Origin of the sequence: Methylomicrobium agile (genome assembly GCF_000733855.1) — a bacterium.
In the GTDB taxonomy this organism is placed as follows: domain Bacteria; phylum Pseudomonadota; class Gammaproteobacteria; order Methylococcales; family Methylomonadaceae; genus Methylomicrobium; species Methylomicrobium agile.
In genome coordinates this window covers 4,048,108-4,163,450 of the sequence record NZ_JPOJ01000001.1, presented here as the reverse complement: position 1 = coordinate 4,163,450, position 115,343 = coordinate 4,048,108, and the positions used below count along the sequence as shown (strand labels likewise).

Annotated in this window: 116 protein-coding genes, 1 tRNA gene and 3 pseudogenes (1 of these 120 running past the window's edge); 68 read left to right on the top strand and 52 right to left on the bottom strand. The window is 54.7% G+C overall.

Annotated elements, in window-relative coordinates; all coding sequences use genetic code 11:
• Positions 1-252: 252 nt before the first annotated feature.
• The 38 genes from CC94_RS0119235 (at position 253) to CC94_RS0119050 (ending at position 41,582) form a co-directional block, all read left to right on the top strand.
• Positions 253-756 (top strand): hypothetical protein, encoded by a 504-nt coding sequence (locus tag CC94_RS0119235; protein WP_031431850.1) that lies wholly within the window; start codon positions 253-255, stop codon positions 754-756.
• A complete protein-coding gene (locus CC94_RS23930; protein WP_157203488.1) occupies positions 753-929 on the top strand; it encodes a hypothetical protein in 177 nt (58 codons plus the stop codon). The genes CC94_RS0119235 and CC94_RS23930 overlap by 4 nt, the downstream gene beginning before the upstream one ends.
• Positions 930-1,087: 158 nt before the next feature.
• Positions 1,088-1,957 (top strand): PDDEXK family nuclease, encoded by an 870-nt coding sequence (locus CC94_RS0119225; protein ID WP_169740981.1) that lies wholly within the window; start codon positions 1,088-1,090, stop codon positions 1,955-1,957.
• 22 nt (positions 1,958-1,979) lie between these two features.
• Positions 1,980-2,150 (top strand): hypothetical protein, encoded by a 171-nt coding sequence (locus CC94_RS23925; RefSeq protein ID WP_157203486.1) that lies wholly within the window; start codon positions 1,980-1,982, stop codon positions 2,148-2,150.
• Between the two features lie 98 nt (positions 2,151-2,248).
• Positions 2,249-2,836 carry a glycoside hydrolase family 19 protein gene (locus tag CC94_RS0119215; protein ID WP_051911549.1) on the top strand — a complete coding sequence of 196 codons (588 nt, stop codon included), beginning with the start codon at positions 2,249-2,251 and terminating at the stop codon, positions 2,834-2,836.
• Between the two features lie 40 nt (positions 2,837-2,876).
• Positions 2,877-2,951, top strand: a tRNA-Gly gene (locus tag CC94_RS0119210).
• A gap of 24 nt (positions 2,952-2,975) precedes the next feature.
• The gene (locus CC94_RS23350; protein WP_157203485.1) at positions 2,976-3,239 is read left to right on the top strand and encodes a hypothetical protein; all 264 of its coding nucleotides are present in this window, start codon (positions 2,976-2,978) and stop codon (positions 3,237-3,239) included.
• Positions 3,240-3,296: 57 nt separating this feature from the next.
• Entirely contained in the window at positions 3,297-3,803 is a 507-nt protein-coding gene (locus CC94_RS0119200; protein ID WP_169740980.1) for a hypothetical protein, read from the top strand.
• Positions 3,790-5,340: a hypothetical protein gene (locus CC94_RS0119195; protein WP_157203484.1), complete on the top strand. Its 1,551-nt coding sequence runs from the start codon at positions 3,790-3,792 to the stop codon at positions 5,338-5,340. The genes CC94_RS0119200 and CC94_RS0119195 overlap by 14 nt, the downstream gene beginning before the upstream one ends.
• Positions 5,341-5,442: 102 nt before the next feature.
• Positions 5,443-7,641: a portal protein gene (locus CC94_RS22605; protein ID WP_157203483.1), complete on the top strand. Its 2,199-nt coding sequence runs from the start codon at positions 5,443-5,445 to the stop codon at positions 7,639-7,641.
• Positions 7,642-7,911, top strand: coding sequence for a hypothetical protein (locus tag CC94_RS0119185; protein ID WP_031431843.1), 270 nt, complete (start codon positions 7,642-7,644; stop codon positions 7,909-7,911).
• 172 nt (positions 7,912-8,083) lie between these two features.
• Positions 8,084-9,040, top strand: a complete 957-nt coding sequence (locus tag CC94_RS0119180) for a hypothetical protein (protein ID WP_031431842.1) — start codon at positions 8,084-8,086, stop codon at positions 9,038-9,040.
• 85 nt (positions 9,041-9,125) lie between these two features.
• The gene (locus CC94_RS0119175; RefSeq protein ID WP_084675396.1) at positions 9,126-10,412 is read left to right on the top strand and encodes a N4-gp56 family major capsid protein; all 1,287 of its coding nucleotides are present in this window, start codon (positions 9,126-9,128) and stop codon (positions 10,410-10,412) included.
• Between the two features lie 64 nt (positions 10,413-10,476).
• Positions 10,477-11,028: a hypothetical protein gene (locus CC94_RS0119170; RefSeq protein ID WP_031431840.1), complete on the top strand. Its 552-nt coding sequence runs from the start codon at positions 10,477-10,479 to the stop codon at positions 11,026-11,028.
• A gap of 55 nt (positions 11,029-11,083) precedes the next feature.
• Positions 11,084-11,413: a hypothetical protein gene (locus CC94_RS0119165; RefSeq protein ID WP_031431839.1), complete on the top strand. Its 330-nt coding sequence runs from the start codon at positions 11,084-11,086 to the stop codon at positions 11,411-11,413.
• 7 nt (positions 11,414-11,420) lie between these two features.
• Positions 11,421-12,077, top strand: coding sequence for a hypothetical protein (locus tag CC94_RS0119160; protein WP_031431838.1), 657 nt, complete (start codon positions 11,421-11,423; stop codon positions 12,075-12,077).
• A gap of 7 nt (positions 12,078-12,084) precedes the next feature.
• Positions 12,085-12,774 carry a phage adaptor protein gene (locus CC94_RS0119155; protein ID WP_031431837.1) on the top strand — a complete coding sequence of 230 codons (690 nt, stop codon included), beginning with the start codon at positions 12,085-12,087 and terminating at the stop codon, positions 12,772-12,774.
• A complete protein-coding gene (locus tag CC94_RS0119150) occupies positions 12,771-15,389 on the top strand; it encodes a hypothetical protein (RefSeq protein ID WP_031431836.1) in 2,619 nt (872 codons plus the stop codon). Before CC94_RS0119155 ends, CC94_RS0119150 begins: the two co-directional genes overlap by 4 nt.
• Positions 15,386-19,657 carry a beta strand repeat-containing protein gene (locus tag CC94_RS21870; RefSeq protein WP_036304148.1) on the top strand — a complete coding sequence of 1,424 codons (4,272 nt, stop codon included), beginning with the start codon at positions 15,386-15,388 and terminating at the stop codon, positions 19,655-19,657. The genes CC94_RS0119150 and CC94_RS21870 overlap by 4 nt, the downstream gene beginning before the upstream one ends.
• Positions 19,657-20,064: a hypothetical protein gene (locus CC94_RS0119140; protein WP_031431835.1), complete on the top strand. Its 408-nt coding sequence runs from the start codon at positions 19,657-19,659 to the stop codon at positions 20,062-20,064. The genes CC94_RS21870 and CC94_RS0119140 overlap by 1 nt, the downstream gene beginning before the upstream one ends.
• A complete protein-coding gene (locus CC94_RS0119135) occupies positions 20,054-20,371 on the top strand; it encodes a hypothetical protein (RefSeq protein ID WP_031431834.1) in 318 nt (105 codons plus the stop codon). Before CC94_RS0119140 ends, CC94_RS0119135 begins: the two co-directional genes overlap by 11 nt.
• The gene (locus CC94_RS0119130; protein ID WP_031431833.1) at positions 20,368-20,766 is read left to right on the top strand and encodes a hypothetical protein; all 399 of its coding nucleotides are present in this window, start codon (positions 20,368-20,370) and stop codon (positions 20,764-20,766) included. Before CC94_RS0119135 ends, CC94_RS0119130 begins: the two co-directional genes overlap by 4 nt.
• A 36-nt stretch (positions 20,767-20,802) precedes the next feature.
• Positions 20,803-21,402, top strand: a complete 600-nt coding sequence (locus tag CC94_RS0119125; RefSeq protein ID WP_031431832.1) for a hypothetical protein — start codon at positions 20,803-20,805, stop codon at positions 21,400-21,402.
• A 9-nt stretch (positions 21,403-21,411) separates the two neighbouring features.
• Entirely contained in the window at positions 21,412-21,831 is a 420-nt protein-coding gene (locus CC94_RS0119120; protein WP_031431831.1) for a hypothetical protein, read from the top strand.
• A gap of 3 nt (positions 21,832-21,834) precedes the next feature.
• The gene (locus tag CC94_RS22600) at positions 21,835-22,458 is read left to right on the top strand and encodes a hypothetical protein (RefSeq protein ID WP_031431830.1); all 624 of its coding nucleotides are present in this window, start codon (positions 21,835-21,837) and stop codon (positions 22,456-22,458) included.
• A gap of 9 nt (positions 22,459-22,467) precedes the next feature.
• Positions 22,468-23,760: a DUF3523 domain-containing protein gene (locus CC94_RS0119110; protein WP_031431829.1), complete on the top strand. Its 1,293-nt coding sequence runs from the start codon at positions 22,468-22,470 to the stop codon at positions 23,758-23,760.
• Between the two features lie 92 nt (positions 23,761-23,852).
• Positions 23,853-36,326 (top strand): DEAD/DEAH box helicase family protein, encoded by a 12,474-nt coding sequence (locus CC94_RS21860; RefSeq protein ID WP_084675395.1) that lies wholly within the window; start codon positions 23,853-23,855, stop codon positions 36,324-36,326.
• Positions 36,327-36,578: 252 nt separating this feature from the next.
• On the top strand, positions 36,579-36,833 hold the full coding sequence (locus CC94_RS0119100; RefSeq protein WP_031431827.1) for a hypothetical protein: 255 nt from the start codon (positions 36,579-36,581) through the stop codon (positions 36,831-36,833).
• Positions 36,823-37,098: a hypothetical protein gene (locus CC94_RS0119095; protein ID WP_031431826.1), complete on the top strand. Its 276-nt coding sequence runs from the start codon at positions 36,823-36,825 to the stop codon at positions 37,096-37,098. The genes CC94_RS0119100 and CC94_RS0119095 overlap by 11 nt, the downstream gene beginning before the upstream one ends.
• On the top strand, positions 37,098-37,373 hold the full coding sequence (locus tag CC94_RS0119090; protein ID WP_051911546.1) for a hypothetical protein: 276 nt from the start codon (positions 37,098-37,100) through the stop codon (positions 37,371-37,373). The genes CC94_RS0119095 and CC94_RS0119090 overlap by 1 nt, the downstream gene beginning before the upstream one ends.
• Positions 37,360-37,539 carry a hypothetical protein gene (locus CC94_RS0119085; RefSeq protein WP_031431824.1) on the top strand — a complete coding sequence of 60 codons (180 nt, stop codon included), beginning with the start codon at positions 37,360-37,362 and terminating at the stop codon, positions 37,537-37,539. The genes CC94_RS0119090 and CC94_RS0119085 overlap by 14 nt, the downstream gene beginning before the upstream one ends.
• Positions 37,529-38,086 carry a hypothetical protein gene (locus tag CC94_RS0119080; RefSeq protein WP_031431823.1) on the top strand — a complete coding sequence of 186 codons (558 nt, stop codon included), beginning with the start codon at positions 37,529-37,531 and terminating at the stop codon, positions 38,084-38,086. The genes CC94_RS0119085 and CC94_RS0119080 overlap by 11 nt, the downstream gene beginning before the upstream one ends.
• Positions 38,086-38,520 carry a hypothetical protein gene (locus tag CC94_RS0119075; protein ID WP_031431822.1) on the top strand — a complete coding sequence of 145 codons (435 nt, stop codon included), beginning with the start codon at positions 38,086-38,088 and terminating at the stop codon, positions 38,518-38,520. The genes CC94_RS0119080 and CC94_RS0119075 overlap by 1 nt, the downstream gene beginning before the upstream one ends.
• Positions 38,520-38,885 carry a hypothetical protein gene (locus CC94_RS0119070; RefSeq protein WP_031431821.1) on the top strand — a complete coding sequence of 122 codons (366 nt, stop codon included), beginning with the start codon at positions 38,520-38,522 and terminating at the stop codon, positions 38,883-38,885. The genes CC94_RS0119075 and CC94_RS0119070 overlap by 1 nt, the downstream gene beginning before the upstream one ends.
• Positions 38,886-38,887: 2 nt before the next feature.
• Positions 38,888-39,574 carry a hypothetical protein gene (locus CC94_RS0119065; protein WP_031431820.1) on the top strand — a complete coding sequence of 229 codons (687 nt, stop codon included), beginning with the start codon at positions 38,888-38,890 and terminating at the stop codon, positions 39,572-39,574.
• Between the two features lie 2 nt (positions 39,575-39,576).
• Positions 39,577-40,080 carry a hypothetical protein gene (locus CC94_RS0119060; protein WP_031431819.1) on the top strand — a complete coding sequence of 168 codons (504 nt, stop codon included), beginning with the start codon at positions 39,577-39,579 and terminating at the stop codon, positions 40,078-40,080.
• A 3-nt stretch (positions 40,081-40,083) separates the two neighbouring features.
• Entirely contained in the window at positions 40,084-41,259 is a 1,176-nt protein-coding gene (locus CC94_RS0119055; protein WP_157203482.1) for a hypothetical protein, read from the top strand.
• The gene (locus CC94_RS0119050; RefSeq protein ID WP_157203481.1) at positions 41,259-41,582 is read left to right on the top strand and encodes a hypothetical protein; all 324 of its coding nucleotides are present in this window, start codon (positions 41,259-41,261) and stop codon (positions 41,580-41,582) included. The genes CC94_RS0119055 and CC94_RS0119050 overlap by 1 nt, the downstream gene beginning before the upstream one ends.
• A gap of 210 nt (positions 41,583-41,792) precedes the next feature.
• Here the strand turns inward: CC94_RS0119050 and CC94_RS0119045 are convergent, their stop codons facing one another.
• The 15 genes from CC94_RS0119045 to CC94_RS0118985 form a co-directional block, all read right to left on the bottom strand.
• Positions 41,793-42,773, bottom strand: a complete 981-nt coding sequence (locus CC94_RS0119045) for a phage integrase (RefSeq protein ID WP_005372523.1) — start codon at positions 42,771-42,773, stop codon at positions 41,793-41,795.
• Positions 42,770-44,071: a hypothetical protein gene (locus CC94_RS0119040; RefSeq protein WP_005372522.1), complete on the bottom strand. Its 1,302-nt coding sequence runs from the start codon at positions 44,069-44,071 to the stop codon at positions 42,770-42,772. The genes CC94_RS0119045 and CC94_RS0119040 overlap by 4 nt, the downstream gene beginning before the upstream one ends.
• Before the next feature lie 53 nt (positions 44,072-44,124).
• Positions 44,125-44,733: a DUF4417 domain-containing protein gene (locus CC94_RS23345; protein WP_005372521.1), complete on the bottom strand. Its 609-nt coding sequence runs from the start codon at positions 44,731-44,733 to the stop codon at positions 44,125-44,127.
• Positions 44,734-44,755: 22 nt separating this feature from the next.
• Positions 44,756-45,865 carry a zonular occludens toxin domain-containing protein gene (locus CC94_RS23340; protein ID WP_005372520.1) on the bottom strand — a complete coding sequence of 370 codons (1,110 nt, stop codon included), beginning with the start codon at positions 45,863-45,865 and terminating at the stop codon, positions 44,756-44,758.
• A complete protein-coding gene (locus CC94_RS0119015; protein ID WP_005372519.1) occupies positions 45,862-46,134 on the bottom strand; it encodes a DUF2523 domain-containing protein in 273 nt (90 codons plus the stop codon). Before CC94_RS0119015 ends, CC94_RS23340 begins: the two co-directional genes overlap by 4 nt.
• Positions 46,135-46,136: 2 nt before the next feature.
• Entirely contained in the window at positions 46,137-46,658 is a 522-nt protein-coding gene (locus CC94_RS0119010) for a virulence factor TspB C-terminal domain-related protein (RefSeq protein ID WP_040578340.1), read from the bottom strand.
• A gap of 215 nt (positions 46,659-46,873) precedes the next feature.
• Positions 46,874-48,127 carry an IS256 family transposase gene (locus CC94_RS0119005; RefSeq protein WP_005372517.1) on the bottom strand — a complete coding sequence of 418 codons (1,254 nt, stop codon included), beginning with the start codon at positions 48,125-48,127 and terminating at the stop codon, positions 46,874-46,876.
• A gap of 46 nt (positions 48,128-48,173) precedes the next feature.
• Entirely contained in the window at positions 48,174-49,007 is an 834-nt protein-coding gene (locus CC94_RS23920) for a hypothetical protein (RefSeq protein WP_005372516.1), read from the bottom strand.
• A 49-nt stretch (positions 49,008-49,056) separates the two neighbouring features.
• Positions 49,057-49,392 (bottom strand): hypothetical protein, encoded by a 336-nt coding sequence (locus tag CC94_RS23915; protein ID WP_157203480.1) that lies wholly within the window; start codon positions 49,390-49,392, stop codon positions 49,057-49,059.
• A gap of 71 nt (positions 49,393-49,463) precedes the next feature.
• Positions 49,464-49,655 (bottom strand): major capsid protein, encoded by a 192-nt coding sequence (locus CC94_RS23335; protein WP_084675394.1) that lies wholly within the window; start codon positions 49,653-49,655, stop codon positions 49,464-49,466.
• Positions 49,656-49,733: 78 nt separating this feature from the next.
• On the bottom strand, positions 49,734-49,970 hold the full coding sequence (locus CC94_RS0119000) for a hypothetical protein (protein WP_005372515.1): 237 nt from the start codon (positions 49,968-49,970) through the stop codon (positions 49,734-49,736).
• Between the two features lie 71 nt (positions 49,971-50,041).
• Positions 50,042-50,383: a hypothetical protein gene (locus CC94_RS0118995; protein WP_005372510.1), complete on the bottom strand. Its 342-nt coding sequence runs from the start codon at positions 50,381-50,383 to the stop codon at positions 50,042-50,044.
• A 539-nt stretch (positions 50,384-50,922) separates the two neighbouring features.
• Complete coding sequence (locus CC94_RS23910; protein ID WP_005372507.1) at positions 50,923-51,189, bottom strand: hypothetical protein; 267 nt, start codon at positions 51,187-51,189, stop codon at positions 50,923-50,925.
• Positions 51,190-51,194: 5 nt separating this feature from the next.
• Complete coding sequence (locus CC94_RS23905; protein ID WP_157203479.1) at positions 51,195-51,683, bottom strand: hypothetical protein; 489 nt, start codon at positions 51,681-51,683, stop codon at positions 51,195-51,197.
• An 11-nt stretch (positions 51,684-51,694) separates the two neighbouring features.
• Positions 51,695-51,910 carry a hypothetical protein gene (locus CC94_RS0118985; RefSeq protein ID WP_005372503.1) on the bottom strand — a complete coding sequence of 72 codons (216 nt, stop codon included), beginning with the start codon at positions 51,908-51,910 and terminating at the stop codon, positions 51,695-51,697.
• A gap of 104 nt (positions 51,911-52,014) precedes the next feature.
• Between CC94_RS0118985 and CC94_RS23330 the strand changes: the two genes are divergently transcribed.
• The 4 genes from CC94_RS23330 to CC94_RS0118970 all read left to right on the top strand — a co-directional run bounded on the left by CC94_RS23330 (position 52,015) and on the right by CC94_RS0118970 (position 53,752).
• Positions 52,015-52,284, top strand: coding sequence for a hypothetical protein (locus tag CC94_RS23330; protein WP_005372501.1), 270 nt, complete (start codon positions 52,015-52,017; stop codon positions 52,282-52,284).
• 95 nt (positions 52,285-52,379) lie between these two features.
• Positions 52,380-53,036, top strand: coding sequence for a nuclease-related domain-containing protein (locus CC94_RS0118980; RefSeq protein ID WP_005372499.1), 657 nt, complete (start codon positions 52,380-52,382; stop codon positions 53,034-53,036).
• Positions 53,037-53,169: 133 nt separating this feature from the next.
• Positions 53,170-53,427, top strand: a complete 258-nt coding sequence (locus CC94_RS0118975; protein ID WP_005372497.1) for a type II toxin-antitoxin system HicA family toxin — start codon at positions 53,170-53,172, stop codon at positions 53,425-53,427.
• The gene (locus CC94_RS0118970) at positions 53,414-53,752 is read left to right on the top strand and encodes a type II toxin-antitoxin system HicB family antitoxin (protein ID WP_005372495.1); all 339 of its coding nucleotides are present in this window, start codon (positions 53,414-53,416) and stop codon (positions 53,750-53,752) included. Before CC94_RS0118975 ends, CC94_RS0118970 begins: the two co-directional genes overlap by 14 nt.
• Before the next feature lie 250 nt (positions 53,753-54,002).
• Here CC94_RS0118970 and CC94_RS24900 read toward each other — a convergent pair whose 3' ends face one another.
• From CC94_RS24900 to CC94_RS21840, 3 genes are all read right to left on the bottom strand, one after another.
• Positions 54,003-54,443, bottom strand: a complete 441-nt coding sequence (locus CC94_RS24900) for a tyrosine-type recombinase/integrase (protein WP_051040373.1) — start codon at positions 54,441-54,443, stop codon at positions 54,003-54,005.
• A 168-nt stretch (positions 54,444-54,611) separates the two neighbouring features.
• Positions 54,612-54,836, bottom strand: coding sequence for a hypothetical protein (locus CC94_RS24895; protein ID WP_245549354.1), 225 nt, complete (start codon positions 54,834-54,836; stop codon positions 54,612-54,614).
• 703 nt (positions 54,837-55,539) lie between these two features.
• Positions 55,540-55,920: a flagellar transcriptional regulator FlhD gene (locus CC94_RS21840; protein ID WP_245549353.1), complete on the bottom strand. Its 381-nt coding sequence runs from the start codon at positions 55,918-55,920 to the stop codon at positions 55,540-55,542.
• Between the two features lie 88 nt (positions 55,921-56,008).
• On the opposite strand from CC94_RS21840, the gene CC94_RS0118950 reads away from it, so the two are divergent.
• Positions 56,009-57,055 carry an IS701 family transposase gene (locus CC94_RS0118950; protein WP_005372482.1) on the top strand — a complete coding sequence of 349 codons (1,047 nt, stop codon included), beginning with the start codon at positions 56,009-56,011 and terminating at the stop codon, positions 57,053-57,055.
• Positions 57,056-57,100: 45 nt separating this feature from the next.
• On the top strand, positions 57,101-57,475 hold the full coding sequence (locus CC94_RS0118945; protein ID WP_245619790.1) for a pyridoxamine 5'-phosphate oxidase family protein: 375 nt from the start codon (positions 57,101-57,103) through the stop codon (positions 57,473-57,475).
• Here the strand turns inward: CC94_RS0118945 and CC94_RS0118940 are convergent.
• The 4 genes and pseudogenes from CC94_RS0118940 to CC94_RS0118930 all read right to left on the bottom strand — a co-directional run bounded on the left by CC94_RS0118940 (position 57,472) and on the right by CC94_RS0118930 (position 60,573).
• Entirely contained in the window at positions 57,472-58,191 is a 720-nt protein-coding gene (locus tag CC94_RS0118940; RefSeq protein WP_031431806.1) for a hypothetical protein, read from the bottom strand. The two genes, CC94_RS0118945 and CC94_RS0118940, sit on opposite strands and share 4 nt — an antisense overlap.
• Before the next feature lie 91 nt (positions 58,192-58,282).
• A pseudogene (locus tag CC94_RS25575) lies at positions 58,283-58,426 on the bottom strand (IS701 family transposase); the annotation flags it as partial.
• Between the two features lie 204 nt (positions 58,427-58,630).
• Positions 58,631-59,554, bottom strand: coding sequence for a diacylglycerol kinase catalytic domain-containing protein (locus CC94_RS0118935; protein WP_005372477.1), 924 nt, complete (start codon positions 59,552-59,554; stop codon positions 58,631-58,633).
• Positions 59,551-60,573 (bottom strand): SPFH domain-containing protein, encoded by a 1,023-nt coding sequence (locus CC94_RS0118930; RefSeq protein ID WP_005372475.1) that lies wholly within the window; start codon positions 60,571-60,573, stop codon positions 59,551-59,553. Before CC94_RS0118930 ends, CC94_RS0118935 begins: the two co-directional genes overlap by 4 nt.
• 159 nt (positions 60,574-60,732) lie before the next feature.
• Here CC94_RS0118930 and CC94_RS0118925 point away from each other — a divergent pair, with 159 nt between their 5' ends.
• Positions 60,733-61,446, top strand: coding sequence for an NUDIX hydrolase (locus CC94_RS0118925; RefSeq protein ID WP_005372468.1), 714 nt, complete (start codon positions 60,733-60,735; stop codon positions 61,444-61,446).
• 285 nt (positions 61,447-61,731) lie between these two features.
• Here the strand turns inward: CC94_RS0118925 and CC94_RS24400 are convergent, their stop codons facing one another.
• Complete coding sequence (locus tag CC94_RS24400; RefSeq protein ID WP_031431805.1) at positions 61,732-62,178, bottom strand: hypothetical protein; 447 nt, start codon at positions 62,176-62,178, stop codon at positions 61,732-61,734.
• Here CC94_RS24400 and CC94_RS24395 point away from each other — a divergent pair.
• From CC94_RS24395 to CC94_RS21830, 5 genes are all read left to right on the top strand, one after another.
• Positions 62,177-62,401: a hypothetical protein gene (locus CC94_RS24395; protein ID WP_031431804.1), complete on the top strand. Its 225-nt coding sequence runs from the start codon at positions 62,177-62,179 to the stop codon at positions 62,399-62,401. The two genes, CC94_RS24400 and CC94_RS24395, sit on opposite strands and share 2 nt — an antisense overlap.
• A 553-nt stretch (positions 62,402-62,954) precedes the next feature.
• Entirely contained in the window at positions 62,955-63,395 is a 441-nt protein-coding gene (locus CC94_RS21835; RefSeq protein ID WP_245549352.1) for a glutathione binding-like protein, read from the top strand.
• A 276-nt stretch (positions 63,396-63,671) separates the two neighbouring features.
• A complete protein-coding gene (zwf, locus tag CC94_RS0118900) occupies positions 63,672-65,072 on the top strand; it encodes a glucose-6-phosphate dehydrogenase (RefSeq protein WP_005372462.1) in 1,401 nt (466 codons plus the stop codon).
• The gene (locus tag CC94_RS24390; protein WP_213069374.1) at positions 65,072-65,458 is read left to right on the top strand and encodes a trehalase-like domain-containing protein; all 387 of its coding nucleotides are present in this window, start codon (positions 65,072-65,074) and stop codon (positions 65,456-65,458) included. Before zwf ends, CC94_RS24390 begins: the two co-directional genes overlap by 1 nt.
• Positions 65,459-65,579: 121 nt before the next feature.
• Positions 65,580-66,950, top strand: coding sequence for a glycoside hydrolase family 15 protein (locus CC94_RS21830; RefSeq protein WP_213069373.1), 1,371 nt, complete (start codon positions 65,580-65,582; stop codon positions 66,948-66,950).
• Positions 66,951-67,204: 254 nt separating this feature from the next.
• On the opposite strand, the gene CC94_RS0118890 is transcribed toward CC94_RS21830, so the two are convergent.
• From CC94_RS0118890 to CC94_RS0118880, 4 genes are all read right to left on the bottom strand, one after another.
• Positions 67,205-68,707 (bottom strand): argonaute/piwi family protein, encoded by a 1,503-nt coding sequence (locus CC94_RS0118890; RefSeq protein ID WP_031431803.1) that lies wholly within the window; start codon positions 68,705-68,707, stop codon positions 67,205-67,207.
• The gene (locus CC94_RS0118885; RefSeq protein WP_169740979.1) at positions 68,697-71,429 is read right to left on the bottom strand and encodes an SIR2 family protein; all 2,733 of its coding nucleotides are present in this window, start codon (positions 71,427-71,429) and stop codon (positions 68,697-68,699) included. The genes CC94_RS0118890 and CC94_RS0118885 overlap by 11 nt, the downstream gene beginning before the upstream one ends.
• 414 nt (positions 71,430-71,843) lie before the next feature.
• Positions 71,844-72,131, bottom strand: coding sequence for a type II toxin-antitoxin system RelE/ParE family toxin (locus CC94_RS23315; protein WP_040578337.1), 288 nt, complete (start codon positions 72,129-72,131; stop codon positions 71,844-71,846).
• Entirely contained in the window at positions 72,118-72,369 is a 252-nt protein-coding gene (locus CC94_RS0118880; RefSeq protein WP_005372456.1) for a ribbon-helix-helix domain-containing protein, read from the bottom strand. The genes CC94_RS23315 and CC94_RS0118880 overlap by 14 nt, the downstream gene beginning before the upstream one ends.
• Before the next feature lie 284 nt (positions 72,370-72,653).
• Between CC94_RS0118880 and CC94_RS24890 the strand changes: the two genes are divergently transcribed.
• The gene (locus CC94_RS24890; RefSeq protein ID WP_245549528.1) at positions 72,654-73,163 is read left to right on the top strand and encodes a recombinase family protein; all 510 of its coding nucleotides are present in this window, start codon (positions 72,654-72,656) and stop codon (positions 73,161-73,163) included.
• A 210-nt stretch (positions 73,164-73,373) separates the two neighbouring features.
• On the opposite strand, the pseudogene CC94_RS24880 reads toward CC94_RS24890, so the two are convergent.
• The 4 genes and pseudogenes from CC94_RS24880 to CC94_RS0118860 all read right to left on the bottom strand — a co-directional run.
• Positions 73,374-73,649: pseudogene (locus CC94_RS24880) on the bottom strand (GNAT family N-acetyltransferase); the annotation flags it as partial.
• A gap of 94 nt (positions 73,650-73,743) precedes the next feature.
• Complete coding sequence (locus CC94_RS0118870) at positions 73,744-74,034, bottom strand: type II toxin-antitoxin system TacA family antitoxin (protein WP_005372452.1); 291 nt, start codon at positions 74,032-74,034, stop codon at positions 73,744-73,746.
• 194 nt (positions 74,035-74,228) lie between these two features.
• Positions 74,229-74,531 (bottom strand): type II toxin-antitoxin system RelE/ParE family toxin, encoded by a 303-nt coding sequence (locus tag CC94_RS0118865; protein ID WP_005372451.1) that lies wholly within the window; start codon positions 74,529-74,531, stop codon positions 74,229-74,231.
• On the bottom strand, positions 74,518-74,799 hold the full coding sequence (locus CC94_RS0118860) for a type II toxin-antitoxin system ParD family antitoxin (RefSeq protein ID WP_005372450.1): 282 nt from the start codon (positions 74,797-74,799) through the stop codon (positions 74,518-74,520). Before CC94_RS0118860 ends, CC94_RS0118865 begins: the two co-directional genes overlap by 14 nt.
• Positions 74,800-74,941: 142 nt before the next feature.
• Here CC94_RS0118860 and CC94_RS23300 point away from each other — a divergent pair, with 142 nt between their 5' ends.
• The gene (locus CC94_RS23300; RefSeq protein ID WP_084675427.1) at positions 74,942-75,340 is read left to right on the top strand and encodes a WGR domain-containing protein; all 399 of its coding nucleotides are present in this window, start codon (positions 74,942-74,944) and stop codon (positions 75,338-75,340) included.
• Positions 75,341-75,435: 95 nt separating this feature from the next.
• Here CC94_RS23300 and istB read toward each other — a convergent pair whose 3' ends face one another.
• The 4 genes from istB to CC94_RS22575 all read right to left on the bottom strand — a co-directional run bounded on the left by istB (position 75,436) and on the right by CC94_RS22575 (position 77,800).
• Positions 75,436-76,185, bottom strand: a complete 750-nt coding sequence (gene istB, locus CC94_RS0118850; RefSeq protein ID WP_005372449.1) for an IS21-like element helper ATPase IstB — start codon at positions 76,183-76,185, stop codon at positions 75,436-75,438.
• Complete coding sequence (locus CC94_RS23295; protein ID WP_031431799.1) at positions 76,175-76,369, bottom strand: hypothetical protein; 195 nt, start codon at positions 76,367-76,369, stop codon at positions 76,175-76,177. Before CC94_RS23295 ends, istB begins: the two co-directional genes overlap by 11 nt.
• 414 nt (positions 76,370-76,783) lie before the next feature.
• On the bottom strand, positions 76,784-77,101 hold the full coding sequence (locus CC94_RS22580; protein WP_281174045.1) for a tyrosine-type recombinase/integrase: 318 nt from the start codon (positions 77,099-77,101) through the stop codon (positions 76,784-76,786).
• Between the two features lie 141 nt (positions 77,102-77,242).
• Positions 77,243-77,800, bottom strand: coding sequence for a helix-turn-helix domain-containing protein (locus CC94_RS22575; RefSeq protein ID WP_051040372.1), 558 nt, complete (start codon positions 77,798-77,800; stop codon positions 77,243-77,245).
• A 235-nt stretch (positions 77,801-78,035) separates the two neighbouring features.
• Here CC94_RS22575 and CC94_RS0118830 point away from each other — a divergent pair, with 235 nt between their 5' ends.
• Together CC94_RS0118830 and CC94_RS0118825 are read left to right on the top strand one after the other, a co-directional pair.
• On the top strand, positions 78,036-80,327 hold the full coding sequence (locus CC94_RS0118830) for a TonB-dependent siderophore receptor (protein ID WP_245549351.1): 2,292 nt from the start codon (positions 78,036-78,038) through the stop codon (positions 80,325-80,327).
• A gap of 15 nt (positions 80,328-80,342) precedes the next feature.
• Entirely contained in the window at positions 80,343-81,542 is a 1,200-nt protein-coding gene (locus CC94_RS0118825) for a PepSY-associated TM helix domain-containing protein (protein ID WP_005372446.1), read from the top strand.
• A gap of 4 nt (positions 81,543-81,546) precedes the next feature.
• Here CC94_RS0118825 and CC94_RS0118820 read toward each other — a convergent pair whose 3' ends face one another.
• Positions 81,547-81,834, bottom strand: a complete 288-nt coding sequence (locus CC94_RS0118820; protein ID WP_005372444.1) for an encapsulin-associated ferritin-like protein — start codon at positions 81,832-81,834, stop codon at positions 81,547-81,549.
• 117 nt (positions 81,835-81,951) lie between these two features.
• On the opposite strand from CC94_RS0118820, the gene CC94_RS23290 reads away from it, so the two are divergent.
• Positions 81,952-82,557 carry an HMA2 domain-containing protein gene (locus CC94_RS23290; RefSeq protein WP_213069372.1) on the top strand — a complete coding sequence of 202 codons (606 nt, stop codon included), beginning with the start codon at positions 81,952-81,954 and terminating at the stop codon, positions 82,555-82,557.
• On the opposite strand, the gene CC94_RS0118815 is transcribed toward CC94_RS23290, so the two are convergent.
• The 15 genes from CC94_RS0118815 to CC94_RS0118745 all read right to left on the bottom strand — a co-directional run bounded on the left by CC94_RS0118815 (position 82,447) and on the right by CC94_RS0118745 (position 94,642).
• Positions 82,447-83,115, bottom strand: a complete 669-nt coding sequence (locus tag CC94_RS0118815; RefSeq protein ID WP_005372439.1) for a hypothetical protein — start codon at positions 83,113-83,115, stop codon at positions 82,447-82,449. The two genes, CC94_RS23290 and CC94_RS0118815, sit on opposite strands and share 111 nt — an antisense overlap.
• 11 nt (positions 83,116-83,126) lie before the next feature.
• Positions 83,127-85,454, bottom strand: a complete 2,328-nt coding sequence (gene feoB, locus CC94_RS0118810; protein WP_005372438.1) for a Fe(2+) transporter permease subunit FeoB — start codon at positions 85,452-85,454, stop codon at positions 83,127-83,129.
• Entirely contained in the window at positions 85,454-85,681 is a 228-nt protein-coding gene (locus tag CC94_RS0118805; protein WP_005372436.1) for a FeoA family protein, read from the bottom strand. Before CC94_RS0118805 ends, feoB begins: the two co-directional genes overlap by 1 nt.
• A 16-nt stretch (positions 85,682-85,697) precedes the next feature.
• The gene (locus CC94_RS0118800; protein WP_031431794.1) at positions 85,698-87,848 is read right to left on the bottom strand and encodes a heavy metal translocating P-type ATPase; all 2,151 of its coding nucleotides are present in this window, start codon (positions 87,846-87,848) and stop codon (positions 85,698-85,700) included.
• On the bottom strand, positions 87,848-88,417 hold the full coding sequence (locus CC94_RS24385; protein WP_215731691.1) for a hypothetical protein: 570 nt from the start codon (positions 88,415-88,417) through the stop codon (positions 87,848-87,850). The genes CC94_RS0118800 and CC94_RS24385 overlap by 1 nt, the downstream gene beginning before the upstream one ends.
• Entirely contained in the window at positions 88,410-88,736 is a 327-nt protein-coding gene (locus CC94_RS0118790; protein ID WP_005372431.1) for a hypothetical protein, read from the bottom strand. Before CC94_RS0118790 ends, CC94_RS24385 begins: the two co-directional genes overlap by 8 nt.
• Positions 88,737-88,741: 5 nt before the next feature.
• Positions 88,742-89,026 carry a hypothetical protein gene (locus CC94_RS0118785; RefSeq protein ID WP_005372429.1) on the bottom strand — a complete coding sequence of 95 codons (285 nt, stop codon included), beginning with the start codon at positions 89,024-89,026 and terminating at the stop codon, positions 88,742-88,744.
• 1 nt (position 89,027) lies between these two features.
• A complete protein-coding gene (locus CC94_RS0118780) occupies positions 89,028-89,723 on the bottom strand; it encodes a ferritin-like domain-containing protein (protein WP_031431791.1) in 696 nt (231 codons plus the stop codon).
• Entirely contained in the window at positions 89,710-90,051 is a 342-nt protein-coding gene (locus CC94_RS0118775) for a heavy-metal-associated domain-containing protein (protein ID WP_031431790.1), read from the bottom strand. The genes CC94_RS0118780 and CC94_RS0118775 overlap by 14 nt, the downstream gene beginning before the upstream one ends.
• Entirely contained in the window at positions 90,038-90,316 is a 279-nt protein-coding gene (locus CC94_RS23895; RefSeq protein WP_157203477.1) for a hypothetical protein, read from the bottom strand. The genes CC94_RS0118775 and CC94_RS23895 overlap by 14 nt, the downstream gene beginning before the upstream one ends.
• Before the next feature lie 154 nt (positions 90,317-90,470).
• Positions 90,471-90,989, bottom strand: a complete 519-nt coding sequence (locus CC94_RS0118765) for a c-type cytochrome (RefSeq protein WP_051911545.1) — start codon at positions 90,987-90,989, stop codon at positions 90,471-90,473.
• 73 nt (positions 90,990-91,062) lie between these two features.
• Positions 91,063-92,397, bottom strand: a complete 1,335-nt coding sequence (locus CC94_RS0118760; RefSeq protein WP_005372421.1) for a carbohydrate porin — start codon at positions 92,395-92,397, stop codon at positions 91,063-91,065.
• Positions 92,398-92,480: 83 nt separating this feature from the next.
• A complete protein-coding gene (locus tag CC94_RS0118755; protein WP_031431788.1) occupies positions 92,481-94,142 on the bottom strand; it encodes a multidrug ABC transporter permease/ATP-binding protein in 1,662 nt (553 codons plus the stop codon).
• Between the two features lie 22 nt (positions 94,143-94,164).
• Entirely contained in the window at positions 94,165-94,380 is a 216-nt protein-coding gene (locus tag CC94_RS0118750; protein ID WP_036304140.1) for a hypothetical protein, read from the bottom strand.
• A 19-nt stretch (positions 94,381-94,399) separates the two neighbouring features.
• Positions 94,400-94,642, bottom strand: coding sequence for a hypothetical protein (locus CC94_RS0118745; RefSeq protein WP_005372417.1), 243 nt, complete (start codon positions 94,640-94,642; stop codon positions 94,400-94,402).
• 456 nt (positions 94,643-95,098) lie between these two features.
• Between CC94_RS0118745 and CC94_RS0118740 the strand changes: the two genes are divergently transcribed.
• The 5 genes from CC94_RS0118740 to CC94_RS0118720 all read left to right on the top strand — a co-directional run bounded on the left by CC94_RS0118740 (position 95,099) and on the right by CC94_RS0118720 (position 101,307).
• Complete coding sequence (locus tag CC94_RS0118740; protein WP_005372414.1) at positions 95,099-96,097, top strand: hypothetical protein; 999 nt, start codon at positions 95,099-95,101, stop codon at positions 96,095-96,097.
• A gap of 82 nt (positions 96,098-96,179) precedes the next feature.
• A complete protein-coding gene (locus CC94_RS0118735; protein ID WP_031431786.1) occupies positions 96,180-98,600 on the top strand; it encodes a penicillin acylase family protein in 2,421 nt (806 codons plus the stop codon).
• A gap of 39 nt (positions 98,601-98,639) precedes the next feature.
• A complete protein-coding gene (locus tag CC94_RS0118730) occupies positions 98,640-99,983 on the top strand; it encodes a lysine N(6)-hydroxylase/L-ornithine N(5)-oxygenase family protein (RefSeq protein WP_036304138.1) in 1,344 nt (447 codons plus the stop codon).
• A 227-nt stretch (positions 99,984-100,210) separates the two neighbouring features.
• Positions 100,211-100,654, top strand: coding sequence for a plastocyanin/azurin family copper-binding protein (locus CC94_RS0118725; protein WP_169740977.1), 444 nt, complete (start codon positions 100,211-100,213; stop codon positions 100,652-100,654).
• Positions 100,655-100,866: 212 nt separating this feature from the next.
• Positions 100,867-101,307, top strand: a complete 441-nt coding sequence (locus tag CC94_RS0118720; protein WP_157203476.1) for a hypothetical protein — start codon at positions 100,867-100,869, stop codon at positions 101,305-101,307.
• Positions 101,308-101,460: 153 nt separating this feature from the next.
• Here the strand turns inward: CC94_RS0118720 and CC94_RS24160 are convergent, their stop codons facing one another.
• Complete coding sequence (locus CC94_RS24160; protein WP_169740976.1) at positions 101,461-101,805, bottom strand: hypothetical protein; 345 nt, start codon at positions 101,803-101,805, stop codon at positions 101,461-101,463.
• A 176-nt stretch (positions 101,806-101,981) separates the two neighbouring features.
• Here CC94_RS24160 and CC94_RS0118710 point away from each other — a divergent pair, with 176 nt between their 5' ends.
• The 8 genes and pseudogenes from CC94_RS0118710 to CC94_RS21815 form a co-directional block, all read left to right on the top strand.
• Positions 101,982-102,791 (top strand): formyltransferase family protein, encoded by an 810-nt coding sequence (locus CC94_RS0118710; RefSeq protein ID WP_005372404.1) that lies wholly within the window; start codon positions 101,982-101,984, stop codon positions 102,789-102,791.
• Positions 102,792-102,799: 8 nt separating this feature from the next.
• A complete protein-coding gene (locus tag CC94_RS0118705; protein WP_005372402.1) occupies positions 102,800-103,897 on the top strand; it encodes a histone deacetylase family protein in 1,098 nt (365 codons plus the stop codon).
• 181 nt (positions 103,898-104,078) lie between these two features.
• Positions 104,079-104,291, top strand: coding sequence for an MbtH family protein (locus tag CC94_RS0118700; protein ID WP_005372399.1), 213 nt, complete (start codon positions 104,079-104,081; stop codon positions 104,289-104,291).
• A 9-nt stretch (positions 104,292-104,300) separates the two neighbouring features.
• Positions 104,301-104,990, top strand: coding sequence for a thioesterase II family protein (locus CC94_RS0118695; protein ID WP_005372397.1), 690 nt, complete (start codon positions 104,301-104,303; stop codon positions 104,988-104,990).
• Positions 104,991-105,165: 175 nt separating this feature from the next.
• Positions 105,166-106,134, top strand: a complete 969-nt coding sequence (locus tag CC94_RS0118690; RefSeq protein WP_245549349.1) for a TauD/TfdA family dioxygenase — start codon at positions 105,166-105,168, stop codon at positions 106,132-106,134.
• An 8-nt stretch (positions 106,135-106,142) separates the two neighbouring features.
• Positions 106,143-111,017 carry a non-ribosomal peptide synthetase gene (locus CC94_RS22570; RefSeq protein ID WP_051911544.1) on the top strand — a complete coding sequence of 1,625 codons (4,875 nt, stop codon included), beginning with the start codon at positions 106,143-106,145 and terminating at the stop codon, positions 111,015-111,017.
• Positions 111,018-111,148: 131 nt separating this feature from the next.
• A pseudogene (locus CC94_RS24875) lies at positions 111,149-111,319 on the top strand (phosphopantetheine-binding protein); the annotation flags it as partial.
• Positions 111,320-111,453: 134 nt separating this feature from the next.
• Positions 111,454-115,343 carry the 5' portion of a non-ribosomal peptide synthetase gene (locus tag CC94_RS21815; protein WP_245619813.1) on the top strand. 3,751 nt of this gene lie beyond the right edge of the window, so the window shows 3,890 of its 7,641 coding nt (coding positions 1-3,890); it begins with the start codon at positions 111,454-111,456; its stop codon lies off the right edge, out of view.

The following is a 115,343-nucleotide window of genomic DNA, read 5'->3' as shown; positions in this document are numbered from 1 at the left end:
AAAATGAGCACGGAAAACAAACAGGAGGGCAGCCAGTAACTAGGATATAAGTAATACAATATAATTTAAAAATATATATAAATCATATATATAGATTACATATTTCTATGTTATCACTCACCCTTCCAGGGTGTCATGAATGAGTCAACATGCATTCACAAGGAATCTTGAAAGATTCTCCAGAAAATGTGAATTTTTTTCACTATCGTGCTATTCTGTCAGTACACCCCCCTACAGCCAAGAGAGGACAGCATGACCATGACACGAAAACACGCCAAACGGCTCCTGACCCAGCGGATGATTGATGCCGCCCAGTCGGCCAGGAAAACTACGTTTATCCTGGAGGCTATCGAACCGGTCGTTATCGGATACAAAAGAGCAATTTTGGAAAACCATCAATTCAGGGCGGATGCTTCGCTGAATCCGGATATCGAGGGGGCGCTTGTCCTTGATCCTGAGCATGCTTATTTGCTCTCTGATGAGGACTATTGGATTTATGCGGAAGAATGCAACGAGGCAAGAATCAAGGCTGCATTGATCGTGGATAACCCTGGCCAGTGCCCGCTCTTGGTTGCCCAGGAAATGCAGCGGAAGGCGCAAAAGGAATTGATCGATGCTATGGAATCGCTGACCGGAGTTTCTCTTGATCAGGGGCTTAGGCTGATCCGCTTGCCTGATAATCGATTCGAGCAATTAATCAGCTTGTGTATGAGCATGGTTATTAATTTGACAAAAGCGGACGGAGAAAGGGTATGAAAAACGTAGAGATTGAAAATGGCGCGGTAATCTGCGATCGTGAGCAGGCAATTGACAATCTGATTGCGGATTACGAGCGCAGGCTGGCTGAGGCTCGCTATGAGCTGGCCACGCGAACGCTCGGATTCATTGGACTGGGGTGCCTGATGGTAGCGTTTTTTGCTGGCCGGTAATGTGAAAATAACGAACATTTGCGATTTATTGCGAATCGCGCAAAACCTCTATAGCCAGCGTAATAGCTGGCTTTTTTTATTTGCTTTCGTCGTGAAATTAAATCACAATAGGCGAAATTTTTGCGGATTTGTGCGATTTCGCATTTTGGACCTTTTCTGTGGATGTAATGGCCTGGACTCAAGAGCAAACTGACCTGCTAAAGACGCACTATCCAGAAAAGGGCAAGAAATGGTGTGTTGAAAATCTTGGTTTGACTGAGGCGCAGGTTCGTCAAAAAGCATCAAGACTAGGATTGCGGCAAAACAGAGATAGCGAGTTCTTTAAGGATTGGCAAGAAAGAGCTGCAACATCAAAGATCGGCAAAAAGAGACCTGATCAATCTGTGGTCATGAAGTCATTGCATGAACAAGGGAAGCTTAAAAAGAACGAGGAACAAAGAAAGCAAATATCTGAGAGGATGATTAATCACTGGAAAAACAACGAGCATCCTCGCGGCGCAAAGGGCCTGGTTTTTTCAGAAGAGGCAAAGGCGAAAATATCTGAGTCCTCAAAAAAGATGTGGGAGAACATGCCGGAAGATAAAAAAATAGCCCATTCAAGGAGAGCGGCAATAAACGCTCAAAAAAATTTAAAAAATAGGGAAAAGACAAGCTGGAAAGCGGGGTGGAGAGAGATTGGCGGAAAGAAAAAATATTACCGCTCAAGATGGGAGGCAAATTACGCTCGCTATTTACAGTTTCTAAAAGACCGCGGCGATATACAGGATTGGGCGCACGAATCAAAGACGTTCTGGTTTGATGGAATAAAGAGAGGGTGTGTAAGTTACCTGCCAGATTTTGAGGTAACTGAAAATTCCGGGAAGGTTGAATATCATGAAGTAAAGGGATGGATGGACGATAGAAGCAAAACAAAGATAGCGAGGATGGCTAAATACCATCCAGATGTTGAATTGATAGTGATCGATTCAAAGCTTTATAAAATCGTAGAAAAAAGAGTTTCCCCATTCGTAAGAGGGTGGGAGTTTTAATAACCATACAGGAGATAAGTAAGTGCAAAAACCAAACATCTTAATTTTGGATCATGACGAAGTTCAGTATCTAGCTAACGCCCAAGAAAGAGCGATTGAGCACATTCTTTGGGTGCGCGAGCAAAGAGCAGAGGTCTTAGTTGATATGTGCAACACGCCGGTTTCGAAGTACCGGCGCCAGATCGGCGCGTAAATTCCTGAGTAGCGGCCTCTCTCCGCTCGCTTGCCGGTTCCGAGAACTGGACGACTTGCCCACGTTACGGGCAGCCATCTCAACCAAGCAAGGGTTCTATGATTATCCTTCCAGACCACCTGTTAGCGATTGCCGACCGGAAAGCAATCACGCCGCTGATATTCGACATTGCCACCTGTATGAACCTGACCTGCCCGATGTATGGCATCGACACGCCGCAGGAGTACGCGCATTTTCTTGCTCAAGCCTGTCACGAGACGGACCGTTTCCGTACACTTCGCGAGTATGCTTCAGGTGTTGTTTACGAAGGGCGCAAGGACTTGGGCAATACCCAACTCGGCGACGGTAAGCGATTTAAAGGGCGCGGCATATTCCAGACGACTGGCCGTGCGAATTACATGCAGCTAGGCATAAAAAAGGGCGACGCGGGCTTTTTTGTTCGGAACCCGGAGTTCTTAGAGCAACCGCAATATGCGGTCTGGAGCGCCTGCGAATTTTGGTCGACGCGCAGCTTGAATGACATCGCCAATCATGCGGATACCGACTTTCTCAAAAAGAAGTACCGCGGTAAAGTCATTGATGTTTCGCCGATCGAGTACATCAGCTTGACGATCAACGGCGGCTATAACGGTATCGACGAGAGAAAGAAATTCTACGCGAGAGCGAAGCGTGTTTTATCTCCTTGAATTGTTCGTTATAATCACAAAGAGTTCTTATAGCTCACAAGCGGGCATAGCTCAATGGTAGAGCATCAGCCTTCCAAGCTGAATGTTGCGGGTTCGAGCCCCGCTGCCCGCTCCAACGATCACGAATAAGGATTCCGCTGTGGACGAACAACAAAACAGGCGTGCCCCACTCAGCAGTGACGACATTGAGCGGATTTCTGCTGCTGTCGCCGCGAAAATCAGATCCGAGGGTTTTCATATTGATGAGGAAACCCACTACAACCAGCACAAAGAGCTTGAAAAGTTTCTCGACGCCTTTAACGGCGCGCGCAATGGGCTCGTTAAGTGCTTTCTTGGCCTGATCGGCGTGGGCGCCCTGGTGCTCGCCGCAATTGGTGTATCTCATTCCGGACTTCCCAAGTAATTCATGGCTCTTGATGTCGATTGGCTAGAAGTTAGGCGGCTATGGTCGCTTAACCTCATGAATAACTCAGAGCTGGCAAGGAAGTTCGGCATGGGGGAGTCGACGTTGCGCACACGGATCAAGCGTGAAGGATGGCAGCGCGACTTGAGCGAAAGTGTTAGGCTGGAGCGCGAAGATATCATGCGCCGGCAGTTGGTAAAAGATGCCGAGGAAAGCGGCCTGATAACCGCAGAAGCCGGTCTCCAATCGCGCGTTCTGGTTCAAGAGCGCGAAGAGATCGATCGGCTATGCGATGCCGCCAGGGATGCCGAGGACGAGCTGATCAAGCTCCTGCAGGAATACCGGGTAACCACCAATAAAGACCGGCTGCTCGAATTGGACAAGGCCTCTGGCGTACTCAAAAAAGTTGTGGAGTCGCGCAAGATTCTGATCGACATGCGTCGGCGCAATTATGGCATCAATGACAATGCCAACGGGGACGCAAATAAACAGAAAGAGGTTGTTATTGCACCAACCACCGATTACCTAAACTCGCTGGTTTCTCGTTTGAATGCTGCTGGATAGACGCAAAGATTATTATGAACTGCTCGCGGACATCAATTCGAACTCTACCGAAGAGCAGAAAACGTCTTTAATGCGTGACCTGTGTAAAGGCGATCTTTTCTTTTTACTGGTGTACGGATTGGGACGATTGGACGCCGATAAGGATTGGTTGTTTGATAGGTGTAGAGAGGTTCAGGCAGAACCTGATGGCATGCTTGATCTATGGGCGCGAGAGCATTATAAATCGACCGTTATTACCTACGCTTTGACCATTCAGGACATTCTGAATAACCCGGAAATCACTATAGGGATATTTAGTCATACAAGACCAATTGCGAAAGGATTTTTGCGACAGATAAAACGCGAGTTCGAACTGAACGAGCAGATGCGGCATTGGTTCTCAGACATCTTGTATGAGAACCCGGCCAGGCAGGCTATCAAGTGGAGCGAGGATGACGGAATTATCGTTAAGCGGTCTACAAACCCGAAAGAATCAACCATTGAGGCATGGGGAGTTGTTGATGGACAACCAACTGGGAAGCACTTTTCGCTGCTGATCTATGACGATATTGTTACGCGCGAGAGTGTGACGACTCCTGAGATGATCGAAAAGACTACCGACGCACTTGCGCTCTCATACAACCTTGGTGCCCACGGAGGAAAACGCCGGTTTATCGGGACTCGGTACCACTTTGCTGACACATATCGAACGATCATGGATCGCGGGACGGTTACCCCGCGTATTTATCCCGCCACACATGACGGCTCGTTGAGCGGTAGCCCGGTATTTTTGACTCCCGAGCAAAATACCCAGAAGCGTAGAGATATGGGGGTTTATGTTTACTCGTGCCAGATGCTGCAGAACCCAGTTGCTGATTCTTCTCAAGGGTTTAGCAGGGATTGGATACGGTATGTCGAAAGTAGCGTTATCAGTGGTTGTAACTGGTATTTGCTGGTTGATGCAGCGAATAGTAAGCGCAAAGGAAGCGACTATACATCAATGTGGGCAGTTGGCCTTGGAAGTGATGGCAATTATTACGCAATCCCAGAGGTGCGAGACAGGCTAAATCTGACCGAGCGCGCAAGTAGATTGATTGACCTGCATCGAAGATATCAGCCAAAACAGGTTCGCTATGAGCAATACGGAATGCAGGGCGATATTTCATACATCAAGAAGGTACAAGAGGAAATAGGGTATAGGTTCGATATTTACGAAGTATCTGGGCCAACATCAAAAATAGACCGTATCAGACGCCTTGTTCCGTTATTTGAGAGCAACAAGATTTATTTGCCGCAGGAATATCACGTCACAGATTACGAAGGTGTAACGCGCGACAACGTGCATGCTTTTATCGAGGAAGAATATGTTCCGTTTCCGGTACCGCTGCACGATGACATGTTAGATGCTCTGGCGCGAATCACCGAAGAGGAAGGAAGATTGGCTGGCGTTGTATCCGATAAAAAGATTGAATTAAGCCTTGATTGGCCTATTAACCAGAGCAAGCCGATAGACCGTAGCCCTGGCGCATTAAACCGCCGCGGTTGGCGCACAGCGTAATTTTATATTGCCGGGAGGCAATGCATGAACACGATGGAAATAAATTCGGTTGATAATCGCCACGAGATAATTCCGTTCGCCGAAAAGCAACTCGTATCTGCGGTGAGTCATGAAATTTCTGACGACACCAGCGAAACCCTCAGTGTCGAAAAGCTTGAGCAGTGGCTCGATGAAATCCGAAACCAGCCGCGCTGGCGCCTGGTCGCCGATAAGGAATGCGACTATTACGACGGCAATCAGATCGACGCCGAAACTGCGGAAATCATGGAAGAGCGCGGCCAGGCGCCGATCATCGACAACCTGATTCAGCCGACTATCAACGCGGTACTCGGGATGCAAGCCAAGGCCCGCTTCGATACCCGCGTGGCGCCGGAGGCCGGCGAGACGAATACCGAGGTGGCCGAAGCGCTTTCTCTTCGGATGAAGCAGGTCGGTGACTCGGCCCGCTCGGACCGCGCCAAGTCGGACGCCTACGCGGAAATGATCAAAGCGGGCGTATCATGGGTTGAGGTGGCGCGTAATTCTGACCCCTTCAAGCCGCTCGTTCGTTATAAGCATATTCACCGCCGCGAAATCTACTGGGACTGGCGTTCGCGCGAGCCCGATTTATCCGATGCGCGTTACCTGGTCCGTCGCAAATGGATGGACGAGGATATGCTGCTGACGGTCTTCCCAGAGCACAAAGAATTCATCAAGTCGGCGTTGTCCGGCCGGGCGAACTGGGATCTGGAATTGACCGGCATGAACCTGATGACGCGCGGCATCGATACCGACATTTCTACCGGGTTTACCACGTCGATCGAGCAGTACGAGTGGATGAACACGACACGGAAGCGGCTCTGCGTTTACGAGGTCTGGTACCGGGTTCATGTGCGCGGCCAAGTGGTCAAGTTGCCGAACGGTCGCGTGATTGAGTACAACGAGAACGACCCACAGCACCAACAGGCATTTTTTGCCGGGATGATTAAGCCGATGCCGGCGGCGTTCGATCGCGTCCGCGTGGCCTTCTGGATTGGCCCAAAGCTGGTTTCCGATCAACCCAGTCCGTACCGGCATCGCCACTTTCCGTATGTGCCGTTCTTCGCGGCGCGCGAGGATCGTACCGGGGCGCCGTATGGGCTGATCCGGGCCATGATGTCGCCGCAGGACGAGATCAACGCGCGGAAGTCGAAAATGATGTGGCTGCTCTCCGCGCGGCGCGTGAAGGCGACGGATGAGGCGGTTAAGGATCATAACGAGGCGATGGAGGAGGTCGCCCGCCCGGATGCGTACATTGTCGTCTCGAATAAGCCGGGCGAGTCTTTCGAGGTCGAAGAGAACGGCCCGATGGCCGCCCAGCAGTTTCAGGTCATGCAGGAGGCCAAGGAATCCATTCAAACGAACGTCGGCGTCCACAATGCGACACTCGGGCGCGAGTCCGGCGCGACTTCCGGTCTTGCGATCAATTCGCTGGTCGAACAGGACTCGATCACGCTGGCCGAGGTCAACGACAATTTCAATATGTCATCCAGACTGGCCGATGAGTTGCTGTTATCGCTGATCATTGAGGACTTGAGCGATACCGACGACGAACGTGTCGTGGTTGAGGACGACGGCGGCAAAAAACGGGAAATCATCCTGAATCAGAAAACCGCCGATCCAGCAACCGGCATGCCGGTAATTCTGAACGACGTCACTAAGGTCAACGTATCCGTGGTGCTCGCCGATACGCCGAACACGCCGACTTTCCGTAACCAACAGTTGAACCAGATGTCGGACCTGGTGAAGACGTTGCCGCCGAACGTTCAGGCGATGTTGATGCCGTTCTTGATCGAAGCCACCGATCTGCCAAAACGGAAAGAGATGTCCGCGCTGATCCGCAAAGGCCTCGGCCTGGGCGATGACGGTGGAGATGATCCGGAAAAGGCGCAAATGCAGGCCGAGATCGAGCAGCTCAAGCAGCAACTCGCCATGAAAAATCCGCCCGAGGTCGTGGCCGCGCAGGTTCAGAAACTTATGGCCGAGGCCGAGGCAACGCTGTCCAAGTCGGTCGAAAGCAAAATCACGTCTCTTTATTCCGCCCTTCAGGCCGCGCAAGCGGTCGCGGCCAATGGCCAAATTGTGCCGATTGCCGACCAGCTTGCCAAAAGCGCGGGTTTCGTCGACCAGGACGGTGGCGAATTGGCGAGCGTTCCGCAGGGAGCGCAACCAGGCGTGCCGATCGACGCGACCGCACAGACCGACCCGCTATCACCTGATGTCCCAACTTCACCGGCGATCGGTGTGGCCGGCGGCATCGAAACCCAACACGAGGATTTATAAATGGACAAACCCATATTACCGCTCGTAGAACACCAAGACAGCGATCTGGTCGAGTTCTATGTCACAACAAAGGTCGACGACGAAAAAGGCTCGATCATTCAGGAAACGGTTCAGCTACGCGGCAGAGAGATTATCAACTCGATCGAGAAGGTAATCAAGACCCAAGACGCTGGCGTGAGAGAGGCGCTCATCGAGCTTGGTTGGACTCCGCCGGCGGAAGGCGTAACCAAGGCCCCGTGGGAGGATAAGGAAGATCCATTGGGCAGGTGACTGGACAGGCTTTTTAGCTTCAATTTGTGAATAATTTGAACAATAATTAGTAAAATGTGATAATAAATCACAATAACTGATAACATCAGTTCGAACCATTGCAGCCCGCAAGCGATATTGCGGGGAATTTTTTCGTAAGGCCGGCGATAAGGCCATCATGCCGGGAGGCAGAATGAGTGATTTAGCGAGTTATGTGGAATCTGGCGAGTTGCCGCCGAACGATCCGGAGATTCTGGCGAAGTTGTATCAAGAAGTAATAGCCGGTGAATCGGAAGAAAGTTCGATTACCGAACAGGACGAAGCCGGTAAAACGGCAAGCGCGGCGTCCGGCGCAGGTACTCAAGCATCGACCGAAGCGGGTGAGTCGAAAACACCTGAAAAAGAACCTGACGGCATTCTGGCCAAAGACGGTAAACACGTTATCAGTTACGACGTGTTGAAGTCGGAACGGCAGGCCCGGCAGGAAGCACACCAAAGATTGCGGGAAATGGAAGCCGAGATTGAGCGGCTTAAGAATCCTGGAAACGCTCAGCCGGCATCGTTGGCTTTCAAGACGATGACCGAAGAGCAGATTCAGGAATTGAAGGACTACTTCCCTGAACAGTACGAGGCGATTGCCTCGCAGCAAGCCGCAATGATGGCGGTCAGTCAAAAGCTGAGCTTGTTCGAACAGGATGAGCAAAAACGTGTTGCCGAAGAGCAGCAAAAAGTCGCGCTCACTGTTCAGGAGGAGATCGACAACAACCCGATCTTGAGCCATTGGCAGCAGAACCGCCCGGAAATCTGGGCGGAATGCGTCGAAATGGACAACCGGTTACGGGCCAATCCAGCAACCGCTAATCTCTCAATGACAGAACGGTTTGCGAAGGTTGCTGCGGCAATGTCGCAAATCTACGAAACACCGTTTAAGGCCGAAGCTGAGAAGCAGCAAAGCAGCAACAAAACTGCGCCTGTTGTACCCACTCAGCAGAAGCCGATTATTAATAGCCTCTCGGATATTCCGGGCGGCGAAGCCCCAGAGGCATCGGAACGTCAGCGGCTGGAAGATTCCAGTTCTGCGGAAATCGGCGATCGGTTCATGAAAATGACCGAAGACCAGCGTAACGCCTACCTGAACAGCCTGGGGTAAAAACAAACAGGCGCCGTTACTGTCGGGAGATAGAAGCGGCGCCGCCCTAAACCTCTTATCGTCGTGATGACGAAAGGAAAACACAATGGCTGGTGTCAATATCCCCATTGGTAGCCCGTTAGCCGCTAAGGTTTTCGGTGCTGCTGTTTTTGCTGGTGTGCAGACCGCGCCCGGTTTCATGAACCTCTTATCTGGCGGCGCCCCGCAAATGGGCGATGCTGTCAAAAAACTCAAAGGCCAAACCAGCGCCGACTATCCGATCGTGAAGGTTACCGACCTGAAGCAATCGGCCGGCGATAGAGTTTCGGTCGACTTATTCAACATCTTCCAGGGCAAGCCAATCATGGGTGACCGCCGCCTGGAGGGTCGCGGCATGAACACCACCTCATCGACGCAAGAAGTTTCGATCAACCGTTCGCGCGGGATGGCCGATACCGGCGGGAAAATGACGCAAAAGCGCACCAAGCACAATCTGCGTACCGTCATTACTGCCGGCTTGACCGGTTGGGCGCAACGCCTGGAAGATCAGCGTTGTTTGGTCGCCTTGTCCGGTGCGCGTGGTTCGCAGAATACCGCAGATTGGGTGGTTCCGCTGCAGACCGATACCGAGTTTTCCGAGATTATGGTTAACCCGGTGCAGGCGCCGACCTTCAACCGTCGGTTTTTCGCGATGTACACAGGTACCGGTATTACCCCTCCGACTACTATCGCGAACCTGACCACGAACGGTTATCTCACGTTGTCAGAAGTTGACGCGATCGGCGCAATTTTGAAGGAATCGCAGGTCCCGTTGCAGTCGGTCAAAATCAAGGGCGATGAGTATTCCTGGAATTCACCGATGTGGGTGATGTTCGTGACTGAGCGCCAGTGGGCCATCATGAAAGGCATTGCCGGCTCCAAGTGGGTCAGTGCCGTTCAGCAGGCGGTCAAGCGTTTCGAAGGCCAGCGGCATCCACTGTTCATGGGCGACTCGATTATGTGGAACGGCATTTTGGTCAAGCCGATGAACCGGTACGCGATCCGCTTCAAAGCTGGCGAAGCGGTTTATGAGAACAGTTCGGCGAACGCGGAATCTGCGGTGGCGGCCGGCGTGGATGCAGACCGCGCGATTATTTTGGGTGCTCAGGCGTTGATTAAGGCTTACGGCAACGAGGAATCGAGCGACTACCACTACGCATGGAACGAAGAGCTGGTAGACCACAAGTCAGCCGTCGAAGTCTCTCTGTCGATGATGGAAGGCACTGCGAAGACTCGGTTTACCATCAACGGCGCGCTGACAGATCACGGCGTAGCCGTGGTGGATTCTTACGCGCCAGCGATCGGCACCGCGGCCTTTAACACGGTCATCGCCAACTCAATTGGCAAATCCTAACCCGAATCGGTGTAGCCCGGCTTTATGCCGGGCTATTTCGGTTACTCAGTAGCAGGTAAACAAAATGGCAGATTATTTTCAATTAGGCTCTGACCTACAAAAGCCGCCGTATTCGGGTTGTGACAGCAACGCGGTTAATTACAGCGGCCAACATAAAACCGTCGCGCTGCCGGCAGCCGTAGCGGAGGGCGATACCGTCGAAATCCCTTTGTTCGAAATTCCGGCGGGCGCCAGGATCCACAACCTCAAGTGGGCAATCGAGGCGAATCTTGGCACCAACGCCACGGCAAAACTGGTGCTGAGAAAGAAGAGCAACATCATCAATCCGTCGACCACAATCGCCGGCAACGATGGCGCAAGCTCTGGTACTGCCGCAAGCGCCCCGGATAAGGTCATCCAAGTCAATGGCGCCGATTCTTTTGTGATGGTGACATCGGCGAACAATTCGCAGGCGGTCATTATCCCGGAAACTTTCGAGGGCTTGGCCACGCCGAAAAATGAGCTTCAAGAGCCGTATTATCTCGGCATCAAGATCATTTTCGGCGCAACGCCAACATGGGTGGCGGGTAAGCGGATTTTCGTCGCCGCGTCCGGTGAATTCATCGGCACCCTGTAATTCTCTCCATTCATAACCGGGCAGGCATCCTGCTCGGTTACATGAGGCACTCTCTATGAAAGTTGTGAAATTAAGATTGTTGACCGCGATTTGCGCCAATGTGTGCGTATCCGATCCCAAAGGCCGGTTCGAACCGGTTATTTTCTCTGAAGCAAGCCCGGTCGTGCCGCTGCCGGAAGATCACGCCAGGTTCATCCTGGAAGAGTCGCCGCATGCCCATGTGTTCGAAATCGACGACAGCGAGGACGAGACTAGCGAGCTTGAAGCCGCTCGGGCGCGCTATGAAGAGCTGACCGGCAAGCCTGCCAGTTTGAAGCTGAAGCTACCTGGCTTGTTGCAGCTGATCGAGCAGGCGGAACAGCTCCTAAATAAGGGCAGCGAGTAATAGGTCAATGACGTTCGACGATTGGATCGATGATGTCACCGTAGAATGCCTGGGGGCGCCTGTGCCCCTGGTCATCAAGGCAGTTAGAGAATCCCTGGTGCGGTTTTGCCGGGAATCTACGGCGTATCGGAAGCCTGCCGATTTGAGTTATGCGGGTGGGATTTACGCCCTTGCCGTGCCGAGCGGCACGCAAATTGAAAGCGTCGTGTCACCCATCGTCATACACAACTCGGAAAGCAGCATTGAAGTGCAAGCTGCTTCTTCGGAATGGATGGATAAGCGCTATCCCGGTTGGAGAACAGCAACGCACGATACGAGTGTCAGTTATTTCGTCATGCAATCGCCGAATACGTTCGTGCTGACGCCGGATAATGATGCAGACCGCTCCGGCAGTATCACGGCGTCTCTTGTGCTGCTCCCGACTCGGGACGCGACATCGATCGATAATGAGTTTGGCGAACGCTGGTTTTACGAGGTGTCGGCCGGCGCCAAAGCCGTGTTGATGGCGATGCCGGAAACGCCGTGGTCGAGTCCGGCCGGGGCTCAGTTCAATCTGCTCAAATTCGATGCCGGAGTCGAAGAGGCTAGGCGTTATGCAAAATCCGGGTTTAGGCATCCGCGAATCGCGGATGGAACAGGCCATGTGCGTAGTTATTTTAAATAGGTGAATTATGCCGTCTCTGACTGATGCAAAAACAATTATCGACAAGGCCTCGATCCTGTTGGGCGATGCGTCGCAAACCCGATGGTTCCCGTCTGAGCTGCTCGGCTATCTGAATGATGGGCAAACTGAAATTACCCTGATGGTGCCGAACTGCAACCCGTCCACCGCTCTTATTACACTGGTGGCCGGATCCAAACAGGAGGCCCCGGACGATTCGATTCGGATTAACGGGTTTGTTCGAAACATGGGTGTTGGCGGCAATACACCCGGCCGCATCATCCGCGAAGTGACGCGCGCCTATATGGATGCCTATGTGCCGAACTGGACGTCATCCACGCCTAGCAACGAGGTGATTCATGCAGTCTATGATGCAGAGGACAACAACAAGACGTTCTACGTGTATCCGCCGCAGCCGATTGCGCCGAGCCAGATCGAGATCGTCTACTCCAAGGTGCCTACCCAGGTGAACAATGTTAATTCCGGCACGAAGATTACGATTGCGGACTACTACAGCAACGCGCTGTTGGATTACATTCTATACCGCGCGTTTTCGAAAGATTCGGAGTATGCCAATCAAGCTGAACGTAGCGCGAATCATTACTCGGCGTTCGTCAATGCCGTCGGGGCGAAGTTCAAGGTTGATTCCGCGGTAAGCGACGATACGCGTGACGAAGGCCGTAAAGACTTGCGCCGATGAGTATTAAGCTGGAGCAGTTCGGCGGCATCGCGCCAAAGATAAGTGCTGCGCTGCTGCCTGGCAACATGGCTACGATCGCGAAAAATCTGCGCGTCGATAGTGGTGCGTTGGTGCCATTAAAAGGCACGACTCAGATCGCTACGGTTCCATCCACGTCGAAAAGTATTTATCGTCACGAAACATCTCCGGGCGTATGGGAGTGGCTGTACTGGGATGCTCAAGATGTCAATGTGGTGAGGAATCCTATCGCCAACGACATCTACAACCGTATCTATTATACCGGCGATGGGGCGCCTAAATACGGGTTTACCGATACTGAATCCCTGGTGTTTTCGAAGGGGCTCTTGCTCGGCGTGCCTCGCCCGTCGTATCCGCCCATTTTGAGCACGTCTGCGGCTGCCGGCGCGCCGACATCGGGTACGGTTGCGTCGGCGATCGAATTTACGGCGGGACCGCTCACGTTGACCGGTAGCGCCACGCTTGGCGCCAACAGCGTTACGAAAACGACCGATGCGACGAACGGCCAATGGGATAAGCAAGGCTATTCCGTGCAATCGTATAAATCGGCCTGCGCGTTGCGCTTTACGCTGCCGGTCCGCGCGTACGGCGCGATTGCCGGGCTTGATGGCGATCCGTCGACCAAGGCGACTATGGCGTCGATCGATTTCGGCATTCTGAGCGATAACAAGGGCGTGATTTCGATCTATGAAGCCGGAAAAGTGAAAGGCTCTTACGGAACGCATGCGGATACCGATGTGTTCGAGATCGAGTATCGCGGCGCCCAAATTCTTTATAAGAAGAACGGCGATGTGCTGCGCGAATCGAAGACGCTGATCGAACGGGAATTTTATTTTGATTCGTCGCTGGCAGGGCAGGGTTCGGCCGTCGAAAACATCGAGTTTGGCGCATATTCGGTGCCGGATGTCGATCCGGTATTTAAGGCCGGCGGGGTGACGCTGAACGGCAACGCCGACATTACCGGGAATCGGGCGGAGAAAACCAAAGGCGCGGCGGCGTGGAACCGGCAAGCTTATACGCTGGAAAACTACACGGATGGATGTCTGGTCAAGTTTCAGTTCGGCTCGACGAAAGGCGCGGCCGGCGGCCTGAACGGTCCGCCATTAACGGCGAGCGGTTACGGCAATATCGATTACGCAATTGTCGGTAACGAAAGCGGCAATATCAAGATCTACGAGTCTGGCGTCGATCGAGGCGCATTCGGCACTTATGCGGCCGGCGACCGGTTCGAGGTCGAGTACGCCGGTACATCGGTGATCTATCGCAAAAACGGTATCGTGATGCGCACTGTGGCTACGACGGCCGGGCGGACGTTTTATTTCGATTCGTCGTTGCGCGCGAAAGGATCGATCATCCAGGCGATCGAGTTCGGCACCATTTTGAAAGACGAGGCGATTGTCGAGGCGTTCGTCGAAGAAGCGACCGAAAAAGAGCGGTACTACGTGTTTACCTACGTAACGCCACTTGGCGAGGAAGGCCCCCCATCGCCGCCCGCGCTGATTAAAGTGAACGACCTGCAGGATGTGGCGCTGGCGTTCGTGGGCGAGCCCTTGTCAGGTTATAACCTGGGCGCGGGCGCCCGGCGCCGGGTGTATCGAACCGCGCAAGGCACGACCGATACGACCTATTTGTATGTCGGCGAAGCGCCAATCGAAGATTTGACGATGCAGGATAATCTGCTCGATGTTTCCCTGGGCGAGATTCTGCCATCGACCACATGGTTTCCTCCACCGGCCGATTTGGCTGGCATCATGGTAACGCCGAACGGGTTTTTGGTAGGGTTCTCTGGGAATGCCGTGTGCGCGAGTGAAATCGGTTTCCCGCATGCGTTCAATCCGCTCAATCAGTTGTCATTTTCCAAGCCGATCACCGGCATGGCAATCACCGGCGATTCGATTATCGTGCTGACCGAAGACGCTCCGTATCTGGTAACCGGTCAGCGGCCCGAAGAACTGAGCGCGGTATTGATCGATCATCCGCAAACGTGTGCCAATCGGGCCAGCATCGTCAATATGGGCGGCTATGTGATGATGGCGTCTCCGGACGGCCTGCTGTCGGTCACGGCCAACGATATGGCTGTGGCATCGCAGCAGTTCTTTACGCGCGATCAATGGCAAGCGTATTCGCCGAGCACGATGCGCGGATTCTTTTATGAGGGCATCTATATCGGTTTCTCGGATACCCAGGCGTTCATGTTCGACATGCGCGATGAGCAAACGGTATTGACGGAGTTGGAGGGCTTCAACTTTATCGCTGGGTACCGGGACAATCAATCCGACACGCTGTTCTTGCTGGATGCGAACGGTAATATCAAGTCCTGGGAAACCGGTTCCCCATCTTCGATGACCTGGAAGAGCAAGCCGCAGCGCGTGCCGGTACCGATGTGCCCGGCGGCGATTCGGGTGTTTGCGTCGGGTCCGGTGACATTCAACCTATGGGCAGATGGCATCAATGTCGTCACCAATATGCTGATCAGCGGCAACAGCGCGGCCCGTCTACCGGCCGGGTACAAAGCTATCGAATTTCAGCTACAGATAACCGGGTCTTCGTCGGTCGATTCAGTCACCATTGCCAATAGCATGAAGGAATTGGCATGAGCCGTAAAATCCCCAGCGTGCCAGCCGGATTGGAGCCGCAGCTACGCAATTTTCTATCTGCCGTGCGCGAAGCGATCAATGGGGGAACGGGGTCTTCGGCCGGCGGCGGCGTCAAAACAGTGGTCGTCGACAATGGCGCTCGCCAGCCTTCGCAGCCTGGCGGTTTGCCGTTATCGTCAGCCGCGAATCCGGCATACGAGATACAGTTCAAATCCAAGGCATTTTGGGATGATATCGGCAAGCTGGCTACGGCGGCCGATACCTACACCTATACCGGGTTATTGTTCAAGCCCAACGATCCGGAGGCCAATAAGATAACCTGGTCGGAAGGGACGGCCACGAAGAACGGCCTACAAACCTGGGTGATCGCCGCGGAAACGGCCGGCGTTGAATGGGTGGAAGGCGTTCTGTATATCTACTACGTTCCCGGGCAAGATGTCCTGTCGACGGCGACTTCGCTGTTGGCGGCGATCGAGGCGGGCGGCCGAATTATTGCGACGTACCGAGGCGGCACCGATCTGACGACGGATTCAGGCCGCGCGTTTATCGATGGCGACACTATTCTGGCCGGCACCATCGGCGCCAATCAATTGGTGGTCGATACCGCCGTGATTACTACGGGCGCGCAGATTGCCAATGCGATTATCACCAATGCGCATATCGGCGAACTCACAATTGATTATGGGCAGATTACCGACACCTTGCAGTCGTCGAATTACAGTTTTGACGATCATACCGGATGGCGGCTGAATAAGGATGGCGGGATTGTGGCGCACGATATCGCGATCTTCGATAGTTCGGGTCACGTCGTATTGCAAGCCGGGAGCCCGATCGATTTTGCCAATTTAGGCGGGGCTACCAAACCGGAAAATAACGCCACGGTGGGGGCTCCGGCGGGAACGTTGGTGGCCGGCGTGTCCGCCTTGACGATCGCTACGGCCTCCACCAATTTCAATGCGTCAAACGACCGCAACAACGCCGCGATTACGGCCCCGACCATCGTCGCAACCGGGGAGGCCGTTGATCACGCGCTACAAGGCAACGGCTCTGCCGACATCAGCTTTGAGTGGAGTTGGAGCGGCAATGAGGGTGACATTGACGGCTTTCAGGTTTTCGTTTACCAATCGATTTCGAGTACCGCCTACACCTTTGGGACCTCTCCGAAAGATGAAACCGTCTACGAAATTCCCGCTTCCAAGCGGGCTTTCATTCTGTTTGGCGTGGTGCCCAATCTTTACTACACGTTCGGGGTTCGTGCTTATCGTTCGGTAGATAAGGATATTGCGGCATCCGGGGTAATTCTGTCATCGCTGGTGAAGCCTTCACTGGCTGCGGAAAATCCCTATCTGCCGAGCGCGAACATTGCCTTTGACGGCAATGTCACCGGCACTATTAACGGCATCCCCGCCGCGAACGTCAATGTTTGGTCATCGATTAGCGGGGCCGGTAAACCTGCGGATGGCGCTACAGTGGGGGCGCCAAGCGGCACCTTAGTGGGTGGCGTGTCCGCAGACACTGTTGTCACCAATGCCGGAAACGGAAATGCTGCCTTTACCGGGACAGCCAATTACCGGAGCGCGGGAGCTCCCACCAACAACCCGACACCTTCCGGGCTTACGATCACCACCAACAGCAACGGCACTGTCAATATCAGGCTGGACTGGTCCGCCTATGCGCAAGGCGCAAAGCAGGCGGATATGTTGATGGTGTTCTGGCGGAAAGACGGGGCCGCCCCGACAATCAACGACTCCACGGTCACCGTCAACGTCAACACGGTGTCAGGTAGTTACTATATTTTGGAGGGCGTCAATCCTGCGGACACCTACAGCTTTGGTATTGCGGCTGCGCGTCGGACAGAAAGTGGGTTGGAAATTGGATCAATTCAAGCTCCGACAAGTGGCCCGGATTGGCGGGGAGTGACTGGCGGAACGCCAAACTACACCGCCAACATCAACGGCATGGCCGCCGCATCGCTGGTAGCGGCCGCGCAAAACTACCTCACATCGAACGACCTGAAGAGCACTACGCCGGCCACGCCGACATTCGGGGCACTTGCTGGGGTTCTGGACTACACGACCAATACCAACGGCAGCATCGATATTTCTTTCGAGTGGTTGTTTACGGCTTATAACGGCAGTAACGGCGACGACAAGGACATCGATGGGTTTTTCGTGTATGTGCACAATAACGGCGCTTCTGCTCCCGGAAGTGCCGTTGATCTTTCCGCTCAGCAGGTGCAGCTGTTCAATGTAGACGCCTCGAAACGCGCGATTGTGCTGACTGGCATGTCTCCCGACAGTTATTACACTTTCGGGGTGCAGGCGTATCGCGTGGTAGACACGTCAGTCAGTCCGACCGGACTGAAGGTGAGCGCGATTGCAAAGCCTGCAACCACAACCACTGGCGAGTTCACCGTAGGCGCCTGGAGAGCATCCAGTTCCGTGGCGTTTGCCGGGGATATTACGGGCACGATCAATGGGACGGCGGCCACAACGGTGGTTGCCAACGCCTCTAGCGGCAGCACTGCTTATGCGGGCACGGCCAATTACCGAAATAATTCCGCGCCAACCAACAATGCGGCATTCGGCACTATTACGCAGTCGCAGACCGTCGACGGCAACGTTGTGGTGGAAGTCCCCTACACCTATGCGCAAGGCGCGGTGCCGGCCGATCAGTTGTTCATCTTCTACCGGGAAGGCGGAGGCACCGTGCTGGCGTCCGATCCCTCGATGGCAACCAATGCGGTTTCGGGCAGTGTCAAATTCGTGCTGAAGCCAGGCACCACCTATCGTTTCGCGTTGCAGGCGGTGCGTCGGACAGAGAATGGCTTGACCGGGACGGCGTTGCTTCAGGGGAGCAATATGACGACCTCCGCCAGCAACTTCACCGGCAACATCAACAGCGTGGCCGCCTCAGTCCTGACAACGGCTGTAACCAATTTCAACGCCGCGAATGATCGGAACGGGGCGGCAATTACCGCACCGACGATTCCTACTGACGGAACCGCTGTCGATCACACAATTAATACCGATAGTTCGGCCGATATCAGCTTTGAGTGGAGTTGGAGCGGCAATGAGGGTGACATTGACGGCTTTCGCGTTTATCTCTACCAGTCAACGAGCAGCTCCAGCTACGCCTTTGGCACTACCCCGGCAGCAGAAACAGTCTATGAAGTCCCTGCCTCCAAACGAGCGTTTATTCTTTTCGGAACAGCAGCGAATAGATACTACACGTTTGGGGTTCAGGCGTATCGTTCGGTGGACAAGGACATTGCGGCGTCTGGGGTGATTCTATCCACTCTAGTAAAGGTTTCCAGGTCCGAAGAAAATCCGTATCGGCCAGAATCAAACATCGCCTTTAATGGCAATGTTACGGGGACTATCAATAACATCCCTGCCGCAAACGTTAATGTTTGGTCGGCGATCAGCGGAACAGGTAAGCCAGCAGACAATGCAACGGTCGGAGCGGACTGGGGCGTCAATGTCTCCAACAAACCGACTTCGCTGGCTCAGATCAATGCAGTCGAAGGGGCGAAACTTTCTGGAATTACCGCCAATGCAACCCAGAACACTATCTGGTATGGCCCAGGAGTCCCAAGTTCTGGCAGTGGGATCAATGGGGATTTTTATATCGATACAGATACAGGGATAACTTACAGTAAATCTGGCGGGGCATGGAGGCGTGCTATTCCTCAGTTTACATCAGCCAATATTTCTACCTTTATTGCTAATACCGCAATTGGATCGGCTCAAATCGGAAATGCGGCTATTCAGACGGCGCATATTGGAAATGCCCAAGTAGATACTTTGCAGGTGAAAGGCGGAGCGATTACGGCACCAGAAGCAGTCAATAATGAAACTGTTTACAACTTTACTTCGATAAACGGAGCCAATGGAGCAGTCACAAGTTACTCTAGTCTTATATCTCTAACTCCTGTTACTGTTGACGTTGAAGTAACCCGTATAATTCAGATGGAAATTAGTTTTGCTATTGGGTCTGCTTCTCATGGAGATATACGCATAGACTTGATGCGCAATGGAACTTATATCGACGGATACATAGCTAGTGTAGATGCGTCTCTAATAGAAGGTGCTGGAGTTACCAATCACGTTTGCACTTTCACCAATGTAACAGCAGCCGGAGCCTCGGTAACATATTCTCTAAGAATCCGATTGGTTAATGGAAATGCTGCGGGGGTAAAATGGAGTAACTCTAATCCGCCAAGTTTATTCCGTAGATATATTCAATGCTTAACAGGTAAACGCTAATGAACGCCAACTTAACATTTTACTTGCCGGAAACTGGAGAAATTCAAGCTGTCTACTCCGGCCAAAACCCAGAAGGACAGAAAGCCATATTCTCGGAATACGCCTGGATCGAGGGGCATTATGACCATCGAACAACCTATATTTCCGCAGGAGAGCCCATGACTCGACCAACGCAAGTTACTGAAATAGACAAGACCGAACTGATCGCGGACGGCGTAGATGCCGTCACCCTTTCCGGCGCCCCGGCCGATGCCGTGTTTACCGCCAGAAGTTTTGAAACCGGCGAAAGTATCAGCGGAACACTATCCGATCCTGATACCTTTTCAACTGTCGTGCCGGGTTTGTGGAAACTTAAAATCGAGAAATTCCCTTATCTTTCCTGGGAGGTGGTCGTCAATGCCGTTTGAAGTCACCCGGCCCATTGAACAACTGAAAGCCGAAGCAGTCGCCCGCGTGAATGCGCAGGCCGGGCAGATTATTCTGGCCCGTTTGCCTCAGTGGAAGCAGTCCAACCTGACCGCCCGAGCAGTGGAACTACAGAGCATCGGCCCCGCTCAGTGGGGGGTTGACGAGCAGGCGGAGTGGGATTATATCCAGAGCGAATGGGACTGGGTTAAATCGATCCGCGCCGAGTCGAATGCGGCGGTCGAGGCGATCAATGCTGCAAATCATATGGCGGAAATCAGAGCAATAGAGGCAGAGGCATTTGCATGAATTGCCGCTTCGAACTGGTCGATATTCGCCTGGTCTGGGACCGGATAAAAGCTGATGTGGACGCATTAAAGGCGGAGTATAATCTGGACTGGCGGTCCGAGGATGTCTACGCGCAATGCCTGATGGGCCGGGCGTTTTGCTACGTGTGTCCGGACGGTTTCGTGATCGTTAAGCCGCAGGAAAACCCGTTCACGCTGGCCAAGGAGTTGTTCGTGTGGATCTGTGTCGGGCGTGGCGGCGATGACCTGAACGAATACTATCCGGACATCTGCGCTATTGCAAAAGACATCTACGCCACGGCAATCATCTTTGAATCGCCGCGCCCTGGATTCCGCCGTCTGGCCGAGCGTAATCATTGGCCGGGAATGACCGCCTATCGATTGCCGGTCGTTTGATTTTCCTCTGACTGTCGTGATGACAGGAGTTCAAGCATGTCTATTATTCGATTCTGGCTGTTCTGGCTTTTACCGCCCAAGTTTTATGGCGGGGGCGGGGGCGGCCAAACCCCGCAAGTCAATCCCGAAGAACAAATGATGGCCGGGATCTCAAAGGCCAAGTGGGAAGACTACAAGAAGCGTTATATCCCGCTCGAAAACCAGTGGATCAAGCAGGTGCAGGGCCTGGACAACCCGATGTACCACAATCAGGCGTCGTCGCTGGCTTCGAATGAAGCCAAGATGCAATACGGACCACAGACGCAGGGCCTGGCCGATTCGATGGTCGGCGGGCGCGTCGGTCAAGCGGATTATCTGGATCAGGCCAAGACCATTTCACAAGCCAGAAACAAGGCAAATCTGGGCGTAACCGACCGGTATCTGCAGGGTTTGGAAGGCGTCATTGCGATGGGGCAGGGCCAATCGGTGCAGTCCTTGCAGGGCTTGAGCGACGTAGCGAACAACTCGGTGCAAGGCCAGATCAACAGCGGAAAGAGTAAGTTCGATAATGACCAGGGCAACGCCAATATGTGGGGCACGTTCACCGGCATGGCGACGGCGGCCACGGCCAACAGTTCAAGCAAAAACAAGACTTAAGGGGGAATCATGGGCGGAGGCGGCAGTACGCCGGAATCATTCGACCGGGATGCGTCGAATAAGCGCGCATTTTTAGTGCGCGACCAGTGGCGCGATTACAAGCAGCGGTTTCAACCGATCGAGGATCAGATTATCAAGGATATGGGCTCGGGCATTCATACCCGGTTTAACCAGGAAGGCATCGATACGGCTCGCAAGGCGGTCGATACGGCCTATGCCGGCGCACAGTCGATGGAGAACCGGGACCGTGAGCGTATGGGCATGGGGCTGAGCGATGCGCAGAAATCGGCTCAGTCGACGCAGTTCGACACGCAGAAATCGGCCTCGTCGGCCAATGCGGTCAATACCGCGAACCAGTGGGACATTGATCGGCGTAACGCGGTAATCAGCGGCGGGTTGGGTAATGCTTCAACGTTGGGTAGGGGGTAAGGTATGAGCATTTTGAATACCGGGCGTCAGCAACTGGCGCAGGCGGACGCGCTGAACAAGCAGTCGACCAATCTCCGTAATGAGTTGGCGGCCAGCAATGCCGGGCTGGAAATGGCCGAGCGTAACAACAAGCAGAGCATGCGCGGAAATGCGTTGGGCGGTATGGCATCGATGGCAATTGCAGATGGCGGAAAGTCGCTTGGGTTTGGTCTTTCAAATGCCGCGCCGGTTGGTCAGAGTTTGGCGAATGCCGAGGCAATGGGCGGTAGTGGGTTGCATGTAGCAGAGAACGCAGGTGTCCAACTGTCTTCGACGGGCACGGGTGCAGCAACAGGAACAGCTGCCGGAACAGTAGGTACAACAACTGGTGCAGCAACCACCGGAGCGGCCACAACAGGAGCCGCTACAGGGACGGGCGCAGCGGTAGCGGGTGCTGAAACTACTGGCTCACTTGGCGCTGCAGTGACTTCCGGTGCTGGGGCGCTTGGGAGTGGAGCTGGTGCAGGTGCATCAGCGGCAGCAGCGGGCGGCGCGCTGGCCTCGGCAGGTTCCGCCGCGTTGGCCGCCATCCCTTACATCGGTTGGGCGGCTGCTATCGGCTCAATGGCTTACAGCCTATTCAGTTAAGGAGGCAGCATGACAGGTTTTTCGGATGGGTTTGCGCAGGGATTCGGGTTGGTCGATGCGGCGCTTCAGCGGCGCCGAGCAAACGATAATTACGAGCAGAGAATGGCGACCGATGACGCAAGGTATCAGGACGAACTGTCTCGTCGACAAATGCTCGATCAGCGCGAACAGGACCGTTATAACAACGAACTGGCAGCGCAACAGCGGTCCGCACAATTAGAGCAGGAAAAATACCGCCATCAGCTTGTAAAAGATAATCGAGAACTCGGATTGAAAGAGGCGGACCAGTTTAGCAATAACGCCTACCGGCAAGCACAGCTTGAAAACCAGAATAAGCAGCTTGGTATTCAGAAAATACAGGCGCGTTCGGCGGTCAACGAAAATCTGGCGCAAACCGAAAAGGTACGACTCGAAACCCAATGGGCGAAAGAGCAGAAAAGCCGGCAGGATGCCATGATGCGGGTGCAAGCCAATCTGATCAGGCAGGACCCCAATACCGGCTTAACTTCAATCCACTTAACCAAGGGGAACGAACTGAATGACTTGAACGATATTCAGACGGCGCTCGGCGTCAATGTCGGGCGGATTGCTGGCGACCTTCAATCATTCAGTCGGAATGTGACAAATATTAAATCCGCGATAGCCGACCCGCGATACTTCCAGCAGAACAAGCAGGCAGTCCTGCAATCGTTTAATGATCTGGAGGCGACCGACATCAATAAAGGACTTGGACCGTATGACGGCGACAATCCGGATTTGAAAGGCGGCGAGGTCGTCAAGAAGGAAATATCCGATGTTTACCCTTCGCCGGATGGGAAAGGGTTTGTGTTCAATGTGAGAACGATCGTGAATAAGGGCGGGAAGGAATTCGTTGACGAGGGACCGATGACGCAATACCGCTCATCGAGCCCGGCAGACAATCAAATTCGCGTGATCGGGATTCCGGAAATTATTCGGCGGATCGACGGTTACGATGCCATTGGCCAAGTCCTACAGGCAAACCCGGATTTCGCGGCAGCAGTCACTCAGGTAATAAACAAGAACAGTAAGGAAAAAGGCGATTATCAGCCAGTCATCGAGGAAAATTACAATCCTGAAACGATGGTCAGCGAGAAGCGCGTTACCGGGGCTTTCAACAAAAATACCGGGGAGGTTACCCGGTCGTCAGGGGGGCGGCAGCCTGCAAAGCCCGATCCTGATGAGCAGCGGCGCAAGGCGGAATATGTCTTGAATAACCGAAGTCAATTCAAGGACAGGCCGGACATTATTCAGGCCGCCGAGAAGGCCCTGCAAGGGCAGTAGTGATCTACAATAAAAGCCCGGTTAATCCGGGCTTTTTTATTTCTTTTGCGTTAGAATTGTGAATCAAATTCACAAAATAACCAGGTATCCACATGGACAGAAACCCACTAGATGATGTCGAGTTGCCCGGCAATAACGCCAGCCCGTTGGATAGCGTCGTGGTTCCTGATGGCTATGAGCCGCCGTCGTCGTTTCGAAAGGCTTTAACCAATGTTGGCGGCTCGACATTATCGGGCGTTGGGCGCGCACTGAAAGACATCGGGCTCGATTCCGTTGGCGATGCAGCCTTGCGCAAAGGCGGAGAGATTCAGCTTGATACGCAGCCGACGGTTCAGTCATTTTCGGACATTGCCAATCATCCTGGGGATTACGTTGCCGAGTCGGCCGGACAAATGGCCGGGCAGGTTGGTCTTGCTTTGGCTGGCGAAACGATCGGCGGCGCGATTGGCGCAGGTCTTGGATCATTGGCCGGCCCCCTTGCGCTGGTTGCGGTTCCAGCATTGTCGGCGGCAGGTTCTTATGTCGGCGGCAACCTGCCTATGCTGGCACAGGAATACGGGTCAGAGCGTGAGCAGCAACAGCAAAAAGGGATAGACGATAAGGGCCGCGCACTGGCCGGGGCAGCAGCGACCACCGCCATTGAGAACCTGGGCGGCTTCAAGCCGGGAGGCATGGTCGGCGCAGGCAAGCAGATTGTTTCCGACCTGGCCGGAAAAGGCGTCAAGGAAGGCGCCAAGATTTTGGGCAAGAAGGCGATCAAGGCCGGGCTACAGGAAGCCGCCGAAGAAATTCCCCAACAATATACCGGGGCGTATGGCGGTGGCACGGACGTTGAAAATCTCAATACGCCAGAGAACGCAGAGCAAGCGGCATTCGGCGCCGCGATGGCTTTGCCTGGTGGAACCCTATTTGGTGCCGGCAATGCACTGGTCGACCATGCACGAGCACCGCGCGGACCATTGGAAAGAGCCGCTCAAGCGGGGGGCGCTCAATCTCAACAACCCACAACAGGAGGCCAAAATGGCATCAACACTGAAACACCCAATCCATCGTCACCGGGCCAAACGCAGCAAAGCGAACCAGGCGCGCCTGCAATGCCAGATGAAAGCGTTCCTTTCGAACCGGAACAGCCATCTGGACCGGCTGGCGGACCAATTGGCCAAGGCGGCGTTGACCTGGCCGCCAATCCTCATGAAGCGTATCGGCGTCGCGCTGAACTTAAAAAGCGCCTGATCGATATCCGGCAGGCGCTGAAGGCCGGCGAGGACGCGGACGGCAGTAGGGCGCAAGAACTTGCCGGCATCGAGGCGGAACTCAATCAGTTGGACGCAGGCCTGCTCGACTGGGAGAAAAACGACCCGGCCGGCCAGCAGCACCGCAAGGACACGTTGCGGCTGAAACAGTCCGCGGCCGAAGGCGATATCGCGACCCATCCGGAATACGGCGAGGTAAAAATTACCCATGCAGGCCGCACGTCCGCGACGATTTCGACCCTGGACGACCAACCCTTGGGCGAAGCGCCTTACCACGCGCTGAAAGGCTTAAGGAAGCCGCAGCCGCGTACCGAATACGACGACGTGATGAAGGCGGCGGCCGATAGGCACGGCATCCCGGCCGAGTTTTTGAAAGCGGTGGCCCTGCAGGAATCCGGCGTCCGTCAATTCGACAAAGACGGGAAGCCGTTGCGGCCGGGCACCAGCAACGCGCTCGGGATCATGCAGATCATTCCGAAGTGGCATCCGGAGTTCGACGCCGAGCGCCTGGCCAACGACGCGGAATACAACATCGATGCCGGCGCGCAGTTCCTGGGCGAACTGATCAAGAAGCACGACGGCGACCTGCATAAAGCGGCGCAGTCCTATTACGGCTCAAAAGACGCGGCGGAGAATTCGAAGTATGCGGATTCCGTCTTGTCTCGCATGGGCGGAACTCATCAAGAAGCAGGTACCAATGAAAAACGAGCAGCGCAAGATTTTCAGAGATCGAGAGGCGAACGAGTCGATACAGAAAGCCTGGGCTCAAGCAGCGATAACGGCACGACTGATCATTCTCAAATTGCAGAGGCAGGCAACGGGGAGGTAGCAGGTGAAAAAGAAAAGCCAGTACGAATTCCCGAAAGTGGTTCGGAGGTTGCTCCACAAGCGGACGCACTATCGGGCGCGGTTCAACCACAAAGCCTGGAAGCGCAAAAGACCCAGGGTTCAGGTAACGGAGAGGTTCTGCAAGGTGGCGATCGACTTGCAGATATGGCGAATACGACTGCGGAAGCTGTTTCCGACGAAATGCCGGCGCGCGATGATCAAGCAAGCGCGGGTCCGGCGCCGAATGTATTTGTAGCCACCCACGAGCTAAGCGACGGCACGCCCGTTACCCCTATCGAAGGCAATACCTACAAGGATATCAATGGCGACGAATACCAAGACGATTACGCCGAACCCCACCAACCAGTTGCTCAGCATATCGAGGGAAATGATCAACATGGATCGACAATGCCCGCCAATGCAGTTGGCGGAAATGATGGTGGAATATTTCAGACGGAACCCGCACAAGCTCCCACCGGGAAAGTGGTTGACGATTCCTCGACTGGTTCAGTAGAGCGGCAAACCGCGATCGATGCGGCCGCGCACGAAGCCGCGCTTTCGCCAACCAATGACCTTCCCGAGCCAACGGCCGCGCAGAAAGAAGCAGGTAATTACAAGAAGGGCCATATTAAGTTGCACGGCCTTGATATCACGATCGAGAATCCGAAGAAATCTAAGCGTTCCGGTACAGACTCTGACGGTAAGCCTTGGTCCGTCGACATGGCGCACCATTACGGCTACATCAAGCGCTCGACCGGCGCCGACAATGAGCACATCGATGTATTCGTGGGCGACAACCACGATTCGGATAAGGCCTATGTGGTTAATCAGGTCGACCCGAAAACCGGCAAGTTCGACGAACATAAAATCATGCTTGGCTTTGAAAACAAGACCAAGGCGAAAGTCGGCTACCTGAAAAATTATGCCAAAGGCTGGAAGGGTTTGGGCTCGATTACCGAGATTCCGGTATCCGAACTGAAAGCTAAGATCGAGAGCGGTGCGATCCGGAAGCCGATTCGCAATGCAACAACAGAAACCCATCAAGGCGTAGACCTTGTTTGGAATCGTGGGCGCAAAGAGCCTACAACTATTCGTGTGCCCGCCAATATCAATATCGATAATCTGAAAGAAGGCGATCATGTCGATGTTGAAATTGACACCGACAGCAGGGGGGTATTTAACAAAGGCGTAGCGCCGGCAGGTTTGTTGAAAACTCTGCTGGCCGAGAAACAGGAAACAGAATCAACCAAGGTAACAACTCATGACCAAAGCACGAACCAAGCCGCGAAAGCGGGTGCCGCCGAGAAAGCGGTAAGGCCGAACGCTCACGGCGTTTATGATGATGAGTCAGCCAACAACGTCAACAAAACGCCATCGACTTTAAAAGGCGGTAACGCAATGGTAAGAACTCTCCAGTTGCCAAGCGGCAAGTGGATTTCTAGCCATGATTATTCAATTAATGGTAAAGAATATAATTCTTCGCCATTAACAGAACATCAGACGTTCGACTCCGAAGAAGCCGCTGCGCATGATGCAGCAAGAATCATCAGGAAGAGCGCTGAAAGAACAGTTTCTGTCCAGGATGGCGTTACCTCTCAATCGCACCGTAAAGCGGCCAAGGATATTCTTAACTGGCTTGATCAAAATTACCCATCTACAAAATTAATTAATGAGTCTACGCAAACAAATAACCCAATTCCAGCAATTCAACCGAACGAACAAAACGCAAATCCGGATCCCGCACAGCCTGTTGCACCTGCAGCGCAAGAAAACTTGGCTGGAAAGGCTGCTCAACCTGTAGCCAAGAAAAAGGCCATCGTCAACGATTCTGACGACCTGCTCGCCGCTATCGCCAAACTCGGCGGCCTGAGCCGCGACGAAGCCAAAGCACAAGGCATCGACCCTGCCTCATTCAGTCACAGAGGCTCAGGCATCAAGCGCGTCTTTACTAAGGCCGGCCGGTCATACGATGAAATGGCCGAACTGTTGCGCGGCTATAATTTCGATGCGCCGATGGCGAACGACTTGGTGGATAAGGTTTCGCGATCGATCAACCAGGGCGAAAAGTTTTATAATCCTGCCGGCTCCGAACGAGCTGCTGAACTTATGGCTCAGGAGCGATTCAGCGACGAGCAGGCGCGCCTTGCGCTTGAACTCGAACAGCGGATCGATGACGAAGAGATTGACGAATCGGCTATCGATTTCCTGCTCGAACAGTACGACGACAATATTGATATGGGCCGCGAAATGTCGGCCGAAGAAATTGAGGCATTTTGGGGAAAGATCGATGAGCAAGCTGACAAAACAACAGGTGGTAGACGTACTGAAGTATCTCAAGCGGACGAAGTTCTCCAAGGATACACAGAATCCGACCTCGCGGGCCGTGCAGGCGCCGAAAAGCAGCGACTCAAGCAAGAAGAATCCGACCGAGTAAAGGCCGAGCAGAAAGCCAAGGCCGACCGAGAGCGCGATAGCGTTTTCGATGAAATGGCCGGGTCCGCACCGAAAACCGAGGATGTTTTCGGGATGACGGATCCGCTGGAAGACATCAACAGGAAGCCAGAACCCAGCAAGAACACAGTCTTTACCGAGGATGCCGCCGAGAAAGCCCGCGCAATCCTGAAGGCAAAGCTTGGGCAATTGAATTCCGGCATCGACCCTGAATTGATGCAAGCTGGCATCACGCTGGCCGGTTACCATATCGAAAAAGGCGCGCGCACGTTCGCGGCTTATTCGCGGGCAATGCTCGATGATTTGGGCGACATGGTGAAGCCATACCTGAAAAGCTGGTACATGGCGGTCAAGTACGACCCGCGCGCGACCGGATTCGATGGGCTGGACGATGCCGGAACCGTAGAGAAATTCGAACTGAAAGACCTGGAGAAAGGCAATGCACCAAGTACCGACGCCAATTTGGAACCAGATAGCGGAAACGCAGAATCTGAAAAGCGAGGAAATGAACCGGCTGTTTCTGATGAGCGACAAAAAACTGACCGAGACGCTAGATCAGCAAGCGGCAGAGTTAAAGAAGAAGGGGAACGATCCGGAAGTGATAGCCGCCCTGCAATTGACACTGCCCTTACTGGTCGAAAACGAGGCAATAAGCCGGTACATTCAACAGAGCGACCAGCCTTATCTTCGGAACTCGCTCCCGGAGTTGACGACAGTGAACGAGGCGGTAACGATAGCAACGCAGGAATACAGGCTGAGTCTGCCCCAAGCGCAACGGTTAAAGCTTTTGCTGAACAAGGAAACCGAAAGGCTGCTGCCACCACCAGAAAAGTAGTTCCGAGCGATCCGGATAATATTGTCGCCACGCTGCCCATGCTGAACGATGGGCAAAAGGCGGATGTGCTGTTCGCCGAGAACCGGCTGTCCGGACACAAGGGGGTTCTGTTCACCAATGGCACCGGAACCGGAAAGACTTTCTCCGGGTTGGGCATTGCCAAGCGGTTCCACCTGCAGGGCAAGAAAAACATCATCGTTGTCGTGCCGTCGATCAATATCGCCGACCAGTGGGCGAAGGCGGCCGATTCGTTTTTCGGCATGAACATCAACCTGCTGGAAAACACACGGGAAGCCGGCAAGGGCCCGGTCATTACCACCTACGCCAACTTTGGCATGAACAACGCTCTGGTTTCTCGCGAGTGGGATCTAGTGATTGCCGACGAGGCCCACAAACTGATGCAGAGCGAAAACGGCGACACGACCGACGCGCTCAGAACATTGCGTGGCATCACCTATCACCGCAACGGTTTTTCCCCTTGGTTCAACGCCAAGCACGCCGATGTGGTTCAAGCATTGAAGTCGGCGCGATCGAATTACGAGGCGTTCAGCAAAGACGATACGATGGATCAGTTATATCGTGCGGCCAACGCAGCCTATGACAAGGCCAAGGCAAAATATAACGAAACTCGCAAAGCGGCCGAGGCCGAATATGATGCGCTTAGCAATGCGAAAGACCCCAAGGTCGTATTCCTGTCGGCGACGCCGTTCGCCTATGTGAAGGCGATCGATTACGCTGAGGGATATCTGTTCGACTATGGCGAAGGAAAAACCCGCGATCATTACAACGCCGGCAATAATCAAGACCAGTTCTTCATGCAGCATTTCGGCTACCGGATGCGCTATAACAAGCTGACGCGGCCGGATGCGAACGTTGACACCGGCATCATGGAGCGGCAGTTCAATACCACGTTGCGCAGAACCGGGGCGTTGTCTTTCCGTTCGCTCGACGTCAATTTCGACTATGACCGCAAGTTTATCCTGGTCGAGTCAGCGATTGGCCGGCGCATCGATGAGGCCATGGAATGGATTCGCGAGCAGAAGTATCAATTACTGGCGGATGAACTGAAAGAAAAGTTCGACCACCTGCAGCGCCGATATTTGCTGGAAGCCATCAAGGCGCAGGAAGCGATTCCGGTCATTAAGCAGCATCTGGCGCTGGGCAGGAAGGTGCTGGTATTCCACGACTACAAGAAAGGCGGCGCGGTCAACCCGTTCATTTTCAGCAGTCACGGCGACAATGACCTGGCCGGTCAAATCGCCGCTTTCAATGAGAAGTTCGGCGACCTGGCGAAATCGTTCAGCGCCTTGCCTTCGCCAATCAACGCCTTCCGGGCCGAGTTCGGCGATGATGTGATGATCTATAACGGCGACGTAAGCCCGAAAGAGCGAATTAAATTGGCCGGCCAGTTCAATGACGATACTTCCGGAAAGAACCTGATCCTGGTGCAGTCGGCCAGCGCGAAAGAGGGCGTATCGTTCCACGACACCACCGGAAAGCATAAGCGCGTTTTGCTGAATATCGGTCTACCGACGCAGCCGACCACAGCGATTCAGCAGGAAGGCCGGATTTATCGGGTTGGCCAGCAGTCGGACGCGCTGTTCCGCTACCTGAATACCGGGACCAATTGGGAACGCTGGGCGTTTGCGTCCACGATTGCGCAACGAGCCTCAACCGCCGAGAACCTGGCGGCCGGCGAAGGTGCGCGGGCGCTCAAGGATGCGTTCATCAATGCGTTCGAGGAAAGCGATGCGTACCCGGCCGGGCACGAAGACGAGGGCAAAGGCGGCAAGGCGGCGGACAAAGCGGCAGCCTCTGTCCTATCCGAGTTCGACCGCGCCAAGTCGCTGTATTTTGGCCAGCACAAGAAAACCGCGCGCACTAAGTCCGCGGAAGGCGTCGATTATTACGCCACGCCTGAGCCTGTTGGGCTCAAGATGGTCGAGATTGCAGACATCCGCCCAGGGGATTCGGTATTGGAGCCCAGCGCCGGCCACGGTGCAATTGCGCGCTGGTTCCGCGACGATGCCAAGAAAACCGCCGTCGAACCGAGTGGAGAATTGGGTTCGCGCCTGGCACTTGTATTCGACGGCGATATCCGGCGCGAGCAATTCGAGGATCTGAACATCATCAACAAGTACGATGCGATCGTGATGAACCCGCCGTTCGGTTCGGGCGGAAAGACGGCGATCGAGCACCTGGCAAAAGCAGCCAAGCATTTGCGCATGAATGGCCGGATTGTCGCGTTGATTCCGGAAGGACCGTCCGCCGATAAGCGGTTTGATGCCTGGATGGAAAGCGAGACGGCAAAGGACTTTTACCTGGCGGCCAATATTCGCTTGCCATCATCCACGTTCGAACGCGCCGGGACCGGCGTTAAAACCCGCATTGTGGTGATCGACAAGGTAAGCGAGTCCGACGCCAACAAGGTTCAGCAGCAGGACCGCGATTACTCGAATGCGGAAAACATCAAGGAACTGTTCGAGCGTATCGAGAATTTGAGCATACGGCCGCGCAATGTTCAGGAACATACCGAAGGAGCCAAGCCGGAAAGCTGGCGCGATCAAGTCGCCAAAGCCGATGCCGCGGCAAAGCAAACCGAGAAAGCCGCGCAGGAATCCGGCGCCATTGCCGAGAGCGCAGACAGAGCCAAGTTCGAACTGAAAGGCGACAAGGTTTTGACCGATGCGCCGGCCGTTCAGGTAACGACCAAAAAAGGCAAGGTGCTGGATGGCGTATTTGTGCCGAATGAAGGCATGGCCAAGGCGGTCGACCAGTTCACTTATCAGGCCAATGGACGCGGTAATGGTTGGTTTGTTCGGTTGCGGCATATTGAGCGGCCCGCGGCTGGCGTCAAAAAAAGCACAGGCGCAACGAAAACCAGCAGCACCGTCGACGACGTTAAATCTTGGCTGCCCAAGCGCGTCAAGCGGCTGCTCGATGCCGGGAAGTTGAAAGTAGTGCAATCGGTCGAAGATCTTCCGGCCTATCTACAGGAGCGCGGCACAGCGCTGTATCATGCGGCCTGGCATGGCACACCACACGATTTTGACCGGTTCAGTCTGGAACATATCGGCAAAGGTGAGGGCGCGCAGGCGTTCGGCTACGGGCTTTATTTTGCAGATAGTAAAGGGATTGCTGAGTATTACCGCAAGGGGCTCAGTGCCAGAGACTTCATTGACTTGGCGAGGGACTCATACGATGAGTATTCGACCCCCAGTGACGCAGTTGATGAAATGCTGGCAAGCCCCAATCTGAGTGATGCGCAGAAGGACCTATTGATTGCCTTGCAGAATGATGATTGGCTGGGCTTTGACTACCCACATCAAGCTATCTCTGCGGCATTAAAACACCCCGATGATTATGACTTATCGGACGAGACAAAACAGGCCTTGGCCAAGCAAGGCCGTCTTTACCAAGTCGAACTCGCCCCAGAACAAGACGAGTATTTGCTTTGGGATAAGCCGCTGAGTGAGCAAAGCGATAAAGTCAAACACTTGCTTGAACAAGCCTTGCTTGATTCTGAATTGCCAAATATGGCGAAGAATAACCCTTCAGGTCAGCAAATGTATAATTCGATCACGATTGCTAAAGCTGGGATGGGTGCGGAAACCGCAAAATCCGCATCCGATTATCTGCATTCACTCGGAATTCGCGGCATCAAATACCTGGATGGCACCAGTCGATCTGGCGAGCGCGAAAATTACAACTATGTAATCTTCTCCGACGAAGACGTTAGCATCACTGCGAAATATAGCAAGCTCAGCGGCGTCGAAGCGCTCTATGACGGGCGGCACGACCAGATGTATCTGGTTGCCGATATGCTCAATCAGGATAACCTGCCGTCCGTCCTGGCCCACGAACTCCTGCACCGGGCCGAAGCCGTCGACCCGCAACTGAAAGCCGCAATCAACCGCTTTGAAAACCAGCTCGACCGCAGTTTCAAACATGCGGCGGCCGGCCGTGGTAGCGCGATTGAAAAGGCCGCATACCGGCGCGTGATGGACGCTAAGACGCCAGCAGCCGACCAAGCCGAGGAATACCGCGCCTATCTGGTTTCGGAGTACAGCAAGCGTCCTGATTCGCTGGGCGGCCTGGTCCGGAAGGCGATCGAGGATTTCATTGCGGCAATCCGCGTGGCGCTGATTCGTTCCGGCCTGGACATGGGTTTTATCCGCTCGCTGACGCCGGCCGATCTGGCAGCAATGTCGCGATATGGGGCAAAGGTTGCAAGCTCAAACGTAAAGCAAACCATCGAGAATGGTAAAGTCGGGAGTAATGGCATCAGCCTCAGCGCTTCCGCAATGAAATCGGTCGAAGCCAACATTCGACGTGGTAAGGCAGCCATGACCAAGGCGCTGCTAAACAAAACGACCGAGCACCGGGCTATGTTTAGGACCGGTATGGGATGGGTGGATTTTGTTTGGGGCGAAGAGGGGAAAGCGGCTGATGCGCGGGGCCGGCGGAAGGGTGCAAAAGGCTTATCGCATATTCTGGAGGCCCGGCAACGGAAGGACGGCTTGACCGATGCGCAAGCAAAGAGGCTGCTGTTCGACTTGGTGGAAACGATTGCGCGAGGGGAAGAGGTTCGATATTACGAACACGGAAACGTAAAGAGCGCCACAATTAACGATGGCAAGAATGAGGTGATATTGGTCAAGCGACCAGCTTCAAATACTTGGATGGTTACAGGGTACGAAATAAAGCCAGATGCCGCAAGCTCGGCTGGAGACGCACTTGCGGCTACACATCCCGAATCTACACTTCGCCGAAACGGAACGGGAGCTGGCGATAATAAGATACCCGATTCGGACAAAAGTTCAAGCGGCATCAAATTCAGCCGAGCACAGAACGAAAATCAGTCCATTGATGAATTACTCGGCGATCACGCTGAATCATCACAACATGAGTTGAAGAATAGGGCAAAGCACTATCTTGACAACATCATTCATGCGCTGGACGGTATTGGCCCGCTTAAAGACCTGCCCAATAAAGACGATTACCTCGTGAAGCGGTATTTGACGCTGGGGAAACTGGCCAAGGTCGACGAGGTGTCCAGAGGCATTTACGACGCCTTCAAAGACGCCGGAGAGGATCAGGCCAATGTGTTCGAGTACCTGACCAACAAGTATGCGAATCCCTCGATCATCAAGAACGAGGCCATACGGGCCAGTGCTGTCAAAACGAAGAAGACGATCATCGATGTGGGGCAGAAGCTGGTCGACCGCGGGCTTCTCGATGAAGAAACCTACGACCGGAACCTAGGCGGGTATTTGCCGAGGCTGTACCTCAAGCATTTACTAGACGACAACATCATTTCCGCTCTGGGGACCGGCAAGAAACCGTCCAACATGGGTTATTTGAAATCCCGCAAAGACATTCCGCCCGACGTGCGCCGGCTGATTCTTGGCGAAATTACCAACCCCGGTTATCTGGCTTCGAAAGGCTACGGCATTCAAATGCGCGATGTTGCGTTGCTCGACTGGCTGGAGCAGATTTCGGAAAACAAGGATTGGGTTTTGCAGCAATCGTTGGTTGACTGGAAAGGCCGGAAAGTGACGCCGCTTTATTTGAAGGCCGAGGCGCAGCGTATTCGCGCTCAAGCCATCCATTACATTGAGGCCGATAAGATGGAGGCTATCGAGCTTGCGAACGAAATGGATGAGGTTGCCGACCAGTCGCTGCAATCCGAACAGGCCAGCGTAGCGCCCAAAGGATTCAAGAAAATCCCCAATACGCCTCGGTACGGCGCGATGCGCGGACTGATCGTGCGTACGGAAATCTATGATGACATTGTAGGGGCCACCCGTGTTAACACCGGGGATGAAAGCATAGCCGAGCAGGTATTGGGTTATGGCGGGCTGGCGACCCAGTTTACTCAGCTCTGGAAATGGAGCAAGGTGGCCGCCAATCCGCCCGCTCAGGTGAGAAACTTCCTCTCGAACGGGATCTTGTTGCATCTGTCCGGAGTGCCGTTTCATAAAGTGCCTTCGCGCGTTATTCAAGCCATCAGGGAGATAAAGAGCGATGGAAAGCATTGGCAAATTGCCAGGAAATACGGCATAACCGAATCGACGTTCAGCTCTCAGGAGATGTTTAGGATCGATCGGGAATTACTGGACGTTGAAAAGAGAAATAAAAAAGGCATTGGTTTTGCCGATTTGAAGTCGATCGGCGGAAAGATCATGGATAAGACCGGCGACCTCTACCAATTCAGCGAAGCCATCTTTAAGACTGCCAAGATTATTGACGAAATGGAGAAAGGTGCGAGCGAAAGCCAGGCGGCACTGGAGGCGCAAAAATGGATGTTCGACTATTCCCTGGTTACGCCGTCCATGCGTTATCTCAGAAACGCGCCCATCGGCGTTCCGTTCCTGACGTTCTACATGAAGGCGCTTCCGAGAATGCTGGAGGTGGCCGCTACCCGGCCTTGGGCATTCGCGCCTTATATGGCCGTTCCGTTCGTGCTGACCGCCCTGGTGGCCGGCATGGCGGATGTGGATGACGATGAGGTGGAAAAGCTGAAACTGGCCCTGCCAGAATGGCTGCAAAAGCGCGGACATGCGTACTTCATCCCGGCAAAGGATGAAAACGGGAAATGGCAGGCAATCGATTTTGGTTACTTCTTGCCGTGGACAATGTGGACCGAGCTGGTACACAGCCTGAAAGATGGGGAGATTTCGGACGCCATCCAGACCACGGGTATTTTAGGCGGCCCGATCACCAGCATGATCTCGGCGATCCAGACCAATATTGATCCCTTCACGAAGAAAGAGATTGTGGATGAGCGCGACCCGACCAGCAAGCAAATCGCTTCGATCATGGGGTATTTGTGGAACCTGTCCGCTCCGACCTGGGTAACAAACAACGGCTTTGCAGGAAAGCTTTATGATGCACTGAACGGCGCCGTCGATAAGCAGGGGGACGTGAAGACCACGGAAACCCAGGCTGCACTTCGACTTTTGGGGGTCAACATGTATTCGGTTGACCCCATGAAGAGCCGGGCCAATAATCTCAGGCATATGAAGTTTGAGATCGAGGATATTAAACGGCGGCGGACGCAACTGCTCAAGGAGCGTAACTTGTCGACTGACGAGAGGGCTGAAATCAGTAATGAATACAGCGACCTTATCAAAGAGCGGTCACAGCAAATGAGTGATTATGCTAGGGCGTCTATTGTGCATCCTCGCCTGAGGTAATTTAGGTGCTTTACCGATGACCAGCAGACAAAAAAAATCCCCGCCGGCAATGGTTAAACCGACGGGGACCTTTCTTCATGCACAACACTTTAGAGGAGATAACAAGGCAAAACCCTGAGATTTAATTGTGAATTATAATCACAAATTTTGCAAGCGTTATAACAGGAAAAAGAATTTCCCCAAGTTTCCGCCTATGTTATATTGTGAATTATAAGAACATTTCACTCATTTGCCGGGAGGCAAGGAGACACTATGGCCGATCCTGTCGCCACCATTCAACTTGCGTCCGAAATGCTGGGCGCACTCTCTGCCTTGCTCACAACTCTTGGCGATTTCGTTCCCAAAGCGATGGCAGCCTGTGCGCTGATTTCTGCCATCACGCCGCCGCCCGATCCAGAATCGAAATTCTATCCGGTGCTCAAGGTGCTCGATCGATTTATCAATGCCATTGCGGCCAATGTCGGGCACGCCAAGAATGTTAACAGGTGTAATCGTCATGTGGATTGAACTTGGAGTGCTCGCTACCGGATTTCTCGGAATCATGGGCTGCTTCATTTACATCAAGATTTTGCAGAGCCGACTCGATACTTCACGGGCGAGAGAGAGTGTTGCTATTGCTTCGGCAAAATCGCATCAATACGCGCTGCAGATGATTGAGAAGGCGGACGATGCGATCAAGACAGTCCATGAGCAAAGGACCGAGAAGCACCATGATGCCCAGGCGCGAATCGACGCCGGTGAGCGCAACGATTTCGACACGGATGACTTCTGATGCGCAGGTTAATTTTTTCCGTCTGTTTTGCGGCGCTCACCGGGTGCGTCGATCCGGTCATTCAAAAAGAATTCGTGACGGTCGAGCTATCGCGGCCGGCACGCCCGGTGCTGCCGAGAGTGTCAGGCAAGGAACTGGCTTGCTTGACTCAGGACGCCTATCAGCGGCTTTACGACCGGCAACGAGCGATTACCGATTATGCGGCGACGCTGGAAGCGATCATCGATAGTACCCATCAACCGCCGGGAGGCAGTAATCAACATGAAGAAAAATAGCAAGGTAAGGCTGGTCCAGCCGATCATCACCGGCGAGATCGTTGAAGTCCAGTGGGATAACGATCTGGATTGTAAAAAGTGTCTGGTGCGCTATACCGATGCGTCCGGCGAGGCGCACGAGCGCTGGTTTCATGAGCACGAACTGGAGCTGAACAATGATGCGTGATGCAGCAAAGGCCAGGGGCTACGGCACGGCGGCGCTGGCTTCGAATTGCAGCGCGGTCGAGGCGACCACGGCGCACGGCCGGTACCGGGTCGAATGCCGGGATAAGGACGGCCGGCTGAAGTGGACGGACGATATCGAAAACCTGGTCACCACGGTAGGTAAAAATGATGCGCTCGATAAGTATTTTGCGGGATCAGGTTATACAGCCGCCTGGTATATGGGGCTAATTTCGGGCACATCGTACACGACTGGTCCGGCTGCCGGGGATACGGCGGCCTCGCATGGAGGCTGGACGGAAGACCAGAACTACAGCGCCGGTACGCGCCCAGCATTGTCGTGGAATGCGGCCGCAAGCGGCAGCAAGGCAACGCAGGCAGCGAGTTTCAGTTTCAATGCGACCACGACGATTAAGGGTTGCTTCCTGATTACGAACAACGCCAAGGGCGGCACAACCGGTATTTTATATTCTGCTGGCGTATTCGGTGGCGGCGACAAGGCGGTGGCGAGTGGCGATACGCTGAATGTGACTTGGACGGGGTCGATGTAATGGCCGACCATGTGACGGCAAATCCCGGTTCAGGAGGACCCACATTTGCTACGGACGAAATCGGCGGGGTGCATTACCCGATCAGCAAGATCGCGCATGGTGCGGACGATTCGGCTACGCCGGTGTCGACATCCGATCCGTTGCCCGTTTTCGTGCCGCCGGTATCGCCGATCAATATCAGCGGCACGATCACCACCGGCGGCACTGCACAGCAATTGGCAGCATCAAACCTTAATCGACGCGGTTGGAGCTTGCGTAATAACTCGGAAGGCTCGCTGTGGGTATCGGATGTCGGCACGGCAGATTATTCGAAAGATTCTCTCGAAATTAAACCTGGTGAATTATATGAAACGCCGTATGGCGGTCAAAGCTCGGGCGCCATCAGTATCATCGGCCAAACGACCGGCCAGTCATTTACCGCGAGGGAATGGTAATGCCGATTAGTCGCTATGTGACGACGGAAACGATCGAGGGCTCGGGATTTTCCGGAAAGACATTTACCGATAAGGTTTATACGATTACCGATGCAGCGGCGTTTGAGGTTAATCCAGCGAACGGAGGCATTCAGACGATCACCCTGGGCGCCAACCGGACGCCAAAGAGCACAAACTTTCTCGACGGGCAGAGTGTCACTCTAATGGTTGATGATGGAACTGCCAGAACCTTAACCTGGACTGATGCAACCTGGGGCGGCAGCGGCGTGGTGTGGCTGGACGGCAGCGCCCCGACGCTGAAAACCACCGGCTATACGGCGATTGTGTTGTTCAAGGCGGGCAGCCAGGTTTACGGGCGGGGCTGATTATGCTGGCACGGAAACTATTGGCGGCTAAACCGGTGAAAAAGCCCAGCATTGTGTTTACCGACAGCAAGATTAACACGTCCGCCTTGGCGTCGAGTGTCACTCACTCCAACGTCAACATTGGGGTCGCTGCCGCGACCAGGATTGTTGCCGTCGCCGCCGCCGTCGCCGGAGGCTCTTTTCCGCGATTGATTCAGTCACTCACAATCGGAGGAATTTCGGCAACCAAAGCCGTCAGCGCTCATGATTCTGGCACGACTGGAACGCATGAAATTTGGTATGCCGTTGTTCCGACCGGGACCGCTGCCGATGTGGTGGTCAACTACGACGGAACTCAAATATACCCTCACAGCTTAAAAGTGGCCGCGCTCTATGATGTTTTATCCACTACACCAATAACCGGAAGAAATAAATCAGAATCGATAGTAATATCGCCCTCCCTCGGTGTCACTCTTACGCCGGAAGCCGATGGCGTTTTATTTGCAGAGTATGGGGCAAACTGCGATTCCGGAACTACCGCGAGCTGGACGAATGCAACAGAACAATCGGATACCTATCCCTCTACGGGTGGCATGAACTTCACGGCGGCCACGGCAGATAACCTTTCCGGTGGTTCTTTAACAATAACAGCTACTTTGTCGGACGCCACCGTGAGCTACCCGCGATTGGTGGTGGCATCCTGGAGATAACGATGAACTATGTAAAAACGTCAAACCCGCCCGAGTATCCGTATGCTTTGACAAGACTGCGCACGGATTTTCCCCAGGTATCGTTTCCGGAAAATCCTAGCGATGAAACCCTGGCTGAGTATGGGGTATTCCCGGTTGAGCCTGTGCCGCCTCCTGCGCACGATGAATCCTCCCAGAAAGCTGTCGAGATCGATCCGGTATATGTCGCCGGCACCTACCGACAAGCCTGGCTAATCGTCGATCTGACGCCCGAAGAGATCGTGGCGAAAAACGCCGTGTACGTTACGGACGAAGACTTCCGCAATCGGTTTTCCGAGTCGGCAATGGATGCCATTATCGCGGCGGCTTACGACGGCGATGCCGTTTGCCGGCGCTTGTTGTTTAAGCTGCAGACAAATGCAAACGGAGTCAATTTGCGCGGCGCGACCGAGACGGCTGGGATTGCGTATTTGCAACAGCAGGGGCTGGTGACTGCGGAAGAGGCTCAAGCCATCCTGACGCCGTAAACCGTGTTTACACCCCATCTCTATCTATTCTTTTATGGCGGGCGTGAATATTCGGATTCCGTCATGGAGTCCGCGTCTAGCGGAGATGGAATAGCCGTCGTTATTGTCACGTCAGCGAGCGCATCTGATGTGATTGCTGCCTCCGATGTTCAGATATCAGCCTTGGATGGGGTGGCGAGTATTTTCGCCCCTCTGGCGGCGTCAGAGTCCGCGTCCGCTATCAATATTCTCGGAGCTGATGCAACAGACGGCGCTGAGGCAGACACTCTATTGACCTGTGCCGGCGCGTTTGTTGCCGAACGCTCGGAAGCGGGCGCGGCAAATGAGGCTTCATCGTGTTTCGGTATTTTCGTTATTGATATGCTTGAGGCATTGGGTGTTACCGATAATCAAACTGCACTGACTGACTTTGTAGCGGACTCTGCAGATTCAATTAGCGCTTTGGATAGTGCGTATGCGTCCACAAGTTTTTCGGCAATTTCATTTGGCGCTGCTTCGGCATCCGAAATAGAGGAGTCGGAAATCACCGGCTCACTGGCGATCACAAATGAAACCGTATCAGCATTGGATAGTGTGACAGCCTTAATGTCGGCCATTGCCATCTGCTCTGATCAAGCATTTTCGAGTGATGGCATGACCGCGGCTCTCAATACAATGACAGCCATATCAGAAGCGTTGTCGACCAATGATGCTCAGTCGTCCGGCATTGTGATAATCGCGACAATAGCGCAATCTCTGGAGGCGATAGACGATCAGTCGGTAAGCGGCATCTTCGAGCGACAGGCTCATGAATCTGCAGAAGCCAATGGGGTGGCCAACGCTGTTTCGAGCGCCTTGGCTACCTTGTCGGAAGCGTTGCCATCGGGTGATAGTCTGGCATCGGTGGTGGTACGTTATGTGAGCGCTACGGAGTCCGCGGCGTCGACCGATTCTATCGCCGCATCTCAATGGCTGGCTGTGTTCGCCGATGAGCAACAACATGCGGTTGAGGCGTCGATAGCCAAGGTTGTTGCGGTCCTGTTGTTGCTCGGCAGGCTGGGCATAAAAAGCCTTGATCCAGCTCGAAACATGGTGAATCTTGAGCCGGAACGGGGGTTACTGAATGACGATTTGCTACGTAGTTTGGTCAACCCTGATCCGATACGCGGGCTATTGAATGCAGACCATGAGGTAAGTTAATGCAACCAGTATTTACAATCTATCCAGGAATCCCTAGCAGGACAGTAAATATCTCGTTGACGCAAGACGGATTTGTTATTGATCATTCCGGGATCACCCGGGTGAAATTGTACGTGGGATCGACGCTGTTCGACAGCCAGGCACAGCCGACGCTTTTTGATTTAACGAAGACCGACAAAATTATTGCGAAATTGGCCAACGCTTCACCGGCGCTTGCGCCAGGGACCTATACATGCCTGTTGGTGATCTATGACGGCGGAAATTATTCCGGCGGGTATCCTTGGGATCAGGATTTTTTGCTGCATGTGAATGCGGTTCCTTGATTGCCTGGATTTTGCCGGTTTTAATAAGAATCTAGTTTGGCTCTATTGGGTTGCGAACGGGGCCAAAAGAAGATAAGTTATTGAAAATTAATATAATAAGTTAGCGTGATTAGCACTTTTAATGCGGTTGTCATTGGTTCGAATCCAATACGACCCACCAACAAAATCAAGGGCTTAGGTTAATACCAAGTCCTTTTTTTATGCCCACTGTCAACGGATTGACAACGCCGGATTAATTTCCAAAATTTCTCTCAGATAGTCGGGAGCAAGATGGGCATACTTCATAGTCACGTTCAATGACGAATGCCCTAGAATCTTTTGTAGGGCCAAAATATTACCGCCGTTCATCATGTAATGACTAGCAAAAGTATGGCGAAGCACATGCGTTCTCTGGCCTTCCGGTAGCTTTATACCAGACTCATAAAGCCGCCTAGTAAACGTCGAATAGGCATCATTGAACGGACCTTGTTGCAAGCGGTCCTGTAACTTTTGATACAAATCATTCGTAACCGGTACTGACCTTGCACGCTTAGACTTCGTACGGCGGTAATGCACCATGCCATTAGCAAGATCCATTAATCGAAGTCCTTGAGCTTCACCCCAACGCGCCCCGGTAGACAAGCAAACCAACGCAATCAAGTAAGCATCAGATTCACTTCTAGCAAGATACGAAAAAAGCTTTTTTATCTGCTCGATCGTCAAAAAAATAGTTTCAGAGTCCTGACACTTTATTAGTCGTATAGCATTGAAATGATTTTTTCCCTGAAATTGCATCGATCGAGATAGGTCATTAAAAACGGCTTTGAACGTCTGAAGCTCACGGTTTAACGTTGCCGCCTTAACACCTTCATTTGCCCGTTTAGAACGATATTCAAGGAAGATACACGGCTGGAATGTAGCCATGATCGGATTACCCATTGCAGAGGATGCTTGAATCATGCGTTGCTTGGTATCGAGACCCGAGGAAAGATGTTGCCCCGTATTTTCCCACCAGAGTTCAACAAATTCGCTAAGCTTGCGTAGGTCTTTTTTCGGCAAGGAAAAAGCCGGATCAAAAGCCGCTTTGGATTCAATCGTTATTTGATAGCGACGTGCTTCAGCTTTTGTATCGAACGTTTTACGGAAACGGCGATGGCCACGGCCGCCAGGCTGTATGTCGACCAGCCATTTATCGCCTTGCTTTTTGATCATGCGGCGATTCCAAAGCCTACCGTTTTGATTTTTAAGCGCTGTTCAACATCCCGCATGATTAAAGCCGATACCATGCTGGAATCATCGAAGATGCCGTATTTTCGCTCGAAGTAGCGGAAGAGATCACGCCATAGGCCGGATTCACGCAGGCAACGCAAGGCGTAACGGACAGGGTAGCGGTTTCTTGCATAGATGCTGATCAAGTTACCGTAGGCTAAGCACACGTTTTTTTGATTGCCTTCCCCAGGCTTTTTTTTAGCGCGTTTGGTAAAGATCGGTGCATGTTCATTGGCCCGAACATGAATTGATTCAGCCATGAATTGCCAAGCCGGATGAATCATATCTTTGGATAAATCCAGGCGATAGCTTTTTAACATGGCGTATTGCCAAAGCCCCCGGATATAGGACATTGCCTGCCTGAAGCTCTTTATTTCAACGTCCTGCTCACGGGCCAATTCATCAATGATGGTATGGTGAAAACGCATTTCAAAACGCCAGACGGCCTCATCAGCACAATACACGGGCTCTAAATCGGAATCGCAAGCATCAGCCCAGACTTGACCCCAGAAGTGCATCTTATCCGCCTCACGAGCTTGTATATCTTTGCGATAAGCCGAAAACTGAAGCTGGTCAGCCCGACCAAAAAGAAAGGATTGTGCACCGCCATACTTAGCGGAATGATCGGAAATATTGAATTCTGTCATGCCGGTACGCGATATTTTACGGCGTGCTTTGGTCGTCAATTGCAAATCAAGATCATTCGGCACATCAAAGCCTTGAATATCGCAGCATAAATGCAGGGCTACGCCGACAGGCTGAACTTGAGTCATAAGCTGCTTTGCAAACGCATCCATCATGATTTGAAGCTCATCAACGGAATGCTTGAAGATCAAGTGAGGGGAGAGCTCAATCTTTAAATGACTGGCATTCAAGTTTTCTTGCGCGTAAACGGAGCCGATCAGGATAATGACACCGAGATCCTGATTCAGCAGGGTATAACGATAACCGCCCTTTTTGCCGCTGGATACCATGAACGGCACGAGTTCACCGCCAGCACCGACCAGGTCGAAGAATTGACCATAGCCAACGGCAAACCGATCTTTGATTTGCTGGTAAACCTCATGGTCAATCAAACCACCGTAAATATGCTTTACGGTATCGACGCCGGCATGAAGAACGCGAACCTGATCGGAATTCCACTGAGTTTTATTTTTCAGAAAGATGTTACCGTTCGGATTGGCTTCCAACTCACCTTTTGGGTTTCGAAAGAAACGATCAAATAATTTGCTAACTGACATCGTGTTACCCTTTGTGTCTTTATGTGATTGTCTATTTATATATTTGAGACGTGCTACATGGCCGTCTTTCGGTTGCGCTGATCAGGATCGAGTCTTAAATGCAAAGCGTTATCCCAAACCGACAACCCATCTTTTTTGCCAAAGTGCAGCACCAGACGCCCCGGTAGCGCGTGATTTATCCTTTCAGCCACCTTGAACCATTCCCGTTCTGAATGGCGCGTAGGGGAGCGTACAGCGACGATTTGACAATGACGCAGGCCGGCTAAGGTCAGGTCAAGGTATTCAGGGTTTCCCCACTGTAAAACCGGTATGACATGGATTAAGTGCTGTTGCCAGTAAGCACCGATCAGCCGAGAGCGGTATATCTGCCAAGCGGTGAAATAGTACGAATGATAGGTTTCGATAGTGAAGTCTGGCGTCATTGCCCATCGAGCCAAGATAACCCGGTCAACCTGATAATATGGTGCGCGCCAGATCGTTTCTAAGCGCCAATCATCGACAAAGGTATGTCTTGGCTTGGTATAGTCCGGATGCGTCCAACGTTGCCATTCACAGCCGGGATATTGCTTTTTGCGGTTGATAATGAGCGGCCAATTATCCAGATGGGGAACGGTTAAATTTTTTGCCGCTTCTACGCGCCTGAGATTCGCTGGATCTTTCACGCTCGGACTCTACACTTGCAACTTACTGATTATTAATTTCGTTTGATTTTGAGGCTGGAAAATAATTAATTCGACCTATGTTAGAAGTTACCATTTGACTTATACGAGAAGAATCCTGAGATTGGTCAGTTTGCACCGGATAAAGATGCTTAGCACGGATGTAGGTAGGAACTTTGCCGGCAAGGTAATCACGACAGAATTGTTCAGTAGCGGGATAGGGATATCCCTTAGTCGCATAACATCGACACCATCCCGGACCAGAAGCACAGCCGATTACGACAGGAGCCGTAACAACTTCGACCATGCCGTCATAGGCCGGAGCGGTTTCAGGCCGTCCAGGGACACGCGGATGAAAATCGAATTGATTAGAATTGCCAGGAGATGGCAAAGGCAGAGGCGCGAGGTGAGCAAGCCCGTTTTGCTGAACTTGTGGAATTGTTTTTTGCACCATAACGGATTCGGGCTCGATAAAACCATGAATACGTTGATAAACTTTATACGTTAAAGGAATCAAAGCCAACAAGGCGATAATAATCACATAGAAAGCTAAAGGCTTGCGACGTTCAGGTTTAGTATGAAGTTCGGCGGATTTATAGAGCTTAAAAGCCGCCTTAGAAAGCTTGTAAGGCCGCTTATCTGTACCGGCATAACTACTGAGATCATGGCATTCCGGCCATTCATATTGATAGCGGCCCAGACTGGTAGCCCGAAGATGAATATGACGACCAACGAGACGGCGGATATTCACGTCAAACAACTGAGGGCCTTGCGAAACAATAAAGAAATCAATCCCTTGATGGCGATGGGTTTCAAGGCGAGCAACGGCAGGCGGGACAGGAGAGAAACCGGAGCGGGGACGAAAAACGTTCTGCACCTCATCCAGGACAATCAAGCTACCATCCGGAGCCCATTGATGCCATTCATCAGCATAAGGATGTTCGCCCTGTACAGCCTCACAGACACGGCATAGCGGGGAACGGCATTTGATGACCTCATGAGGAACCGTGAGCGCGGGGATGCCGTGAACAAATAATGGCCGCTGACCGTATTCTTCAACGCCTTCAATAAACAGGTGATTAACAAGCCAAGCGGTTTTGCCTGCCCCAGGCGTACCAGTGAGTAAGGTAATCATTTGAGCGCCAACTTTTTCCCAGCCATTAATGCGGCCCGACTACCGAGGGCACCCAGGATAATGCCGAAGGCTTGACCGACTCCACCCAAGTTCAATATCTGAAGCACCTCACCCGGTATCGAGTTGTATTGATTTTGAAACTGCATGACGACATTATCAGCCAAAGCAGTGAACGCGGCATAGCTGACAACTGTAAAGCCAAGCGCGAATAGAACACGATACGCTAAGGAGCCAGCTATCGAGATAAGAAAAGCAGCGAGAGTTTGCATGATTATTCCTTAATTGCACCCAACACAATCAGGCCTGCAGAAAGCCAAGCCACTGCAATAATGAGCGGTCGTATCATGTTGGCGAATTGACAGAGTAAATCGAATCGGAAAGTGATCGGTTTGCCCAAATAAGTCGCAGTCAAAGGCGCAGGACAAGAACCTCCACCACCTAGGGAAACAGGACTGATGCCAATACCGGCAGCATTCTGCTCACCTATATCATCCGCCCCCGGTACTTCACCAAAGGAGGAACAGCCGATTGAGTTCGGGTTTTTATCACAATCAGTCTGAGTCGCCGTACCGCCACCGGAGTTTTGCGCTACACCATCACCGACGCCAATCTGTCCGGGCGTCGAAACGGTAGTTACGGTGCCATCCGTACCGATAGTCGTGCTTTTAACCACAGGACTATGGCCGATAATATTGTCGGTTTTGGTTTCCGTTGTGGTAATGGATCCATCAGGATTACGAGTTTGGGTAGTTTGAGAATCAATCTTGACATCCTCATTGACGCAGGCTTTCACGCCGCCATTAACGAGGCACGCCGTGGTAGTCGGCGAATTAGAATTATTTGAAACACAGACGGGCTGACCGTTGACCAGGCCACAGTTCTTGTCGCTAGTTTGGTACGCTTGGCCGTTGACAGTACCGACGCCGTTGGTCTGATCAACGCAAATTTCAGTACCGTTGACGGTACCACACTTGGAGAAATGGTCAAATGTTGTGTACGGGACATTGATTAAGCGGCGACTTTCTCCTGATCTTCCCGTACTCCATCCTTGAAGGAAACTCCCTGAATCACTTCGGCCAGGCGTGCAACGCCGCGTAACTTAAGCCAGCGGCGCTCGGCGCTTTTGACCAGCATGAACACCATCGCCAGGATGCTCTCCCGCGAGACACAGCCCCGCGTCTTGGCCGTGCGCAGTCGCACGGTGGCGAAGGTGGATTCGATCGGGTTGGTCGTCCGGATATGAATCCAGTGCTCTGCCGGAAAATCATAAAACGCGAGCAAGGCATCCTGATCCTTTTCCAGGCAGTCCGCTGCCTTCGGGTACTTCGGCCGATAAACGGTCAGAAAACGACTGAACGCGGTCTCGGCTTCCTTCCGGCTCGCTGCCATCCAGATTTCATGCAGACCCGCCTTGGCTTTCGGTTGTTGGCTCTTGGGCAGCTTGTTCAGGATATTGGCCGTCTTATGCACCCAGCAGCGCTGACTGCGCGTCGTACCGAAGACCTGCGGCAGCGCTTTCCAAAAGCCGAGGGCGCCGTCGCCAATCGCCAATTGGGGATCGATCCTCAAGCCCCTCAACTTTAGGTCCAACAACACTTCCCGCCAGGAAGCTTCGCTTTCCCGGTAACCGTCAGAGAGCGCCACCAGTTCCTTCTTGCCTTCCGGTGTCGCCCCAATCACCACCAGGATGCATTGCGCCGCATCTTCCAGTCGCACGCCGAAGTGGATGCCGTCAACCCACAGATAGACATAGCGCTGGTGCGAGAGATCGCGGCGCGACCAGCACTGCTGCTCGTCTTTCCAACTTTCCTTTAAGCGACTGATCGTGCTCGCCGACAAGCCCGGCGCCTCGGGGCCTAACAGGGTGCTGAGCGCTTCCTGAAAGTCTCCGGTCGAAAGTCCTTTCAGATACAGCCAGGGCAACAATTGCTCCACGGTCTTCGTGCGCCGTAAGTACGGCGGCAGTAGCGACGAAGTAAACCGTAGCTGGCCTGCGCGGTCGCGGATGCGCGGTACCGAAACCTCAATGTCGCCGATGCCAGTCTGGATCGTGCGTTTCGGCAAGCGGCCATTGCGCACGACCCGCTGCAAACCGGCTTGAGTCTTTTCCGTTTGAAAACGCTCCAGAAAGGCGCTGACTTCCGCTTCGATCGCCACCGCCAGCATTCGCTGGGCGCCTTCTCGCAAGACATCGGTTAAAGCATCGGCTATAGGGCTCGCACCCGCTAGCGTTTTTAACGGGATGACCTTATCATTGCTCATGGCGTATTCACTCCTCTTTGTTAGGATTTGATGACCTTGAAGACCATCAAGAATACGCCGCTTTCCTCATTCCTTCATCCACAACTTTCAAGCATAACTCACCACACTTTTGGTTGGCCTTAGGCGAGCTACTGCAAATAGTATTGCCCTTGGCATCCGTGACACATTGATTACCCGAAGCACTTTTCGATGCAGGAACAGACGGATTAGATGGCGTTTGAGTTTTCGCCTGTTCGCCGGCATCAGAACAAACGCCAGTGGAGAAAGCGTTGTAATCGCAGTACACCGCATGATTGCCAGTCAATTCAGACCAGCAAGTACCAGCGAAATCATCAGGATACATGAAGGCATATTCCTGACCACCATACGAGACCGTATTGTTATAAGAACGTCCGACATCAGCATCATATACCTCGTCGGACGAGCTTTCATACGTACCCGCCTTGACGGCTAATTTTTGAGAATCACCGGCTTGACCGGCGCAGCCGCCAGAACATTCACCCGTAGTAAGATCACGCGTCATGCCGACAGGACAGGCGGGAGCGCCTGAACAAACATAGGGAGGCGAAAAATTTACAGCCCCCCCATAGGGGCACCGCCAAAGCACAGATCCGGAATAACGGACGCCAATGGAATTTTTACAAAAATAGGCTTTTTGCTGAGAATCCAATCCATCAGGCACATAGGGAGGATTGGCTAAATCCAGAGAGGCACACACAGCAGCTAGCGAAGAAAACTCCACGCTATGGTTGTTAAAATAGGCTGGAACAGCGGGATAAGTATCCGCATAAGCAACAGACACAACACAAGCCAAAGCAAAAAATTTAACCACGGCCCGCATACAAGACAACTTAGTCAATCCCCGAAAAATATAATCCATGCTGCACCCGTCAAGGCCATGTAAACGGCAATCAGATAAAAGTCAGGTGTCATAATGCACGCCTCATTGTTTTAAAACCGAAGGCCACGGCCCAACACAAGACGATACCAAAGGAAACTTCAATGACATCAGAGAGTTCGAGACCGGAATAATTGGTTAGATAACCGACGCTAGAGCAGCTTGGGTAAACGCGAGTCAGGATGTAATCGGATTGCCCGGACGGTAAAAGAAAGCGATAGGTAATGTTGGCGGTATCATCTGCAAGCGCCGAGAATGCCACTGCAACAGCCACACCATCATCCGCAGGCATAGCGGGGAGCGAAATCTCAGCATTGGCGGCATCAGACAAGGAGGGATAGCAATATCCGCGAAAGAGGTTTGGCATACATAAATCGCACAATAAAGGAGCGGGGAAAATGCCGGGGAGCGGCATTAGCCGACCCCCCGGCAGATGGATTAAAGAGCGCGGCGCATGTACTGAAAGGCAACCGCCGCGACGACAGCGACCAAAGCCAGACCGCCGATAGTAGCTGCATCCGCTGCAGCATCACCAAGGGCTGTAGAAACGCCAGCAGGAACTGCAGCCGCAGCCAAGTTTGCTACGCCGGTCAGACCGGCACCTAAGGCAACTTTAGAAGTTGTTTTCATGTTTTCACCTCATAATTTCAAGATTAAAAAAAACCAGTGACCGACTGGTAGCGGAGTTCCCTTAAGAAGGGAAATTCGTTAAGAGAGTTTGTTTTGCCTGTAACGAAGGGCTTTAGCACGTTCCCGGATTACATGACGAAAATAGAAATCAATACGGGTAAACATGCCACTAGCAAGATGTCCGAAAATCACACCAACAGAGAAAGTGGTAAACAAAGCAAAGAAATATAAATCATCAAGCATATGGATAATGTCACCACATTGACCCATCAGATCGGAAACCGCTTGTTGGTATTGATTTAAGGAATCGTTCATGGAAAATAACCCGTATACAGATTAAAGTTTGTTTTTAAATATGGATTTGAGGGTGTTAGAACGGGTATTCGTTAAGCCGGTTTGTTTTGTCCAGGTTGTTCTTTGTTTTGGCTATTGAGCTTTGCAGTTAAGCGCGGGTCTTTTACGGCTAAGCAGGTAAGTTTGGCTTTGCCGCCAGCACCACGGCCTATGACTACGCGAAGTTCGAATTCGCCCGGAAGGAGTCCTTCGTTGGCGTAGGCTTCGAAGGTGATAGCCATTTCATAGGGACCGCCAATAGTGAGAATTTCGTTGCCGATGATGTTTTCGTTTAGGCCTTCGTTTTGTTGTTCAAGGAAGATGGAAATTCCGGAATTGGAGTCCATTGAGTATTTGGTTACTGAACGGATGTTGCCTTGAAGTACGGTTTGCATATTAGTTACCTTGGATTATGGTTTTAATGATATTAAGTGCTGTTTTCTTTCTTTTTATGGATAAGGGAAAGTGACCTTATGTTCTTTTGGGCGTTGCCTTCGGCCCGGGCTTTCCGTTCCAATCACTACTTTGAGCGGCTAAGAGCGAGTAAAGGAAAAATGCTATTCCGCGTTGCTCCATAGATTTTTCCTTAACTCGCTCTAGGCCGCTCAATGTAGTGATTTCCACTCCAATCCCTAACGCATTGAACGGCGAATCGGTCAGGGCCTTTTTTTGATACGTTAAGGCCACGGCCTTTTGATCGCTCCCTCTGCTCGGACTCACGGCCCCACCCTTGGGTCTTGGGTGGGGCCGCCCGTCTTTGCTTCCGGTCCGACGCGGCAAAGTTCCCCATTGAGGCGCGCCTGTCAAGGGCACTCGTCCCTCGGACCCTTGACAGGCGCGCCTCAATGGGGAAAAAGCAGCCGCGACCGAAAGCGACGACGAGCGGCCCCACCCAAGACCCCTTCCAACAGATTGGTAAGACTGATAGAAGGAGTTAGTTTTGCACATGGGCGGTTTCACTGGATGAAGCTGGGCCGTGGCCTTGTGCCGGAATGCCGTTGGGTTTCACTTGTAAGCGGCCATTGGCGTAGAGGGTTAACAGGGACTGAACAAGTTTATAGAATGTCAATCCGCGCTTGGCTGCATCGAGTTCAAGCTGTACGTAAATATCAGTCGGTAAAGCAGATTGAAATTTACGATAGGTTTGTTTTTGGTTTTCGCCTTCACGATAGGGAGGCAATAAGTCGTTTAGTTCGTTCATAAGATTTAACCGGGAATAATATTGTATTGATATGTAATAGGAAAAGGAAAAACACGTTTACTGAATACTACTGACCTTACATATAACCGTTTCCCTAAACCCCTTATTCTTTTCCTTCTATAAGAAATCTCAGAATATAAACCGCCTACAGGATATTTAATTGATTGCCCTGTTTGAGTAACTGAAATAAGAGCGGAAGGCAAAGTAAAAAGATTGGAATACTGCCAGCCAGGAATTACTTTTAATTCAGGTTGAGAATTTTCAAGAGCTTTTTCGCGCTCTTCAATTTCACGAAAAGCCTTAAAAGCCTCATAACGGCGATAAAATCGTCTTGTAACTTTATTAAAAACCCTAACCGACTTTTCATAAGCGGGATGGGAATAATCCATCGACATTCTCAAACGATACAGCCGATCATGAAGGTCATATGCCTGAAGGAATTGCTGAAATAAAACATTACGAGTTTGAGCAAGAAATTCTTTTGATATAGCCATTTTATTTCCCCTTACTTTTGCGCTTGGTCTACGCATTCTTGCGTGAGCAAAACCATGTTGACGACACGATGCTTGCCAATCAGCATCGATGGGATGTAGCCGCGATTAATCCAGCCTTCGACGACTCCGGGAGCAAAGCCGGTCAGTTCGGCAAATCTTTGCTGGCTAAGGACCGGAACGGATACAGCGGTTAGGTAGCTTAGGTTTGGGTTTTCTTGGTCGGTCATTGTGGTACTATAGAAAGCAGCTAAGGAACATTTACCATTTAAGTGTAAATATAGCACTCATTTAGTAATATGTCAAATGTTAAATGCAAATATAGCACTTATTTATGACGCTTAGAGAGAGATTAATAAAGGTCATTGACCATAAAGGAAAAACACCAAAAACAATGGAGGAACTAACAGGCATAGATAGAGCTAAATGGGCCAACATCAAAAGAAAAGACCCAATACGAGCTACAGAAGAACATATAGAAGCAGTGTGTAATCTATGGCCAGAATACGCACTTTGGATAACAACAGGCAAAACGATCCCGGAAGCAGGACAGATCAGCCCAGATATTGAAGAGGTCAGAAAAAATCTAGGGACGGGTACTTGACCGCATCGAAGGCGCTAGAAAATTGGTTCAGAGATACAATGTAAGGAATAGTATCTATACTTAGTTTTTTTGCAAAGAACGTAAAGGTAGAGGACATGCTATTGCTCGTAACATCATCATTGATATGCCTGTACATAGGATTCAGGCTTGGAAAGCATAAAAAGCTAAACAGCAATTCTTACATCCAAAACGAAGCAGAACTAGAAGTAATAAAAGAACTGAAAAAACTTGATAAAAACAAATACTATGTGATGAATGACATCACATTGCCAACAGAGGAAGGAACAACGCAAATCGACCATATTGTTTTTTCAGAAAATGGAATTTTCGTAATAGAAACGAAAGGTCACAAAGGATGGATTTTCGGGAAAGAAAACGATAGAAACTGGACACAGTATTTAAAAGGCGGAAGAAAATTCAGCTTTCATAGCCCTATAATACAAAACAGGAATCATATAAAGAACATAATAAATATAACAAACATTCCTGAACACACACTAAAAACAATAGTTGTATTTACAAATGATAAAATGGAATTTAAAACTTCTCTTCCAAAGCATGTACTAAAAATAAACCAGTTAATACAATACATAGAAGAATGGAATTTAAGCATATTAAATCATAGCAAAATGCTTGAAACAATTGGATTGATCGAATTCAAAAGAAAAGAAAAATCTGATGAAACAAATAAAGAACATATTGAATACATCAATAAAAGACTTTCACCCAAGCGCAAGATGAAAAACAATTAAAATAATGCAGAAAATATGTATTCAAATAAGGAAAACTTGAAATAAAAATCATTCGGCTGCAACTAATTAATAGTTGCAATTGTCAAATGAAGATGATAATATGCAACTATATTCTAGTTGCAAGTATCAAAAAATGAGCAACCAAAAAAAACTTTTTAAAGAGTTCATTAACACACCTTTCCCTACATGGAATGACGTCGAACACCTATTAAAAAAGCTAGGCTACCAAAAAATTGACAAAAAAGGTTCAGCCGTTGAATTTTGGAACGAATCAAAAAAAAGTTCGATATTGTTACACCGGCCACACCCAGGAAACACTATCAAAACCTACACCAAAAAAGATATCATCGAGCAGATTAAAAAAGCGGGGTTTTTTTATGAATCACTTTGAATATAAAGGATATTTAGGAAGCGTGAAAGTAAGCGTAGCAGATAAATGCATGCATGGAAAAATCGAATTTATCAATGATCTAGTAAATTACGAAGCAGAAACAGTAGAAGAATTAAAGAAAGAGTTCGAAGCATCCGTAGAACGATATCTAGAACATTGCAAACTGGTAGGAAAGGAACCGAATAAACCATTTAAAGGCACCTTCAACATCCGAATCGGCCATGAACTGCACGAAAAAGCAGCCAAAAGAGCAGAAGAAATCGGAAAATCGTTAAACGACTATATCAAGGACACCATCAAGAAAGACATCGAATCACACGCTTAACGACTGACAACAAAATGACAACGTTTGTGACGCTTTCAGTCGTTTATAGTGATTTTATGAAATTGTAAAGCTTTGGTTTTCTTACTTTTTTATATCGTTGAGTTACGTTTCAACTAACTTTTAATGCGGTTGTCATTGGTTCGAATCCAATACGACCCACCAACTTTACCAAATTAAATCAAGCAGTTAGCTTACCATAGCAGCTGCTTTTTTTGTGCCTCGAATTTCTTTTGCGTGACCTGGGCTTTAATTAACCAGCCCTTGCCCTTTCCAATACGGTAAGTGAGATACCACTTTCCATATTGGAGATTTTGTTCACCGCATCAATCAATTCTTGCAACTCAGCTGAAGAGTAATGGGTGGTTATATCTCCTGTCGTATGATGCAGAAGCACTTTACGCGTTTCAAACGATACACCCGCTGCTCTTAGACGTCTTCCAAAAGTATGCTTCAAATTGTGAGGTCCCTTTTTAAAAGATCCATCGCAGGGAAGCTTGGCTTTTTTCCAAGCATTCTTCCATGCCGTGGTATACATCCGCACCAGACGTTTACCTTCAAAAGGAAAAACGTACATCGAATGCAGTCCACGTTGTCTTTCGATTACCGACTGAGCAATACGATTTAGAACGACAATTTGGTCTTCCTTGTTTTTCTCCCCAGGCCAAATCCCGTCATCATAACAAACCGCCATTTCCAGGGGTTATGAAAATGGATGTCATCAGCGAAGGGACCTTAACCTCCCAATCCCATCTCAGCCAACAGACTCCTTGTTCGCGTAGCCCTGTATTCACTTTAAAAAGCGCCATCTTATGAAGATAATCGGGCAGAAGCTTAAAAAACCGCTCCTGCTCATCCCATGTCAATGGATACGGTTCAGCCGCATCTTCCCATTGGGCATTTGCAGTAATGGTGCCGTATCAATCCATGGTTGATTATTTTCATCACACCAAACTCGTGCTGAAAGCGTGAGTATTCTGCGAACGACTGCCAGATCCCGCGCAATGGTACCGCTTTTTATACCCTGTTGTTTTCTTGCTTTAATGTAAGGTTGCAGCGAGCCCATATGGACTTTTCTGATTTCCATATCTCCAATAAAGGAGTCCAATTGTTTTAGACAATCTGCTAAAGGAGTCCAATTGTTTTAGACAATCTGCGTTTCTGGATAAACTTCGCTTTGTAGCTTCATTCAGGAATTTCGCCGCTGCCATTCGAAAAGTCCGAACAGGCCTTACTCCATAGACTGAGGCTTGCCGAATTTCTTCGATTTTACGGGCGAGATACTCTTCCGCTTTTTCGAGGCCGCTTTCGCCAGTGCTCTCGCAAAGGCGTCTGCCTCGCACTTTTTTGTCGATATGCCAGAAATCGCCGCGTTTGACGAGTCCTGGGGTTTTCCTGCGTCCCATGATGAACCTCCATTAGGTTGATCAAGACGCCCGTTGCGAGTGATATAGTCATCCACCCAAGCATCCAAGTCAAGCCTATCAAATGCAACTCCTTGCTTACCGATAGGAATTTCTGTAAGCAGTGGGCGAACCAGAGTGTTGAATCGATTTCGATTCATACCCAAATAAAATGGCGCATCCCTGAGTCGTATCAGGCGCGGCAATATTACTGGAAGGTGAACCCTTGGCTTGACTATAGATTTAAAAACTCGAATCGGAATTTTTAAAAAAAGCTACGATAAATTCATTTTTAATAAGTGGTTTTGCAAACACAACATCGATCGGCCATATCTTCGCGAGCCTTTATTTAGAATAGAAGCCTCACAGTGAGAACATTTTACCAACTCAATCCGCCTCGATTTTAGGTCCTTTGCGATGACCCATGCGGCGGAAACCACTAAATCCTAGAAGCACATCAACGATGTCATGCTGCCTACGGGTCATACTACGTATGAAGTGGGATGTAAATCGGGGCGAAAAACATAACCAGCCTGATTGAGCAATATGCTGAATGTCCTTATTGGGCAATTGACTGATCGCCAACCGTACGTCTTCTTCGGCAATACCCATCATTAACTCCGCAAGAATCGCATTTTCCCTCGCCAATTCACGGGCTTTTATCAGCCAGGTGAGATTCAGTTCATAAATTTCTGCATCACATGCTTTATTATGAAGCGTGGCATGGCGCTCAAAATAATCATCCAGATTGTTGAACGCTGACTTCATGACCTCGTCTATCTCAGGCGCCATGTTAGCGAGCTGAAATTTGTTTTTAAGCAGGACTTACGCACGATAAAGGGCACACTGTGTGGAAATGAAGGTCAAAAGGTCTAAACAGTTTTCTCATACCGCTATGACACGCTTGGATTATTGCCAATTTCTGCTGGTCAGCCAGATCAATTACACGTTGACTTATTTTGCCGATCACCACGATACCTTCAGCCACGATGCCATCAACCGTTACTTGCGGCGCGAGCGGATGACGCCGCGGCTGATATGGGATAACGTCCGTGACGACATCGTCCCCACACTCACCGGTTATCTCCTCTTCGACGACACCGTGCTGGACAAAGATTACTCTCGGCAGATCGAGTTAGTGCGCTGCCAATACAGCGGCAATGCCCATGGCCTGATCCGCGGCATTGGCGTCGTCACCTGCGTCTATGTGAATCCGGCGTTGGATCAATTCTGGCTGATCGATTACCGGCTGTACGATCCCGAGGGCGACGGCAAATCCACGCTGGGCCATGTCCACGACATGCTCAGCCATGCAGTCTATCACAAGCACTTGCCATTTCACGCCGTGCTGATGGACACTGGGTATGCGACCAAAGACCTGATGTTGTTCATCGAGTCCCTGCAAAGAGTCTATTATTGTCCGCTCAAGGCTAACCGCCAAGTGGATGATTCCGGGGGTGAATGCGCGTATCAACGGGTCGATGCGCTGACCTGGGCGTCGGCTGAACGGCAACACGGCAAGCGCATCAAGATCAAAGGTTTTCCCAAACACCACAAAGTGCAATTGTTCCGGGTTGCGGTGTCCACTCACCGCACGGACTGGGTCGTGACCAACGATCCCACTCAGCATTCCCTGATGGCCACACAACAGGTGTGCGGCTATCGCTGGAAGATCGAGCAACTGCACCGCGAAGGCAAACAGGTCACCGGAATGGAACGCTGCCAGTGCCGAACCGCCCGGATTCAACGTAATCACATTGCCTGTGCCTTTCTGGTTTGGGTTCGACGGAAGCAATTCGCCTATGCAACAGGGCGCACCGTTTATCAATTGAAACAGGACCTACTTGATGATTACCTTTGCCAACAACTCAGAAATTCATCACTCCGCATGCAGCTTGCGTAAGTCCTGGCATTCAAAGTAAATGATTGAGGTATCCATATGAGTGAGATGCTTTCTATTGATCGCTTGCGCGCAGAAAGCGCGCGCTTCGGTACCAGCCCTTATCTGTTGACGCAGGGTAACGATGGCCGGCCGCATGCGGTGGCTGTATCAATCGAATGGCAAGGAGATCGGATTTTAACGCGCACCGGGACGCGCAGCGTCGCCAACGCCGATGCACGTCCGTTGCTCAGCCTGCTGTGGCCGCCGATCGAGGCCGGAGGCTACAGCCTGATCGTCGACGGCGATGGGTGCGTGATCGGCAGCGGGGCCGATGCGCGAATCAGCGTCACGCCGACGCGAGGCGTACTGCATCGACCCGACACCTCGGCGGCCTCCGCCGCGCGCGGGTGCGGCTCAGACTGTATCCCTTTACTTAGCTAAAGTGAAACTATATCTGGTCGGAATCGTGATGCGAGAGATGGGTTATCACATTCCCATACCACAGAGCCATCCACCACTCCTTGCGCTGACTGCTGCGGCTTGGCATTAATTAATGCCATCAGAGACTCATTCAAAATCGTCAAAGCTTCCTCGGAATCAGGGTTTACGAAATGCTGATGCCGATGTTTGCCGTTTATGCATTGTTCAGGTAGCCATCGCCGCGGAAATGATCTGACTTGAAAACCTCTGGCTGCTAATCTTTCTGCTACAGAGGGTCTGCCGCTTTTGGTGAGCCAATTGACTTTCTTCAAAGTCTGCAAAGCCCCAATCAACACCAGGGCCGGACTGTCACCGACTAAGCCAGCTAACCGCTCAGCCATCCATTCATCCCTATCACGCGGATTATGGGGGCCCGCATCGATCGCGACAACGTTTAGGCAAGCCGATTGTGTTGTTAAAGTTGCTAGATGCTCAATTAAGTTCCACATTGCTGGATGATCGATTGAGGCGGGAATCTGGACAGAAGATACAGCAGCTCCGGAGAGTAGTGCACGATCAAGCGCGGGTTGCTGATTGTCCGCGATCTCAAGTGCCACAATGAGGCATTGTCCTTGCTTGATATGGCCAGAAACCAAGTCTCTAACCAGTTCGGCCGACTCGGCATGCTGATGGGACTCGCCGATGAAGGTAATCGTCCCCGGCAGTAAGCCTTTCATGATGGGATCGGGCACTGCCGATCTCGCAGAGTAAGCGAACAGCAGGAGTATTAAAGCGCAAACGCGAGACATGTGAGTGAGGGGCCCAGCTTATCAGACGCGGCGTCATCCGCTCTCGCCGCAGGTAGCGGTTGATGGCATCGTGGCTGAAAGCGTCATGGTGATCGGCAAAATAGGTCAACGTATAATTGATCTGGCTGACCAGCAGAAATTGCCAATAGTCTAAACGCGTCATGGCACTATAAAAGAATGAGGCCGGTATTTTTGACCTTCACCCCCTCATGGTGTGCCCTTCGCTATCAAGCTTTTTGCGTAAATCCTGTTGGGCAATAAAGGCAAGTTATGCCGCATTGGCAAAACAACCAAGCTAGCAATACGGTAGCAGATGGTTTGTGATTGGTGGTTCTCCCTTTGTTAATTTTTTGTTTTGAATTGATGTTCAAACAATTAATTGGCCTTGGCTTGCCGCTAGGCTGATTGTCGCCACCGTGCCGGAATTGAACGTCAGATAGTCGGATTCGATGCCGTCCGAAAAGATTACGCCGTTTTCAGGCATTTGAGATTCCAATTGGAGAGGCATCTCCGGTGTGATTGCGCCAAATACCAGGCTAGTGCCTGTGGTCCGGCTTGGAAACGGTTCGCGCACGGTAAATTGCAGACGGCATTCATGCCAGGCGAAGCCGCCCTGAAGCGGATGGTGCTCACCGCCAGCTACTCCCAAAGCACCGGCCAGGATCGACTGAAACCAGCCGGTCGAGCCGAAGCCGGTGGAGATGATAATCCCCGACGATGACTGGGTTTCCTGGCTACCGTTCCACGCCAGCAGGTAGCGTGCCGAAGTATGACTCTTCGGCCCGACAAACAGGTCATTAACCGCCAGCAAGCGTTGACCATCATTGGTCTTCGCCTCGGCAAAGGTGATCGTTTTGCAGGCCGAGCGGCCAGCCAAGGTGCGCGTCACGACCCCCTTCAACTCGCCGATTTCGAAAGGCAGTAGTTTGCCGTCCCAGCGGCCCGGGTCGGGGTTGATCGCAATCACCGGCTGGCCGTCAAGATATTTCAACGTATTGGCGACCAAACCATCCTGGCCGATTGTGATCACAATATCGGCCGGGCTGAACTGGTAGTTCGGAAGCAAGCCCCGTTCCAGCCGTTGAAACCGCCCTAACGCTTTCAGCGTCCGCTCCGCTTCCTGAATCCGCCGTTGATAAAGATCATGTTCATCCAGATAATCCTGGGCATCGACCTGATTGTGCTCCAGGTAAAACCGGGCCTGTGGCCAGGTATTGAAGCGCTCGATCAACTCCTGTAAGCGTGTTTTGCGCACCACCAGAATAAAGCGGTATTGATAAGGCTCGCTCATGGTTGTACCGATTTTTTGATGAGATGGCCGAACAGATCCGGCGTGAGAGTCAGCTCGCCGATCTTGGCGGCATTCTGTGCGAGAGATTCGAAGGCCAGAGCCATCAATTGCTCCGGCTCCATTTTAGCCATGGCGATGGCCTTCAGGTTCTCGACCGGCAATTCCCTGAAGGCCCTCATCCGTTCGGTAATTGCATAGGCTTCTGTATCCGCTTGCCGGCGACTGTTTTCGCTGCTCAGGGCGATCAACTCCTTGCGCTGGGTTTCAGCAGCGATCTCGGCCTGTAAGCGTTCACGTTCAGTCTCGGCTTGGCCACGCTGTATCGCGCGCTGATTCAGGAGGCGTGATTCCTCGATTTCCTGTTCCTTTTGCTGCATCGATAGCTCGGTTTGCAGTTCGGCCTCCTTGATTGTTCGCTCCTGTTCGACCGCGGATTTACGACGGTTATAAATTGCATCATCCGCTTCCTTCAGAATCGCTTCTCGGGCTTCTGCCTCTAAGGCGCGCGCCGTTTCCGGCGTGGGTTGCAGGGCACTGATGGAGATGTCCAGCAACGCAATACCCAAGCCCGCTAGCGAAAGATCCTCGGCAAGTTGTTCTCGAATCAGCGTAACCAGCGTTTGCCCCAGCTTTAAAGCCTCCCGAAGCCCGGTGACTTGCACTTTGTTTTGTACGATCGACTGCACGATCCGAATCACCCGATCGGCCAGTTTCAACGGGTCTTCCGACACGTAGGTCTGGCCGTCGTTTTTGAGGCTGTAATTCAGCATCTCGGCCATTTTTTCCGGTGCCACCACCCGATAGGTCACTTGACCTTGTACGGTCATCGACTGGAAATCGGCAGTCAATAGCTTAAAAATGAATGGTGTCTCCTGGGCGTTGACCGGCACCGCCGCGATGGAATCCGTAGCGGCGTTATAGAAAAAGCTCAAGCCTTTGCCTCTTTTCCGGACTGTGCCGTTGACGGTTTTGATGACGAAGGTCGAAGCATCGGCTTTGAAGTATTTGATAACGAGCATGGTTTTTCTCCTATTAGTGTCTTTTAGTCTCTAAATTAAATAGTGACTTATAGTTACTTAATTGTCAAGTCTAAAAGTGACAAAAAGACACAAATTTTTGAGACAATGCTCATTCCTCCTAAACCGATTGCTAAAAGGCCACAAATACAGAACGTTACAATGGACGAAAAACAGTTTTTAGCCGAATATAATAAACACCACTATGACAGCCCTCTAGTGACCGTGGATGCGGTGCTGTTTACCTATCATGAAGAATGCTTGAAAGTGCTGCTGGTCGAGCGCGCAAACCATCCCGATCGGGGCAAATGGGGCTTGCCGGGCGGCTTCGTCGACCTGGAACACGACAAAACCCTGGAAGAGACGGTACGGCGTAAATTGAAAGAGAAGACGGGGATAGAACCGCCTTATCTGGAGCAATTACAAAGTATCGGCAATGCCGAGCGCGATAAGCGCGGCTGGTCGGTAACGGTTGCCTATACGGCCTTGATGGCTTATCAAGCTTGCGCATCTCATATTTCGACCGTGGCCGATGCGCAATGGCTGGCCTTAGATAAAGTCGGTCAAATGGATTTAGCCTTCGATCATCAGGCGATCATCAATCTGGCGAGGGAACGCATGCGGCAAAAGGCATTGTATTCGATCATACCGGCTTATGCGCTGCCGGAAATCTTCACCTTGCCGGAGCTCCAGCACTTGCATGAAGTATTGATCGGTAAAGCCTTGCAGAAAAAATCTTTTCGTCGGCGTATAGAGCAGGCGGAATTGTTGATCGATACTGGGAAGAAACGTTCGGAAGGCGGCCGTCCGGCCGTTCTCTACCGGATGAAACAGAGCTCCGGTGCTTACACCTTTGTGCGCAACCTGGAGGATTGAAGTACTCGATGGGTATTTTTCAAAAGCGATTATCTGCGAAGACGGGGCAACTTGTAACCTCGTTGATGTTTGCCTACCTGCGCTTGATACGCGTGAACGCTGGGAATTATCCCTGACCAGTCAGCAAGTTCACCGTACCAATTGGCGACCTTCTGCAATCGCTGTGCAAATTGGGGTACCGATTTGGCTGTATGGAGCCAAGGCTACCAAAGCCTCAGTGTGCTCAGTTGGTTGGAGCGCCAATGCTTACCTCAAGGAAACCAGGAATCCGCTGGGCCTTATGGGTTAGGTCTTCACGTGGCGCGAGGCCGCCCGAAGCACGGCACGAGATAGCAGTTGGTTCTGGGCGATGCATGTGGTCTCTGGCACCATGATGCAATCTGGGCAAGCACCGCCACTGAAATCGCACAAGCTGCCGGAGTTGCAGCGATGCGAGGTTGGTTCAAGGAGCAGGGCGAGGAATCGGTTGTTCTCGTTTCGCCATAGTGACGAGAGATTGCCCAAGTCCATCGTGGTGCCATTACGGTAGACCACGAACGCAAGGTTGGCAGGGAAGAGATACTCGCCGAGGGATCCAACATCCAGACCCGAAAGTTCGGCTACCGCCTTCGTGAATAGATGGGCATAGCTGTGCAGCAGGGTATATACGTAGCGGTAGGTGCTTGCATCCCCTGGATGCAAGGCGGAGAAGTAGCGCCCAAACGGCTCAAGCGTTGACCCGAGTATAGCCATGGGTGAATTTGCAAAGGTCGAACTCTCGAATCAGGCACAGTTCGCACATGCCCAGCATTCCCATCAGCCGGAACGTTTCCTGTTCCTGAACTGTCTTTTCGAGTTCGTTCTTGGGCGCCAGGTCGTTATCCAAATGGTGGAAACGAACAAAGGGCGTACGTTCGCCACGCGCGGCGGTCCGACTGAGCTTGCTGCGCTTCAAAGCTTCGTGCTCGACGGATAGCACGAATGGGTCGTAGCGACTGGAGAATTCGAAACGGCGTGAAGTGGCGCGTCGAGGCGTACATTTGTCTCAAAATTCAAAATTGAATGGCGTGCCGGGAACCGTTTCTTGAATCGTCTGCCAGATTGCCTTCAGCTTGGCCTGCATGGCGGTGGGCATCGTCTGCTCCGTGTCAGGCGCAAGGCCGCCCAGAACGCGTCGGCTTCGGACAGACTCAGGAAGGCCCGCCACGATGTCTTGCCAGCACGGCCTGAATGCCCAGCACCAGCTACACATGGGGTCATGGAAATAATAAAGCATCAGAGGCATCGCTGAACCTAGCATGCGAGGGGTAATCAAAATTTTATCGCTAATGCGCGTTTAAAAGTAATCAGATTATTTTTAACGAAAGGAGACATGTTATGAAACTTTATTTTACACCGGGCGCCTGTTCGATGGCTCCGCATATCGTGTTGTATGAAGCGGCCTACCGCTTTGAGTTGGAAAAGGTGGATCTAGCCAACAAGCAACCGAGCGCGGCGAGAACTACCTGGCGATCAATCCCAAGGGCTATGTGCCTGCCTTGCAGCTCGATGAGGAGGAAATCCTGACCGAAGTGGCGGTCATTCTGCAGTATCTCGCGGATCAAAAACCGGAGTCCGGGTTAGCGCCTAAACTGGGAACGAAGGAGCGCTACCGTTTGATGGAGTGGTTGAACTTTATCTCTTCGGAGCTCCACAAGCTGTTTGGTTCGCTGTTCAACCCTAAAATCCCCGTGGAATGGCGGGAAACTCAGTTGGAACGGCTTGGCCAACGTTTCGATTATTTGACGCATCAGCTCAACGGTAAGCCTTATCTGACGGGTGATTCGTTCACCGTGGCCGATGCCTATCTCTTTACCATCCTTAACTGGAGCGCTTTGCTGAAAGTCGATCTCAAGAAGTGGTCCAGGCTCCAGGATTACCTTACCCAAGTCGCGGCCCGGCCCTCGGTGGGGGAGGCCATGCGGGCATAGGGGCTTCGTCACTAACCCCCTATGGAGGAACCTCTTACAGGATATCCGGCAAACTTTATCTGGAAGAAACCCGTGCCGGTTTCGTTGGATCTCTCTCGAGACCCAATGATGTTTCATGATTTTTTGTTATCGTGGCGGACCGCTTTGACTTGACCGGCGAAAAGCTGCATTGGCGTCTCCACGACGGTGTCAGAAAACGCTCATGCCAAGGCATGGTGAAAACCCGCGAATGGAGTGCGCTTGGTGGGCACAATGAGAAGAAAAAGGAGCGCTGCGATGGGCAATTCACATAGTCGCAAAACGCCAGCCGATGCGCTGGTGATCTTCGGAATAACGGGCGATCTCGCTTACAAGATGATCTTTCCTGCGCTCTACGCAATGGCCAAGCGCGGTGTTCTCAAGGTGCCGGTGGTAGGAGTCGCTGCCCAGCCGTGGAGCCTGGAGCAGCTGCGTATCCATGCGACGGACAGCATCCAGCATGCCGGCGAAATTGATGATCGGGACGCTCTCGACCACCTTCTTTCCCGGCTCCAGTATGTGGGCGGCGATTATAATGACCTGCCTACATTCAAGGCACTTAAACGAGCATTGGGGGATATTCGTCGGCCTGCACATTACCTTGCTATTCCGCCCGCCCTGTTTGCCACGGTTATCAAAAGCCTCGGTGCCGTGGGTTTGGCTGATCAAGCACGTGTCATCGTCGAAAAACCGTTCGGACGCGACCTGGCTTCAGCGCGTGAACTGAATCGCATCGCGCGGTCGGAATTCGCAGAAGACTCGATTTTCCGTATCGATCATTTTCTTGGAAAAGAGGCCATCATGAATATCCTCTATTTCCGTTTCGCCAACTCGTTCCTCGAACCGATCTGGAACCGTAACTGCGTGGCCAGCGTGCAGATCACCCTGGCCGAGGATTTCGGGGTGAGGGGACGCGGTGCATTTTATGAAACTGCCGGTTGCCTGCGTGATGTCATTCAGAATCACTTGTTTCAGATCGTCGCGTTACTCGCCATGGAGCCTCCCGCGTATCAAGGCTTCAATGCTGTCCGCAGCGAGAAGGCCAAAGTATTTTATGCCATGCGGCCGCTAACGTCGGACGACGTGGTGCGCGGCCAGTACGCGGGCTACCGCAAAGAACCGGGCGTGGCGGCGGACTCGGATGTCGAGACCTTCTGCGCCCTGCGTCTCTTCATTGATTCCTGGCGCTGGGCGGGTGTGCCATGGTACCTGCGTTCCGGGAAATGCCTGGCTACCACGGCAGCCGAGGTTTTGGTGGAATTAAAGCCGCCACCGCAACGACTGTTCGACGATTCCGCCCCGGCAGGCGGGCGAGCCAATTACCTGCGCTTCCGGCTTTCCCCCAATTCGGCTGTCGCACTTGCCGCGCGCGTCAAACGCGCGGGCAAGGAATTCGTTGGCGATCAGCACGAGCTATTTTTGTTGGACGAGTACCCGGGAGCGGAACTGCCGTATGAGCGGCTGTTGAGTGATGCGATGGCGGGCGACAGCGCGCTCTTTACGCGTGAAGAGGCGGTCGAGGCCGCTTGGGCGGTGGTCGATCCGGTTCTTGATACGCATCACCGAACGCATCCTTACCCGCCCGGCAGCTGGGGACCGAAACAGGCGGACACACTCATCGCTGCGGACGGCTACTGGTACAACCTCGAGGTTTACTGATGCCCCTTCCGATTGAAGACTACGCACTGATCGGCGATTGTCATACCGCGGCATTGGTCGGCCGCGACGGCTCCATCGATTGGCTTTGCTTTCCCCGCTTTGACTCGGGCGCGTGTTTCGCGGCGTTGCTGGGAGAGCCGGGGCACGGGCGCTGGCTGATCGCGCCCGCCGCAGAGATCCGCAGCATTCGACGCAAGTACCGCGATGGCACCCTGATTCTGGAAACTGAATTCGAGACGGACGACGGTGCCGTGCGAATCATCGACTGCATGCCGCTCTCGGCTGAGCGCTGGGATGTTCTGCGTATCGTCGAAGGGTTAAGTGGGCGAGTGACCCTGCGCATGGAACTTATCATCCGTTTCGATTACGGTTCTATCATACCCTGAGTTCGGAAATTGGGCGATATGCGCTTGGCGACCGCGGGGCCGGACACCCTGGAATTGCGCACAGCAGTCGCCGTCCACGGCGAAGATATGAAAACCATCGCCGAGTTTCAGGTATGCCAGGGTGAACGGACGCCATTCGTGCTCACTTACCGCCCTTCTCACGAAGGCGATTCAGCAGGCCTTCGACCCTGAGCAGGCGCTGACGGCAACCGAAAATGGGTGGCGTCAATGGTCCGGGTGCTGCACCTACCAGGGGCGCTGGCGTAATACCGTCGTGCGCTCATTGATCACGCTGAAGGCCCTGACCTATGCGCCCACTGGAGGGATCGTTGCGGCGCCCACGACTTCACTGCCGGAACGACAGAGCGGTGAGCGCAACTGGGACTATCGTTACTGCTGGCTGCGTGATGCGACATTCACATTGAACGCGCTATTGCTCGCCGGCTATCACGAAGAGGCGATTGCCTGGCGGGAATGGCTGCTCCGCGCGGTGGCGGGTTGCCCCGGCGATCTGCAGATACTCTACAGCGTCACCGGTCAGCGGCGTCTGGATGAATACGAGGTGGGCTGGCTTCCCGGCTATGACGGCGCGGCTCCGGTGCGTGTGGGCAATTCAGCATCGAAGCAGTTCCAGCTCGACGTTTACGGTGAAGTTATGGATACGTTACACCTGGCGCGAGCTGCCGGCCTGAAACCGGAGCCTCATGCCTGGGAAATCCAGCTAGCCCTGCTGAATTTCCTGGAGTCGCACTGGCAGTTGCCGGATGAGGGCATCTGGGAAGTTCGCGGGCCGCGCCGCCATTTCACCCATTCCAAAGTGATGGCCTGGGTCGCCTTCGATCGCGCGATCAAGGACGTGGAGGCCTTCGGGCTGGATGGCCCGGTCGAGCGTTGGCGGCAAGTGCGTGAGGCGATCCACGCGCAAGTCTGCGCGGCGGGTTACGATGCGAAAATCAATGCCTTCGTGCAGTCCTACGGCTCGCCGCATCTCGATGCAAGCCTGCTTTTGATTCCCCAGGTCGGTTTCCTCCCGCTCGACGATCCGCGTGTACGCGGGACGGTCGATGCCATCGCGCGCAACCTCGTCGTCGATGGCTTGGTGCTGCGCTATTTGCCCACCGCCGATGTGGACGCGCTGCCGCCGGGCGAAGGTACATTTTTGCCGTGTTCATTCTGGCTTGCAGACAGCCTGGTGTTGATGGGACGACGCGACGAAGGCGAGGCTGTCTTCGAGCGACTGCTTGCATTAAGCAACGATGTTGGATTGTTGGCGGAAGAATACGATCCCCGCGAAAGGCACCTGCTCGGAAACTTTCCGCAGGCACTGACGCACATGGCGCTGATCAATACGGCCTGCCTGTTGTCCATGCCCGTGAACCAGTCCAAACGCGCTTACGAGAAAGGCGAGCACCCTGTCGCCGCTCATGAAGCACTCCCAAAAAAGCACGGGGCAGGCGCTAAAACTCATGAAAACCCTGCAACTGACAAGTGATGCAAGGGATGACTTCCTAGCTAAGCCAGCAATCCATGCCGGTCTTTTCTGTCCCCCTCAGATAACCACTGTCATTCGGACTGATGTAACAAGTCCGAAAGGGTCGGATCGGTTTTGCCTGTTGCTGTCTCTCAAAAATGGCCGTTTTAAGAGGCAATCGGGTAAAGGCCATCCAGTCTTAGCCTATCGACCAACTTGTCAGGAAGGCTGAAAATAGATAAATAGCGGCCAATGATTAACTATTTGGCCTTTTTTCACACGAAATAGCGAAAAGATGTCTCCATGAGATCCTCATCACCATATTCGTCAAGAATTCCACCAACGCGCCGTGCAAATGACAAGGAAACAGGCCATTTGCCTCGGATATCTGCGGTATTCCAATTCATGCGCGTAAGATTGAGAACATCCTGAGCTGCCGCAACCGCATTCTCAGAGCCTAGGCAACGTACCTCAAAAGGTTGAGGTATGTGTGGACCTGGATAGGTGCCAAGCTCCGGCATAAAACCCGACGTAAAAAGGAAAGATCTATCGTTGTTGACTGTACAGACTGTACCGACTTTTGGGGGATAAGCGCCATAACGCATTAAACGAAACAGGCTGGGGACTAAAGTAACCATTGAGACGATTGGAATGTCTTTCAGCGCCGCTTCAAATCCCGCGCGCTCGGCTGCATCAACATAAGAGGTCTTGTGCAGTACAACACGCAAAGGAGCGCCGCCAGTTCGAAGTTCATACTCAGACAGAACGTTTTGAGCTATCTGGAAGGCTTGCAACTCGGAAAGATGAACATTTCGGCTCTGATTGGGCTCGACAGGTACTCCTTCTCCTCTAATTGCAAAGCCCTCTCCGTTACTTGAAAACGCCTGTGCAAGACTCGACCGAACAATCGCACGCTGTGTTGTACGAAAATGATGAAAACTGATGCCTACGAAACAAGTATCGGGACCGTTCGGCGGTAGCCGCCAAGGCACGCCGCCGGCCTTGTAATAGAGGCCTACGGCAAAATTCCATGCGCGCGTGGCAGGATCTTGATTGCGCGAGGTATCATTGAGCAAAGCATCGGTTACAAGCTGGATCGGCAATCGATTCCTGAGTGCTCTGGCTTTAAGTGCATGCCGCAAATCACGCCTGAGAAAGTCTTCAGACGTCTGCTCAACCTCATCCAATATATCATCGAACAGATCAAGTTGAGTGCTCTCACGAGTGCGTTGGATTGTTTTGGCCCGCTTTCGCTCTTCCTCTGTCGCTTTCCTTTCTACCGATCCAACCTTAGCGAAAACGCTGTCAGGGATGCACATCAAAATAATATCGGGACGATTAAGGTCACGGGATGAAAGACGGGTATGTGCATCGGCATAAAGATCGACGACATTTTGGAAGGCGGTATAAGCGTCGCCCTGCAGAGCACGTGCGAGATTATCATTTGTGTCGAAGTTCAGAGCGATCGATGATGATTCAGGTGCTACCAGTTGTTTGTGAAAAGCGTCAGCAAATCCCGGAAATGGCCTTTTGAGGAGATTTGCATTGCCAAGCACGGGGATTTCAAGACTACACCGATCAAGCCATCTCCTCGCTGCTACCACTTGGTCAGCCGGACCGACAATACCGACATGAATGTGGTCCTTTCTTGCGGATCCGAATCGTAGATCAAATGGGCCTGCGGCAAGCAACCCAACTTTGGGGTCACTATGCGTAATGGCACCGCCGAATTGCAGGCGCGGCGGCGACAATTCAATAATCGAAAGGTCAATCGTCATCGCGCGCCCCGTCGTGCTCGGGCGGCTCGTCGTCAACTTCATCGTCGTCCGGTTCGAGGGCGAGCTGTTCAAGTTCGGCATCAAGTTTTACAAGATCTTCATCGATTTCCTGATTGCGTTGCGAGAGTTCGTTGAAAGCCGAGATATTGAACGAAATTGTTGGCGTGCGGGGCGAGAGCAACACAGTGGGGGCGAAGTGCGCAAAGTCGTTGTCCGGACGATGTTCGAGGGCAAAGAGGCCTTCAGCCTCGCTCGAAAGCACGGCAAGCCAGAAGGAGACGTCCTGCAGGACGCTAGGATTGAAATCGAGAGCGGCCCGACGTGTTGACAGGATGTTTGTGCGTTCTTGGCCGATTGGGCTGCGAAGCCCATCCCGTGTGAAGGCATAGCCCGGCGTGATGACTAGAGCCCAATCCTCTCCAAAGCGCATCACTGAGAAACTGAATGCCTTGTGCTCGTAATAGACGATATCGTCAGAGTCGCGCTTGGTTCGTGCCTTGACGACTGTACGGGTGGCTTTACGAAGTCGCCCCTGATAGCTGACCTTCAATTCGGGCTCATCTCCTCGCCCGAAATAGGCGCGGCGACGATTAAACTCGATCTGGAGACCTTTAGACTTTAAATGCTCGAAGATCAGCTCATGAAGCAGCTTTAAAGCAATCGCCTCGCCTCCCGGAAAGCTGATAAGCTCGGAAAAACCCAGTGTCTCGATGTCCCCCGGCTCAAAGGGGGTAATCAATACATCCGCTATCTCCTCTAAATTGTAGAGCGAATAGAAGCGGCCGTCGCTGACGTGACCTGGCGGAGCGGCCAAACCTTGAGCATTGCGATAGAAGCTAGCGTTCGATTTCGCGGTAGTGGCGGCATGCCAGACTTTCTCTGGCATCAACGCGATCGGGATCAAGTTTGACGAATAGCGGACCGTTTCCTCGGTCAACGGCAAAGCGGTGTTGGTGATTTCATCAACAGCCTCGGGCCGGGCTTCGATAGTGACCGTAAAATTTCGATTGTCAGGCGATGGACCGAACGCGACCGAGCCATTATTGTTCAGTGTCAGTAGCACCATGTCAGGCAGACCGGAGCCACGGCGATCCATCTGCCCTCCACCATAGAAAAGATCGGAAATCGCAGGGTTGCGATAGCCTTTAATGGGATTTGTTCGTCCCGCGATAGCTTCTTGGAAAGGCTGATTGCCAACTTGAGCTGCAATTTCGTCAATTACTCCCCCTGGACTTTTCACAGTAATCGATTTCGGCTGAACCTCAACGTAAACTGGCTCGTCTCGATCATAATCTCGATGGACGATGGCGTTAACAATCATCTCTTTAATGGCGATCGCATTGTAGGCGCTTACGGTCCTTGACACCTCTGCTTTTAGCCGGAATTGGAAATTTACAAGCGCAAGCAGGTCAATTAGTACATCCAACTGATTCCAAAGATTTCCCCCAATTGTTCGGCGAACGCTGTAATCATCTTCCCGCTCAGCTGGCTCTAACTCGATATCATCCCCAAATCGTTCGCGGAGCCAATGGCTGGGCCCTATTGCACGAAATTCAACGCGCGCTTGTTTAAAATCTGCTGATGGATTTTGCGCGAAGAGAAGCCAGCCAGCGAGAGTAGGGGCTTTTGATGCATCAATGGGACGGACGAGATCCAACCTATCAGTCATTTCCTCAATCCACGTCGCGTCGATTTCCTTTGGCCGCCAGAGATCGGTCTTGTCTGCATATTGCGAAAGGCGAGCATGGAGGAGTGGTACTTCGAATCCCGAAACATCGAAACCTATAAGCGGCCGCATATCTGCAGGCATGCCACCGACATTGTGACCTGAGCGTCGTCGGGTTGGTCGTGCGCCGGCCGCTATCATGCTATTAAGTAAATCCTTTTCAAAAAGATCGTCAAAACCTTTGATGGGAACGAGCTGGAAATTTGAACGGATCTGGTTCGCAAGTTCGATGACAAATGGAGAAAACGGGCCGTCAACCTCACCCTCCAGCACACACCAATAAACGCCATGTAAAAAGCCTTCAGAATTAGCATGCGCCAGAAACAGATCCTTCATTACAGATGCTTCGGCTCCGCGATATCCCACGACAATTATCGGATGGTCGCGCAGGAGTGGCTCCAATCGGTCAACGATTTTGGCGTCAAGTGACTGAACCTCGTCCGTTAAGTTCTTATCGCTGTAATGTTTAACGGAACCATGCAAGAAAATCAATTGAGGGTCCTGAGGCGCCGAACTGAACATTATGTAATCGGCTGGGGTGCTAATACTGACCAAGCGATGAGGTCGATTGTGCTGGATGGCCGCACGTTCCAAACAGTGGTCGAAATTGGTTGTGAGGATGGTCGATATCCAGCCTTGGTGGAGAATTTGGGTTAGGGCAACATAGCCCCGAGACGGGTGAACGCCAAGAGGGTTTATTAACTGTTCAAAGAACTCCCGCCGGTCGCTCTTCACACCTAACAGGTGATCAATCGCGTCTGGATAAAGATCTGCATCCGATAAATCAGACTTGTACCAAGATTGCGCAGTGAGCCATGGCCAGTAATCAGATCGCCGAATTGAATTATCTTCGTGATGTCGGCAGTGTTCTTTACACCATGCCCACCGGGCTGCTTTTTCAACAGTTAACGCAGCAGCAGGGATGCCGGATTTAATCGACGCTCCTGCTCCGAGAAGCAAAACAGGCTCATAGCCATCTATTAGCAGAGAGCGCAAGCGCCCTGTCGTGGTTGTTCGCATCAATGTTGTGCCAATCCTAAGCTATCCGAACTCTCAACCCTCTGATTCATTTTCTTAATTAGGACCTATGCTAATACTTGCGCATTTCGTATCAAATTTAAAGCGGTAATCCACACGTTGAGCTAGCCCTTATTTAATTGTATTACATTTAGGCTGCGTGGACCAACAGCTAACAGGCTAGTGAAAACCCAATTTCATACTGTCATTTTCAGAAGTCATTTACACCATTTATGTGTGGGACTAAACAAGTAGTCCTCTGCACAATAATGGGGCTTAGGCATGGAACCTGATACATTTCTATCGTTGAATAGGGGTTACCTTATCATACTGTTGCCGAATGAGGTCGTTTATTGGAGAAGAGGGAAGGTAGACAAAATAAACGAGGGGTGCCTACAGCCAATCTTCTGTGTCCTGCCTCCCTAATATAGCCATAATTTCAACTCTATCGCCATTGATCCGGTAATAGATGCTATCGGTTCCATACACACTCCGCCGATAGCCTTCTCGAATATGCTCAACAGCCTGAAATAAATAGGGCTGATCAGCAATTTGATCTAAGCGTTCAAGGATACCTCTATGATATTGATCAGCTCTTTGACTTCCATGCGTTTTAACACCGTATAGCCAGATTCTCTTCAAATCAGCGCGGGCTTTTCGGGTGAGTTTATAAGAGCCCATCTCGCTGTGCTTCTTCCTTGAAGTTGGCCAATAAATCTTCCGGTTTCTCGTCGGTGAACCCGCTTTGCTCGGCCTTAATCAGTTCAGCGCGAACATGTTCGACCTCAAGCTGCTGCCTCCGCGCCCGCCGGATTAAGTCATTAATCACTTCGCTCTTACTGCTGTATTCTGCGCTTGCGACTTGAGCCTTCAGCCATTCGTCATTGGGCTCTGATACGGATATGCTTTGTCTCACCATGGCGTGATCTCTCAAAAATCTACTATACACCAATATTACACCATATACGCACCCTAGAAAACAAATAACAGAATCCCCAACCCCGTTTTTAAGAGATAGGGATCGATGTTTAATTCTCAAAGTGATCTCCTGACAAACGCTAACTTTCTGTTATCCCTTCAATTCTTATAACTATGTCTTGACACTCCTCTCTGAATAACTCGTACTGCGACTGAATTTTCGGAGGCTTTATGCTCGTCGGTTATGCCCGTGTTTCTACGCAAGACCAAAATCCCGCCCTGTAGCTGGACGCGCTAAAGGCCGCAGGCTGTGAAAAGCTGTTTGTCGAAAAAGCGTCCGGTGCGCAACGCGATCGGCCGGAGCTATTAGCCGCGCTAGACTATCTCAGGGCAGGGGACAGCCTGGTGGTCTGGAAACTGGACCGCTTGGCACGTTCCCTGAAGCAACTGATCAAAACAGTAGAGCTACTGGAAAGCCGGAGTATTGGACTTCGATCACTGACCGAAGCGATCGACACCACGACCGCCGGTGGGAAATTGGTGTTTCATGTGTTCGGCGCCTTGGCGGAGTTCGAACGCTCCATCATCCGCGAGCGCACGAGAGCCGGCCTGGAGGCCGCCCGTGCCCGAGGTAAAAAAGGGGGCCGTCCCCCGGCGTTGAACGCGAAAGACTTGGTGGCCGCTAAAGCGATGCTGTCCGATCCGGAGATCACCATGGAAGAGGTGGCCAAGCGCCTCCGGGTGGCTCCCTCTACGCTGTATCGACACTTGCCGGGGGGGAAGGGGAGCGGTTAGGGAGACCGAACCATGTTGACACCCGTTGCCTATCTTGAAGCGCGAGATCACACTCGAAATATTCACCGGGCTTATTCGCTTTCCTACGGGCAGGATATCTTTGGCAACTGGGTCGTGGAAACCACTTACGGACGGATTGGAGGAAAAGGACGAACGGAAGAAATTAAAATGTTCATAAAAACTTTTCGCCGCGTCGTCCTTGGCATGAACCAATAAGGCCCGAATGCCAACAATATCGGCCGCCTGCGCGGTGCGCTGCATGGCGTCCCGCAAGAGGCCGGCGCCGACCCCTTTGCCTTGCCAGGCAAGATCCACCGCGAAACGGCCTAACAGCATCGTCGGAACAGGCTGATGGGAGAGGCCTTTAGTCAACCGCTCGGGGGCCTCTTCATAGACGACGCTGCCGGCGAGCAACGTGTAGTAGCCGATGATGACATGATCCGCCAGGCCCACGTAAGTCTGCGCCCCGTCCGCGCGTTGGCTCATCAGCGCATAACGCTGCAAATACAGGTTGAGGTGTTCTTGCCCGCAATCGAAAGCCTCAACGTCATGGGTGCGTTGCAGCTTTTCGATACGCGGATTAGTTTTCCGCGGCGTGGACATCGAAGAAACCGGGCTCCTTCATCAAGCGTTCAAGCCGCGGCAGAGCTCGCGGCGGGGCGTCGAGCGCCGCCTGAAACGCTTCCCATTGTTCGGCATTCAGCACAAAATACCGGCGATCCGCCAGCACTTCATTGGCTGCACTGAGCGCATTTTCCAGAATGAATTCACTGACCGTTTTATGCTTGAGCAAGGCGGCCGCTTGCAACGCTTCTTTGGCTTTCGGGTCAATCCGGAGATCAATCCGGTCGCTACGTTTGTTCGTTTTCATATCGGTTACCTCCTGCTTGCTAATCTAGCACAGACGTACACACATTACCAGTACACCATCAGCATATCAACAACACGATTTTTAGAACAATCTGCGCTCTCTTGAAAACAAGGGTTTTTCAGACAGCTAGCTCTAAAAATAGGCTATGCGCGTGTCTCGACTGGCGGTAAGCGTCCGCTTGAGAATCAACTGTTTCAGATGTGTCGCGTTATATCCATTCGTTCATGCAGGATACGGGAGACATAGACGGTATTGTCTTTGACCCGATAAACGATGATATGATGACCCGCTGGAAAGAGGCGGTGCGCGGCCGAAAGCTCGGGCCGGACCTGGCCGATTTGGGGATATTGCTGAATGGCCAAAAGCGCCTTGTCGAGGATAGCCCGATAGGCATAAGTCTGCGCCTCGCTCCAGGTGTTGAGGGTGTATTGCAGGATGTCGGTAAAGTCTTCCTCGGCCTGAGGCGAGAGAATTAGCGCGACATCAGGGAGCGACATCGGGATTTACTTTCTTGCCTTGACGGGCGTTGGCAAAAGCTTTAGCGGTAATGGTTTCCAGCCGCTCTGGTGTGTACGAGATCCCTTCGCCGCGTTCCAGCTGGTCGTCGCCGATTTGCACGGCCGCCCGAAGCGCCGCGAGCTTTTCATCCTCTTCCCGCATCCGGCGGATCGCGTCGCGGACGACCTCGGAAGCGTTGCTGTAAAAGCCTGTGCCGACCTTGCTTTGAAGGTACTGCTCCATTTCGGCAGATAAGTTGATATGCATGGCTAACCTCATAATATACATAGCATGTATATAAAACATACATGATAAGTAGAGTCTTTGACAAGGACTTTCTTGATTCGGCCCTTTGACCAAAACCACGTTTTACCGGCCTATGCCTGGGGCAGGGGCGGGAGTTCAGTCCATGATAACACCCGTCGCCTACCTCAAAGCCCAAGATCCTGTTCGTAACATTTATCGTGCCTATTCTATTGCCTATGGCCAAGATCTCTTCGGCAACTCGATTGTAGAAACCACTTACGGACGGATCGGCGGTAAAGGACGAACTCTTATCTCCGTCGTCAACAATGAAGACGAAGCACTCAAATACGTGCAAAAGTCCCTCAAATGCCGGCAATCCGCTCCGAAACGAATCGGCGTCGCTTATAAAATTCGTACGACCTTGAATTCAGCTCAATGGTCGATATTGGGTAGGCTTCCAGCGATGATAAAGGGAAGTACGGCGCGCCCAACAACAGGCACAACAGATATAGTATCCTATGCGGTTACAGACGAACCCAAAGGACCGGAATTTAGTGAATAAAGCACTCAAAGAAGACCTTGAACACCAAGCATGTCAAACGGCGTTGAAAAGTTTCCAGCAAAGAACGTCGAATAATTTCCAGTTAAGTTTTAGGGTTATTGGTTCTCTGTCGCCTTTTTCCTCTGCTTAAACCGATAGGAATCGTTACCCGTTTCCAAAATATCGCAGTAATGAGTCACACGATCCAACAGCGCTGTGGTCATCTTGGCATCGCCAAAAACCTGTACCCATTCAGCGAAGTTGAGATTGGTGGTAATGATCAGCGAGGTTTTTTCATACAAATGGTTGATGAGGTGGAATAGCAAAGCGCCGCCGGACGCCGGGAACGGCAAGTACCCCAATTCATCCAGGATGACGGCATCCATCAGCGTCAGTTGCTTGGCGAGGTTACCGGCTTTGCCGTGCTGCTTTTCCTTATCCAGTTGATTGACCAGATCGACCGCGTTGTAAAAGCGCACCCGTTTACTTTGATGTATCGCGGCAACTGCCAAGGCGATAACCAGATGGGTTTTACCGGTTCCGGTGCCGCCGACCAGGATTAAGTTGTAGGCTTGATCCATAAAGGCGGCGGCCGCCAGTTGCTCAATTCTGTTACGCAGTAACGGGGTTTCCTGCCAGTCAAAGCTCATCAAATCGCGATGAAGGGGAAAGCGCGCTGCTTTGAGCTGATAGCTTAGGCTGCGGGCTTGACGGTCGATTTGTTCGGCTTTAATCAGGCGATCCAGCCAGACTTCCGGCATCATGGGTTTCTGCTGAACAGAGAACTCTGCTTGCCACTCGCTCCAGGCCGCAGCCATGCCGTAGAGGTGAAGATCCTTTAGGAGCATTGCACGATCAATGGACATGGCGTGAACTCCGCAAAGTATCGTAGCGGCTGCAATCGGCCACGGGTTCCAAGGTCAGCGTGGGTGCCGAGGCGGGAGTATCATCCAGTGTTTTTGGCCTGGCGGCTTCGGTTAGCCGGCGCATTTCATTCAGCACAATCGCCGAACTGATAACGCCGGTTTGCAAGGTCAAATCGCAGGCCATTTAAGACATTCAGACCGCTATCTCTCAACTCCTTCGCTATCAGCAACAGATCGGCAAAGGCTCGATCACCTTGCTCCTGTTTGAGAATGCGATCCCGTACCACCAATAGTAATAAAAAATTAGACACTTGTCTTATAGAAAGATTATTTCCCAATCCACGCGTGATTTTTGCGTGCTTCTATCATGATCCGTAGTGCATCGTAATGCAATGTAGGGCAACGAGTGTCTTTATTTGTTAAATAAAAACAATTATTTAAATTATATATTTAGCACTTTTAATGCGGTTGTCATTGGTTTGAATCCAATACGACCCACCAACTTAATTTATATAAAACAATGACTTAGTTTTGATGGACAGCCCTTTTTATGCCTGTCATTTCTGACTGCCGGAATTCTGCCGGTTTTTCCTGATTCTCAAGCTCGCTTTAACAGCGTCAGTTCAGGACGTTGGTGACCTTCGCAGCAAAGCAGCTCAACACATTCGATCAGGCACGCAATTTCTACTTTGCTGTAATGCGTCGTGATGTTGCCGTTGTGATGCCCGAGCAAATCCTGACGATCTTCCAGATCGACGCCGGCCGCGCGAAGACGCATGCCGAACGTGTGGCGCAAATCGTGAACACGCACTTCCGACAATCCTGCCGCCGTCCTTGCCTTCCGCCACGCCCGGTTATTCATCCGGTCCAACCGGTTGCCCCGTCGCGATGAAAAACGTACTCGCTTTGGCCTCAGTACTTGTTCACGATCGATCGGGCCACGGCGTTGAGCGGCACAATCCGCTCATGCCCATTTTTGGCCATATCCTCAGTAACGATGAACACAGTCACATCTAGTACAACTAGTACAACGCACCGCAAATCCACCGAATAATTTTTACACCCCCAGAGGTCTTCCGGTATAAGTCCAGCGAAAAGGTTTAGCGAAAGTTTCATTGAAGAAATCGATGAACTGAAAAATTCTGTGCTTGAGATCGTCAGTTGAAGTGGAGCTTCCGCGTTTGAGCAAGCGCCGAGACAGAATGCCAACCCAATCTCGAAAATCTTGGCGTGTCCAATGGGTCAAAGGCGAAGGCGGCGTTTTACACGCCAACGCCAGCCGTTGGCAGACCTGTTCGGCGCTGAAGGTCTGTGGCGCACCCGGACGCTCCGCATCCGCCAGAACCGCCTCGATCTGTCGGCGTAAAGGGTCAGGCTCGTCTTCGCAGGCGGCCAGCCCCTCTTGAGCCGACAGCCCACGACGACGCCACAAGCCGACCGTCTCTTCTTTGATGCCAAGGTTCTGCGCGCTAGCCTTGTTGCGACGACCGGCTCCCGCATTTAAAACGATGCGCGCCCGCTGCACTAAACTGTGCGGCAGTTGCCGACTTCGGGCAATGGCTTCCAGCGTCGATTGTTGGGCTGGCGTCAAAATAAGCGGGGTGAGGGGGCGCATCGCTTCCTTGCGGAACGGTTTTCGGGGTGGCTATTATCCCTCATTCTTTAGGTGCGCAGTACTAGTGTAGGCTAAAGATGAGATTTTTAATAAATAAAATCAATATTGAGAATTATTATTATTAACTATATCATAATGGCAATTCCATTCTTTAGGTATAGCTATGAACCCACAATTCGAAAGTACATGCGAGCGAGGTCCGGTTAACGAGATTTTGCGGAAAGCGATTTTTATCGTGTTAACGACGACTTGGTCTGCCGTCGATTTGGCGGCCGAAGAAATTCAGGGTGAATCGGGGGCGGCGGCTGCGGGAATAGTGACGCCAGACGCTAAACAAAGCTCTGATATCAAAAGCGAGGAAGTCTTGCCGACCGTATCAGTTGTCGGGCAGAAAGAAGCTAAAGCTATCGATCCGGTAAAAGGTTACGTAGTGAAAAAATCGCTGTCCGGCTCGAAGACCGACACACCCTTGATCGAGGTGCCGCAATCGATCAGCGTCATCAATAAGGACGAATTTGCCGCGCGCGCCGCGCAAAGCATCACTCAAGCCGTTACGTATACGCCAGGCGTGTTCACCGGTATGTTCGGTCCCAGTACGCGCGACGACTATTTCAATTTGCGCGGATTCGAAGGTACCCAATATCTCGACGGTACCCGCCTGATGAGTTCAAGTACCAGTTATGCCCAGCTGCGGGTCGAGCCTTACGGTCTGGAACGGATCGAGGTATTGCGGGGGCCTTCGTCCGTGCTTTATGGTCAGAATGCCCCCGGCGGCTTGGTCAACATGATGAGCAAGCGGCCGACGGCAATCCCGTTCCACGAAGTCCAGTTCCTCGGCGGCAGCTACGACCGGGTGCAGGGCAGCCTGGATTTGAGCGGTCCGGTCGCCGGCCGCGACGATTTGCTTTATCGGCTGGTGGCCTTGGGCCGAGGCAGCGATACCCAGGTCGATTTCGTCGAGGACAATCGCTATTATGTCGCGCCGAGTTTTACCTGGAAGCCGAGCGATGCCACCACGTTTACCTTCCTGAGCCATTATCAGAAGGATGAAACGGGTAACGCGATGCAGTTTTTTCCTTATCAAGGCAGCGTCTTGGGTAATCCGAACGGCAGGCTGCCGACCAGCCGTTTTCTCGGTGAACCGGGTTTCGATGGTTACGAACGTGAACAATTCTCGGTAGGCTATGCGTTGGAACACCGGTTCAACAAGGTGTTCAGTGCCCGGCAAAACGTGCGCTACGCCCATGTGGAAAGCCAATTGAAAGGCATGTTTCCGTATTACGGCGCCGGCTTTCTGGATTCTGATCAGGGTCTGTCCGGCCAGCGTCTGATAGACCGTGACGCCGGCATTTACCAAGACGATACCGGCACCTTTACCCTGGATAATCAATTACAGGCGGATTTTGCCACGGGAGATGTTCAACACACCTTTTTGGCAGGGCTCGATTATCGCCATTTCACCGGCAAACGGCAGACCGGATATGTCTTTTCGGCATCCAGCCTCGATGCTTACAACCCGACTTACGGACGGCCGCTGATCGATCCCAGTACCGGTTTGTCGTTTTCGACGCCGAATACTTCCGGCCGCGTCAACCAGCAGCTTGACCAGATCGGTTTCTACGGCCAGGATCAACTGAAATGGAACCGTTGGGTTGCCACGATCGGAGTGCGTTACGATTGGGCGTCGGTGGATACCTTGAAAACCGATTATCAGAACGAGGATATTGGCACCAACATCGTCGATTACGCTCACCCGACGTACACACCGAGCCGCCAGGACAGCGAAGCGTTTACCTACCGTACCGGTTTGAGCTATCAGTTCGACACCGGCTTTGCCCCGTATTATAGCTATTCCGAATCGTTCGACCCGGCGGTCGGCACCGACCGTTCTTCCAAACCGTTCAAACCGACGACCGGGCGTCAGCATGAAGTCGGCATCAAGTATCAGCCGACGGGTTACAATGCCTTTATCACCGCGGCATTTTTCCATTTGGTGCAGGAAAACGTGTTGACTCCCGATTTGGCGAAGCCGTTTCCGGGCATGTTTCAAAAACAAACCGGCGAAGTCCGGTCGCAAGGGGTGGAACTGGAAGGCAAGGCCAGCCTCGACTGGGGACTCAATATGACCGCCGCCTATACTTATACCGATGCCAAGGTCATGCAATCCAATAACGAAGCGGAGCTTGGGAAAAACCTGACCTACACACCGGAGCATCAGGCTTCGCTGTGGATGGATTACACGCATCCACAAGGCGAGTTCGCCGGCCTGGGACTGGGCGGCGGTTTGCGTTACATCGGCAGCAACTACGGCGATTTGAGCAACAGCCAGAAAGCCCCGGCTTATATATTGATGGATGCCTCCGTTCATTACGATCTGGGCAGGCTGGACCGTTCGATGCAAGGTTTGCGCCTTGGCGTCAATATGAGCAACCTGCTCGACCACGAATATGTGGTGACCTGCGGCGATGATACCTGCTATTACGGCGACCGCCGCTCGGTACTGGCCAGCCTGCGTTATAACTGGTAAACGACGGGTCGGGTAATGCGAAAAATCTGGGCGCGGCTGCACCGTTATCTGGGGCTGGCGGCCGCTCTGTTTTTGCTGCAGGCCGCCTTGAGCGGCTGCATCATCGCCTACCAGCAGGAACTGGATGCCTGGCTGAATCCCGAATTATTCGACAGCCCTGCGCAGGGGCCGATGTTGGACACAGCCGATTTGCTGGCTCGACTGCAACGCGAGCAGCCGCAATACCGGGTGGTGTCGCTGCCTTTAACGCGCGAGCCGGGTAACGCGTTGCAGGTGACGGTAAGGCCTGCCGACCCGAATCAGGAACCTGCGGCTGACGAATTGTTCGTCGACCCCGTTAGTGCTGAGGTTTTGGGCGGCAGGCTATGGGGTGCTTGCTGTTTCGAAAGACGGCATCTGATTCCCTTCATCTATGCGTTCCATTACAGCCTGCAATTACCGGGCGAAGTCGGGCTATGGGTGATGGGTATGGCGGCGATCATTTGGCTCTTCGAATCGCTGATCGGTTTTTATCTGACCTTTCCCAAGTTCTCCACAAACCGGATGCCTGCGGCTCAGTCTTCGTTAAATTCGGACCCTCAACGTAAAACCTGGCTGCACCGATGGATGTCCGTTTGGCGCATCAAACCGTCGGCGAGCCGTACCCGCTTCAACTTCGATCTGCACCGTGCCGGCGGCTTGTGGCTGTTTTGCTTCATGCTGATGCTTTCCGTCAGCGCGATTTCGCTGAATTTGCGTGATGCCGTATTCGAGCCCGCCGTTTCGCTGTTCTCGGATTTTACCCTTTCGCCGTTCGACGTCCGCGAGCAGCGTGCCGAGGGCCCCCTGACAGAGGCAAAGATTAGCTTTCAACAGGTGTTGCAAACCGCCAAAACCGATGCGGCCGGCCGTGGCTGGCGCCGGCCGCCCGCCACGATGTTTTACAATGCCCAATACGGCATGTTTGGCGTCGGTTTCGGCGAGACGGAGGGCTTGGGTCTTAGTTATCTTTATTACGATGGCGAGACCGGTGTCTACCTGGGTGACTATGTACCCGGAACCGGCACGGCGGCCGACGTGTTCGAGGCTTGGCAACTGCCGTTGCATAGCGGCCGTATCATCGGGCTGCCGGGCCGGATCTTGGTTTCGATAATCGGCATAGGCGTACTATTGATGGCGGTCACCGGCACGCGGATTTGGCTGCATAAGCGGAAGCCGACACGGGCTAGGCATTAAGCGCTTACAAATGGGCTATGGGTTTGTCGGTAAACAAATAGTCTTTCAATTCGTGCTCGAATTTTGGGTCTTGCCGACGAATCCATTCCAACAACATCGCGGCATGCTCTTTTTCCTCGTCGCGATTATGCGCCAGGATGGCTCTAAGTTCCGGATTTTTGCACGCATCCACACGTTGATTGTAAAAATCCACGGCCTCCAACTCTTCGCGCAGCGAAATAATCGCCCGGTGCATATCGCGCGTCGTATCGCTCAATTCGTTTACAGGTTCTTGGTAGCCGTCGTTTGCCATGGATATGCTCCTTTACCGGTAGCTTGAAGGGATAAGTTTTGTCTGCGTTGCCGCGTCAACCGTAGCAGTCGATCTGAAAGATAGGGTCTGTATCTATTGTACACGCTGGCAAATCGAGTGGCAAAACACATACATTATTGCTCTCGTCCTTTGCTCGGAAGGATCTCCGAATCGAAGCCGGAGAAATCGAATGCTGACTTTGTGGCTGCAAATGAGTATAATTTTTATTTAGAATATTGGTTCCCTGCATGGGCGTCATTTGAATTTCTCAGAATGTTGGTAGAGGCTATATCATTGAGCAGAATCGTTTCTTCATTACCGGGACGAATCCGGGTGCGCGACAATCGTTTACGCCATCAGGCACGGCTGGATATACTGGAGGTTGAACTAGGGAAAATTGCCGGCATTACCGAGCTGCAAGCCAATGCCCGTGCCGGCAGTGTGGTGGTAAACTTCGATCCTGGGCAGGTCGATATGGCTTTCTTGGAAAGCCAGGTCGATGCGGTCGTCGACAAAGCCCTGGATGCGCCGCTGGCTAAATCAAAGCGCCCGATGAAGATGCGCGTCAACCGTTATGCCAAGGTGGGCATGCTGGGTAGCCTGGCGACCTCGTTAGCCTTGGCGGCGACCGGGCAGAAACGTGGGCACGCCGTCGCCGGCGGTCTGTTCGTGGCTTGTTTGGGGGTGCATTTGACGACTCACCGCAAGTCGTTGCTGCGTTGAGGTTGGAAAAGGCTTGGCCGCCAAGTCGGCAACCAGCGTTACCAACGACTGCGCCAGATCTCGCCCCGCCGTTTGTCCCGACGCCGTCTCCGGCAAATAGATTTCCATCCCCAGATAGATAAATTCCGGATTATTCCAGATCTGCTTCGGGATCACCGTGTGCGCATGCGGAAATTCGCTTACGGTACCGAGCGGGACGATGCGCAGGTTTTGCGCGGCCAGTGCCGGGCGGGCGGCGATTTCAAACGCCAGCCGATCGCGCCAGGCCGCATCGGCGCAGATCAAGTCGGCGCTGGGGCCGGCTGGATCGCTGCCGGTATGCAGATCGAGAAGCAAGGTATGTCGGCCCTGGATCGAAGGCAATAACTGCCGATATAAGGCTTGATGCAGGGTATTGTATTTGAACTGTTGATCGATCAGCGGGCGCTTGCCGGACAGGCCTTCCGGTATCGTCAAAACCTGTACCTTCCGCGGGTCCAGGCTTTCGGCAACCGTGCGGCCAAAGGCCAATTCATCGCGATGGATGCCAATCACCAGCAGTACGGGAGCCGTATCCATGCCGGGCAGGCTCAGCGCTGGCTTGCCGCGGGATCGCGGTTCAAGCGACTGTTCTCTCGCTGGCCGAAATAACGCAAGATGAGCAATACGGCGGCGAACAAGCTGAGAACGACCGTGATAGAGACCAAAGACTGCCGAGGATGACGGCTCCAGGTCGCCGCCTGGTAATACAGCGTGGCCAGCCCGTAACCCAGGCCGGTGGTCCAGAGGGCGACGAATACGGTCCAGCCTCGGCCCGACTCCTGATAAATCGCCGCGATCGCGGCGGTACAGGGCAGATACAGCAGGATAAACAGCAGGTAAGCGAACGCTCCCGCGGTGCCGTCGAAGCGGCTGGCCATCGCGCCGAAGATACCGGTGGAGATTTCTTCCTTCTCGGCCAATGCCGCCTGATCGCTGACGTCGCCGATGTTCAGCCCCAACGGGTCGAGCCATGACGCAAACGCTTCGGCAAGATTGGCCGGAATCGTGGCGAAGGCGGCGCCGATGCTCGCCGTCAAGTTGAATGCCTCGCTCTCGTCCTTGGCCTCGCCGGTTTCGGCCAGCGCGGCATAAGCGGCATTCAGCGTCCCGACCACGGCTTCCTTGGCGAGTACGCCGGTAAAGATGCCTACCGCGGCCGGCCAGTTGTTTTCATTCAAACCCAACGGCGCGAAGACCGGCGAAATCTGGCGGCCGACCGTGGCCAATATCGATTTGTCGCTGTCTTCGTTACCGTAACTGCCGTCGGTGCCGATGGCGTTGAGCATATTCAGGACCAGCACCATCGGCACGATGACGCGGCCGGCGCGTAAGACGAACCCTTTGAGCTTGTCCCAGGTCAGGATGCCGATGCTCTTGAGAGTCGGCAAGTGGTAGGGCGGCAGTTCCATAATGAAAGGCGTGGCTTCGCCTTGCAGCAGGGTCGCCTTCAGGATCAGGCCGGTCAGCACAGCCACCACGATGCCGATCAAATATAAACCGAAGACGATGTTTTGCGCGCCCTCGGCGAAGAACGCGGCGGCGAACAGCACATAGACCGGCAGCCGCGCGCCGCAGGACATGAACGGCGCCATCGCGATGGTCATCAGCCGGTCGCGGCGGTGTTCCAGCGTACGCGTGGCCATAATCGCCGGTACGTTGCAGCCGAAGCCGACGATCAACGGGACGAACGATTTGCCGGGCAGGCCGATCCAGCGCATGAAGCGGTCCATTACGAACGCGGCGCGCGCCATATAGCCGGAGTCTTCCAGCACCGACAGAAACAGGAACAGAAAACCGATCACCGGAATGAAGGTCGCCACGACCTGCGCGCCGCCGCCGATGCCCTTGGCCAGCAGCAAGGTCAGCCACGCCGGCGTTCCGATATGGGTCAGCCAGATGCCGAAACCGTCCACGAACAGTGCTTGCGCGAACTGATCGAAAAAATCAATGAACGCGCCGCCGATTTTGATCGTGAACATGAACATCAGGTACATCACCAACAGAAAAATGGGAATGCCCAGCGCCCGGTTCAATACGATCCGGTCAATCTGGTTGGTCAGATCGCGGCTGATGCGGCCGCTGACGGTCATGACCTCGGCCGTAATGCGGTGGGCCAGACTGAAACGGGCATCGGCCATCATGATGTCGGTGTCTTCGTCCAACCCTTGGGACAGCGCCCGTATTTCCCCATGCAAGGCAGGATCCACGACGCCGAGCGCCAGATCGTCGCCTTCCAGCAGGCGCACGGCCAGCCAGCGCGACGAGATGCCCATGCTGGCCGCCGTTTCGGTCAGCCGGCCGGTCAACGAGGCGATGACCTGTTCCAGCGCCTGGTCGTAATGGACATCGACCGTGGCGGGGCCGGGCCGGCGAGCCGCGTCGATGATAGAAGACTTGAGCTCCGCGATGCCCCGGTTCTCCGAGGCGACTACCGGCACCACCGGGCAACCCAGATATTTCGCAAGGGCCGTGGCGTCTATTTTCCTGCCTTTGCTTTCGGCGACATCCACCATATTCAGCACCACCAGCATCGGCACTCGCATTTCCGCCAGTTGGCTGCTCAGGTACAGGCTGCGTTCCAGAACCGACGCATCCACGATATTGACGATCAGATCGGCCTCGTTACCATGCACATAGTCGCGCGCCAGCTTTTCATCCAGCGAGACTTCCTTATCGGCCACGTCCAGGGAATAGGTGCCGGGCAGGTCGACGACCTCGAAATGCGCTTCCTTGTACAAATATTCGCCGCTTTTTTTTTCGACGGTCACGCCGGGCCAATTGCCGACCCGTTGCCGTGCCCCGGTCAGGGCGTTGAACACGGTGGTTTTACCGCAATTGGGGTTGCCGACGAGAGCGATGGTGTAACGCGTCTTCATCAGAGTTTGTCGATGGTCAATGCATCGGCTTCGCCTTTGCGTAGCGAAAGCGAATAACCGCGGATCAGAATTTCGACCGGATCGCCCATTGGCGCGACCCGGATCAGGCTGATCTCGGTACCGGGCGTCAGGCCCATGGACAGGAGTTTGCGCCGGTAGGCCTTGCCGGTTTCGTTGAAGCCGAGCACTTTGGCGCGGTCGCCAATGGAGAGATCTTTCAATGTCATGGGGTTTCCTGAGGAGTTATCTGGTTGAACGTTTGAGTTTGGGCGGTGGGCGGCCGGCGCGGGTTTGGGTTTTGGACGGCATGCCGCCGCCCAGCAGCGCGCGCAGCAAGATGGCGATGGTGCTGCCGTTGTGCAGCATCGAGGCCTTGATCGGATTCAGCCAGCCGATGGCGGCCGCCGATAAAATGCCGGTATTGAGGCCCGCCGTCAGCTTGAAATTGCTGTCGATCAGCCTGGCTGTCGCCAGGGCCAAGGCGCGGGCATCGGCGACGCGGGCGATGTCGTCTTCCAGCAAGGTAATGTCGGCGGCTAGGCGGGCGATGTCGGCGCCACGATGCATCGCAATGCCGACGAGGGAGCCGCTCAGGGCCGGCGCATCGTTGACGCCGTCGCCGATAAAGGCGAGGCGGGCGCCTTGTCCGGCCAGCTCTTCCAGAATCTGTGCTTTTTCGTGCGGCAGTAGACCGGCGCGGAATTCGTCCAGGCCCAATTCTTCCGCCAGCAGGCGCGCGCGGTCGTGATGGTCGCCGGTCAGCATCAGAATGCGCTTGACGCCCAAGGTGCGCAAACGCGCTATCATGGCGGCGCTGTTGGGGCGGATGGTGTCGGTCAGGACCAGGACGCCGAGTAATTTGCCGCCGAAACCGATATACAGCAGGGTTTTTCCCTCGGCATGGATTTTATCGAGCACTTCGCGATATTCATCGATGGCAATGCCTTCGTCGTCTTCGATGAAATGCCGTGAGCCGACCACGATGCGTTGGCCGTCGATCACGCTGGCGACGCCGTGGGCGACGACGAACTCCACCTCCTGATGGTGGAAATGCTGGTGGCGGTCCAGGCTGTGCGCCGCTTCGACGACGGCCTGCGCCAGCGGATGGAAATAATGCTCCTCGACCGAAGCGGCCAGATTGATCAGATCTTCCGGCGTGTAGTCCCGGTTGAAGGTGATCGAATCGGTGACCTGCAAGGTTCCGCTGGTCAGGGTGCCGGTCTTGTCGAACACGAAAGTGTCGGCTTTGGCCAAACGTTCCAGGGCATTGGCGCCTTTGACCAGGATATTGCTTTGGCCGGCCCGGTACATCGCCGATTTGAACGCCACGGGGGTAGCCAGTTTCAATGCGCAGGAATAATCGGCCTGCAAGACCGCGGCGACCCGTTCACTGTCGCGTGAAATCAGCCAGGTTGCTGCCGCCAGCGCCAGGACCAGCGGTACGGTTTTGTCGGCCAGGCGCGAGGCTTCCAATTGGGTTTCGCTTTTGACGGTCAAGGATTGTTCGACCAAGTCGGCGATACGCGAAGCGGCGGCCTGGCGGCCGACCTGTTCGGCATAAATCCGGATGCGGCCTTCCTCGACCAAGGTGCCGGACAGCGCTTTATTGCCCCGCCGCCGTACCACCGGGACGCTTTCGCCAGTCATGGTGGCTTCGTTGACCAGTGCTTCGCCGCCCAGCACCGTGCCGTCGACCGGAATCACCGTGCCCGTGGCGGCGATCACGGTGTCGCCGACGATGACGTCTTGTGCTGCAACCAGGGTTTCGACACCGTCGCGTTCGACCCAGACTTCCCTGCTGCCGGGTTCCAGCAGGTGTTTCAATAAATCGTCCGAACGCCGGGCGATGGAGTGCTCCAGGTATTCGCCCAAGGCCAATAAAAACGACGTGGTGTTGGCGGCCAGATAATCGTGGCGGCCGATTGAAATGGCGACGGCCAGGGCTTCGAGCACATGCGAGGTAATGCCTTTTTCCAGAAAATCGTCGATGGCTTCGCCGAGCAGCGGCACCGCCGTGCCGAAGGCGACCGGCATTTGCAAAGCCGGCTGGAGATTGCGGCTGGCCAGTAAGGTCGCGCCGCTCATCGCCACCGCGCCCAGGCGGGCCGCATCGCTGGCCAGCACCTTACCGTTTGGCAAAGGATGGGCCGGCGGCGGCAAGGCGAGAAGGGCGGCGGCCAGCGTATCGGCGTCAGTCATGCCGGCTTCGTATTCGATGACCAGCGCACAAATGGCCGGATTGACCTTGACCGTTAGTACGCCCTTGATCGCTTCGACCGCGCGGCTGATTTGGCGCGGTTCGAATGACGTGGTTTTGCGGCAGCGATAGCGAAAACGCACCCGGCCGCGGTTGCGATGCACGGTCTCAAGCTTGGCGAACCAGGTCGCGGTCATTACTCGTCCCCGTGGCGTTCGGCGGCGACTTCGGCGCGAATGTCGGCCATTTGCTCCTTCAGTTCTTCGAAACCGCCGGCTACGCCGGCATAGGCCTTCATCACCGATTTGATCAGTTTGCCGCGGATTTCCTCGTCACTCAACACCCAGGCCGCACCGGCACCTAATAGCAGGCCCAACAGAAACTGGTCGGTGTGCTGTGACGAAAACAGGGATGACGTCTCACGCAAAAAATCGCGATTGAAACCGCCCGGGGCATAATTGTCGGAACCGTAGCCGTTCCCGGAATGCCGAAAGCCGCCGCCATACCCATAAGTCGATCCGTAACCGGGACCGTAAGCGGCTGCGTCATCGTGGTGGTTGTAACCGTGGCCGTGTGCTTCCGGCGGCATGCCCATGTCGGGCGCGTAACCGGGCTGCGGCCCGTAAACAGAGTGCGCTTGGCCATAGCCCGGGGGGTAGGCGCCCCAGGGCGCTTGGGCCGGGCCGAATCCTTCGCTTGGCCAAGGCTGGCCGTAGCCGTAATCGAAGCCTTCGCGGTTTCGTGTTTTGTGGTGTTTTTTACTCATCGCCGGCCTCCTTGGTTTCCACTTTATCGGTCAGCAGGTTCTCCAGCAACAACACGCCGGCCGCGCCGACGGCGACGGACAGCAGGGCACTGGTGTAATCGCCCTGGTGCAGTGATCGGGCCGCATGCGAACCGGCCGCCAGCGCCGTGCCGCCTTGCAGGCCGTGGCGCAGTACCCGCAAGTAATCGGCTTTAAAATCCGGATGGGCAACATCCTGGAATGCGGAAATGCAGGCCGAGGCGACAAAGCCCCTGGTAAAACTGCCGTCGCCGCGTGCTCCGACTGTGCCGGGGGCGTAGGGATAGTAGAGGTGTTTCATGAAGTTTACTCCTGGTCGGGTTCGATTTTTTCGTGTTTGCGCGAGGAAATCTTTTTCGTCGCCGCTTTTTCTTCGCTGGTTAATTTGGCGCGGGCTTTGACCGATGCGCTTTCGATGGCTTCAAGACTGTTGACGGTTGCGTCGCGCAGTTTGTCCTGAGCTTTTTCCAAAGTTGCCTGGGTGGATTTGCCGGCTTTTTTGAGCGTGTCCTGAGTCGATTTACTTTGAATCAGTTTAATGGCGACAATCCCTGTGACTACGCCGGCTGCAAAACGGATTAAATGGAACATATCAATTCTCCTGGTTTCTACGACTTAAGCGGTTGCGGTACAAATAAACGCCGGCGCCGCCCAGGGTGATACCGGCCAGCATGGCGGGGGTCGTACGGCGAAGCAGCGGGCTGAACAAGCCGAAGGAGCCCGCGTGCGGACTAAGCTGGACGAGGAGTTTTTCCAGGAGATCGGCCAACGGGCCGTGATGTTCGTAGGCCTGTTGCGGCGGAATGCCTTGAGCGGCATGGTAGTGTTCCTGTGCCAGGGCATCGGCGACGGCTTCTTGAAAAGCCGGCAGATGGTCGTTCAGCGAAGCGGCCTGCAAGCTTTGCATGACGCTGATGACGTGCGGATCGCCGACATGCGGCAACAAATCGTGATAAAGTCGAATATTGGCGATTTCACCGACCACGGCGCGCTCGCAGTTGGCCCGCCAGGTCGGTTCGATTTCGGTTTCCTGCGGAAACGGATCCAACGGGCGGGGAATGCCTAAACGTTCGCATTGCCGGGAGAGCGCCTCAACATGGCGTTGTTCGGCGCGCACGATGTTGGCGAACGGCGGCCGCGGGCCGAAGGCTTCGACCACCCGGCCATAGAATGCGCGCGCCGCATACTCGTCGTACAGCGCGATACGTACCGCCTGATGCAGCAGCGGAAACGGTGCGTTGGGGTTTAGCCTGCGGGAACGCAGGATCGCTTCGTCATAATTGGGCATGAATGATCTCCTGATAAGTGTCGCGCAGGATGTGTTCCAGGATCAGCGCAGCGGCCGATGAATCGCCGGCAATGAAATCTTTCCAGGCTTGGTCGGGGATTACCCGGGGGTCGTATTCGATCAGGCAGGAACGCGCCAACGGATTGATGCGTACCGAGCGCACGCCGGGCGTTTGTTCGATCAGGGCTTGGAATTGTCCGGTATCGTCCGGATCGGGTAGCGGCAGTTCCTTGGGATAAGCCTGAAGGCGCAGTCGGATACGGCCCCGGATATGGTGGGCGATATTGACCCGGTCGAGATAGCCGCGCAGTTGTTCAAAGGTAGGCATAAATTCGCTTCCTGGAAAAAATCGGTTGGCTGGCGGCGGCTTGCCAGCGGTATAAGTGTTTTACGAACTCCGGCAGGCGGCTTAAACTACGGCATCCTGCTTGTGTTTTCGAAAGTGAGGCATCGGTGCCCGTACGATTTAAATCGCCAACATCTGTTGTCTTGCGGCATGGGTAACCTTGTTCGGGGGTGACGGCTTGAGTATATGCCCGCCGATAGGCATTGGCAACCCAAGGTTTTGCTAAAGATTTGCCTGTATCCTTCATTACTGTCTCGCCGCAAGAATAATCTTGCGCATGCGTTCGCTATCGAACCGACGGTCGAAAAAGTCGGCGCGGCCGCTCGCTGCCCGAACCTTCGCGGGTACGCACATTTGACAGAACCGTTTCTGGAAAATCCAATCCTTCATTCGGGCGGCGATTATTTCGAGAATGTCCTGATATACAATACCAACTGCCAGATTTGCTCCTCGGTCAACTCATTCTTGTGGCCGCGCATGGCGGTGTAGCGCGGCCGTCGCCCGGGCCGTTTGAGCGTTTCCCGGCTGTGGCCGGGGGTCAATTCATAAAGCCCCGAGCCATTTTCAACGATCCAGAATAACTGGCCGTCGGGCAAAGACTCCATGAGGGCTTTGCAGGTGAAGTCCGTCGGCGGCGGCTGCAAATGTTTGCCGATCGGCCCCTGGCCGTCGCCGTACAGCCCGTGGCAGTTCGCGCACGAGACAGGCGCGGCGTCACTTTCATACAGCCGCTTTCCTTTTTCGATATTGCCGGGCGTCCGTGCCAAAGGGTTTGGTTTCAGGTAATAGGACTGGGGCGCCTGGGGCGTTTCACGCGTTGGCGGGCATCTCCAAAGGTTCGGATGATTCTCCGCTGTGCCGGAAGAAGAATGTGCCGATTCCTCCTCCATCATCGTCCTCGTGCAGCCGGCGATCAGCATTAACGCTGTCAAGGCCCAATACGGCCGGAATCTTGTCGAAGTTATGTTTATCATACAGGGCACCCAGACTTCCTCAGAAAGTGACGCCATACCGAAACCCGCCTACGATGTTGTCGTTTAATGCGGGATCGGTACCCGGATTAATGTAATACTGGAGAACCGGCTGAAGGCTGAGCCATGGCGTTATCTGCGCCCGATAGGTCAGTTCCAGGGCTATTTCGGCATCCTTGACGGAGCCGCCGGCGCTTTTCAGCGCACGCTCGTACTTGTCGCCGTTGATTCCCACCGTTACGCCCAGTCCGAGCACGTCATCGTCCCGGCTTGGGAACAGGCCGGTATAGACTAAGCCTGCGCCATAGAAAGTTCCGATCTGGTTAACGTCTTCGTCGGCGCTGCCGATGCGTAAGAAACCGCTGAGTCCCTGATCGACCGTATCCGGTTCATTAAAGATCACGCCTTCGACAAAGCCATAGATCCCGTAAGAGCCCTCTCGGCGCACAGGATCGCCGTTCGGCCGGGTATCGGCCAGGTCGTCGAAATCGGCAGTATACAACCACGAGCCCACGCCGAAGCGCAGGAAGTCGAATGCATGAGGCTGATAATCGAGTTCGCTCATGATCAGCAGACCGTCTCCTTTCTTTAATCCGATCCGTGTGCCGCGGGGATGGTCGGGATCGCCCGGAGCGCCGTCCAGAACCGTCGCCCGCAGGGTGATTTCCTCGGTAATATTGGCGCGGACTCTGACGCCGAGCGAAGTTACCGGAAAGATCGACGGACCATTCAGCCCGGTTTCGGACAGGTCCAGGCCCGTGCCGAACGCCCCGTTGAGAAAAACATCGGCGGTTCCCTTCGCATCGAACTCGGAATCGACGGCGTAGAGTCCCGCCAGAATGCCGATCCGGTCGTTAAAGAACGTTTGTTCGTACCAGGCTTCGAAGAGTTTGAAGGTATCGTTGGCCGCCAGGTTGCTCGGAGCGGCGATGCTGCCGGTCGCCTCGCCCGGGTCTCTTCCGTGGGTGCCGATCGCCATGATATACAGGGAACCGCCGGTCAAACCCGCTAACTTGTCCATGTCCGCCGTAAGCGATGCCTCCAGCAGGTTCGCATAGCGGACATCGGCGCTTACGCCTCGAGAGTTGGCCAATAAGTCGCCGGTATTGGCAATGCCGATGTTGATCCCGTTTTCGAGTAAAGTCGATCGCACACCGCCCCAATCACCTGTCAAGGCGCTTTCACTTTCAAAAGATTCCGGTTGTTCCGAAGTTTCCTTTGCTTTGGGTTCGCTTTCGCCGGGCTCGGTAGGGGAAGCCAGTACCGTTCCTTCAGTGCCGGCAGGAAGATAAGCGATCCACATGATAGCGATCAATATCTTATTGTTCCAACTTGAAATCTTTTGTTTTCGATTCATCGTCGATCCTGCACCCTGGAAAGTCATGGCTTCGGCCGTCCTTGCTGAACGAGCCGGTCCGGCTTTTTTTTAAAGCCATCAAATCACTGAACAAGTTGCGAGACGCAGGTGGATTCAGTTCGCAAGCGATGTGAGTCGATTTCCAGTAAACGCCCTTCGTCCATTTTTACGACCCGATCGGCGACATCGAAATAGTGCTCGTCGTGAGTGACGGCGAGCACGGTTTTGCCCTGCGCTTTCAGTAGCGGCAGCAACTCGGTGTAAAAGCGGCGGCGATAGCCGGGATCCTGGTCGGCGGCCCATTCGTCCAGCACCATGACCGGCCGGTCTTCCAGGATCGCTGCCAATAGCGCCAGGCGCTTGCGCTGGCCTTGCGACAGGCGGCTATCCTGCAGCCGGCCGTCTCCGACCTTGACCTTGTGAGTCAGCTCCAGGCGTTCCAGCCAATAAGCGATCTCTTCCGGGGCGGGATCGCTTCCGTCCGGCCCGAGCAGGCGGTGAAACAAATGGAAGTCGGAAAACACCGTGGAAAACAGCCGGCGATAGGCCGGACGATCCGGCTCGGTCAAGGCGGAGCCGTTCCACAGAATGGTTCCGGCCTGGGCAGGGTACAAGCCGGTCAACAGGCGGGTAAAGGTGGTTTTGCCGCTGCCGTTGCCGCCGATCAGGAACACGATTTCGCCTGCCTTCAGCGTCAAGTCGAGCGGGCCGACCTCGAAACGGTTGCTGCCTTCTGTTTCCGGATAGCGGTAGCGCACGCCCTGGAAAGTCAGGGCTTGCCAGTTCGACGTCAAATTTCGGGGCAGGTCGGAAAAGTCGGGGCGGTATTCCGGCAATTGCAGGCTGTTGAGCTTATCCAGCGCCACGCTGCCGCCGATCAGGCTGGGAATCGCGGCAATCAGCCCGGTCAGCGACGTGCGCAGAAACAGGATCGTCAGCGAGTAGGTCGTCGCTACCGCGTGGTCTGCCCAGCCGGCGCCGTGCGCCAGGAAAAACACCAGGCCGATCGACCCCAGAATCATCATGTTGGCCCAATTTTCGTTAAAGCCGTTGAAGATATCGGCGGCGGTCTCGCGGTCGCGGCTGGCGGCGGCATGCGGTTCGAATTCGTCCCGATAGAACCGTTCCGCGCGTTGGCGGTTCAGCGCCAATTCCTTGCGGCCCAGCAAGGCGGCCTGGTAGTCCTCGTAGAGTGAATCCTCGATAGCGCGGGCGGCATCGATGCGGGCGTGGGTTTGCCGCATCAGCAGCCAGCCGACCATCACGGTCAGCAGCATCCAGCCGGCGGTGGCGGCGAACAGCGGCTGCGACAGCCAGGCGAGATAGGCGAAGCCGCCCAGGTTCAGGACCAGCCCGTAAACCGCCGACGGCAGACTGATGAATGCGGAAGTCAGGTGGCTGGTATCGCTGTTCAGACTGGCCAGCAGGCGCGGCGGGCCGAGCCGTTCCAGCCGCTCCAGATCGGTATCGAGGATGCGTTTCACCAGCGTACGGCGCAATTGGTAAACCAGGCGGTGGCCGAGCGTGGTCATGCAAATCTGCGAGGCGGTGCCGATTACGAATACGGCCGCCAGCAACCCGCCGAACAGCATCAGGGTAGAGCTCAATTCGTTCTGCGGATGCAGCATGCGCTCGTTGGTGAAAGCGATCACCCCTACCGATAACCCGGCACTGGCGATACTCAGAGCGAGCACCGATAGTAGCGCCCAGCGGAAGCGGTTGAACAGTAAGCGGAGCAAGGTCATGGGACGATTTTGTGCGCGATAGTCAATGTCGGGTGTTGGCGGCCGGAAGGATCGTTGGCTTGCCTATTTTTCTGGCCGCTTCTGCGGCCAATGCCGAGAATTCGGCGAATTGTTCGAGGTTCAGGCGCAACGACAGATTGGGCAAGAGCAGGTGGACGACACCGCACTCATGGCACATCAATATTTTTCCGGCGGCGTTGCTGGCGAGGTCTTCATGGCTGCAGGGCTTGTTAGACATGGTCAAATTCTCCGGACAGTTAGGATGGATAAGTCGATTCGGATAGCGTACTGACGGCTTTCGAGCCATGCCTCGCCGTGGCCAGCTTCGATTTGGCAAGCGACAGCAACATCTTCCAGACGATCTGCTTCGAATTCAGATCCAGGCAGCGGAAGTCGGCGACGTGGATATGTCCACTCGCTAACAAAGAGGCTAGAAAGTTCGGTTCGATTTCCAGTCTTACGGTTGCCGGCGTGCTAAACAAAGAGGGAAAGAATTTCATGGTGAGCTCCGGTTATTCGTTTATACAAATGATAATCATTCTCAATATCTATTTGCAACAAATTTATTATTTTTCTGTGGATAGATGCTCTTGTTGTTAGAGCATTTTCGTTTCGGATACACGGCTCTTTCAGGCAAACACGCCATTCCGGCACTCTCCGCATTCATGTCCTTCATAATGAAAACGCTTTCGGAAAAAGAGAGATGAGATCGTCCGACGAATCGAGTTTTCGCGGTTATGAAACGCTTGGGCAAAGAAAAGACGGTTTTTATTGAACAGACTTTTGGAGTTCACCTAAACATCTGTAAATAAAAAAGTAGAAAAGGTTGACAAAAATCAGGATTAACAGCAAAATAAGAATCGTTCTCATTTAGAATTGCGTTAGTTATCGCTTTTGGGCCAGACGCCCTCTGAATAGGACTATCTATGAGCCATCAATCTGAATAAGGTAATTCAATGAATAAGAAAACTTCAAAACACCCTGGTTTTACTTTGGTTAAATCCTTGGTAGCCGTTATTGCGGCGCTGTCGCTGGCGCAAACGGATTTGGCCGTGGCTGGCAAAGTAATAAAAAAAGAGCAAGAGTTCGAATGGGGCAACATGTCCAAATTGAAAAAGGGCTCGAGAACTTTCAGCAATCCGACGCCAATTAAGATCAATGACGAATGCGCCGATCCCGACGAACCGGAATGTGCGGCGTTACTGGATAAGTACAGTGCCGATGATGCGCCGGCAGTGCAGGTGACCCCTGCGACGCCTTATGCGTCGATTATCGAAGTCCCGGAATCGGCTTTTCCGAAAGGCGCTAAGATCACCGATATCAATGTCGTGATTAAAGACATTCATCACGCTTATCTGAATGATGTGGACATGCTGCTGGTGGCTCCCGATGGCCGCTGGGTCATGCTGGCCTCCAACGTCAGCGCGGCCGGCGCGACGGAGGACGGCGGGGTCTTGGGTGTCACGGCAGCGGGTTTGAACTGGAAGTTCGACGACTCCGCCACATTGCCGCTGCCGCGTTCGGTATTGGATAACGGTCGTTTGAGCGGTAGAGAAACGAATCGTGATGGAACCCCGAATCCCCTGTATAACATCATATACAACGAATGGGTCGGCGTCTGGACTGACACGTCTTTGAGAACTTTTAAGCCGACCGATTACGACAATAATCCTGATAGCGATCATTTTCCTAATTTCTCTACTGAGATTTTAGACACCACGACCGCATTCAACACGGCGACCAATTCGGTGTCATTGACGCCAGGCACCGTTTTGAGAACCGTGGTCGCCGATGATCCCACCACCCACAAAAAAGTGCTGAATGGCCCGACTTTGAGCAGTCTGAACGGCATGTCGCCGACCGGACAATGGCGCTTGGTCGTCGTCGACGATTTCTACTGGTTCGACGGCGAAATCAAAGGCGGCTGGAGTCTGGAAATTACGGCTAAAAAATAAACATCCGCAATCCGCGGCGCGTGGCAAGCCCGGGTTTGCCGCGCCCGTTCAACCGGATGCTGTCACCCAATATTCCATCCCAATGAAATCAGTTGAATCGCTCGGCAAGCCCGTCAGTTCGATTAAAAATCGGCCGATCTTCTGGTGGCTGGCCGGCATGCTCGCCATTCTATCGGGTCTATGGCTGAAGTCGAGCGGTGCGCGCGATGAAACGCTTGAGTTGGCCGGGCTGATTCAACCCGTCGAGGTTTACCGGGACCGCTTTGATGTGCCGCACGTGTATGCGCAAAGCGCCGACGATGCCTATTTCGCTTTAGGTTATCTGCATGCTCGGGAAAGATTATGGCAAATGGAGTTGAGCCGTCGCGCCGGATCCGGCCGGCTGGCGGAACTGTTCGGCGCCGATGCCCTGGAGCAGGACCGTTTCATGCGCACCTTGGGATTGCGCCGCGCCGCCGAGGCCAACTGGGCGCGGCTCGATCCCGCCACTCAAGCCAGCTTGCAGGCCTACGCCAAAGGCGTCAACGCCGGCATCGCGCAGAGCCGCTGGTTGCCGGTCGAATTTTACCTGGCCGGCGCGCCGCGGCCGGAGCCCTGGCGGCCGGTGGATTCTCTGACCTGGTTGAAAATCATGGCCTGGCGCCTGTCCGGCAACTGGTGGGAGGAACTGCTCAATCTGCGCCTGCAAAGTCGGTTGCCGGCTGTGCAATTGGCCGACCTGTTTCCGCCGTATCCCGGCGATGCGCCGCAAACCTTGCCTGATGTTTCGAAATGGTATGCGCCGGTCGCTGCGCAGGCAGACCGCTTGCTGGCGCAGCATCGGGACGAAGCCGACAAAAGCGTCGGTTCCAATAACTGGGCGGTTGACGGCAGCCGCAGCGTCAGCGGTAAACCGCTGCTGGCCAACGATCCGCATCTGCCGTTGACCGCGCCGTCGACCTGGTACTTTGCCCATTTGCATGCGCCGGGTTTGAACGTGATCGGTGCCGGTTTACCCGGCGTGCCCGGCATTTTATTGGGCCGTAACGAACAAGTCGCCTGGGCGTTTACCAATACCAACCCCGATAGCCAGGATGTATTCGTCGAGCGCCTGGTGCCCGGCAATCCTGCGCATTATCGGACGCCGGCCGGCGAGGCGGCGTTTACCGAATTTACCGAAACCTTGCGCGTCAAGGGTGCGCCGGATGAACGCTTGACTGTCCGGGCCAGCCGGCACGGACCGCTCATTTCCACAGCCGACGCCGACGCCCGGCTGGCGACGCCGCCGGGCACGGCGCTGGCGCTGAGCTGGGTCGGCTTGCGCGCCGACGACATGACCGTCCGTTTCATGCTGAACGCCGGCCGCGCGCAAAACGCGGAGCAACTGAAAGCGGCGGCGCGCGATTTTCACTCCCCGCAGCAGAACATCGTCTATGCGGATGCCGAAGGACGCATCGGTTTTATCGCCGCCGGCAGAGTGCCTCTGCGTGCCCAAGGCAATGAACTCCGCGGCGCGTTGCCTGCGCCGGGCTGGCTGGCTCAATACGACTGGCAGGGGATGATTCCCTTCGAGCAACTGCCGCAACAAAGCGGCGGCAGCGGCGGCAAAATCGTCACCGCCAACCAAAAAATCACCCCCGAGGATTATCCTCATTTCATTACCTCGGGCTGGGCGTTGCCGTATCGGGCCGAGCGCATTTCGGACTTGCTCGATCGACGGGCGCGTCACGATGTCCGCTCATTTGCGGCCTTGCAGAACGATGTGTTTAACCCGGTCGCCGCCGAACTGATGCCGTTACTGTTGAACGTGGATGTTGAGGATGAATCGAGCCGGCAAGTATTGCGCAGTATGCGCGATTGGGACTACCGGATGGCGGCGGATGCCGCGCAGCCTTTGATATTCGCCGCTTGGCTGCGCCATTTGAACGGCATTCTGCTGCAAGACAAATTGGGCCAATTTTACGAGCTGGTCGGCGATTACAACCCGGCGTTTCTCGCCCGCGTGCTCAATAACCGCGACGGCAGCGCCGGGCGCTGGTGCCGAAGCGGTGCTGCGGCGCCGACGCCTTGCGCTGGCGAAATCCGCCAGGCTTTACAGGACGCCGTCGCCGAACTGCGCCGGCATTACGGCGACGAGCCGGCGCAATGGCGCTGGGGCAGGGCGCATGTCAGCGTGTTTGCCAATCAGCCGCTCGGCAGGCTGCCCGGATTGGGGCGGTTCTTCAATGTCGAAGCCGAAAGCGCCGGCGGCATGGATACCGTCAACGTCAGCGGCTACCGTTACGACGAGCAAACGGGCCGTTACCTGGGAGAGTCCGGGCCGGCATTTCGAGCGATTTACGATCTGGCCGAGCCGGACAACTCGGTCTTTATCCTGGGTACCGGCCAATCCGGCCGGCCTTGGTCGCCCCACTACCGCGACATGACTTCGGCGTGGGCGGAAGGCGGTTATCTGCCGTTGACGACCGGGCGTGACACCATCGAACGCGACGCGGTGGCGCATCAACATTGGCTACCCGAATGAGCGCGCCATCTTTTATTAATTTAATCACAGGAAACAGTCATGAACGATCGTCTTGACCTGGCCGGCATCGGCATCGGGCCTTTTAATCTCAGCCTGGCCGCGTTGCTGTCGAAGGTGCCGCACTGCCGGGCGCGTTTCTTCGAGCGTCGGAACAGCTTCAATTGGCATCCTGGGATGATGCTGCCCGGTACGCAGATGCAGACTTCCTATTTGAAGGACCTGGTGACTCCGATCGATCCGAGCAACTCCTATGGTTTTTTGTCCTATTTGGTAAAAAAAGGCCGCTTTTACCGTTTTATCAATGCCGAATATCCACGAGTGCGGCGGATCGAGTTTGCCGACTATCTGCGTTGGGCCGCAGAACAGTTGCCGAGCCTCAGTTTCGGCACGGCGGTCGATTCGGTGGCATTCGATACGCACGGTTTCGATTTGCGGGGCGAGGGGGTGGCTAATGTGCATAGCCGTCACCTGGTTGTCGCCACTGGGATGAAACTGAATATTCCCGCCTGGGTCGAGCGTTACGTCGGCGATAACTGCCTGCATAGCCACCATTATGTCGGGTCGGAGTTTTCGGTGGCCGGGAAGCGCGTCGCGATCATCGGCGGAGGCCAGAGCGGAGCGGAAATCTTTCTGGATTTAATGGCCGGAAACCGGGGCCGGGCCGAAAAAATCGTCTGGCTCAGCAGACGGCAGAATCTGGATCCGCTCGATGAAACCGCCTTTATCAACGAATACTTTACGCCCCATTATGTGCGCAATTTCCACCGCTTGCCGGAAGCCAGAAAACCGCCGATCGTCAGTTCCCATAAATTGACCGGCGACGGAGTTTCGCCGGCCACCTTGCAAGCCTTGTCGCAGTATCTTTACGACAGCGATTTTCTCGACTGCGACACCACGCCTTACGCGATCCTGCCGAATCGCGAGGTGCATCTGATGAGCGGCGGTAAAAATGCGTTCCATTTGTACATGCGCAACGGTTTCAACCATACCGACGAAAGCGTGGTTGTCGACAAAATCATCCTGGCGACCGGTTACCGTTACCAGCTTCCCGAATGCTTGATGCCGCTGCGCGGCCGGCTCGATCTGGACGCTGACGGTCTTCCCCGTTTGACCGAGGATTACCGCGTGCCTTGGGACGGTCCCGCCGAGCACCGCATCTATATGCAGAACGCGGGCCGGAACAGCCACGGCGTGGCCGATGCCCAGCTTAGCCTGGCCGCCTGGCGCTCGGCGATCATCATCAATAGCCTGATGGAGGAGGCGATTTACGATGTCGACCCCTGCCCATCGCCGCTGCAATGGGGTGAAGATTACCCGGCCAAGACTCAGACCGGATCGGAAAACCAGGATACGGCTACCTTATTGCGAGTGGGGCGAGTTTGAAGCATCGGCCGGGCCGAATTTCTGCGCCAGTTCTTTAGGGCGCGCCCGGTGTGGGCCGAGCGCGTACTAGAAAAACCGGTTTCCCGGTTTTAGCTGGCAAGGATGCCGGCTAATATTTGGCGGCCTTTCGGTTCGCCAAGCATTGGGGCCGGCAAGGCGTTCGCGCCGTGCCGGCCGGTTAATTTCAGGGATGCTGTAATTTTAAATATTGAGGAAGAGGAAAAATGATGTCGAAAAATAAAATATTATTCTTGGCCGCCAACGTATTGATGATGGCGGCGTTTGCCTGCCGGGCCGAAACGATCGTGGTCAAAGGGCAGGGGATCAGCTTTGCGCCCAGCGTGATTAAAGCGCAGGTGGGCGACATCATCGCTTTTAAGGAAATGACCGGGCATTTTGTCGATCCGGTGGCCAACCTGTGGCCGGAAGGCGCGGAACCGATGCATTCCCAAATGGGCGCGGACTATAACTATGAAGTCAAGAAAGAAGGCTTGTATGTTTTCAAATGCCCGCCTCACTGGGGTGCGCGGATGGGCGCCGTCATGCTGGTAGGCAATCCCGCCGATTTGTCGTCGACGCTTGACAAATATTTCAGCATTGCCGAGACCGAGGCCGACGCTAAGCCTGCCAAGGGATTGTTGAAAAAATTCAAGGAAACTTTAGCGAAATAATCCGGGATTGGGACCGGGATAATGTCGGAGCACGCGCGAAAGACCGGCATTAGCTTCGGAGAAAGAGATTAGGTCAAGCAGGCAGGGGTCGCCGATGGCACGATCCGGCGCCCTGCCTTACATTCCTCGGGATTCTGGCGCAACTTGACCGGCGCTTCCGTGATGAGGGAGGAACAGATCATTATGATCTCCAACAGACTCCCCATCTTGGCTTGCCGACGCTTGCCAACCGTAAGCGCATGGTGGAAGACCGGGGCGATTTCATCAGCTTGCAGCACATCATGGTCATGATGTTTAAGGAAGACGACGGCAAACCGGCACAACCGATGGCGCTGAAACACTGGCGCCAGGATTGGCAATATCAAATGGAAGGCTATAACAGCCACACCGTCTTGCCGACGGGCTGGGTGCAAGAGGAAGAAAATCGCAAAGTCCATCTTGTCCGGGACGGGCAGGAGAATTTCTCCCGCCGTTATCTGGCAAAAGAACAGGGGCTGAACCGCTATGAACGCATCAAGCGTTTTGATTTTAGCGCCGGTGATGATTACTGGACTAGAGCATTTTCACTTGGGGTATATGGCCTTCGTAAGGAAAACACGTCATTCCGGCAGAGCCTGTCCCGATCGGGGACTACCAGACGACTGCACCCGTAGGGTACGCTGTGCGTACCATCTAATGTCGAAAGGTACGCACTCGGCAACTGCTCCATGCGTTGCCCTAACTCCTGCATCCCTGCAGTCGAGCGCGTACCCTACGGGACTGGCTGGACTTAACGGCAGGGTACCCTTCAGAAGGTGAGGGCCTTCCTACACGCGGCATGAAAATGCTCTAAGACCGGCGCCTATTGGGAAATGGTTCGCAAGGAATGGAAACGGATCATAGCCGATAGCCAGCCGCTGGTTCTGGTGCAGGAAGTCGACGACACGCCGCTGTTCATGTCCTTGTTTGACGGCGCCGAAATTTACATGGCGCATCATGGCGATAGCGACGGGACGTGCGCGGAAATAGCCAGGATAATCGGTAAATATCTGAAGCCGACGGTGCAACGGTGAGCTTGGGATTTGCGCATTAAGGATTTTTACCGGCTCGCTTGAAACCGGGCCCTTGAGCTTAACCAAAGCGGGCCGATAATATTTTTTGCCAAAGAGCATCGTTTTCTATAAAATATAAAATAAGAATGATTCTTATTACTATTTATAATATTTTTAGATTGTTTTGGAGTTTGCCGTAGCATGAACCTAATTGTATTAAATCAGACGCTTCCGAACGGAAGCCACATCACCCGCGTCGCGCTCGAGGGCTATGTATCTACCCGGGATACCCAACGATGAAACAATTGAATCCGTCCCGCAGCATATTGATGTGTCTGGACAACCGTGTCGGCTACGAGTGTCTGAAGTTCCTGTTGAATGATCCGGAAACCAAAGTGTGCGGTGCCGTGGTGCACCCGCGAGCGACCGCGCTCTTTGGTGACGAGATTCTTGCGGCGTGCGAAGCCGCGGGCGTACCGGCCTTCGAATTCCAACGCGCCCGCGAGCACTTCGACGAGATCATTCGGCCGCTCGAGCCCGACTACGTCTCGTGTTTTTACTTCGACTACGTGCTCGACGAGCGCTTCTTGAGCCTCCCTAAGATCGACACGATCAACGTTCATCCCGGTTACCTGCCGTACAACAAGGGCTTCTTTTACTACGTCTGGTCGGTGCTCGACGGAACGCCGGCCGGAGTCAGCGTGCATCGCATGAACTCGGCCGCCGACGCGGGCGATCTGTATGCTCAGGCCCTCGTCGAAGTGACGCCCGAGGACACGGGCGATACCCTCTACCGCAAGCACGAGGACGCGGCGATTCAGCTCTTTCGAGCCACTTGGCCGAGCATTGTCGACGGTACCTATCGCAGCCACCCCCAACGTCACCCCGGCACGCGGCACAAGCTCAACGAGATGTCGGAACTTCTCCGTCTCGATCCGGACGAGCGCCTGCGCACCCGCGATCTGATCGATCGCTTGCGCGTCTGCACCGTGCCCGGGAGGTCCGGGTGCATCGTCGACATCGATGGCGAAAGCTTTCAGGTGGAGTTGCAGCTGAAGCCTGTCCCGTGCGGTTTCGTCCCCTCTCCGCCCGGTAAACGGGACTGAGGGTGAGCATGACGACGACAGAGCCGCGCATCGCGTTCGCGACGGGGGGCGACGCCGGGGTTCATCATCCCCCTCGCGAGCACGATGAGATTCCGTACCGGCTCGCGGCCGCGGTGGAGGGTTTTCAGCGTTCCAGGGCCGCAGCCGTCGCTAGGCAGCTTCCCGCGCGGCGCGCGACGCTTGAGGAAATCGCGCGGGCACATTCCCCCGCGTACATCGAAATGCTGCTCGCGACGCGTACGTCGAGCGGTTGGCTCGACCCGGATACGTACTACACGCCGGGCTCGCTCGACGTAGCGCTCGCGGCGAGCGGGGCTGGGCTCGCGATCACGGACGCCTTGCTGGACGACGCCTGCGATCAGGCCGTGGGACTCTGGCGCCCTCCGGGGCACCACGCCTGCACTGATCAGGCGATGGGCTTTTGCATCCTGAATAACGTTGCCATCGCCGCGCATCACGCCCTCGCACGGGGAGCCAGCCGGGTACTGGTGGTCGATTGGGACGTTCACCACGGCAACGGCACGCAGCAGATCTTCGAGAGCGACCCACGTGTGCTCTTCATATCGATCCATCAAGGGCGCCCGCAGTATCCGGAGACAGGCCTCCCCAATGAAACGGGTGCCGGCGAGGGTCGCGGTTTCACCGTCAATATCCCTCTCTCGGTTGGCGCCGGAAGATCGGCATACCGCGAGGCGTTTCAACGTCTCGTGCTCCCCATTGCCGATCAGTACGCGCCGACCATCACCTTCGTGAGCGCTGGCTACGACGCGCACGAGCGCGATCCACTTGGGGGGATGTGTCTGCGATCGGAGGACTACGGGGAGTTGACGAGACTTCTGATCGGTGCGCTCGGAGGACCGCATGCGGCGCGTATCGGGTTCTTCTTGGAGGGAGGCTACAACCGTCAAGGAATCACCGAATCGGTCTGCAGCACAGCCGATGCGCTCCTCGGCGGGGCCACGGAAAGAGAAATACCTGAAGCCATTGGGTCCGCGCCAAGCGGCCATAGCGGACCAGGAGGAGCGAAATCCATGCTTAGCCCTCGCCACGCCTTCGAATTGGATGCGGCGGTCGAAGCACAGTCCCGCTACTGGCGGATTGGGTAACGGCAGGCGAGGTATCCAGAATTCGGAGTATGTATGGATGCCGAATCAGGGTTACCCTGCCGTCACGTACTTTTGGTGGGGGAAAGTTTGGCAAGGAATTCGATTTTCCGCACAAGCGGGCCGCGATGATGATGCTATCGCGGAAAGCCTTTTTCGATCAATTTTGTATTTAGGAAAACTGATGAGTATCGATAGCGAAGATGCGATTTTTCAAGTAGTCGTCAACGACGAAGAGCAATATTCGATCTGGCCGGATTACAAAGCCGTGCCGGGCGGCTGGCGCACGGTCGGCAAGTCGGGTGTGAAGAAGGACTGTTTGGCCTACATCGAAGAGGTGTGGACCGACATGCGACCGCTCAGCCTGCGCAAATTCATGGAAGATCAGGCCCAGTAGAGGAAAGGCGTGCGCTTGCTCTGTTTTCCCTATGCCGGGGCCAGTGCGATGGTTTACCAGCGCTGGCGGCGCCAGGCCCCGTACTGGCTGGACATCAAGCCGGTCGAATTGCCGGGGCGCGGCGCGCGTTTGCTTGAACCGTTGGCCGAGGATTGGGATGCTCTGATCGGAACCCTGGTCGGTGAGATCGCCGGCGATATCTGCCGGCCTTATGCCTTGTTCGGTCATAGTTTCGGCGCGCTGGTCGCTTTCGAAATCGCCCACGCCGTGCGCGAGCGCGGTTTGGCGATGCCCGGCGCGTTGATCGTTTCCGGCACCCACGCGCCGAGCCGGCGCGACAACCGGCGTTTCGAACGGCTTGAAAGCGACGACGAGTTGAAATCGGAAATGCGGCGTTTGAACGGTACCGACGCCGCGGTATTCGGCAGCGATGAATTGATGGCGTTGACGCTGCCGGTGTTGCGCGCCGATTTTCGCCTGTGCGGCCGCTATCGGCGCAACGAGCGTCCGCCGCTGGCACTGCCGGTGCATGTGCTGGCCGGAGTCGCCGACGAAACCACGCCGGCCACGCTGGAAGCATGGCGGCTTGAAACGACGGGCGACTTCACGCTGGATTATTTCGACGGCGACCACTTTTTCATCCAAAGCGTCGAGGAACCGGTATTGGCAACCCTATGCCGCTACCTGGCACGTGCGTAGGCCGCCGATCCAAACAAGACCATCCCAGCGGATTTTCCGGAGTTTGCCCTGGGGAAACCTTGATACTCGTCTCTCAACGTCTCTTCGTGGATCAAGGTTTTTCTTCAGGGCAAACCCCAGAAATTTCGGTTTTTAAACAGACAACGAACCTCAGCCCATGAATGCCGATAGCCGAATGTTGATGACTGAAAACCTGACCGCCGGCGGCGCTTTGCCGCTGTTGGTCAAGCCGGCCGCGCCCGGTGTCGCCCTGTCGGAAGTAGCCGCCGAATTACGCGCATTGACCGAACGTCATTTGTTGCGCTGCGGCGGCCTGTTGTTTCGCGGTTTTGCGGTGGCCGGTCCTGCCGAATTCAAAACCTTCGCCGCGGGTTTCGGCCATCCGCTGCTGAGTTACGAGTTCGGCTCGACGCCGCGCACCCGGGTGGAAGAGGGCGTTTACACCTCGACCGAATACCCGCCGCACCAGTCCATTCCGTTGCATAACGAACAGGCTTATACCCGCGAATGGCCGATGAAAATCTGGTTTTATAGCGCCTTGGTGGCCGAGCGCGGCGGCGAAACGCCGATCGCCGGCAGCCGGGAAATCTACCGCCGCATCGATCCGGCGATCCGCCGCCGCTTCGAAGCGCAGGGCCTGATGTACGTGCGCAACTTCGGCAACGGCCTGGACGTGCCGTGGGCGCAAGTATTCAACACGGAAGATCCGTCCGTCGTCGAACGCTATTGCCGCGCCCACGATATTGACTGCGAATGGAAGGAAGACGGCGAACTGCGTACTCGGCAAATCTGCCAGGCGACCGCGCGGCATCCGGTGACCGGCGACTGGGTCTGGTTCAATCAGGCGCATCTGTTTCACGTTTCCAATCTGGAGCCGGACGTGCGCGAAGCCTTGCTGGACGTGGTCGAGCCGGAGGATTTGCCGCGCAACGTCTACTACGGCGACGGCAGCCCGATCGAGGACGGCATTCTGAATGAAATTCGCGGCGTGCTCGACGAATTGACTATTAGTTTTCCGTGGCAAACCGGCGACATCATGATGTTGGACAACATGTTGGCCGCCCACGCCCGTTCGCCGTTCAGCGGTCCGCGCAAGGTTGTTGTGGCGATGGCCGAACCCTATTCGCAAACTCTTTCCGCATAAATATTCCGATGGCTTTCAATCCCGCTCATGCCAACCATTTTGTCGACTTGCTGCTGCAACGGGCCGAACGGCATCCGGAGCGGACGGCCCTGCACTGCATCGCCGATGCCGTGGACGGCGCCGGCAGTTACAGTTTTGCCGATCTGGACGGCCGGGCCCGCGCGATAGCGGCGCTTTTGCAGCAAACCGTTGCCCCCGGCGAGCGGGCCTTGATCGTGCTGCATACCGGCATCGACTATGTCAGCGCTTTTTTCGGCTGCCTGTATGCCGGAGTCATCGCGGTGCCGGCTTATCCGCCGGAATCGCAAGCGCCGCACCATCTCAAACGCGTGGCGTCGATACTCGCCGATGCGAAACCCGCGGCTATATTGACGGCCAGCCCGTTGCTGGCCGCGCTGAATCAATCGCTGGAGTCGATAGCCAGCGCCGAACGGCAATTGGTGATCACTGTCGATACGGTAGATGCCGGATTGGCGGCCGCCTGGCGCATGCCGAACATCGCCAAAGATGCGATCGCCTTTCTGCAATACACTTCCGGGTCCACCGCCCATCCCAAAGGCGTGATGGTCGGCCACGACAATCTGCTGGCCAACCAGCGCGCGATCAAACGCGCCTTTGCGATCGGTGACAGCGATGTATTCGTGAGCTGGCTGCCGCTGTTCCACGACATGGGCCTGGTCGGCAGCCTGATGCAGCCTTTATACAGCGGCATTCCGTTGGCGTTGATGTCGCCGCGCCATTTTCTGGAACGGCCGGTGCGCTGGCTGGAAGCAGTGTCGCGTTTCGGCGGCACCATCAGCGGCGGGCCGGATTTTGCATTCCGCCTGTGCAACGAACGCATCAGCGAGGCACAATTAGCCGGCCTCAACCTGGCTAGCTGGCGCCTGGCATTCTGCGGTGCCGAGCCGATTCGCTTCGATACCCTGACCACCTTTGCCGAAAAATTCGCCGTTGCCGGTTTGCCGGCCGGCGCTGTCTATCCTTGTTACGGCCTGGCCGAAGCATCGCTGCTGGTCAGCGGCGGCTTGCCCGGCGAAGGTGCGAAAGCCGTGACCTGCGCCGCCGATGCGTTGGCAGCACATCGCATGCAACTGGCCGACAGCGGCAGCGTGCTGGTCGATTGCGGGCTGGTGCAGGAAGAACATCGGCTGGTCATTGTCGATCCGCTCAGCGGTAAACCTTGCGCCGATGGTCAAATCGGCGAGATCCGTTTCAGCGGCCCCAGCGTTACTCACGGCTATTGGCAAAATCCCGAGGCCACTTCGGAAACCTTCGTCGTCGAAGACGGCAAAACCTGGCTGCGCACCGGCGATTTGGGTTTTCTCGACCGCGGCCGCTTGTTCGTGACCGGTCGCTGCAAGGACATGATTCTGATTCGCGGCCAAAATCTGTATCCGCAAGACATCGAACAGTCGTTGGAAGAACAGATCGAACTGTTGCGCAAGGGCAGAGTTGCGGCGTTCGCGGTCAACGTCGACGGTCGCGAAGGCATCGGCATTGCCGCCGAGATCGGCCGCGGCACACAAAAACTGGTGCCGGCGGAAAATCTGTTCGAAGCGATCAACGAAACCGTGGCGCTGAGCTGCCAGGAACCGGCAGCGCTGATTCTGCTGCTGAATCCGGGGGCATTGCCCAAAACCAGCAGCGGTAAACTGCAGCGTAGCGCCTGCCGCCAGGGTTGGCTGGACGGCACCTTGGATGCCTATGCGATACAGCAGGCCGGTCGTAGCGCATCGGCGGCCGTTGCCGTGGGCGACCTCGGTGAATTCGAACGGCAAATCGCCGCGATCTGGGGCGAAGCGTTGAACATTGACGCCGTGGCGCCGCAGAAAAGCTTTTTTGCGTTGGGCGGCCAATCGATTACCGTGATGCAAGTCATCGCCCGCCTGCGCGAACGGTTGGGTGTAATAATCGAACCGCGCTTGTTTTTCGAAAAACCGGGCTTACGCGAATTTGCCGCTGCTGTTCAGGCATTACTTTCCAATCAAGAACATACTGAGACGCCGATTGCCCGGATCGATCAAAGCGACGATCTATTGTTATCCTACGGCCAGGAAAGCCTGTGGTTTCTATCGCAACTAAACCCGGCGAGCACGGCCTACCACATCGCCGGCGGCGTGCGGCTGGTCGGCGACCTGGACCGCGAGGCGCTGACGCAGGCCTTTCATGCGCTGGCGCTGCGCCACGACGCGCTGCGCACGCTGTTTTACGCGGTCGACGGCCAGCCGCGGCAATGGATTCCGTCGTCGTGCGAAGTGGCCTTGGCCTTCCATGACTTGAGTGAGTTGGCGGCGCAGGCCGCGCCGGCGCAGGCCGGGCAACTGGCCGAGGCCGAGGCCCGCGTACCGTTCGATCTGGAACGCGGCCCCTTGTGGCGGGTACTGCTGGCGCGCTTGCCGGACCGGGACGGCCAATCGTGCCACGAACTGAACCTGACCCTGCACCACCTGATCGCCGACGGCTGGTCGCTGAACCGGCTGTTGGCCGAATTCGGCGAACTCTACGGCGCCCTCCAGGCCGGCCGCGAACCGCAACTGCCAGCCCTGCCGATCCGCCACGCCGACTTCGCCGCCTGGCAGCGCCACTGGCTGGCGGCCGGCGAAGCCGAGCGGCAACTCGCCTACTGGACCGACTGGCTGGGCGGCGAGCCCCCCGTCATCGAACTGCCGTACGACCGGCCGCGCCCGGCCGAACCCAGCCAGCGCGGCGGCCGCGTTCCCTTCGTGCTGCCGGAGGCGGTCAGTCAAGCCGTCTTAACCGGGGCGCACCGGCACGGCGTCACCCCGTTCCAGGTGCTGCTGGCCGCCTTCAACGTCCTGCTCTACCGCTACAGCGGCCAGACCGACCTCCGCATCGGCCTGCCGCTGGCCAACCGCCAGCGCCCGGAAACGCAAGCCCTGATCGGCTACTTCGTCAACACCGTGGTGCTGCGGACCGAAATCAGCGCGCCCACGCGCTTCGACCGCCTGCTGCAGCAGACCCAACAGACCCTGCTGCAAGCCCAGGCCCATCCCGACCTGCCGTTCGAACACCTGGTCGACGCCCTGCAGCCCGAGCGGCGGCTGGGACAAAACCCCCTGTTCCAGATCCTGATCAACCACCAGCCCACCGACGTCGGCCTGCTGCAGGCCCAGGGAACCTGGCAGATCGAAGCCCTGGACCGCGACCACGGCGCCGCCCAATTCGACTTGAGCCTGGATACCTGGCAAGACCGCCAGGGCCGCATCGGCGGTTTTTTCACCTACGCCGCCGATTTATTCGACGCCGGCACCATCGAACGGCTGGCCGGCCATTTCCAAAGCCTGCTGGCGCAACTGCTCGAACGGCCGCAGGCGCCAATTGCCAGCCACCGCTTGCTCAGCCAAGCCGAAACCGAACGATTCGCCGTCTGGAACACCTGGGAAAAGAGCTACGATGCCGGAATGCCGGTACAGGAACTGATCCGGCACAGAGCCGCAGCGCAACCGGAAGCGGTCGCGCTGATCGGCGGCGAAACCCGTTTGACGTATGCCGAACTGGAGATGCAAGCCAACCGGCTGGCGCACCGGCTGATCGGCCTGGGCGTGGAGCGGGAAAGCCGGGTGGCCTTGCTGCTGCCGCGCGGCGTGGAGACGATCGTGGCGATGCTGGCGGTGCTGAAAGCCGGCGGCGCCTACCTGCCGCTCGACCCCGAGCAACCCGAACAACGGCTGGCCGAACTGATCGCCGAGGCCGGCGTGAGCGTCATCCTCGCCGAGCGTTGCGATGCGCTTTCCGACGCGTCCAACGAGGGACTTCACTACCGTTCAGCCCATCCTACCTGGCTTCACCTCGCCAGTCTGGACTTGAGCGCCGAACCGGCCACGCCGCCCGCGGTGGCCATCCACCCCGAGCAACTGGCCTACCTGATCCTGACCTCCGGCTCCACCGGCCAGCCCAAAGGCGTGGCCGTGCCGCACGGCGCGTTGAGCCGCCACATCCAGGCCATCGGCGACCTCTACCGCTACACCCCGGCCGACCGCGCCCTGCCTATGGCCGCCTTCACCTTCGACGCGGCCATGGAACAATGGCTGGCGCCGCTGTGCCACGGCGCCGGCGTGGTGCTGGGCGACAGCCGCTGGACCGGCGACGACACCCTGGCGACGGTGCGCGCGCACCGGGTGACCGTCGTGTATCCGCCGACCAGCGCCTTGCTGCATCTGGCCGAGGCCGTCCAGGCGCGTGGCCGGCCTTTGGCGCTGCGCATCGTCTGCGTCGGCGGCGAAGCCGTCTCCGCCGCGGCGCTGGCCACCCTCCGCGCCGCGTTGCAGCCGGAACAGATCGTCAACGGCTACGGCCCGACCGAAACGGTGATTACCCCTTTAGCCTGGCTGGCCGATGACCGCGCCCTGACCGGCTACGCCCCGATTGGCGCCGCGGTGGGCGAGCGCACCCTGCATATCCTCGACGCCGACCTCAACCCGGTACCCTGGGGCGCGGCCGGCGAACTCTACATCGGCGGCCCGTGCCTGGCGCGCGGCTACTTCGGCCGGCCCGATCTCAGCGCGGAACGCTTCCTGCCCGACCCGTTCGCGGGGGATGGCGGCCGCCTGTACCGCACCGGCGACCGGGTCCGGCGCGGCCGGGACGGCATCGTCGCCTACCTCGGCCGCACCGACCAGCAGATCAAACTGCGCGGCTACCGGATCGAACCCGGTGAAATCGAAGCCGCCCTGCGCGACTTGCCCGGCGTCGAGGACGCCCACGTGCTGCTGCGCGAGGAACAGGGACGCCGCTACCTGGCGGCTTATCTGGCCGGCGGCACGGCCGCTCCGGATGACGCGCCCCGCCACGCGCCGCCGCCCCGGCCCCCACCGACGCCCAACTCAAAACCGCCCTGGCCGCGCGCCTGCCCGACTACCTGATCCCGGCCCACTACGTTTGGCTGACGCAACTGCCGCGCACCGCGCACGGCAAAATCGACCGCCGCGCCCTGCCGGCGCCCGCAGGCCCGCCCAGCACCGCGCCGCAAACCCCCACCACCCCGGCCGAAGCGGTGTTGGCGTCCCTCTGGCAAGACCTGCTCGGCCGGGCGCCGATCGGCATCCACGACAACTTCTTCGAACTGGGCGGCGACTCCATCCTCTCCATCCAACTGGTCAGCCGCGCCCGCGCCCAAGGCCTGCGCTTCACCCCCAAAGACCTGTTCCAGCAGCAAACCATCGCCGGCCTGGCCCAAGTCGCACAGAGCTTGGAAGAAGACGCTCAAGCCCCGGCCGCTCAAGCGCCGGCGCTCGGCCGCGCGCCGCTGCTGCCGATCCAACACGCCTTCTTCGAACAAACACCGGTCCCGCCCGCGCACTGGAACCAGTCGCTCTTGCTCAAAGCCGCCTGCCGCTCGACCGCGCCGCGCTCGCCCAAGCGCTGCAGAACCTGGTCGAACACCACGACAGCCTGCGCCTGCGTTACATTCAAAACCAAGGTGCCTGGCGCCAACGCTATGCCGAGATTCAACAGACGGAACCCCTATTGGAACAACACAGCGCTCAAGACGCCGCCGCCGTCACCGCCATCGCCCAACAGGCGCAGCGCGGCCTGAACCTCGAACACGGCCCGCTGTTCCAGGCCGTATTGATCGACGTCGCCGACGGCAGCCAGCGCCTGCTGCTGGTCGCCCACCACCTGATCGTCGACGCGGTGTCCTGGCGTATTCTGCTGGAAGACCTGCACCGCCTGTACACGCAAATCCGCCACGGCCAAGCCCCGCAACTGCCCGCCCGAACCGCCAGCTACCAAGCCTGGGGCCAGGCCCTGCAAACCTATGCGCACAGCCAACGGCTGCACAGCCAGCAGGCCTACTGGCAGGCGCAAGTCTCGGCGGCCCGCGCCCCCTGGCCCTGCGATGAGCCGCACGGCCGCGCCGAAAGCCGCGACCGCGCCAGCCGGACGCTGACCCTGAGCGCCGAGCGCACCCGTCAGCTCCTGCACGAGGCCCACCGGGCCTACCGCACCCGCCTGCCGGACCTGCTGCTGGCGGCGCTGGCGCAGACCCTGGGCGAGTGGACCCGGCAAACCGACCTCGCCATTGCTCTGGAAGGCCACGGCCGCGAAGCCGACGCCCTCGCATCCGGCCAAACCCAGGCCCCGCTCGACCTGAGCCGCACGGTCGGCTGGTTTACCAGCCTGTACCCGGTTCTGCTCAGCCCGCAAGCCCAGCCGGCCGCCACCCTCAAAACCATCAAGGAACAACTGCGGCAGGTGCCCGACCAGGGCCTGGGCTACGGCGTATTACGCTACCTGACGCCGCACCCGCCGCTTGAGGACGGCACCCCCCAGGTCTTGTTCAACTACCTCGGCCAACTCGACAGCAGCTTCCACGACGATGCCCTGTTGCAACCGGCCGAGGAAGCCGGCGGCGACGAGCGCGACCCGCGCTCCCCCTTGGCCTATGAACTGGAAATCAACGGCGAAATCTACCGGGGCCGGCTGCGCCTCGACTGGAGCTACAGCCGCGAACGCTACCGGGCGCGGACGATCGACACCCTGCTCGACCGCTACCGGCAGCATCTGGAGCAGCTGCTCGACCACTGCCTCACCGCCGAACCCGGCCTGACCCCGAGCGACGTGCCGCTGGCCGGCCTAAGCCAGGCCCAGCTCGATGCCTTGCCGGTCGAACACCGCCGCATCGATGACCTTTATCCGCTCTCGCCCATGCAGCAGGGGATTTTGTTTCATGCGCTGCAGCACGGCGCGCAGGACCCTTATTTTTACCAACGCGTGTTTGCACTGAACGGTAAGTTGGATGTGGTGCGTTTTCATGCGGCCTGGCAAACGGCGGTCGATCGCCATCCGGCCTTGCGCTCGCTGTATTTGTTCGAAGACGTCCAGCCGGCGCTGCAAGTCGTGTGCAAAACCCGAAGCGCCGATCTGCGCCAGGCCGATTGGCGCGCGCTCGATTCCCAGCAGCATTGGCGGCAGTTGGATGCATGGCTGGCCGACGAACGTCGGCGCGGCTTCGATTTCGCCGGCCGGCGCGGCTTCGATTTGTCGTTACTGCGTGTTGCCGATGCGGCCTGGTGGTTGGTTTGGAGCCACCACCACATCGCCTTGGACGGCTGGAGCATGGGGCTGGTGCTGCGCGACGTGATGCGCGCTTACCACGGCGAAGCGCCGATTCGCCAGCCGAACTATGCCGATTACCTGCGCTGGCTGGCGTCTCGCGATCGCGACGCCGCGCTGGCATTCTGGCGGGAAGTGTTGCAAGGCCTCAACGGCAACGCGCCGTTGCCGTTGGCAGCTGGTCAAGCGCCGGCCGGCGAACGCGGCAGTTACCAGGAAATCGAAACCAGCCTGTCGCCGGAAGAAAGCGGGCAATTGCAAGCCGCCGCGCGCCGCCACGGCGTGACGGTCAGCACCTTGCTGCAAGCTGCATTTGCGCTGTTGCTGGGCCGGCATGGCGGCGGCGAGGCATTGTTCGGAGTCACCGTGTCCGGGCGTTCAGCCAACGTCGACGGCATCGACGAAATGGCCGGCCTGTTCATCAATACCTTGCCGTTGCGGGTTGGATTGCCCGGCGCCCGGGATGTGGGCAGTTGGCTGCAAGCGATTCAACGCCAGGCCGCGGCGATGCACGATTACGAATTCACCTCGCTGGCGGAGATTCAACACGCGGCCGGTTGCGAAGGGCAAAATCTGTTCGACGCGATTTTGGTGTTCGAGAACTATCCGTTGGACGAGGTGTTGAAAGACCGGCGCGACGGCCTGCAAGTCGGCTTGCTGAACGACGAATCGCCCGGCGGCGTGCTGCGGCATGAGCGCGGCCGCAACAATTATCCGTTGAGCCTGATTGCCGGACTCGATAGCCGACTGCACTTGACCTTGTCCGGCGAACGCCGGCGCTTTCTGCCGGGTGCGTTAGAGTTGCTGGCGAAGCGTTACCGTTATCTGTTGCGGCAATTGGCCACGGCGGAGGCAGTCAAAGTCGCCGATCTGCAATTGCAGCCCTTACCGGCCCTGGCCGATGCCGAAACCGCTTTGTTGTCTGGCGGGGAAGCTTCGTGCGGCGAATTCAGCTATTCGGATGTTCTTGCGGCCTGGCAAAGCCAAGTCGCCGCGCAGCCTGACGCGATTGCGGTGCGCGACAACCGCGCCAGCCTGAGTTACGCCGAATTGGACCGCGCCGCCGAACGTCTGGCCGCGGTGCTGCAAGGCATGGGCGTCAAGGCGGAAACGGCGGTCGGCGTGCTGTTCGAACGATCGATTCAGTTACCGCTCGGCCTGCTGGCGGCGTTAAAGGCCGGGGGCGTGTATTTGCCGCTCGATCCGGCCCTGCCGGACAGCCGCTTGCGCGAGTTGCTGCGCGACAGCGGAGCGGCGGTGCTGTTGGCCGGCGAAGCCGATGCCGCGCGTTTCGCCGATTGCGGCGTGACCGTGTTGAATCCGGATGCCGTCCGCCAAGGCTACGAGGCGGCCGAATTCGTTGCGGTGCCGATTCATCCCGAGCAAGCCGCCTACCGCATTTATACCTCCGGTTCCACCGGCCGGCCCAAAGGCGTGACGGTCAGCCACGCCGCATTGAACCAATATTTACAAGGCGTGCTGCCGCGTCTGGCCTTGACGCGGACTGCCACCCTGGCGATGGTTTCGACCCCGGCCGCCGACCTCGGTCATACCGTGTTGTTCGGAGCGCTCTACAGCGGCCGGACCCTGGTGTTGATCGATGGCGAAAGCGCGGCCGATCCCGACCGTTTCGCCGCGGCGATGCGCGAACACCAGGTCGACGTACTGAAAATCGTGCCCAGCCATTTGCGCGGCTTGCTGCAAGCGGCCGAGCCGGCGGCTGTATTGCCGAACCGAGTGCTGATTCTGGGGGGCGAGGCCTGCGACGCCGAATTGCTGGCCAGCGTGCGGCGCTTGAAGCCGGGTTGCCGCATCGTCAACCATTACGGCCCGACCGAAACCACGGTCGGCGTGCTGACCCACGAAGCCACGGCCGATGCCAGTCCGACAGTGCCGGTCGGTATGCCGTTGGCGGGCGTTTACGCCTATCTGCTCGACGCCGACCTGAATCCGGTGCCCGGCGACGTGCCCGGCGAATTGTATATCGGCGGCGGCAGCCTGGCGCGCGCTTATCACGGCAAGGCTGGCGCCACGGCCGAACAGTTTCTGCCCGATCCGTTCCGTTCCGGCGCCCGCATGTACCGTACCGGCGACCGCGCCGTGTTGCGCGGCGGCCGTCTGGTCTGGCTGGG

Coding starts and splice junctions, on each gene's coding strand:
- CC94_RS0119235 (WP_031431850.1), top strand. CDS start 253: ATGACCATGACACGAAAACACGCCAAACGGCTCCTGACCCAGCGGATG.
- CC94_RS23930 (WP_157203488.1), top strand. CDS start 753: ATGAAAAACGTAGAGATTGAAAATGGCGCGGTAATCTGCGATCGTGAG.
- CC94_RS0119215 (WP_051911549.1), top strand. CDS start 2,249: ATGATTATCCTTCCAGACCACCTGTTAGCGATTGCCGACCGGAAAGCA.
- CC94_RS0119200 (WP_169740980.1), top strand. CDS start 3,297: ATGAATAACTCAGAGCTGGCAAGGAAGTTCGGCATGGGGGAGTCGACG.
- CC94_RS0119195 (WP_157203484.1), top strand. CDS start 3,790: ATGCTGCTGGATAGACGCAAAGATTATTATGAACTGCTCGCGGACATC.
- CC94_RS0119185 (WP_031431843.1), top strand. CDS start 7,642: ATGGACAAACCCATATTACCGCTCGTAGAACACCAAGACAGCGATCTG.
- CC94_RS0119180 (WP_031431842.1), top strand. CDS start 8,084: ATGAGTGATTTAGCGAGTTATGTGGAATCTGGCGAGTTGCCGCCGAAC.
- CC94_RS0119175 (WP_084675396.1), top strand. CDS start 9,126: ATGGCTGGTGTCAATATCCCCATTGGTAGCCCGTTAGCCGCTAAGGTT.
- CC94_RS0119170 (WP_031431840.1), top strand. CDS start 10,477: ATGGCAGATTATTTTCAATTAGGCTCTGACCTACAAAAGCCGCCGTAT.
- CC94_RS0119165 (WP_031431839.1), top strand. CDS start 11,084: ATGAAAGTTGTGAAATTAAGATTGTTGACCGCGATTTGCGCCAATGTG.
- CC94_RS0119160 (WP_031431838.1), top strand. CDS start 11,421: ATGACGTTCGACGATTGGATCGATGATGTCACCGTAGAATGCCTGGGG.
- CC94_RS0119155 (WP_031431837.1), top strand. CDS start 12,085: ATGCCGTCTCTGACTGATGCAAAAACAATTATCGACAAGGCCTCGATC.
- CC94_RS0119150 (WP_031431836.1), top strand. CDS start 12,771: ATGAGTATTAAGCTGGAGCAGTTCGGCGGCATCGCGCCAAAGATAAGT.
- CC94_RS21870 (WP_036304148.1), top strand. CDS start 15,386: ATGAGCCGTAAAATCCCCAGCGTGCCAGCCGGATTGGAGCCGCAGCTA.
- CC94_RS0119140 (WP_031431835.1), top strand. CDS start 19,657: ATGAACGCCAACTTAACATTTTACTTGCCGGAAACTGGAGAAATTCAA.
- CC94_RS0119135 (WP_031431834.1), top strand. CDS start 20,054: ATGCCGTTTGAAGTCACCCGGCCCATTGAACAACTGAAAGCCGAAGCA.
- CC94_RS0119130 (WP_031431833.1), top strand. CDS start 20,368: ATGAATTGCCGCTTCGAACTGGTCGATATTCGCCTGGTCTGGGACCGG.
- CC94_RS0119125 (WP_031431832.1), top strand. CDS start 20,803: ATGTCTATTATTCGATTCTGGCTGTTCTGGCTTTTACCGCCCAAGTTT.
- CC94_RS0119120 (WP_031431831.1), top strand. CDS start 21,412: ATGGGCGGAGGCGGCAGTACGCCGGAATCATTCGACCGGGATGCGTCG.
- CC94_RS22600 (WP_031431830.1), top strand. CDS start 21,835: ATGAGCATTTTGAATACCGGGCGTCAGCAACTGGCGCAGGCGGACGCG.
- CC94_RS0119110 (WP_031431829.1), top strand. CDS start 22,468: ATGACAGGTTTTTCGGATGGGTTTGCGCAGGGATTCGGGTTGGTCGAT.
- CC94_RS21860 (WP_084675395.1), top strand. CDS start 23,853: ATGGACAGAAACCCACTAGATGATGTCGAGTTGCCCGGCAATAACGCC.
- CC94_RS0119100 (WP_031431827.1), top strand. CDS start 36,579: ATGGCCGATCCTGTCGCCACCATTCAACTTGCGTCCGAAATGCTGGGC.
- CC94_RS0119095 (WP_031431826.1), top strand. CDS start 36,823: ATGTGGATTGAACTTGGAGTGCTCGCTACCGGATTTCTCGGAATCATG.
- CC94_RS0119090 (WP_051911546.1), top strand. CDS start 37,098: ATGCGCAGGTTAATTTTTTCCGTCTGTTTTGCGGCGCTCACCGGGTGC.
- CC94_RS0119085 (WP_031431824.1), top strand. CDS start 37,360: ATGAAGAAAAATAGCAAGGTAAGGCTGGTCCAGCCGATCATCACCGGC.
- CC94_RS0119080 (WP_031431823.1), top strand. CDS start 37,529: ATGATGCGTGATGCAGCAAAGGCCAGGGGCTACGGCACGGCGGCGCTG.
- CC94_RS0119075 (WP_031431822.1), top strand. CDS start 38,086: ATGGCCGACCATGTGACGGCAAATCCCGGTTCAGGAGGACCCACATTT.
- CC94_RS0119070 (WP_031431821.1), top strand. CDS start 38,520: ATGCCGATTAGTCGCTATGTGACGACGGAAACGATCGAGGGCTCGGGA.
- CC94_RS0119065 (WP_031431820.1), top strand. CDS start 38,888: ATGCTGGCACGGAAACTATTGGCGGCTAAACCGGTGAAAAAGCCCAGC.
- CC94_RS0119060 (WP_031431819.1), top strand. CDS start 39,577: ATGAACTATGTAAAAACGTCAAACCCGCCCGAGTATCCGTATGCTTTG.
- CC94_RS0119050 (WP_157203481.1), top strand. CDS start 41,259: ATGCAACCAGTATTTACAATCTATCCAGGAATCCCTAGCAGGACAGTA.
- CC94_RS0119045 (WP_005372523.1), bottom strand. CDS start 42,773: ATGATCAAAAAGCAAGGCGATAAATGGCTGGTCGACATACAGCCTGGC.
- CC94_RS0119040 (WP_005372522.1), bottom strand. CDS start 44,071: ATGTCAGTTAGCAAATTATTTGATCGTTTCTTTCGAAACCCAAAAGGT.
- CC94_RS23340 (WP_005372520.1), bottom strand. CDS start 45,865: ATGATTACCTTACTCACTGGTACGCCTGGGGCAGGCAAAACCGCTTGG.
- CC94_RS0119015 (WP_005372519.1), bottom strand. CDS start 46,134: ATGCAAACTCTCGCTGCTTTTCTTATCTCGATAGCTGGCTCCTTAGCG.
- CC94_RS0119005 (WP_005372517.1), bottom strand. CDS start 48,127: ATGAGCAATGATAAGGTCATCCCGTTAAAAACGCTAGCGGGTGCGAGC.
- CC94_RS23920 (WP_005372516.1), bottom strand. CDS start 49,007: ATGGATTATATTTTTCGGGGATTGACTAAGTTGTCTTGTATGCGGGCC.
- CC94_RS23915 (WP_157203480.1), bottom strand. CDS start 49,392: ATGCCAAACCTCTTTCGCGGATATTGCTATCCCTCCTTGTCTGATGCC.
- CC94_RS23335 (WP_084675394.1), bottom strand. CDS start 49,655: ATGAAAACAACTTCTAAAGTTGCCTTAGGTGCCGGTCTGACCGGCGTA.
- CC94_RS0119000 (WP_005372515.1), bottom strand. CDS start 49,970: ATGAACGATTCCTTAAATCAATACCAACAAGCGGTTTCCGATCTGATG.
- CC94_RS0118995 (WP_005372510.1), bottom strand. CDS start 50,383: ATGCAAACCGTACTTCAAGGCAACATCCGTTCAGTAACCAAATACTCA.
- CC94_RS23910 (WP_005372507.1), bottom strand. CDS start 51,189: ATGAACGAACTAAACGACTTATTGCCTCCCTATCGTGAAGGCGAAAAC.
- CC94_RS23905 (WP_157203479.1), bottom strand. CDS start 51,683: ATGGCTATATCAAAAGAATTTCTTGCTCAAACTCGTAATGTTTTATTT.
- CC94_RS0118985 (WP_005372503.1), bottom strand. CDS start 51,910: ATGACCGACCAAGAAAACCCAAACCTAAGCTACCTAACCGCTGTATCC.
- CC94_RS23330 (WP_005372501.1), top strand. CDS start 52,015: ATGACGCTTAGAGAGAGATTAATAAAGGTCATTGACCATAAAGGAAAA.
- CC94_RS0118980 (WP_005372499.1), top strand. CDS start 52,380: ATGCTATTGCTCGTAACATCATCATTGATATGCCTGTACATAGGATTC.
- CC94_RS0118975 (WP_005372497.1), top strand. CDS start 53,170: ATGAGCAACCAAAAAAAACTTTTTAAAGAGTTCATTAACACACCTTTC.
- CC94_RS0118970 (WP_005372495.1), top strand. CDS start 53,414: ATGAATCACTTTGAATATAAAGGATATTTAGGAAGCGTGAAAGTAAGC.
- CC94_RS24900 (WP_051040373.1), bottom strand. CDS start 54,443: ATGGCGGTTTGTTATGATGACGGGATTTGGCCTGGGGAGAAAAACAAG.
- CC94_RS24895 (WP_245549354.1), bottom strand. CDS start 54,836: ATGGAAATCAGAAAAGTCCATATGGGCTCGCTGCAACCTTACATTAAA.
- CC94_RS21840 (WP_245549353.1), bottom strand. CDS start 55,920: ATGAAGTCAGCGTTCAACAATCTGGATGATTATTTTGAGCGCCATGCC.
- CC94_RS0118950 (WP_005372482.1), top strand. CDS start 56,009: ATGAAGGTCAAAAGGTCTAAACAGTTTTCTCATACCGCTATGACACGC.
- CC94_RS0118945 (WP_245619790.1), top strand. CDS start 57,101: ATGCTTTCTATTGATCGCTTGCGCGCAGAAAGCGCGCGCTTCGGTACC.
- CC94_RS0118940 (WP_031431806.1), bottom strand. CDS start 58,191: ATGAAAGGCTTACTGCCGGGGACGATTACCTTCATCGGCGAGTCCCAT.
- CC94_RS0118935 (WP_005372477.1), bottom strand. CDS start 59,554: ATGAGCGAGCCTTATCAATACCGCTTTATTCTGGTGGTGCGCAAAACA.
- CC94_RS0118930 (WP_005372475.1), bottom strand. CDS start 60,573: ATGCTCGTTATCAAATACTTCAAAGCCGATGCTTCGACCTTCGTCATC.
- CC94_RS0118925 (WP_005372468.1), top strand. CDS start 60,733: ATGGACGAAAAACAGTTTTTAGCCGAATATAATAAACACCACTATGAC.
- CC94_RS24395 (WP_031431804.1), top strand. CDS start 62,177: ATGGGTGAATTTGCAAAGGTCGAACTCTCGAATCAGGCACAGTTCGCA.
- CC94_RS24400 (WP_031431805.1), bottom strand. CDS start 62,178: ATGGCTATACTCGGGTCAACGCTTGAGCCGTTTGGGCGCTACTTCTCC.
- zwf (WP_005372462.1), top strand. CDS start 63,672: ATGGGCAATTCACATAGTCGCAAAACGCCAGCCGATGCGCTGGTGATC.
- CC94_RS24390 (WP_213069374.1), top strand. CDS start 65,072: ATGCCCCTTCCGATTGAAGACTACGCACTGATCGGCGATTGTCATACC.
- CC94_RS0118890 (WP_031431803.1), bottom strand. CDS start 68,707: ATGACGATTGACCTTTCGATTATTGAATTGTCGCCGCCGCGCCTGCAA.
- CC94_RS23315 (WP_040578337.1), bottom strand. CDS start 72,131: ATGGGCTCTTATAAACTCACCCGAAAAGCCCGCGCTGATTTGAAGAGA.
- CC94_RS0118880 (WP_005372456.1), bottom strand. CDS start 72,369: ATGGTGAGACAAAGCATATCCGTATCAGAGCCCAATGACGAATGGCTG.
- CC94_RS0118870 (WP_005372452.1), bottom strand. CDS start 74,034: ATGAAAACGAACAAACGTAGCGACCGGATTGATCTCCGGATTGACCCG.
- CC94_RS0118865 (WP_005372451.1), bottom strand. CDS start 74,531: ATGTCGCTCCCTGATGTCGCGCTAATTCTCTCGCCTCAGGCCGAGGAA.
- CC94_RS0118860 (WP_005372450.1), bottom strand. CDS start 74,799: ATGCATATCAACTTATCTGCCGAAATGGAGCAGTACCTTCAAAGCAAG.
- CC94_RS23300 (WP_084675427.1), top strand. CDS start 74,942: ATGATAACACCCGTCGCCTACCTCAAAGCCCAAGATCCTGTTCGTAAC.
- istB (WP_005372449.1), bottom strand. CDS start 76,185: ATGTCCATTGATCGTGCAATGCTCCTAAAGGATCTTCACCTCTACGGC.
- CC94_RS23295 (WP_031431799.1), bottom strand. CDS start 76,369: ATGGCCTGCGATTTGACCTTGCAAACCGGCGTTATCAGTTCGGCGATT.
- CC94_RS22575 (WP_051040372.1), bottom strand. CDS start 77,800: ATGCGCCCCCTCACCCCGCTTATTTTGACGCCAGCCCAACAATCGACG.
- CC94_RS0118825 (WP_005372446.1), top strand. CDS start 80,343: ATGCGAAAAATCTGGGCGCGGCTGCACCGTTATCTGGGGCTGGCGGCC.
- CC94_RS0118820 (WP_005372444.1), bottom strand. CDS start 81,834: ATGGCAAACGACGGCTACCAAGAACCTGTAAACGAATTGAGCGATACG.
- CC94_RS0118815 (WP_005372439.1), bottom strand. CDS start 83,115: ATGGATACGGCTCCCGTACTGCTGGTGATTGGCATCCATCGCGATGAA.
- feoB (WP_005372438.1), bottom strand. CDS start 85,454: ATGAAGACGCGTTACACCATCGCTCTCGTCGGCAACCCCAATTGCGGT.
- CC94_RS0118805 (WP_005372436.1), bottom strand. CDS start 85,681: ATGACATTGAAAGATCTCTCCATTGGCGACCGCGCCAAAGTGCTCGGC.
- CC94_RS0118800 (WP_031431794.1), bottom strand. CDS start 87,848: ATGACCGCGACCTGGTTCGCCAAGCTTGAGACCGTGCATCGCAACCGC.
- CC94_RS24385 (WP_215731691.1), bottom strand. CDS start 88,417: ATGAGTAAAAAACACCACAAAACACGAAACCGCGAAGGCTTCGATTAC.
- CC94_RS0118790 (WP_005372431.1), bottom strand. CDS start 88,736: ATGAAACACCTCTACTATCCCTACGCCCCCGGCACAGTCGGAGCACGC.
- CC94_RS0118785 (WP_005372429.1), bottom strand. CDS start 89,026: ATGTTCCATTTAATCCGTTTTGCAGCCGGCGTAGTCACAGGGATTGTC.
- CC94_RS0118780 (WP_031431791.1), bottom strand. CDS start 89,723: ATGCCCAATTATGACGAAGCGATCCTGCGTTCCCGCAGGCTAAACCCC.
- CC94_RS0118775 (WP_031431790.1), bottom strand. CDS start 90,051: ATGCCTACCTTTGAACAACTGCGCGGCTATCTCGACCGGGTCAATATC.
- CC94_RS23895 (WP_157203477.1), bottom strand. CDS start 90,316: ATGAAGGATACAGGCAAATCTTTAGCAAAACCTTGGGTTGCCAATGCC.
- CC94_RS0118765 (WP_051911545.1), bottom strand. CDS start 90,989: ATGCTGATCGCCGGCTGCACGAGGACGATGATGGAGGAGGAATCGGCA.
- CC94_RS0118760 (WP_005372421.1), bottom strand. CDS start 92,397: ATGAATCGAAAACAAAAGATTTCAAGTTGGAACAATAAGATATTGATC.
- CC94_RS0118755 (WP_031431788.1), bottom strand. CDS start 94,142: ATGACCTTGCTCCGCTTACTGTTCAACCGCTTCCGCTGGGCGCTACTA.
- CC94_RS0118750 (WP_036304140.1), bottom strand. CDS start 94,380: ATGTCTAACAAGCCCTGCAGCCATGAAGACCTCGCCAGCAACGCCGCC.
- CC94_RS0118745 (WP_005372417.1), bottom strand. CDS start 94,642: ATGAAATTCTTTCCCTCTTTGTTTAGCACGCCGGCAACCGTAAGACTG.
- CC94_RS0118740 (WP_005372414.1), top strand. CDS start 95,099: ATGAATAAGAAAACTTCAAAACACCCTGGTTTTACTTTGGTTAAATCC.
- CC94_RS0118735 (WP_031431786.1), top strand. CDS start 96,180: ATGAAATCAGTTGAATCGCTCGGCAAGCCCGTCAGTTCGATTAAAAAT.
- CC94_RS0118730 (WP_036304138.1), top strand. CDS start 98,640: ATGAACGATCGTCTTGACCTGGCCGGCATCGGCATCGGGCCTTTTAAT.
- CC94_RS0118725 (WP_169740977.1), top strand. CDS start 100,211: ATGTCGAAAAATAAAATATTATTCTTGGCCGCCAACGTATTGATGATG.
- CC94_RS24160 (WP_169740976.1), bottom strand. CDS start 101,805: ATGCTCTTTGGCAAAAAATATTATCGGCCCGCTTTGGTTAAGCTCAAG.
- CC94_RS0118710 (WP_005372404.1), top strand. CDS start 101,982: ATGAAACAATTGAATCCGTCCCGCAGCATATTGATGTGTCTGGACAAC.
- CC94_RS0118705 (WP_005372402.1), top strand. CDS start 102,800: ATGACGACGACAGAGCCGCGCATCGCGTTCGCGACGGGGGGCGACGCC.
- CC94_RS0118700 (WP_005372399.1), top strand. CDS start 104,079: ATGAGTATCGATAGCGAAGATGCGATTTTTCAAGTAGTCGTCAACGAC.
- CC94_RS0118690 (WP_245549349.1), top strand. CDS start 105,166: ATGTTGATGACTGAAAACCTGACCGCCGGCGGCGCTTTGCCGCTGTTG.
- CC94_RS22570 (WP_051911544.1), top strand. CDS start 106,143: ATGGCTTTCAATCCCGCTCATGCCAACCATTTTGTCGACTTGCTGCTG.